Annotated in this window: 102 protein-coding genes, 3 tRNA genes and 6 pseudogenes (2 of these 111 running past the window's edge); 65 read left to right on the forward strand and 46 right to left on the reverse strand. The window is 69.2% G+C overall.

Annotated elements, in window-relative coordinates:
- On the forward strand, nucleotides 1-314 hold the final stretch of the coding sequence (locus EBN03_RS12560; RefSeq protein ID WP_122188155.1) for a cysteine hydrolase family protein. It extends 334 nt beyond the left edge of the window; only the last 314 of its 648 coding nucleotides appear in the window; its start codon lies beyond the left edge, outside the window; its stop codon occupies nucleotides 312-314.
- A 185-nt stretch (nucleotides 315-499) separates the two neighbouring features.
- Here the strand turns inward: EBN03_RS12560 and EBN03_RS33725 are convergent, their stop codons facing one another.
- Both EBN03_RS33725 and EBN03_RS12570 read right to left on the reverse strand, forming a co-directional pair.
- A complete protein-coding gene (locus EBN03_RS33725) occupies nucleotides 500-730 on the reverse strand; it encodes a hypothetical protein (protein ID WP_147471562.1) in 231 nt (76 codons plus the stop codon).
- 649 nt (nucleotides 731-1,379) lie between these two features.
- Complete coding sequence (locus tag EBN03_RS12570) at nucleotides 1,380-1,847, reverse strand: MarR family winged helix-turn-helix transcriptional regulator (protein ID WP_233608339.1); 468 nt, start codon at nucleotides 1,845-1,847, stop codon at nucleotides 1,380-1,382.
- Between the two features lie 123 nt (nucleotides 1,848-1,970).
- Here EBN03_RS12570 and EBN03_RS12575 point away from each other — a divergent pair, with 123 nt between their 5' ends.
- From EBN03_RS12575 to EBN03_RS35825, 4 genes are all read left to right on the forward strand, one after another.
- Entirely contained in the window at nucleotides 1,971-2,732 is a 762-nt protein-coding gene (locus EBN03_RS12575; protein WP_233608340.1) for an SDR family NAD(P)-dependent oxidoreductase, read from the forward strand.
- 43 nt (nucleotides 2,733-2,775) lie between these two features.
- Nucleotides 2,776-3,144, forward strand: coding sequence for a VOC family protein (locus EBN03_RS12580; protein WP_122188159.1), 369 nt, complete (start codon nucleotides 2,776-2,778; stop codon nucleotides 3,142-3,144).
- Between the two features lie 22 nt (nucleotides 3,145-3,166).
- A complete protein-coding gene (locus EBN03_RS12585; RefSeq protein WP_122188160.1) occupies nucleotides 3,167-3,823 on the forward strand; it encodes a DUF4386 domain-containing protein in 657 nt (218 codons plus the stop codon).
- A gap of 107 nt (nucleotides 3,824-3,930) precedes the next feature.
- Nucleotides 3,931-4,311 (forward strand): hypothetical protein, encoded by a 381-nt coding sequence (locus EBN03_RS35825; RefSeq protein WP_407671133.1) that lies wholly within the window; start codon nucleotides 3,931-3,933, stop codon nucleotides 4,309-4,311.
- Between the two features lie 944 nt (nucleotides 4,312-5,255).
- On the opposite strand, the gene EBN03_RS12600 is transcribed toward EBN03_RS35825, so the two are convergent.
- Both EBN03_RS12600 and EBN03_RS12605 read right to left on the reverse strand, forming a co-directional pair.
- Nucleotides 5,256-6,599, reverse strand: coding sequence for a hypothetical protein (locus EBN03_RS12600; RefSeq protein ID WP_147471563.1), 1,344 nt, complete (start codon nucleotides 6,597-6,599; stop codon nucleotides 5,256-5,258).
- A gap of 287 nt (nucleotides 6,600-6,886) precedes the next feature.
- A pseudogene (locus EBN03_RS12605) lies at nucleotides 6,887-7,096 on the reverse strand (alpha/beta hydrolase); the annotation flags it as partial.
- Between the two features lie 74 nt (nucleotides 7,097-7,170).
- Between EBN03_RS12605 and EBN03_RS35510 the strand changes: the two are divergent.
- Both EBN03_RS35510 and EBN03_RS35515 read left to right on the forward strand, forming a co-directional pair.
- Nucleotides 7,171-7,623, forward strand: a complete 453-nt coding sequence (locus EBN03_RS35510; protein ID WP_158675607.1) for a tyrosine-protein phosphatase — start codon at nucleotides 7,171-7,173, stop codon at nucleotides 7,621-7,623.
- Nucleotides 7,584-7,928, forward strand: coding sequence for a tyrosine-protein phosphatase (locus tag EBN03_RS35515; protein WP_158675608.1), 345 nt, complete (start codon nucleotides 7,584-7,586; stop codon nucleotides 7,926-7,928). Before EBN03_RS35510 ends, EBN03_RS35515 begins: the two co-directional genes overlap by 40 nt.
- Nucleotides 7,929-8,048: 120 nt before the next feature.
- Here EBN03_RS35515 and EBN03_RS12620 read toward each other — a convergent pair whose 3' ends face one another.
- The 4 genes and pseudogenes from EBN03_RS12620 to EBN03_RS12635 form a co-directional block, all read right to left on the reverse strand.
- Complete coding sequence (locus EBN03_RS12620; protein WP_122188166.1) at nucleotides 8,049-8,789, reverse strand: hypothetical protein; 741 nt, start codon at nucleotides 8,787-8,789, stop codon at nucleotides 8,049-8,051.
- A 26-nt stretch (nucleotides 8,790-8,815) separates the two neighbouring features.
- On the reverse strand, nucleotides 8,816-9,556 hold the full coding sequence (locus tag EBN03_RS12625; RefSeq protein ID WP_147471565.1) for a hypothetical protein: 741 nt from the start codon (nucleotides 9,554-9,556) through the stop codon (nucleotides 8,816-8,818).
- A gap of 614 nt (nucleotides 9,557-10,170) precedes the next feature.
- Nucleotides 10,171-10,794, reverse strand: coding sequence for a TetR/AcrR family transcriptional regulator (locus tag EBN03_RS12630; protein WP_122188168.1), 624 nt, complete (start codon nucleotides 10,792-10,794; stop codon nucleotides 10,171-10,173).
- A 96-nt stretch (nucleotides 10,795-10,890) separates the two neighbouring features.
- Nucleotides 10,891-11,229: pseudogene (locus EBN03_RS12635) on the reverse strand (integrase core domain-containing protein); the annotation flags it as partial.
- A gap of 139 nt (nucleotides 11,230-11,368) precedes the next feature.
- On the opposite strand from EBN03_RS12635, the gene EBN03_RS12640 reads away from it, so the two are divergent.
- From EBN03_RS12640 to EBN03_RS12665, 6 genes and pseudogenes are all read left to right on the forward strand, one after another.
- Nucleotides 11,369-12,529 (forward strand): alpha/beta hydrolase, encoded by a 1,161-nt coding sequence (locus EBN03_RS12640; protein ID WP_158675609.1) that lies wholly within the window; start codon nucleotides 11,369-11,371, stop codon nucleotides 12,527-12,529.
- A 443-nt stretch (nucleotides 12,530-12,972) separates the two neighbouring features.
- Nucleotides 12,973-13,515: pseudogene (locus tag EBN03_RS12645) on the forward strand (helix-turn-helix domain-containing protein); the annotation flags it as partial.
- A gap of 296 nt (nucleotides 13,516-13,811) precedes the next feature.
- Nucleotides 13,812-14,177, forward strand: a complete 366-nt coding sequence (locus tag EBN03_RS12650) for an ML domain-containing protein (RefSeq protein WP_122188169.1) — start codon at nucleotides 13,812-13,814, stop codon at nucleotides 14,175-14,177.
- A 239-nt stretch (nucleotides 14,178-14,416) separates the two neighbouring features.
- Nucleotides 14,417-15,096: pseudogene (locus EBN03_RS12655) on the forward strand (Mu transposase domain-containing protein); the annotation flags it as partial.
- Nucleotides 15,063-15,845 carry an IS21-like element helper ATPase IstB gene (gene istB / locus EBN03_RS12660; protein WP_122188170.1) on the forward strand — a complete coding sequence of 261 codons (783 nt, stop codon included), beginning with the start codon at nucleotides 15,063-15,065 and terminating at the stop codon, nucleotides 15,843-15,845. The pseudogene EBN03_RS12655 and the gene istB, both read left to right, overlap by 34 nt.
- Nucleotides 15,846-16,851: 1,006 nt before the next feature.
- Nucleotides 16,852-17,601 (forward strand): hypothetical protein, encoded by a 750-nt coding sequence (locus EBN03_RS12665; protein ID WP_147471566.1) that lies wholly within the window; start codon nucleotides 16,852-16,854, stop codon nucleotides 17,599-17,601.
- A 436-nt stretch (nucleotides 17,602-18,037) separates the two neighbouring features.
- Here the strand turns inward: EBN03_RS12665 and EBN03_RS12670 are convergent.
- A tRNA-Arg gene (locus EBN03_RS12670) sits at nucleotides 18,038-18,111 on the reverse strand.
- 145 nt (nucleotides 18,112-18,256) lie between these two features.
- On the opposite strand from EBN03_RS12670, the gene EBN03_RS12675 reads away from it, so the two are divergent.
- The 8 genes from EBN03_RS12675 (at nucleotide 18,257) to EBN03_RS12710 (ending at nucleotide 30,747) form a co-directional block, all read left to right on the forward strand.
- Nucleotides 18,257-20,296 carry a cytochrome c oxidase assembly protein gene (locus EBN03_RS12675; protein WP_122188172.1) on the forward strand — a complete coding sequence of 680 codons (2,040 nt, stop codon included), beginning with the start codon at nucleotides 18,257-18,259 and terminating at the stop codon, nucleotides 20,294-20,296.
- Nucleotides 20,293-21,273, forward strand: a complete 981-nt coding sequence (locus EBN03_RS12680) for a serine/threonine dehydratase (RefSeq protein ID WP_122188173.1) — start codon at nucleotides 20,293-20,295, stop codon at nucleotides 21,271-21,273. The genes EBN03_RS12675 and EBN03_RS12680 overlap by 4 nt, the downstream gene beginning before the upstream one ends.
- A gap of 154 nt (nucleotides 21,274-21,427) precedes the next feature.
- Nucleotides 21,428-21,895 carry a single-stranded DNA-binding protein gene (locus tag EBN03_RS12685; protein ID WP_122188174.1) on the forward strand — a complete coding sequence of 156 codons (468 nt, stop codon included), beginning with the start codon at nucleotides 21,428-21,430 and terminating at the stop codon, nucleotides 21,893-21,895.
- Nucleotides 21,896-22,016: 121 nt separating this feature from the next.
- The gene (gene ettA / locus EBN03_RS12690; RefSeq protein ID WP_122188175.1) at nucleotides 22,017-23,693 is read left to right on the forward strand and encodes an energy-dependent translational throttle protein EttA; all 1,677 of its coding nucleotides are present in this window, start codon (nucleotides 22,017-22,019) and stop codon (nucleotides 23,691-23,693) included.
- A 337-nt stretch (nucleotides 23,694-24,030) separates the two neighbouring features.
- Complete coding sequence (locus tag EBN03_RS12695) at nucleotides 24,031-28,920, forward strand: NAD-glutamate dehydrogenase (protein ID WP_122188176.1); 4,890 nt, start codon at nucleotides 24,031-24,033, stop codon at nucleotides 28,918-28,920.
- Between the two features lie 104 nt (nucleotides 28,921-29,024).
- Nucleotides 29,025-29,456: an acyl-CoA thioesterase gene (locus EBN03_RS12700; RefSeq protein ID WP_267899284.1), complete on the forward strand. Its 432-nt coding sequence runs from the start codon at nucleotides 29,025-29,027 to the stop codon at nucleotides 29,454-29,456.
- Complete coding sequence (locus EBN03_RS12705; RefSeq protein ID WP_233608341.1) at nucleotides 29,444-30,127, forward strand: hypothetical protein; 684 nt, start codon at nucleotides 29,444-29,446, stop codon at nucleotides 30,125-30,127. Before EBN03_RS12700 ends, EBN03_RS12705 begins: the two co-directional genes overlap by 13 nt.
- A 92-nt stretch (nucleotides 30,128-30,219) precedes the next feature.
- Entirely contained in the window at nucleotides 30,220-30,747 is a 528-nt protein-coding gene (locus tag EBN03_RS12710) for a hypothetical protein (RefSeq protein WP_122188178.1), read from the forward strand.
- A gap of 73 nt (nucleotides 30,748-30,820) precedes the next feature.
- Here EBN03_RS12710 and EBN03_RS12715 read toward each other — a convergent pair whose 3' ends face one another.
- Nucleotides 30,821-31,552, reverse strand: coding sequence for an HNH endonuclease (locus tag EBN03_RS12715; protein ID WP_233608342.1), 732 nt, complete (start codon nucleotides 31,550-31,552; stop codon nucleotides 30,821-30,823).
- A 378-nt stretch (nucleotides 31,553-31,930) separates the two neighbouring features.
- Between EBN03_RS12715 and EBN03_RS12720 the strand changes: the two genes are divergently transcribed.
- The 5 genes from EBN03_RS12720 (at nucleotide 31,931) to EBN03_RS12740 (ending at nucleotide 35,557) form a co-directional block, all read left to right on the forward strand.
- On the forward strand, nucleotides 31,931-32,335 hold the full coding sequence (locus EBN03_RS12720) for a globin (RefSeq protein WP_122188179.1): 405 nt from the start codon (nucleotides 31,931-31,933) through the stop codon (nucleotides 32,333-32,335).
- 153 nt (nucleotides 32,336-32,488) lie between these two features.
- The gene (locus EBN03_RS12725; RefSeq protein ID WP_122188180.1) at nucleotides 32,489-34,054 is read left to right on the forward strand and encodes a glycoside hydrolase family 13 protein; all 1,566 of its coding nucleotides are present in this window, start codon (nucleotides 32,489-32,491) and stop codon (nucleotides 34,052-34,054) included.
- A gap of 91 nt (nucleotides 34,055-34,145) precedes the next feature.
- On the forward strand, nucleotides 34,146-34,427 hold the full coding sequence (ctaJ, locus tag EBN03_RS12730) for an aa3-type cytochrome oxidase subunit CtaJ (RefSeq protein ID WP_122188181.1): 282 nt from the start codon (nucleotides 34,146-34,148) through the stop codon (nucleotides 34,425-34,427).
- Nucleotides 34,414-34,884 carry a DUF5130 domain-containing protein gene (locus EBN03_RS12735; RefSeq protein ID WP_233608343.1) on the forward strand — a complete coding sequence of 157 codons (471 nt, stop codon included), beginning with the start codon at nucleotides 34,414-34,416 and terminating at the stop codon, nucleotides 34,882-34,884. Before ctaJ ends, EBN03_RS12735 begins: the two co-directional genes overlap by 14 nt.
- A 265-nt stretch (nucleotides 34,885-35,149) precedes the next feature.
- Nucleotides 35,150-35,557: a helix-turn-helix domain-containing protein gene (locus EBN03_RS12740; RefSeq protein WP_122188398.1), complete on the forward strand. Its 408-nt coding sequence runs from the start codon at nucleotides 35,150-35,152 to the stop codon at nucleotides 35,555-35,557.
- A gap of 5 nt (nucleotides 35,558-35,562) precedes the next feature.
- On the opposite strand, the gene EBN03_RS12745 is transcribed toward EBN03_RS12740, so the two are convergent.
- The 3 genes from EBN03_RS12745 to pepN all read right to left on the reverse strand — a co-directional run bounded on the left by EBN03_RS12745 (nucleotide 35,563) and on the right by pepN (nucleotide 39,470).
- Nucleotides 35,563-36,153: a ClpP family protease gene (locus EBN03_RS12745; protein ID WP_122188183.1), complete on the reverse strand. Its 591-nt coding sequence runs from the start codon at nucleotides 36,151-36,153 to the stop codon at nucleotides 35,563-35,565.
- Nucleotides 36,150-36,749, reverse strand: a complete 600-nt coding sequence (locus EBN03_RS12750) for a ClpP family protease (protein WP_122188184.1) — start codon at nucleotides 36,747-36,749, stop codon at nucleotides 36,150-36,152. The genes EBN03_RS12745 and EBN03_RS12750 overlap by 4 nt, the downstream gene beginning before the upstream one ends.
- A gap of 129 nt (nucleotides 36,750-36,878) precedes the next feature.
- On the reverse strand, nucleotides 36,879-39,470 hold the full coding sequence (gene pepN, locus EBN03_RS12755) for an aminopeptidase N (protein ID WP_122188185.1): 2,592 nt from the start codon (nucleotides 39,468-39,470) through the stop codon (nucleotides 36,879-36,881).
- Between the two features lie 228 nt (nucleotides 39,471-39,698).
- Here pepN and EBN03_RS12760 point away from each other — a divergent pair.
- Nucleotides 39,699-40,544, forward strand: a pseudogene (locus EBN03_RS12760) (phosphoribosylaminoimidazolesuccinocarboxamide synthase); the annotation flags it as partial.
- On the opposite strand, the gene EBN03_RS12765 reads toward EBN03_RS12760, so the two are convergent.
- From EBN03_RS12765 to EBN03_RS12780, 4 genes are all read right to left on the reverse strand, one after another.
- The gene (locus EBN03_RS12765; RefSeq protein ID WP_122188187.1) at nucleotides 40,545-40,937 is read right to left on the reverse strand and encodes a DUF1801 domain-containing protein; all 393 of its coding nucleotides are present in this window, start codon (nucleotides 40,935-40,937) and stop codon (nucleotides 40,545-40,547) included.
- Complete coding sequence (locus EBN03_RS12770) at nucleotides 40,934-42,247, reverse strand: RNA polymerase sigma factor (protein WP_122188188.1); 1,314 nt, start codon at nucleotides 42,245-42,247, stop codon at nucleotides 40,934-40,936. Before EBN03_RS12770 ends, EBN03_RS12765 begins: the two co-directional genes overlap by 4 nt.
- Nucleotides 42,244-42,645, reverse strand: coding sequence for a YciI family protein (locus EBN03_RS12775; protein ID WP_122188189.1), 402 nt, complete (start codon nucleotides 42,643-42,645; stop codon nucleotides 42,244-42,246). The genes EBN03_RS12770 and EBN03_RS12775 overlap by 4 nt, the downstream gene beginning before the upstream one ends.
- A gap of 188 nt (nucleotides 42,646-42,833) precedes the next feature.
- The gene (locus EBN03_RS12780) at nucleotides 42,834-44,054 is read right to left on the reverse strand and encodes an NAD(P)/FAD-dependent oxidoreductase (protein WP_122188190.1); all 1,221 of its coding nucleotides are present in this window, start codon (nucleotides 44,052-44,054) and stop codon (nucleotides 42,834-42,836) included.
- 143 nt (nucleotides 44,055-44,197) lie between these two features.
- Here EBN03_RS12780 and EBN03_RS12785 point away from each other — a divergent pair, with 143 nt between their 5' ends.
- On the forward strand, nucleotides 44,198-44,851 hold the full coding sequence (locus EBN03_RS12785; RefSeq protein ID WP_122188191.1) for a mycothiol-dependent nitroreductase Rv2466c family protein: 654 nt from the start codon (nucleotides 44,198-44,200) through the stop codon (nucleotides 44,849-44,851).
- Between the two features lie 59 nt (nucleotides 44,852-44,910).
- On the opposite strand, the gene EBN03_RS12790 is transcribed toward EBN03_RS12785, so the two are convergent.
- The gene (locus EBN03_RS12790) at nucleotides 44,911-46,014 is read right to left on the reverse strand and encodes a M48 family metallopeptidase (RefSeq protein ID WP_407671145.1); all 1,104 of its coding nucleotides are present in this window, start codon (nucleotides 46,012-46,014) and stop codon (nucleotides 44,911-44,913) included.
- 171 nt (nucleotides 46,015-46,185) lie between these two features.
- On the opposite strand from EBN03_RS12790, the gene EBN03_RS12795 reads away from it, so the two are divergent.
- Both EBN03_RS12795 and EBN03_RS12800 read left to right on the forward strand, forming a co-directional pair.
- Entirely contained in the window at nucleotides 46,186-46,656 is a 471-nt protein-coding gene (locus EBN03_RS12795; protein WP_122188192.1) for a ribose-5-phosphate isomerase, read from the forward strand.
- Between the two features lies 1 nt (nucleotide 46,657).
- Entirely contained in the window at nucleotides 46,658-47,470 is an 813-nt protein-coding gene (locus tag EBN03_RS12800) for an Fpg/Nei family DNA glycosylase (protein WP_122188193.1), read from the forward strand.
- Between the two features lie 172 nt (nucleotides 47,471-47,642).
- Here EBN03_RS12800 and EBN03_RS12805 read toward each other — a convergent pair whose 3' ends face one another.
- A complete protein-coding gene (locus EBN03_RS12805) occupies nucleotides 47,643-48,662 on the reverse strand; it encodes a GGDEF domain-containing protein (protein ID WP_122188194.1) in 1,020 nt (339 codons plus the stop codon).
- Between the two features lie 543 nt (nucleotides 48,663-49,205).
- Between EBN03_RS12805 and EBN03_RS12810 the strand changes: the two genes are divergently transcribed.
- From EBN03_RS12810 to EBN03_RS12835, 6 genes are all read left to right on the forward strand, one after another.
- Nucleotides 49,206-49,276 (forward strand) — tRNA-Gly (locus tag EBN03_RS12810).
- A 33-nt stretch (nucleotides 49,277-49,309) separates the two neighbouring features.
- A tRNA-Pro gene (locus tag EBN03_RS12815) sits at nucleotides 49,310-49,386 on the forward strand.
- Nucleotides 49,387-49,596: 210 nt separating this feature from the next.
- On the forward strand, nucleotides 49,597-50,328 hold the full coding sequence (locus tag EBN03_RS12820) for a hypothetical protein (RefSeq protein ID WP_122188195.1): 732 nt from the start codon (nucleotides 49,597-49,599) through the stop codon (nucleotides 50,326-50,328).
- Between the two features lie 82 nt (nucleotides 50,329-50,410).
- Nucleotides 50,411-51,862: an FAD-binding protein gene (locus EBN03_RS12825; RefSeq protein ID WP_122188196.1), complete on the forward strand. Its 1,452-nt coding sequence runs from the start codon at nucleotides 50,411-50,413 to the stop codon at nucleotides 51,860-51,862.
- A 34-nt stretch (nucleotides 51,863-51,896) separates the two neighbouring features.
- Nucleotides 51,897-52,373 (forward strand): NUDIX domain-containing protein, encoded by a 477-nt coding sequence (locus tag EBN03_RS12830; protein WP_122188197.1) that lies wholly within the window; start codon nucleotides 51,897-51,899, stop codon nucleotides 52,371-52,373.
- 58 nt (nucleotides 52,374-52,431) lie between these two features.
- Entirely contained in the window at nucleotides 52,432-53,913 is a 1,482-nt protein-coding gene (locus tag EBN03_RS12835; protein ID WP_325052071.1) for a sensor histidine kinase, read from the forward strand.
- Nucleotides 53,914-53,946: 33 nt separating this feature from the next.
- Here the strand turns inward: EBN03_RS12835 and EBN03_RS12840 are convergent.
- Nucleotides 53,947-54,702 (reverse strand): annotated as a pseudogene (locus EBN03_RS12840) (metallophosphoesterase); the annotation flags it as partial.
- Between the two features lie 127 nt (nucleotides 54,703-54,829).
- Between EBN03_RS12840 and EBN03_RS12845 the strand changes: the two are divergent.
- The 5 genes from EBN03_RS12845 to clpX all read left to right on the forward strand — a co-directional run bounded on the left by EBN03_RS12845 (nucleotide 54,830) and on the right by clpX (nucleotide 60,023).
- A complete protein-coding gene (locus EBN03_RS12845; RefSeq protein ID WP_122188199.1) occupies nucleotides 54,830-55,405 on the forward strand; it encodes an FKBP-type peptidyl-prolyl cis-trans isomerase in 576 nt (191 codons plus the stop codon).
- A 174-nt stretch (nucleotides 55,406-55,579) separates the two neighbouring features.
- Nucleotides 55,580-56,968 carry a trigger factor gene (gene tig, locus EBN03_RS12850; protein WP_122188400.1) on the forward strand — a complete coding sequence of 463 codons (1,389 nt, stop codon included), beginning with the start codon at nucleotides 55,580-55,582 and terminating at the stop codon, nucleotides 56,966-56,968.
- Between the two features lie 131 nt (nucleotides 56,969-57,099).
- Entirely contained in the window at nucleotides 57,100-57,708 is a 609-nt protein-coding gene (locus EBN03_RS12855; RefSeq protein WP_267899285.1) for an ATP-dependent Clp protease proteolytic subunit, read from the forward strand.
- 41 nt (nucleotides 57,709-57,749) lie between these two features.
- Nucleotides 57,750-58,418: an ATP-dependent Clp protease proteolytic subunit gene (locus tag EBN03_RS12860; RefSeq protein WP_122188201.1), complete on the forward strand. Its 669-nt coding sequence runs from the start codon at nucleotides 57,750-57,752 to the stop codon at nucleotides 58,416-58,418.
- A gap of 321 nt (nucleotides 58,419-58,739) precedes the next feature.
- Nucleotides 58,740-60,023, forward strand: coding sequence for an ATP-dependent Clp protease ATP-binding subunit ClpX (gene clpX / locus EBN03_RS12865; RefSeq protein WP_122188202.1), 1,284 nt, complete (start codon nucleotides 58,740-58,742; stop codon nucleotides 60,021-60,023).
- Nucleotides 60,024-60,146: 123 nt separating this feature from the next.
- Here clpX and EBN03_RS12870 read toward each other — a convergent pair whose 3' ends face one another.
- Complete coding sequence (locus tag EBN03_RS12870) at nucleotides 60,147-60,746, reverse strand: TIGR03086 family metal-binding protein (protein ID WP_122188203.1); 600 nt, start codon at nucleotides 60,744-60,746, stop codon at nucleotides 60,147-60,149.
- Between the two features lie 68 nt (nucleotides 60,747-60,814).
- Between EBN03_RS12870 and EBN03_RS12875 the strand changes: the two genes are divergently transcribed.
- A complete protein-coding gene (locus tag EBN03_RS12875) occupies nucleotides 60,815-61,273 on the forward strand; it encodes a MarR family winged helix-turn-helix transcriptional regulator (protein WP_122188401.1) in 459 nt (152 codons plus the stop codon).
- Nucleotides 61,274-61,448: 175 nt separating this feature from the next.
- Here the strand turns inward: EBN03_RS12875 and EBN03_RS12880 are convergent, their stop codons facing one another.
- From EBN03_RS12880 to EBN03_RS12890, 3 genes are all read right to left on the reverse strand, one after another.
- Nucleotides 61,449-61,982, reverse strand: a complete 534-nt coding sequence (locus tag EBN03_RS12880) for a hypothetical protein (protein WP_122188204.1) — start codon at nucleotides 61,980-61,982, stop codon at nucleotides 61,449-61,451.
- Between the two features lie 82 nt (nucleotides 61,983-62,064).
- Nucleotides 62,065-62,646, reverse strand: a complete 582-nt coding sequence (locus tag EBN03_RS12885; RefSeq protein WP_122188205.1) for a GNAT family N-acetyltransferase — start codon at nucleotides 62,644-62,646, stop codon at nucleotides 62,065-62,067.
- Nucleotides 62,647-62,682: 36 nt separating this feature from the next.
- Nucleotides 62,683-64,986 (reverse strand): FdhF/YdeP family oxidoreductase, encoded by a 2,304-nt coding sequence (locus tag EBN03_RS12890; RefSeq protein ID WP_122188402.1) that lies wholly within the window; start codon nucleotides 64,984-64,986, stop codon nucleotides 62,683-62,685.
- A gap of 183 nt (nucleotides 64,987-65,169) precedes the next feature.
- Here EBN03_RS12890 and EBN03_RS12895 point away from each other — a divergent pair, with 183 nt between their 5' ends.
- Complete coding sequence (locus EBN03_RS12895) at nucleotides 65,170-65,958, forward strand: VOC family protein (RefSeq protein ID WP_122188206.1); 789 nt, start codon at nucleotides 65,170-65,172, stop codon at nucleotides 65,956-65,958.
- A 46-nt stretch (nucleotides 65,959-66,004) separates the two neighbouring features.
- Here EBN03_RS12895 and EBN03_RS12900 read toward each other — a convergent pair whose 3' ends face one another.
- Nucleotides 66,005-66,334: a hypothetical protein gene (locus EBN03_RS12900; protein ID WP_122188207.1), complete on the reverse strand. Its 330-nt coding sequence runs from the start codon at nucleotides 66,332-66,334 to the stop codon at nucleotides 66,005-66,007.
- Between the two features lie 287 nt (nucleotides 66,335-66,621).
- Between EBN03_RS12900 and EBN03_RS12905 the strand changes: the two genes are divergently transcribed.
- Nucleotides 66,622-67,290 carry a hypothetical protein gene (locus tag EBN03_RS12905; protein ID WP_147471567.1) on the forward strand — a complete coding sequence of 223 codons (669 nt, stop codon included), beginning with the start codon at nucleotides 66,622-66,624 and terminating at the stop codon, nucleotides 67,288-67,290.
- A gap of 204 nt (nucleotides 67,291-67,494) precedes the next feature.
- On the opposite strand, the gene EBN03_RS12910 is transcribed toward EBN03_RS12905, so the two are convergent.
- Nucleotides 67,495-69,003: a glycerol-3-phosphate dehydrogenase/oxidase gene (locus tag EBN03_RS12910; RefSeq protein WP_122188209.1), complete on the reverse strand. Its 1,509-nt coding sequence runs from the start codon at nucleotides 69,001-69,003 to the stop codon at nucleotides 67,495-67,497.
- Between the two features lie 326 nt (nucleotides 69,004-69,329).
- Nucleotides 69,330-69,950, reverse strand: coding sequence for a TetR/AcrR family transcriptional regulator (locus EBN03_RS12915; protein WP_122188210.1), 621 nt, complete (start codon nucleotides 69,948-69,950; stop codon nucleotides 69,330-69,332).
- A gap of 152 nt (nucleotides 69,951-70,102) precedes the next feature.
- On the opposite strand from EBN03_RS12915, the gene EBN03_RS12920 reads away from it, so the two are divergent.
- The 7 genes from EBN03_RS12920 to EBN03_RS12950 all read left to right on the forward strand — a co-directional run bounded on the left by EBN03_RS12920 (nucleotide 70,103) and on the right by EBN03_RS12950 (nucleotide 81,505).
- Nucleotides 70,103-71,680: an FAD-binding oxidoreductase gene (locus EBN03_RS12920; protein ID WP_122188211.1), complete on the forward strand. Its 1,578-nt coding sequence runs from the start codon at nucleotides 70,103-70,105 to the stop codon at nucleotides 71,678-71,680.
- Nucleotides 71,677-72,582: a diacylglycerol/lipid kinase family protein gene (locus tag EBN03_RS12925; protein ID WP_199742753.1), complete on the forward strand. Its 906-nt coding sequence runs from the start codon at nucleotides 71,677-71,679 to the stop codon at nucleotides 72,580-72,582. The genes EBN03_RS12920 and EBN03_RS12925 overlap by 4 nt, the downstream gene beginning before the upstream one ends.
- Nucleotides 72,583-72,867: 285 nt before the next feature.
- Nucleotides 72,868-75,561: a valine--tRNA ligase gene (locus EBN03_RS12930; protein WP_122188212.1), complete on the forward strand. Its 2,694-nt coding sequence runs from the start codon at nucleotides 72,868-72,870 to the stop codon at nucleotides 75,559-75,561.
- Nucleotides 75,558-77,003, forward strand: a complete 1,446-nt coding sequence (folC, locus tag EBN03_RS12935) for a bifunctional tetrahydrofolate synthase/dihydrofolate synthase (protein WP_122188213.1) — start codon at nucleotides 75,558-75,560, stop codon at nucleotides 77,001-77,003. Before EBN03_RS12930 ends, folC begins: the two co-directional genes overlap by 4 nt.
- Nucleotides 77,000-77,398 carry a DUF4233 domain-containing protein gene (locus tag EBN03_RS12940; RefSeq protein ID WP_122188214.1) on the forward strand — a complete coding sequence of 133 codons (399 nt, stop codon included), beginning with the start codon at nucleotides 77,000-77,002 and terminating at the stop codon, nucleotides 77,396-77,398. The genes folC and EBN03_RS12940 overlap by 4 nt, the downstream gene beginning before the upstream one ends.
- Before the next feature lie 91 nt (nucleotides 77,399-77,489).
- Complete coding sequence (gene ndk, locus EBN03_RS12945; RefSeq protein ID WP_122188215.1) at nucleotides 77,490-77,906, forward strand: nucleoside-diphosphate kinase; 417 nt, start codon at nucleotides 77,490-77,492, stop codon at nucleotides 77,904-77,906.
- Between the two features lie 512 nt (nucleotides 77,907-78,418).
- Nucleotides 78,419-81,505, forward strand: a complete 3,087-nt coding sequence (locus EBN03_RS12950; RefSeq protein WP_407671135.1) for a translation initiation factor IF-2 N-terminal domain-containing protein — start codon at nucleotides 78,419-78,421, stop codon at nucleotides 81,503-81,505.
- 70 nt (nucleotides 81,506-81,575) lie between these two features.
- Here EBN03_RS12950 and EBN03_RS12955 read toward each other — a convergent pair whose 3' ends face one another.
- The gene (locus tag EBN03_RS12955; RefSeq protein WP_158675610.1) at nucleotides 81,576-82,403 is read right to left on the reverse strand and encodes an SGNH/GDSL hydrolase family protein; all 828 of its coding nucleotides are present in this window, start codon (nucleotides 82,401-82,403) and stop codon (nucleotides 81,576-81,578) included.
- A gap of 336 nt (nucleotides 82,404-82,739) precedes the next feature.
- Nucleotides 82,740-83,147: a DUF3224 domain-containing protein gene (locus EBN03_RS12960; RefSeq protein WP_122188218.1), complete on the reverse strand. Its 408-nt coding sequence runs from the start codon at nucleotides 83,145-83,147 to the stop codon at nucleotides 82,740-82,742.
- Nucleotides 83,148-83,433: 286 nt separating this feature from the next.
- On the opposite strand from EBN03_RS12960, the gene rplU reads away from it, so the two are divergent.
- The 4 genes from rplU to proB all read left to right on the forward strand — a co-directional run bounded on the left by rplU (nucleotide 83,434) and on the right by proB (nucleotide 86,798).
- The gene (gene rplU, locus EBN03_RS12965) at nucleotides 83,434-83,745 is read left to right on the forward strand and encodes a 50S ribosomal protein L21 (protein WP_122188219.1); all 312 of its coding nucleotides are present in this window, start codon (nucleotides 83,434-83,436) and stop codon (nucleotides 83,743-83,745) included.
- A gap of 43 nt (nucleotides 83,746-83,788) precedes the next feature.
- Complete coding sequence (gene rpmA / locus EBN03_RS12970; RefSeq protein ID WP_122188220.1) at nucleotides 83,789-84,055, forward strand: 50S ribosomal protein L27; 267 nt, start codon at nucleotides 83,789-83,791, stop codon at nucleotides 84,053-84,055.
- Between the two features lie 120 nt (nucleotides 84,056-84,175).
- Complete coding sequence (gene obgE, locus EBN03_RS12975) at nucleotides 84,176-85,621, forward strand: GTPase ObgE (RefSeq protein WP_122188221.1); 1,446 nt, start codon at nucleotides 84,176-84,178, stop codon at nucleotides 85,619-85,621.
- Nucleotides 85,622-85,670: 49 nt separating this feature from the next.
- Nucleotides 85,671-86,798 carry a glutamate 5-kinase gene (gene proB, locus EBN03_RS12980; protein WP_122188222.1) on the forward strand — a complete coding sequence of 376 codons (1,128 nt, stop codon included), beginning with the start codon at nucleotides 85,671-85,673 and terminating at the stop codon, nucleotides 86,796-86,798.
- 55 nt (nucleotides 86,799-86,853) lie between these two features.
- On the opposite strand, the gene EBN03_RS12985 is transcribed toward proB, so the two are convergent.
- Both EBN03_RS12985 and EBN03_RS12990 read right to left on the reverse strand, forming a co-directional pair.
- Nucleotides 86,854-88,152 (reverse strand): alpha/beta-hydrolase family protein, encoded by a 1,299-nt coding sequence (locus EBN03_RS12985; RefSeq protein WP_233608344.1) that lies wholly within the window; start codon nucleotides 88,150-88,152, stop codon nucleotides 86,854-86,856.
- 98 nt (nucleotides 88,153-88,250) lie between these two features.
- Nucleotides 88,251-89,258 carry a hypothetical protein gene (locus tag EBN03_RS12990; RefSeq protein ID WP_122188223.1) on the reverse strand — a complete coding sequence of 336 codons (1,008 nt, stop codon included), beginning with the start codon at nucleotides 89,256-89,258 and terminating at the stop codon, nucleotides 88,251-88,253.
- A gap of 179 nt (nucleotides 89,259-89,437) precedes the next feature.
- Here EBN03_RS12990 and EBN03_RS12995 point away from each other — a divergent pair, with 179 nt between their 5' ends.
- Nucleotides 89,438-90,607 carry a sensor histidine kinase gene (locus tag EBN03_RS12995; RefSeq protein WP_122188405.1) on the forward strand — a complete coding sequence of 390 codons (1,170 nt, stop codon included), beginning with the start codon at nucleotides 89,438-89,440 and terminating at the stop codon, nucleotides 90,605-90,607.
- Nucleotides 90,608-90,653: 46 nt separating this feature from the next.
- On the forward strand, nucleotides 90,654-91,313 hold the full coding sequence (locus EBN03_RS13000; RefSeq protein ID WP_122188224.1) for a response regulator: 660 nt from the start codon (nucleotides 90,654-90,656) through the stop codon (nucleotides 91,311-91,313).
- A gap of 45 nt (nucleotides 91,314-91,358) precedes the next feature.
- Here the strand turns inward: EBN03_RS13000 and EBN03_RS13005 are convergent, their stop codons facing one another.
- From EBN03_RS13005 to EBN03_RS13015, 3 genes are read right to left on the reverse strand one after another with little or no spacing between them, the layout of a single operon-like run.
- On the reverse strand, nucleotides 91,359-92,795 hold the full coding sequence (locus EBN03_RS13005) for a hypothetical protein (RefSeq protein ID WP_122188225.1): 1,437 nt from the start codon (nucleotides 92,793-92,795) through the stop codon (nucleotides 91,359-91,361).
- A gap of 54 nt (nucleotides 92,796-92,849) precedes the next feature.
- Nucleotides 92,850-93,230, reverse strand: coding sequence for a hypothetical protein (locus EBN03_RS13010; protein WP_122188226.1), 381 nt, complete (start codon nucleotides 93,228-93,230; stop codon nucleotides 92,850-92,852).
- A 53-nt stretch (nucleotides 93,231-93,283) separates the two neighbouring features.
- Nucleotides 93,284-93,970 carry an ESX secretion-associated protein EspG gene (locus EBN03_RS13015; protein ID WP_122188406.1) on the reverse strand — a complete coding sequence of 229 codons (687 nt, stop codon included), beginning with the start codon at nucleotides 93,968-93,970 and terminating at the stop codon, nucleotides 93,284-93,286.
- 267 nt (nucleotides 93,971-94,237) lie between these two features.
- On the opposite strand from EBN03_RS13015, the gene EBN03_RS13020 reads away from it, so the two are divergent.
- On the forward strand, nucleotides 94,238-94,696 hold the full coding sequence (locus tag EBN03_RS13020) for a DUF4254 domain-containing protein (protein ID WP_233608345.1): 459 nt from the start codon (nucleotides 94,238-94,240) through the stop codon (nucleotides 94,694-94,696).
- Between the two features lie 58 nt (nucleotides 94,697-94,754).
- Here the strand turns inward: EBN03_RS13020 and ligD are convergent, their stop codons facing one another.
- The gene (gene ligD / locus EBN03_RS13025; protein ID WP_122188227.1) at nucleotides 94,755-95,753 is read right to left on the reverse strand and encodes a non-homologous end-joining DNA ligase; all 999 of its coding nucleotides are present in this window, start codon (nucleotides 95,751-95,753) and stop codon (nucleotides 94,755-94,757) included.
- Entirely contained in the window at nucleotides 95,734-96,708 is a 975-nt protein-coding gene (locus EBN03_RS13030; protein WP_199742754.1) for a MerR family transcriptional regulator, read from the reverse strand. Before EBN03_RS13030 ends, ligD begins: the two co-directional genes overlap by 20 nt.
- 82 nt (nucleotides 96,709-96,790) lie before the next feature.
- Between EBN03_RS13030 and acpM the strand changes: the two genes are divergently transcribed.
- Nucleotides 96,791-97,096, forward strand: coding sequence for a meromycolate extension acyl carrier protein AcpM (gene acpM / locus EBN03_RS13035; RefSeq protein WP_122188229.1), 306 nt, complete (start codon nucleotides 96,791-96,793; stop codon nucleotides 97,094-97,096).
- A gap of 42 nt (nucleotides 97,097-97,138) precedes the next feature.
- On the forward strand, nucleotides 97,139-97,582 hold the full coding sequence (locus EBN03_RS13040) for an SRPBCC family protein (protein ID WP_122188230.1): 444 nt from the start codon (nucleotides 97,139-97,141) through the stop codon (nucleotides 97,580-97,582).
- 60 nt (nucleotides 97,583-97,642) lie between these two features.
- Here EBN03_RS13040 and EBN03_RS13045 read toward each other — a convergent pair whose 3' ends face one another.
- The gene (locus EBN03_RS13045; protein ID WP_407671136.1) at nucleotides 97,643-99,745 is read right to left on the reverse strand and encodes a RecQ family ATP-dependent DNA helicase; all 2,103 of its coding nucleotides are present in this window, start codon (nucleotides 99,743-99,745) and stop codon (nucleotides 97,643-97,645) included.
- A 175-nt stretch (nucleotides 99,746-99,920) separates the two neighbouring features.
- Here EBN03_RS13045 and EBN03_RS13050 point away from each other — a divergent pair, with 175 nt between their 5' ends.
- Nucleotides 99,921-100,403 carry a hypothetical protein gene (locus EBN03_RS13050; protein ID WP_122188232.1) on the forward strand — a complete coding sequence of 161 codons (483 nt, stop codon included), beginning with the start codon at nucleotides 99,921-99,923 and terminating at the stop codon, nucleotides 100,401-100,403.
- A gap of 159 nt (nucleotides 100,404-100,562) precedes the next feature.
- On the opposite strand, the gene EBN03_RS13055 is transcribed toward EBN03_RS13050, so the two are convergent.
- From EBN03_RS13055 to EBN03_RS13065, 3 genes are all read right to left on the reverse strand, one after another.
- Nucleotides 100,563-101,786, reverse strand: a complete 1,224-nt coding sequence (locus EBN03_RS13055; protein WP_122188233.1) for an RtcB family protein — start codon at nucleotides 101,784-101,786, stop codon at nucleotides 100,563-100,565.
- A gap of 74 nt (nucleotides 101,787-101,860) precedes the next feature.
- A complete protein-coding gene (locus EBN03_RS13060; RefSeq protein WP_147471568.1) occupies nucleotides 101,861-103,066 on the reverse strand; it encodes a transporter substrate-binding domain-containing protein in 1,206 nt (401 codons plus the stop codon).
- A 115-nt stretch (nucleotides 103,067-103,181) separates the two neighbouring features.
- Nucleotides 103,182-104,624, reverse strand: a complete 1,443-nt coding sequence (locus tag EBN03_RS13065; RefSeq protein WP_122188235.1) for an MFS transporter — start codon at nucleotides 104,622-104,624, stop codon at nucleotides 103,182-103,184.
- Between the two features lie 71 nt (nucleotides 104,625-104,695).
- Between EBN03_RS13065 and EBN03_RS13070 the strand changes: the two genes are divergently transcribed.
- The gene (locus EBN03_RS13070; RefSeq protein WP_122188236.1) at nucleotides 104,696-105,697 is read left to right on the forward strand and encodes a GlxA family transcriptional regulator; all 1,002 of its coding nucleotides are present in this window, start codon (nucleotides 104,696-104,698) and stop codon (nucleotides 105,695-105,697) included.
- 5 nt (nucleotides 105,698-105,702) lie between these two features.
- On the opposite strand, the gene EBN03_RS13075 is transcribed toward EBN03_RS13070, so the two are convergent.
- On the reverse strand, nucleotides 105,703-106,626 hold the full coding sequence (locus tag EBN03_RS13075) for an AraC family transcriptional regulator (protein ID WP_122188408.1): 924 nt from the start codon (nucleotides 106,624-106,626) through the stop codon (nucleotides 105,703-105,705).
- An 84-nt stretch (nucleotides 106,627-106,710) separates the two neighbouring features.
- On the opposite strand from EBN03_RS13075, the gene EBN03_RS13080 reads away from it, so the two are divergent.
- Nucleotides 106,711-107,031, forward strand: a complete 321-nt coding sequence (locus tag EBN03_RS13080) for an EthD family reductase (RefSeq protein ID WP_122188237.1) — start codon at nucleotides 106,711-106,713, stop codon at nucleotides 107,029-107,031.
- A gap of 80 nt (nucleotides 107,032-107,111) precedes the next feature.
- Here EBN03_RS13080 and EBN03_RS13085 read toward each other — a convergent pair whose 3' ends face one another.
- Both EBN03_RS13085 and EBN03_RS13090 read right to left on the reverse strand, forming a co-directional pair.
- The gene (locus EBN03_RS13085) at nucleotides 107,112-107,942 is read right to left on the reverse strand and encodes an IclR family transcriptional regulator (protein WP_122188238.1); all 831 of its coding nucleotides are present in this window, start codon (nucleotides 107,940-107,942) and stop codon (nucleotides 107,112-107,114) included.
- A 155-nt stretch (nucleotides 107,943-108,097) separates the two neighbouring features.
- Nucleotides 108,098-108,766, reverse strand: coding sequence for a class I SAM-dependent methyltransferase (locus tag EBN03_RS13090; protein WP_122188409.1), 669 nt, complete (start codon nucleotides 108,764-108,766; stop codon nucleotides 108,098-108,100).
- 74 nt (nucleotides 108,767-108,840) lie between these two features.
- Between EBN03_RS13090 and EBN03_RS13095 the strand changes: the two genes are divergently transcribed.
- Entirely contained in the window at nucleotides 108,841-109,695 is an 855-nt protein-coding gene (locus tag EBN03_RS13095) for a helix-turn-helix transcriptional regulator (RefSeq protein WP_122188239.1), read from the forward strand.
- A 140-nt stretch (nucleotides 109,696-109,835) separates the two neighbouring features.
- On the opposite strand, the gene EBN03_RS13100 is transcribed toward EBN03_RS13095, so the two are convergent.
- Both EBN03_RS13100 and EBN03_RS13105 read right to left on the reverse strand, forming a co-directional pair.
- Nucleotides 109,836-110,690: a ribokinase gene (locus EBN03_RS13100; protein WP_122188410.1), complete on the reverse strand. Its 855-nt coding sequence runs from the start codon at nucleotides 110,688-110,690 to the stop codon at nucleotides 109,836-109,838.
- 136 nt (nucleotides 110,691-110,826) lie between these two features.
- On the reverse strand, nucleotides 110,827-111,276 hold the full coding sequence (locus EBN03_RS13105; protein WP_122188240.1) for an SRPBCC family protein: 450 nt from the start codon (nucleotides 111,274-111,276) through the stop codon (nucleotides 110,827-110,829).
- Nucleotides 111,277-111,412: 136 nt separating this feature from the next.
- Here EBN03_RS13105 and EBN03_RS13110 point away from each other — a divergent pair, with 136 nt between their 5' ends.
- Nucleotides 111,413-112,681 carry a glutamate-5-semialdehyde dehydrogenase gene (locus EBN03_RS13110; protein ID WP_122188241.1) on the forward strand — a complete coding sequence of 423 codons (1,269 nt, stop codon included), beginning with the start codon at nucleotides 111,413-111,415 and terminating at the stop codon, nucleotides 112,679-112,681.
- 1 nt (nucleotide 112,682) lies between these two features.
- Here EBN03_RS13110 and EBN03_RS13115 read toward each other — a convergent pair whose 3' ends face one another.
- Nucleotides 112,683-112,930, reverse strand: partial view of a hypothetical protein gene (locus tag EBN03_RS13115; RefSeq protein WP_122188242.1) — the 3' portion only. Its footprint extends 31 nt past the window's final position; 248 of the gene's 279 nt are visible here — the last part of the coding sequence; the start codon falls outside the window, past its right edge; it ends in the stop codon at nucleotides 112,683-112,685.

Genomic DNA, 112,930 nt, shown 5'->3' on the forward strand with positions numbered 1-112,930 from the left:
ATGAACATTGGGGGATGGGCGGATTCGCCAACACCGATCTCGACCTGCAGCTTCGTATGCGTGGTGTGGAACGCATCGTGCTGGCGGGCATGACAGCACCCGGATGCGTCGAGAGCACCGCACGCCAGGCGCTGGAACTGGGTTATCTGATCACCTTGGTCACCGACGCCACTGCCGCCTACACCGATGAGATGATGCACGCCGCGCACGAGGTGACCGGTCCGCTGTTTGCGGAGTACATCGTGGATACCGAGACGGTTCTCGCGGCGATGGGCACCACTGCGGAGGAGGAAGTGGCCGCGCTTGCGCGCTGACGGCGCTCGGGTCGCCCGGACCGCTCAGCTCGCTTGAGTTGCTCAGGTGAAGTGACCATTCAGGCTATCCGGCTGGTGCAATGAAAGACGGTGTCTATCGGGGCATTCCGGACGGGAGCCTGTCGAAGGTGTCGGGCAGAAGAGATTCGGGTGCCCTCGGGCGAAGTCGGTGCCGTGACCCTCGCTCAGTCCTCGACAGGTCGGGTCTCGGTCTCGTCTGGTGATACTGATTGTTGTTGGGCTGCATACCGTTCCAGGATTTCGTAAATCACCCTGCCCTGTTGGGCGGCGAGACGTTGACGTACTCGGCCCTCGACCAGGCGTATTTCGAAGATTGCGGTGGGCTCGTCGGCCTTGCGCCGACGGCTTCGAACGTGTTCGCCGGCGGGTTGGCCTTCCTGGTTGGCCTCGGACATACGGCCAGTATGCGCTGGTGGGCGGTCTTGTGTTTCCATCCCTGCGTATCCCCCAGGGCGCTGGGAGGGGAACGCGTCTGACTTGCGTTTTCTCGATCGGTGTCCTCTGTGGAGGCTCGCGTGTCGAACATGCGTAACGCTTTTGACCTGCTGAGACGGCTGTCGCGGGTGTAGCGACCCCGGTCGGGTGAGTGCCCCCTATGGGGCGCGAACCTGCGACGTACGACCTGGGAATTTCCTCCCGGAGCACCTGATCTGTTCGAACCTGCGACGCCAAAGATCGCCCTGACATGCGGAAACGACTGTCGCGGCAAGTCCGCAGTAAGCGAACACCCGACCGGGCAGTCCCGTCGGCTCTGTCGATCCAGCGGGACTTGTGTCCCCCATCTCGGTGCTTCTGTCAGCCGCCATCCGCTCATGCCGAGCACCAGCGATCGGTGGAGCGACTGTTCCGGGACAAGATCGCCGAGGGCCTGTTGCCGGCGGAAGCTGGTGTCGCGGTGGGGTATCGCCTGTCAAGTTGGTCGTGGTAACCGGTGCAGCACCAGCGGCCGGACCAGAGTACGAGCGCCTTCAGCACCGGGCCGAGGACCGGGATTCCGTCCGCGCTACCGGTTTCCATGATTGTCCACACGATAACCATGGGTGTTCAGGTGATGGCTGTGGCCTCGGGGCGCAGCGCGTCGCGCAGGATGCGCAGGGCCGCGAGCAGGCTGTCGAGTTGATCGGGGGGTAGTTGTTCGATGAACCAGTGCTGCACGGCGGCACGGTATTCGGGCAGGGCCTGGCCGAGCCGGGCGTCTCCCTCCTGGGTGAGCGTGGCATAGGTGTTGCGCCGGTCTGCGGGGTCGGTTTCACGCACGACCAGGCCGTTGCGTTGCAGCCGGTCGACGAGTCGGGTGACACCGCTGGTGGACAGCCCGGTTTGGGTGGCCAGATCGACCATCCGCAGCCGGCGGCCGGGGGATCGGCTCAGCCGCTGTAAGGCGTTCATCTCCAGGCCGGACAGTCCGTGGTCGCGCCAGGTGGGTTCGAGTTTGGCGATCAAGCCTTCATGGGTCTCGAACAACAGCCCCATCACGGTGATGGGGTCACGGTCACTGGGGGCTTCGGTCACTGGCCAAGCGTAGCCCAAACAGTTGCCTTGTGGATGGTTGACAAGTGGAACATTGTATGTGGATACTTGCCTTGCGGATGATCCGCAAGGCAAGTATCCACAACGCAAGTATTGGAGAGAATGATGACCAGCTACCCCGACCTCAACGGCAAGATCGCCCTCGTGACCGGCGGATCCCGCGGTATCGGCGCTGCCACCGCCCGTGCGCTGGCAGCAGAGGGAGCGCGCGTCGGTGTCGTCGGGCGCGACGCAACAGCCCTGAAACAGGTGGTTACCGAGATCGCCGCCAGCGGTGGCACCGCCGAGGCGTTCGTCGCGGACCTCACCGACGCGGCCGCAGTCACCCAGTTGCGCGACCAGGTGAGCGCCGCGCTGGGCGAGGTGGATGTGCTCGGAGCCTTCGCCGGTGGTCAGGGATTCCCCGCACCGACACCCTCGCTCACCGAGCAGCGTTGGCGTGAGGTCCTCGATTCCGAACTGACCTCAGCTTTCTTGACCGTGCAGGCATTCCTTCCGTCGATGATCGATCGGTCCCGCGGATCGATCCTGCTGATGTCGTCCTCGGCCGGACGACAGCCCGGCCAAGCGAATCTGGCCTACGGGGTGGCCAATGCGGGCCTGGTGATGCTCGCCCGACATCTGGCAGGCGAGGTCGGCCCCCACGGCGTCCGGGTCAACTGCCTGGCGCCGTCGTCGATCCTGACCGAGACCGTCGAAGCCCGGATGCCTGATCAGGTCAAACAGCAGGTAGCCGACATGCACCCGCTGCGCCGCATGGGCACTCCCACCGACGTCGCTCAGGCCGCATTGTTCCTGGCTTCGGAAGCCTCGTCATACCTGACCGGACTGACCGTCGACGTGGCCGGCGGGCGCATCACCAATTGACCCGCACCAGCGGCCCCACACCCGCGGACAAGGACAGCCCCTGATGAGCATCGCCTTCGACCACACCATCATCTGGGCCACGGACAAGGCCGCATCGGCGACCTTTCTAGCCCATATCCTCGGCGTCGAGGTCGGTCCGCGCACCGGCCCGTTCCTGCCGGTCCGGCTCGATAACGACGTGACCCTCGACTACGCCGACACCGCCGAACCCCGCCCCCAGCACTACGCCTTCACCGTCGACGCGGCGCGCTTCACCGCGGCGCTAGCTCGCATTCAAGCCGCAGGCGTGCCGTACTACGCGGACCCGTTCCACTACCTACCCGGCCGCACCAACACCGACAACGGCGGCCGCGGAGTCTATTTCGCCGACCCCGACGGCCACAACATGGAACTGCTGACCACCCCCTGCTGAACCTCACTCCAAGGACACCGCCATGACCTTCACCGTCGCCATCACGGCCACCACCCGCCCCACCGGACCGCGCACCTCGGCTCGCCTCGCCGTCTCCGCATTCGCCGCAACCACCCTCGGCTACGTGATCATCAACAAGTCGATGCCCCATCCCGGGGCGACCGCAACGACGATCCGGGCCTACACCGACGGCCACCACACCACGGTCCTGGTCGGAAGCCTGCTGCTTGTCGCGTCGGCCGCCGCGCTGGCGGCAGCCGCCGCCATCCTTCGCCGCGGAGCGCACGCCGGCACGGCCGTCACCACGGCGGTGACCGGGGCGATGCTCGCGGCCGCCGCCTTGACCATCAGCGCATTCGCCACCGTGATCTCGGCCCGGCCCGGCCTCGACGACGCCACGGTGACCGCCTGGGCGCATGGCGCGTTCCTGGCGGGCGGCCCCGCATATGCCGCCGGATTCGGATTGATGACGGCCGGCCTCGCGCTGGCAGGTAGATCGGCCGGGACCATGGCTCGCTACCTCATATACACCGCAGCCGTCCTGGTTCCGGTCGCGGCGGTATCCGTGCTGACCGTCGCGCTCCCCGCCTGCGCCTACCTACTGCCGGTGGTGCGATTCGGCGGAATGCTCTGGATGCTCGCGGCCCTGCCGTCGATCACCACAGGTCGCCGGCGCTGACCGTCACACAGCACCGGCAAGACACATCGACGAACACGCGCATCGAACCCCGTTCCGCCCGAGCGGCCGGGGGTCGATTCCGTTGGCAACCAAAGATACGGTCAGGGATGTACCTTCCTGGACTACGCCGGTATCCGGTTGGGCCGGGGCGTGATGATCGGCCCGAAGGCTACGTTCATCACCATGGGCCAGCCAGTGGACCCGGAGGAACGGCGCCAATTCCTCACCGGTGCACCAATAGATGTGGCGGAAACGTGTGGATCGGTGCCGGAGCGATGATCCTGCCCGAGGTCAGCATCGGGCGGGACGCCGTGGTCGCCGCCGGTGCAGTCGTGGCCGATGACGTGCCGGCGAGGACCCAACTGTCCGGCGTTTCCAATCTCGACGCACAGCGGCCTTGGGGTCAGCCACCAAGGCGACTCACCTTGCTGCACAGCATCTTGGCTCTTGTTGATGTCGGTGCCGACCCAAGATTGGGTCGGCATTGACAGTTGATCGGCGAGACGTTCGCCGTCCTTACCGCCGACCGTGCGAAATTCGTGGATTACGCCGGGGTGGTGCGCGATCCGCCGCTAGTGCGAATCGTGTTCACCGGGATCTTGGTCGACCGTGTCGGTCATGCCGCCGGTATGCGCGCCGAGGGATCTCCAGGTTCCAGTCCCTGGCTCGCCGACGACCGCCGGACACCTGACATCGCCAGATACTCGGTCTGCTGCCTGAATCTGTTGGGCTACGCTGAGCGAGCGCCCGGACTCCAGAGCGTTTCCGGATTCTCACCCGGCCCGCCGACCTGCGGTGTTAGCTGACAGCAACCCCCGAGGGCACGAACCTGCGACTGGTGACCTGCGGTTTTCCGATTCCCGAATGTGTGTTGCTACTTGCGCAAGCCCCTGACCTGCGGCTTTGCGTCGCAGGTTGAGCGCCCCCGGCGGGGCACTATAAGGATGGGAACAGGGTGACCAGCGATTTTCGTGGGGGACGTTGACGATCGAAGCGGGATTCGACTGTCCGAGACGAGATTGATCCTGTCGATCGGGTTGGGCGGGATCAGTGGGCGGCTCTGGCTGGTCATGAGGCAGCCGGGGAGGCGGGGTTGGCTGCCGCTGGCGGTGTAGCGGCTGAGGTAGAGCTCTCGGGGCGGCACGGCCCGTGCGACGGCGTTGTGCAAACGCTCGGACCGCCAGCGACGATTTCGTACTGGAGTCGATGGAGTCCATCACCGGTCGTGCGCATCGATCCTCATGCGTCGTCGAGGTGTGCGGTGACGGGGCCGGGTTGAGGATGTTGATCGCCGAAGCGAGTACGTCGCCGATATGGCGGCCGGCCTTTTGCACCAGCTTGTAGCGTGTCGCCGTCGCCGGCCCGGATCAGCTCGACGAATTCCGGTAGCTCGGCGACCGGGTGGCCGGTGTCAGCGAGGTCGCCGCCGTGCTTAGGTCGGATGATTCGTTGGCCTCAACCAGCGGACCAGGACCACGCCCAGCCCGCACAGTGCCGCGATCACCGCAACCAAAATGCCTGGTGTGTGGCCGACGCCTTGGTGGGGGTCGCGGTAGAACCGTTCCATGTGGCCGCGGCTACTCAGGCCTCGCCCGCGCAGCGCCACCAGCGAGTACGGCACTACCAACGCCGCGATCGCCTGTACTGTGCCGACAACACTGCGAGTAACGGTGGATCCGAAACAGTATCCGGCAACCAGCGCCAAGAGCAGGCAACCGATCACGGGAACCATTGCGTCGGTGGCGTCGGTGACGAAGATGCCGAACAGGCTGGCTGCTATGGACGCCGTGATCGATAGTAGCGACGCCGGCCACCGACTCCCCAGCGTGAGTCCGAGCGCGACTGCGGCGAATACACAGGGCACGATCCAGGCCGGGCGGGGGACTGTGACCACGGTGAACGCTGTGGCGCCTACCGCCAGCGCTTGCAGCGTCAGAATCCCATCGCGCCCAGGCAGCAGCAATGCTGCGGCCCACCCCGCCAACACGATCAAGATGACACCGGCGATGTTCCCTGACAGTCCAGCTCGATGGCGGTCCAGCCAGTCCGATACTTCGATGATCGTGATCAGCACGACCGTTATCGCGAGGATCGGGGCAATCGGGAACCCGAGCAGCATGGTGGAGGCTGTCCTCGCGACCTTGGTGCGGTGCCAGTACAGGCACACTCCGAGCATGATCGCGGTGAACGCCAGCAGCCATGTCGGCGGGACGCCGGCGGCGAGCCGGCCCAGTGTCGACGCCTCGCCCTTCGGGATCTCGACCCCGGCGCCGATGACGATGCCGGTCAGCACACCGGACAGATAAGCCGGGGCGCGACCTCGAAAGTGCAGGCTCACTGCGGCCAGAGCACCCAACATCGCACCAGCGGCCAGGCAGTCGACGAAGTTGCGCAACTCCAGCGTGCCGACGCCCATACGGCTTGCGGGTAGTGCTGAGTCGACCAGTAACAGTAGGGCGCAGATTGTGCAGAGGCTCCACGCGAAACGCGCTCCCGCGACTGCCGCGAAGGAGGCCGCGCCGACGGCCAGGGCTGCCGCGGCCATCATCGCCTCCGGCAGATTGAAGATCACGATGGTGGTCTCCAGCGCCGGACCGACACTGAGCGTCCCCAGGTCCAGCGGGGTGAGCAGTGCCAACCCGGCGATGTAGGCCCCACAGAAGACGGCGAAGGACTCGACGAGCGCGTGCCGGGGTCCGCGATGTGCTTTCGGTGGGCGGCGCGGGGTGGCGAGTCCGACTGCGTACTCAGGTACCGAATCGTTCGCATCCGGCACGGCCACCCCTCCTTAGCTGTAGCTAATAGTTGGCTAGCTCAATTACGGTAGCACCCACCTAACTCCGGCCGGGGTGCTCGACCGGGCTCCGCCGGCTTGGCCTCCGTGAGGCGGTCCGAAGGAGCCGCCCGGCCCGGCGTCAGGTCCGATCCTGGAGGTTCTCATGCCCACAGCCGACGACACGCGGTCAGCCGCCATGGAAGTTCGCCGAACCCGGTATCCACTACATCGGGACGATCGTGACCAGGCCTTATGGGACACGAGGCGCAACGTCGTGTGGTTGTAGGTCAAGGGGTGATGGGGAGGAGGCGCGAGACGTATCGCTCGATGGAGGCGAGAGCGGCGGGTTCACCGGGACGGTTGAGGTGACCGTGCCTGGTGCCGGGCTCGGTGGTGACCTCGATCTCGGCACCCGGGGCGCGGAGCGCCCGGGCGAAGTCCTCGCCCGAGACGCGGAGTTCATCGATGTCGGCAGTGATCATGATGGTCGGTGGAAATCCCCCGAGCTGCTTCTTTCACCTGGTTCGCCGACATGGTCCGAACCAGGGTCGTTCCCGCCGTGCCTGTCGCAATGTCGGCCGGCGATCATCTGGGGATCGATCTGCCCGGCGTCCGCAACGCGCGCGGAGTCGGTGGGCTGCGCACCGTATACGGTCGAATCGTGAAGAACGGCAGGGTATTCCGTAGCGCTGGCCTGCACAGGCTCGGCGACGAGGGGCCCGCGGCGCTCTCCGCGCTGGACATCACGACCGTGCTCGACCTGCGCTCGGGCGAAGAGGTTCGGCGCGCACCCGACGAGGTGGGCGCGGCCGAGGTGGTGCAACTATCACTGCACGACCCACTCGACCCGGATGGTGAGGCCACGGTCGACGCCGCCGCAGCAACGACATCGCTGCGCGACATCTATCTCAAGATCGTGCGCGAGCGAGGCGAGGCGCTCGCGGCCGGCGTACGGGAGGTCGCGGTCTCCGACGGTGCTGCCTGGTGCATTGCACGCTCGGCAAGGACCGCACCGGGGTGTTGATCGCGGTGCTGCTCGCCGCGATCGGCGTACGCGACGACGACATCGAGCGCACCTACGCGCAGTCGTCGGCTTTGCTCGGCGACGGATTCATCGACGAGCTCGCCGCGGTACTCGGCCCCGAGCTGACCGCGGGAAGCGCGCGGTCCGAAGCCGCGCTCGAAGCGATCCTCGCCTCACCGGCGGCGTACATCCAGGACATTCTCGCGCACATCCGGTACGACCACGGCACCGTCGCTGCGTACCTGCTCGCGAACGGGCTCGAACCCGAGGAACTCGAGCGTGTACGAAACAAGCTCGTCGGGTGAACCGGATCTCGATGGGAATTGGCTGGTCCGCCCGGGATGGTGGCCGGAGCGTGCTTCGCCGCGGCGGTGGCGCTTACGCCGCGACGGTCGGGGCCGCGGCGTAAGCGTCTCGTCACCGGGTCAGTGGTGGCCGGAACCGGTGGCGGAGCCGGTGATCAACTGCTTGAGCGGTATCGGCGGTATCCGCAGGTTGGCGTTGGGTATGCGGTCGCCGACCGGATCCTGTGATCCGTTCTGGTCTGTGTCGGGGCGCCCATCGGGTGCGGTCTGCACGGTCGAGAGATATTTCCATGCCCCGTTGGCCAACGCCGCGCCGCCGAAGCCGAGAGTGCCTGCGAGCATGCCGCCGCCCGCGAAGGCCATGACGGTGGCCGGGGTGGTGGCCAGGCATCCGGGGCCGACCACGATGCACGATCCCAGTCCGATAGCGGCGCCGACGAGGGCGCCGATCACGAATCCGGCGACTGTCCCGGTAAGCATGCCGGTGCTCATGGTCGATACGAATTCGCTGAGAGCGTGCTGGTTCGTCATGGCAGAGGCGATGGGCCGCAGCCCGGTGTCGGGAGTCAGGGCGAGGGTCCGCCCGTCGTCGCTGATCCGCTGGATCAGCGGATGGCGCGCCCCGTCGAGCTCGAAGGCCAATGGCAGCGTGAAGATGTCACGTCCGCTGTTGTCGCGTGCCGTGACAGCTTGCGAGTCGGGCGCGAGGGCGAACGTGGCATTGTCGAGGACTGTGACGACCGAGTCGCCGACTATGCCGGCCTGGTACTGGGCGTCCGTCTCGGCGTAGGCGGGCGCGGCGGCGACGGTCATCGCCCCGGCTATGGTGAGCGTCGCGAAAGCCGTTGTGCGGAAATTCATTCCGGTCTCCCTGCTGGACGTGGCGGTCAGTTCGCGGGTGCGGTCTGAGCGGCGTCCGTGTTGCCCTGGACGTACGGCGCGTACTTGCTCGTACCGGGCGCGGCTTGCTGGGTGGTCCAGTAGTCGAACGCCGCCGCGGCGGCGGCGGGTCCGCCCACCAGGATCAGCCCGGCGAGCCCGCCCGCGGCCGCGACCATGCTGACGATCGGCAGTACCGCCACCACGCAACCGAGGCCGAGGACCAGGCAGGAGGCCCCCGCCACGCCGAAGCCGACACCGATCCCGGCAACCGCGCCGACGGCGGTGCCGATCAGGCTCCCGATGGACGTACCCAGGCTCACCTGATTGATGAGATCGTTCATGGCGAGCTGGTTCTCCAGCGGCAACGCGACGGGCTCCGCAGCCACCGGCCGCAGCGCGGCGCGGTCCAGGCCGGCGAGGTCGGGCACCAGCCGAAGCGTGTGGCCGTCGGCAGCGATCTGCTGACGCAGCGACAAGCGCTGACCGTCGAGGGTGAACGACAGCGGCAGCGTGTCCACGGTCTGCCCTGCGACATCACGGACAGCCACCGACTGCTGGTCGCTCGAGAGCTCGAAGGCACCGTTCGTCAGTGTGGTGACGACGGTGTCACCGACCAGGTCTGCGCGATAGTTCACCGCTGGGGCGGCGACGTCGGGAGCGGCGGTGGCTGTAGTGGCGCCGCCGATGACGCTGACGGCCGCGAGGGCCGCCGCGGCGGCCGTCAAAGTCGCTGACTGAAGGTTCATACGTACTTCCTCATCTCCTGCTCCAGCCGGTAGGCGTATTGGATGGCTACCGGTAGGCAACTTGCCCGCGACAACGGGCGATCGACGCGAAGCGCCGCGGGCACTGCGAAAGCGGTAACTCGCGTTGATTGCTTCGCGATGCGCGACACTAGCTTACTTATCATTCCGTAGGCTAGCTTTCGCCGTTCATCACCAGTGCCACGTCGGGTCGGTTCTTGTGCCGAGTACAGGCAGGATCGACGCGGAACTCGCGCGGCCCGGGAATGCGAGTGCGCTCAGGGCGGTCACGGTATCGGCGTTGGCCCTGGCTGTCGCGGAGTAGGTGTGCGCTGCGCTGGGCGACATGAGCGTCACGCCACTGTGGTCGACGTCGCCGCTGGATCGAACTGCCCCGAGATGCACTGCAAAGGGCGATCTGCAGCTACTGTCCGGCGCCTCGGCAACCGCGCCAGTCCCCGCAGGGCCGTACTCACCGCCGAGCGACCGAACCGGTTCTACAGACCGGGCTTGCCGGCGCCGGGTGGCCCTGGACTGCTAACGGTCTGCTCGAGTAGAGCTACACTCCCGACCACCGTGACGAGCAGGTCCAGCGATGGCCCAAGCGGCGGACCGGATCAGGGATTCGGGAGATCGAGTTGCTTGGCCAGCAGGCCGGCGAAGGTTCGCATGCCTGCGACCATGTCGAAATTCTCGTCGAGCAGCCACAGGTGTTCGAGTCCGACCAAGGTGGCGATGATCAGATCGGCCAGACCGGCGGTGTCGTCGGTTCCGGCGGCCGAGGTTTCGCCGGGCCGCGTGCGCTCGGCCATGGCCTGGATCGCGATACGCAGCCGGTCCATTCGTGCGCGCGACCATTCAGCGGCCATTTCGGCGCCGTCGCCCGGCGCGAGCGCGCACAGGTGTTCCAAGCGAATGACCTCGCGGCTGCGCGGGCTCTCCTGATTCTCCTGGACGGTCAGCACGAGAAGTCTCACTGCGTCGGCGACTGTGAGGTCTTCGTAGGCGGGCCCCTGTTCGTCGGTGAAGAGCCGGCCTTCATTGGCCAGCACTGCCAACAGCAGCGTGCGTTTGTCCGGGAAATGGTGCAGGACACCGGGTGCCGACAGGCCGACTGCTTTCGCGACGGCGGCGATCGAGGTGCCCGCGTAGCCGCGTTCGGAAAACAGCTCGAGCGCCGCGTCCAGGATTCGAGTGCGGGTTTCGCGCCCGGCCTGGTCGGCGCCGAAGGTGCGGGCCACCGTGTCCCCCTTTCCCGTTGTCGCGTCCGCGCAATCCTATAGGGGTACCTCCGTGTGACGAACGACGGTGCATCGCGCGGAGCGGTATGTAGGTCGCTAGATGTACTGACCGGGACCTTGATCAACCGCGTGAAGGGTGGCTGGCTTGCGCAAGCCGTGCGGGGTCGGGTGATGGTTGTAGTGGTGCAGCCACTCAACAGCGCCGCGTCGTTCTGTCTCTGAGCGGGAGAAGCGGGCGTAAGTCCACCCGTCGGCCATTGTGTGGTGGAAGCGTTCGATCTTCCCGTTCGTCTGGGGTCGATACGGGCGCCTGTACTTTGGCCGGATCGACAGTGCCTCGCAGGTATCTCGCCACAGGTGTGACCGGTAGGCGCCGCAGTTGTCGGACAGCGCTCGCTGGATTGTGAACCCGCGCGCGACGAACCAATCGCCCGCTCAGGACAAGCATCCCTACTTAACGTTTAGTAAGTCTGTTATTCTTCCCGAAGGATCGCCGGAAGTCGCGGACTGCTGGTCATCTGTGCAATGGCTGGCCCGAGCGCACGCGGACGGGCCGGAACCTGATGGAGGATTCATGCAGTTGGTCACTTGGCGGACACGGGTTTTCACGGCGGCCCTGGCGGCGACGGGTGCGTTGCTGGCCATTCCGGGCAGCCCCGCCCAGGCTGATCCGGCGGGCACCGAGATCGCCACCACCGCACTACCGGACGGTTTCCGCGGCCTGTCGAACGGCACGATCATCGACTACTGGACCACCCGCTCCAGCGGTGAACCGGTGAAGGCCAGTGGCGCGCTGTTCGTCCCGTCCGGGCCCACACCCGCGGGCGGCTGGCCGATCATGGCCTACGACCACGGCACCGCCGGCCTCGGCCCGGGCTGCGGCGGACAGACCGACGACACGAAGCTGAGCCGACCGTTCGAAGACAACCTGATCCAGTACTTCGTGGGCAAGGGCTTCGCGGTAGTCGCCCCCGACCTCCTCGGACTGGGCCGCTTCGACACCGGACCACACCCCTACCTGGAGATCAGCAGCGGGGTGAGCGCCACCGTCGACATGGTCCACGCGGCGCGCGCCGCGAACCCGGAACTGTCGCGCACCTGGGCGGTGACCGGCGGCTCGGCCGGTGGACAGCCCGCCTTGGGTGCCGCGCACGATCACGCGGCACTCGCACCCGACCTGGACTTCCGTGGCGTCATCGCCATCGATCCGGAATCGGACGTGGAGGAGGTTTCACCGTTCGTCGGCCCGTGGGTGCCCGCGATCCCGGGTCCGGCGGGGGCTGCGGTGAACGGGTTCACCATCAGCATGATCGACGGGCTGCGTACCACCCACCCCGAGGCCGATGTCGACAGTTACCTCAGCCCTCGCGGCAAACAGCTCCTGGACGACTCGGAAAGCCTGTGCATCGCCGACATCATGAAATTGGCTGCCGGTGTCAGCATGGGCGACTTGTTCTCCCGGCCACTGAACACCCCCCAATTTCAGGCCGCGATGAACGAGTACATGACCGTCCCGGTCGACGGCTACGACACGCCGATGCTGTTGCTGCTCAACACCAATGACATCACCGTGCCGTCTCCACTCCACGCCGCGCTGTTCGCGCAGCTCACCGCCAACCACGTCGACTTCCAGGCTGTGGTCGGCACCGGCGCCCACACCAAGCTGAACCCCCAGATGTGGGACGCCATCAACGCCTTCACCGACCACATCCTGGCCACACCCACCCAACCCTGACCCGGCGACGATCCCACCGCCCGGGCGACAACGAACACTCGGCGACCCTTCGAACGTGAGCCCGCAAGGCTCGCGTGGCAGCCGCCGACTCTGGCCGAGGCCAGGTGCTGGCCGATGCCTGGTGAGCCCGATCGCCGTGTCAGCCAGCCACCCGACAGGATTCGCTTCCTTGGCAAGTCCGCCAGCCGAGAGTCTGCGCCTCGGCATCTCGATCCGATTGGCGTGCCCTCGCCATCGGTGACGCTCGTCGTCCGGCGGAGCGTCGATGACAAGAGGCTCTGAGAGACCATGGAGGCGCTGCTCAACTGATCTGACGGGCAGGCTGATCTGTGGCCCACCAGTAGCCTGTCGACGGCACGTGAAAACTGACCACTGTGCGGCATCCGAAAACTGACCATCCGGTCGGTGACCCTGGTTCTAACCGAGCCAGGGAGGACGAAGGGATGCTTGCCGTGGAGGATTGGGCTGAGATTCGTCGTTTGCACCGGTCAGAGGGCATACCGATCCTGGCGATCGCCCGGCTGATGGGTGTTTCCCGCAACACCGTGAAGCGGGCCCTGGCCTCGGACGGGCCGCCGCAGTACCAGCGCGCGCCGAAAGGGTCGATCGTGGACGCGGTGGAACCGCAGGTCCGCGAGTTGTTGCGAGCGTATCCGACCATGCCGGCGACGGTGATCGCCGAACGGATCGGCTGGACCCGGTCGATCCGAGCGCTATCGGGCAGGGTCGCTGATCTGCGGCCGGCGTATCTGCCACCGGACCCCGCGTCACGGACCGCCTATGTCGCCGGAGAGATCGCGCAGTGCGATTTCTGGTTCCCGCCGATCGAGCTGCCGGTGGAGTCCGGGCAGGTCCGTGGCCCGAAGCAGTTGCCGGTGCTGACGATGGTGCTGGGGTATTCGCGCTGGTTGATGGCGATCCTGGTGCCGTCGCGGCATGCCGAGGACCTGTTCGCCGGATGGTTGGCTTCGATCGCGAAATATGGGGTCGATCGATCGCGAATTCGAGGATCGATCGGGCTGCCGGAGAACGGGTTCCGGTCTCGAATTTCGGCACCACCAGCGGCGTGTCAGCGTGAATGGGCTCGGCGTCGGTACCAGCGCTTGGCGATCGAGACGCCAGCACGACTTCACCAGCCCAGCGGGACCGCTGCCTTGAAAGACCGTTACCGGCAGATTGTCCCTTTATATTGCAGTGCAGGTAGTTTCGCGAATTCTTAGCGTACCGGTGGTAGATACGATGGTCGTGTCAATCAAGATCATCGACCCGGAACGGAGAACCCATGACGACTACCGCAGGCGAAGCGACGTGGAGCAACGCGGGAACCGACAATGACGACCTGATTGTCAGCAGCGTCACGCTCGACCCGAATCCCCCGGTCAAGGGCAAGGACTTCACTGTGACCCTGACCGGCACTCTTCGAAAGGCCATCACCAGCGGGACGATACGGACAACAGTGAAATTCGGCATGATCAAGATCGATCAGGACGAGAAGGCCTTCGGGGCGACCGGTCCGGGCCCGATCGGCTGCCAAGGATCGCTCTCGCTCGGATCTGGCGCGCCGAGCGGCAAGTACGGTCTCATCGTGGTGGTGCTCGACCAGAACAGTGCCGAGTTGGCCGTGGTGGATGCCTCGTTCTCCCTCTGACTCTGATTCGCAGGTGTACCGACGGCCAGGTCGATCCCTTCCCGGCCGTCGGTGCTGCTGCGCGGCCGGTCGGTGGTCAGCCGTCGGGTCGGCGGCTGGTATCGGTCGTGACGTATTCCCCGGTTCGCCGCGCAGCCTTGCTGGTGGTGCCGAATTTCGCGACCGGGGAGCTTCGCTGACCTGTGGGTGGTGCCGAGGTTCGCGATCAGGTAACACCAGGATTCGCGATCAGAACCAGATGGTGGACTCACATCCACCGGCTAGGTTCGGTGCCCCGGGTTTTGGTCTGGGACGGCGAAGGCGCTGTCGGCAGCTGGCACGGCGGCCGCAACAAGCTCACCGCTGAATGTCAGGCGTTCCGAGGCACTTTGGGCGCGAAGGTGCTGATCTGCAAGCCACGGGATCCGGAAGCGAAAGGCATCATCGAACGCGCCTGCGACTACCTCGAGCGGTCGTTCCTTCCGGGCCGGACCTTCACCGGCCCACACGATTTCAACGCCCAGCTCGATGCCTGGCTGACGATGGTGAACACCCGGACCCGGCGGGCGCTGGGGTGCGCACCGACCGATCGGATCGCGACCGGCAGGCGATGCTGTCGTTGCCGCCGGTCGCGCCGGAAACCGGGTGGCGGCGGTCGGCGCGATTACCGCGTGACCACTACGTTCGTCTGGACCCCAACGACTACTCGGTGCATCCATCGGTGATCGGGCGCGGCATCGAGATCGTCGCCGGCCTCGACCGGGTGAAGGTCCACTGCGAGGGCCGGATCGTCGCCGATCATGAACGGATCTGGGGCTGGCATCAGACGATCTCCGATCCCGATCATGTCGAGGCGGCGAAAGTGTTGCGGCGCGGCCGGACCAGAGCCACCGCCACGGCCGCAACATCGGGCCGGCAAGGGATTTCGCCGCGGAGCTGAGCTTCCTCGCCCGGGCGTTGAAGGCTCCGTCGCTGCGAGAGGCCGCCGACCGGCTTGCTGAACGCGCCCGCGCCGAGAACTGGACTCATGAGGAGTTCCTCGTCGCCTGCCTGCAACGCGAAGTGTCTGCCCGCGAATCCCATGGCGGCGAGGGACGCATCCGCGCCGCGCGGTTCCCTTACCGGAAATCGTTGGAAGAGTTCGACTTCGGTCATGCTCGTGGGTTGAAGCGCGACACCATCGCGCATCTGGGGACCCTCGATTTCGTCACCGCCAAAGAGAATGTCGTGTTCCTGGGGCCGCCCGGAACCGGGAAAACCCACCTCGCGATCGGGTTGGCGATCCGGGCGTGTCAGGCCGGGCACCGGGTCGCGTTCGCGACTGCGGCCGAATGGGTCGCCCGCCTGGCCGAGGCCCATCACGCGGGCCGCTTGCAGGGCGAGCTGACAAAGCTCGGCCGTTATCCGCTGCTGGTCGTGGACGAGGTCGGCTACATACCGTTCGAGCACGAGGCGGCGAACCTGTTCTTCCAGCTCGTCTCGTCTCGCTACGAACGCGCCTCGCTGATCGTGACCAGCAACAAGGTCTTCGGCCGGTGGGGCGAGGTCTTCGGCGACGACGTGGTCGCCGCGGCGATGATCGACCGCCTGGTCCACCACGCCGAGGTCATCTCGTTGAAGGGCGACAGCTACCGGCTCAAGGACCGCGACCTCGGTCGTGTCCCCACGGCCGGCACAACTGAAGACTGAAACCAACCAACCGCAGCGGCCAGGTGGTCAGAATTCACTTGCCGTCAGATGGTCCGGATTGGCCTGCCGTTGACATAGCCAGCGCGATGTCAGTCAGACCAGTGTGCGCGCGGGGCGAATTCTGGGGGTCCAGTCCTCGCTTTGTCGCGAGCGACGATGGCGGATCCCTCTGAACGTCGATCGCCGGGAAGTCGACGTGCTGCTGTAGACGGCGTGTACTACGGTGAGTGTGCGCCTGGAAGTGTGGGCGTTTCGAGCGATTTTCCGCGGGCAGCCGACCTGCGGTGTTAGCTGACAGCAACCCCCTAGGGCGCGAACCTGCGACGAGTGACCTGCGCGTTTCCGATTTCTCGGCAGTGCGCCGTGACAGCGGCGAGCCCCTGACCTGCGAATATGTGTCGCAGGTCGAGTGCCCCCGGCAGGAATCGAACCTGCGACCCACTGGCCGGGGAGGGCAACCGAACAACAGAAGTCGGTGCACCCCTGCCGGGGTCCCTGACTGGCAGGGGCCGGTATTCAGGTAGTCGGTATTCCTGCCCGCTGACGCAGCCACCCGCATCCCGAAACGGTGAAATCCCGAGACAATAGACCACGTTCCACGTGCTGCCCATTGGTGGGGACAGCAGCTGTACACCTTCGCTTACGTTGGGATGTAAACCGCGTCACAGTGTACTCAACCGGGCTATCGCGAACCCATACATGCCTGAATGGGATATCGGCACGTCAGAAACGGGCAAGGTCGGTCCGACACATTGGGTACCGCGGAAGTATGGTCCGAAATGTCGGAACTCTGCTGTGGTCGAGATCTCGCTGCAACCGGGGTCACATTGCTGCCTGTGTTAACAGTGGATTAATCTTAATTAAGTCGATGGTCGCTGATGCCCATTGTGATGACCATTCGCCTTCCGAAATCTTCTTCGGAATCGCAGTGTCGCGCGTTGGAAATTCATAGTGCTTCCGACTTGGTTTCCGATATACGGCACCGCAGACTACTGTAGCTGGAAAAATGACTCATTCAACAATTCTGCGCATACCGAACAAGAATGCCGACCCCGAACTCTGGGACGCGCAAGACGGCAGGCGCACAGCTCTTGTCGCGCAAGCTCATTCATCGGCTCCGGCTGTCATGGGGCACTTGGCTGCGGCGGCCTCGGGCTTGATCACGATCTTCCTGTTGTTCCAGCCCTGGCTGTCGGCCTCGGGGCCGACCGGGAGGTTGAGTTCTGACGCTTTCGGCAGGATCGACGGCGTCAGCGATCGTCGCGTCGACTGGTCGACTGGCAGGTATTACGAGGCGGACATAAGCGGCACCTGGGCCGTGTTGGCCGCCCTCGCCGCGGCGGCGACCGTCGCTGCGGTAGTGATGTACGTGCGAATCCGCAGCAGCGCACTCTCGTATCTGGTAGTGGCTTCCGCAGTTGCTACAGCGATTTTCGTTCTTGCCGATCTGTTGTATCTCAGCGGAAAAGCGCCGGATTTGCGTGGAATGACCGAAGGAGATCATCCAGTTGACGGCATCAGCGGACTGATCCAACAGTTTCTCGGAGATGATCGGCCGGATTTCGGCAGTCGGCAGGTCGCGAGCGCAGGCCTCGACCCGGCAGCATTACTGAGCGGCGCGAGCGCATTCGCGGGAGCCGTGGCAGCGGCCGCGTCAGGCCTTCGCAGGCACGCTCGCCGCACGATCCCCCTGGTACTGGCGGCGCCAAAGTCGAACCAGAGAGACCAGCACGGCATTTCACTACTGTGGAGATAATAGTGGCCGGAGTGTTTCACCTCTTCACTCCTACCGCATCAATTCGCCTCGACGTCCGTAGTGGCTGTGCGAGGCGGTCGGGCTGACTTGGCAGGGGCCTCTGTTCGTGACGGCGCTTGGTGTGGCGGTGCTGCTCGTGGGCCGCTACAACGTGCCGGCCGCGACGCTGGGTGCCGCCGGCGATGCCGGTGTGGCACACCGGCTCCGGGACTTCCTCGTCGTCGACCTATTGGCCGAGGCTGACCGCGTGTACGGTGCGGCCAGCTCGGACCACTGCATGCACGCCGGCATCACCGAACTGCGCCCGGCGGCCGGCGGCGATCTTCTGACCGTTGGCGAAGGCATCGCCCTCAGAGCGCCCCTAGCTGTTCGAGCGTTGTGCGGTACCAAATCGCCAGTTCGAGCTCGGCATCGGCACTGGTCAAATGTCCTTTTGCGCCCCCGGCAGGAATCGAACCTGCGACCTAGGGATTAGAAGGCCCTTGCTCTATCCAACTGAGCTACGGAGGCGGATGTGGAGCATTGTAACGGGCGGGGACGGGTGGGTCTGGTGTGTCGAGGGTGGGTTGGGTGGGGGTGTAGTGGGGGTCACAGTGGGGGTGGGGGAGTGAGGGTGGGACTGGTTGGTGGGGGGTCGAGAACTACTCTGGGGGGTATGTCGTCACCGCAGGAAACCGCTGTCGACCCCGTGTCTCCGGTCGAGCGACGGGAGCCGGCGGGACGGTTCGGAGTCGTCACCGGTTTCGCGCTGCTGGTGGCGGGTATCGTCGCGCCGCTGGTGGTGGGGTTGTCGGCGGCGCAGGCGTTGACGCTGCTCGGGATCCCGGATCCCGGGCCGTTGACCACGTACGGGTTGCCGGCGGTGCGGGCGGTCGCGGATCTCGCGGGGGCGCTGACCGTCGGGTCGCTGTTGTTCGCGGCGTTCCTGGTTCCGGCGCAGAGCGACGGGTTGCTCGGGGTCGGGGGGTACCGGGCGTTGCGGCGGGCGGGGGTGGCGGCGCTCGTGTGGGCGGGGGCGGCGTTGTTGCTGGTGCCGTTGACGCTGTCGGACACCACCGGTCAGCCGGTGCGGAGCATCCTTCGCCCCGAAGAGATCTGGCGTGCCCTGCCGAAGGTGGAGGTCGCGGGGGCGTGGCGGACCACGGCGATCATGGTGCTGCTGTTGGCGATCGCGTGCCGGCTGGCGCTGCGGTGGGGATGGACGCCGCCGCTGTTCGCGTGGTCGCTGCTGTGCATGTTGCCGATCGCGCTGACCGGGCACTCGTCGGCCGGCGGTGCGCACGACCTGGCGACCAACAGCCTCATCCTGCATTTGGGTGGCATGGCGGTGTGGGTCGGCGGCCTGTTCGCGGTGCTGGCCTACGCGTTGCGCGGCGGCAAGTACACCGGCCTGGCCGCGCGCCGATTCTCCGCGGTGGCGGCGATCGCGTTCGCGGTCGTCGCGCTCAGCGGCATCGTCAATGCCTGGGTGCGGATGTCGCCGTCCGACCTGTTCACCACGACGTACGGCCGGCTGGTGCTCGCGAAGGCCGCCGCGCTGACGCTGCTCGGGCTGCTCGGGCTGGTGCAGCGTCGTCGCGCGCTGCCCGCGCTGGAAGCCGAACCCGCCGATCGGACGGCTCTGGTCCGGTTCGCCGGGGTGGAGGCCCTGATCTTCGCGGCCACCGTCGGTCTCGCCGTCGGCTTGGGCCGCACTCCGCCGCCGCCGTCCACGCGCATCCCGTCTCCGGCGGAGGTCGAGCTCGGCTACGATCTGCCCGCACCCCCGACGCTCGGCCGCTTCCTGTTCGACTGGCGGTTCGATCTGATCTTCGGGACGCTCGCACTCGTGCTGGCGGCGCTGTACCTGGCCGGTGTGGTCCGGCTGCGGCGGCGCGGTGACGCGTGGCCGGTCGGGCGGACCATCGCCTGGCTGTCCGGCTGCGCGGTGCTGCTGTTCGCGACCAGTTCGGGTGTGGGGCGGTACGCGCCGGCCATGTTCAGTGTGCACATGGCTCAGCACATGATGATGTCTATGCTGGCGCCGATCCTGTTCGCGCTCGGTGGCCCGGTTCTGCTGGCTCTGCGCGCGCTGCCGCCGGCCGGCCGCAACAATCCGGCGGGCCCTCGGGAATGGGTGCTGGCGGCCGTGCACAATCCGGTGTCGCGGTTCCTCACCTATCCGATCGTGGCGACCGGTCTGTTCATCATCGGGTTCTACGCCCTGTATCTCGGCGGCATCTTCGACCAGACGGTGAATTCGCACGGCGCGCATCTGGCGATGAACGTGCACTTCCTGCTGTCGGGCTACCTGTTCTACTGGGTGGTCATCGGCATCGACCCGAAGCCGCGTGAGGTCTCGCCGTTCACGAAGGTGGGCATGGTGTTCGGCTCGCTGCCGTTCCACGCCTTCTTCGGGGTGGCGTTGATGAGCATGACCACGGTGATGGGCGACTGGTACTACCGCGCCCTGGGGCTGAACTGGAACACCGATCTGCTCCAGGATCAGCGCACGGGCGGTGGCCTGGCCTGGGCCAGTGGTGAGGTGCCGCTGGTCCTGGTGATGATGGCGCTGCTGATCCAGTGGTCGCGCAGCGACGAGCGGCTCGCGACCCGGCTGGACCGGGCCGCCGACCGAGACGACGATGCCGCGCTCGCGGCCCACAACGCCATGTTCGCGGAACTGGCCGAGCGGGACCGTGGGGCTCGCGGATGATCGATTCGCCTGACTCGCCGGACAATCCGATCCGGCTACCCCGTAAACCCGCGCGCGTCTTCCGCTCCGATGTGCGGATGGCCCGGCTGCGGGTCGGCGACGCCGTGCGGGTGACGCCGGTGTTCCATACTGAGGTGACGGGTCCGCGCGGCCCGGTCAAGGTGACGTTCAAACTCGAATATCTGCAGCTGGGTGGCACTTTCAAGGTGCGCGGCAGTCTGAACGCACTGCTCGAGGCGGGCGACGACGGCCGGCCCGCGGTGATCGCCTCGGGTGGGAACGCGGGGATCGCCGCGGCGCTGGCCTGTGCGATGCGCGGCCGGGCCTGTACGGTCGTGGTCCCGGAGTCGGCGCCGCACACCAAGGTGGCCGCGATGTGGGCCTACGGCGCCGAAGTGCTCTGGCACGGAACGAGTTACGCCGAGGCCTATCGTCACGCGAACGAGCTGGCCACCGAGCGCGGCGCATTGCAGTTGCATGCCTACGATCTGGCCGCGGTGGTGGCCGGCGCGGGTGTGGTGGGCCTGGAGATCGAGCGTCAGGTGCGCGGCCGACCGCCGGTGCTGGTCGCGGTCGGCGGTGGCGGCCTGTTGGCGGGGATCGCGGCCGCGTTCGGGCCGCGGGGGCGGGTGATCGGTGTGGAACCCAAGGGCGCGCCGACGCTGCACGCCGCCCTGGCGGCGGGCCGGCCGGTGGACGTGCGGGTGAACAGCATCGCCGCGGATGCGTTGGGCGCCACCCGAGTCGGGGATATCGCCTGGAACGTGGCCAAGCGCTACGACGTCGGATCGGTGCTGGTCACCGACGACGCGATCGCGGTCGCCCGGGAGTATCTGTGGCGCGAGTTCCGGATCGTGGTGGAGGCGGCGGGAGCCACCGCGCTGGCCGCGATCCAGAGCGGTGCGTATCTGCCGGCGCCGGGGGAGCGTCCGGTGATCGTGTTGTGCGGGGCCAACACCGATCTCGCGACGCTGTAGCACCGGCGGGGTCCGACGGCGGATCCCGTTGGGAACACGCGTTGTTCACATGCGCCCGAGTTATCCACATTCGGCGATCGGGGGTGTTGCGGGCACTCCGGAACGGCCACTCTGGAACTGTCACCGATCCGGCCGATAGTCCAGGGGTGGAGTCATGTACGAAGCGAATACCGCAGTGATCGGCAATGTCGTCACGGTTCCCGTCCGCCGCGTGCTGTCCAGTGGCGAACAGGTGCTCAGTTTCCGCATGGCGAGTACCGCTCGCCGCCTCGACCGCGAATCCGGGGAATGGACCGACGGCGGCACCCTGTATCTCACGGTCAACTGCTGGCGGCGCCTGGTCGACGGGATCGACGGCGCCCTCGGCAAGGGCGACCCGATCATCGCCTACGGGCAGTTACGCACCAACGAGTACCGCACGCGCGACGGCGTGCACCGGCACGATCTGGAGATGCAGGCCACAGCCGTGGGCCCCGACCTCGGCCGATGTACCGTGCAGGTCCAGCGGCGGCCGCCGCTGCGGGCCTTCTGCGGTGCGTCTGCGGCGCAGCCCGCCGACCCCGCGCCGACCGGGGCCGATTCCGTCGACCCCGAGGCGGCGACTACGCTCGACGCCGGTTGATTCGGCTCCGGCGCCCCGGTCGACAAGGGGTTGTCGCGCCCAGTACCGAACCATCGGCCCACTCATCGTCCCCCACTACCGGCGGGTGAGGACGGTTCCCGTCGCGGATAGGATTCCTTATATGGCTGAATTCATTTATCAGATGCGGAAAGTTCGCAAGGCACACGGCGACAAAGTCGTCCTCGACGATGTGACCTTGAACTTCCTGCCCGGCGCCAAGATCGGTGTCGTCGGCCCGAACGGCGCGGGTAAGTCGAGCGTCATGAAGATCATGGCCGGACTGGATCAGCCGAACAACGGTGACGCGTGGCTCGCGCCCGGCGCGACGGTCGGCATCCTGCAGCAGGAGCCGCCGCTCAACGAGGAGAAGACCGTCCGCGGCAACGTCGAGGAGGGTATGGGCGAGATCATGGTGAAGCTGCAACGCTTCAACGAGATCGCCGAGCTCATGGCCACCGACTACTCCGACGAGCTCATGGACGAGATGGGCAAGCTGCAGGAGGAGCTCGACCACGCCGACGCCTGGGACCTCGACTCCCAGCTCGAGCAGGCCATGGACGCGCTGCGCTGCCCGCCGCCGGACGCGGAGGTCACCAACCTCTCCGGTGGTGAGCGCCGCCGCGTCGCGCTGTGCAAGCTGCTGCTGAGCAAGCCCGACCTGCTGCTGCTCGACGAGCCCACCAACCACCTCGACGCCGAGTCGGTGCTGTGGCTCGAGCAGCACCTGGCCCAGTACGCGGGCGCCGTGCTGGCCGTCACCCACGACCGGTACTTCCTCGACAATGTCGCGGAGTGGATCCTCGAGCTCGACCGCGGTCGCGCCTACCCCTACGAGGGCAACTACTCCACCTACCTGGAGAAGAAGGCCGAGCGCCTCGAGGTACAGGGCAAGAAGGACCAGAAGCTGCAGAAGCGCCTCAAGGAGGAGCTTGCCTGGGTGCGCTCGGGTGCCAAGGCCCGGCAGTCCAAGAACAAGGCCCGCCTCGACCGGTACGAGGAGATGGCGGCCGAGGCCGAGCAGATGCGGAAGCTGGACTTCGAGGAGATCCAGATCCCGGCCGGCCCGCGTCTGGGCAGCGTCGTGGTCGAGGTCGAGCACCTGGACAAGGGCTTCGGCGACCGCCAGCTGATCAAGGATCTCTCGTTCACGTTGCCGCGCAACGGCATCGTGGGCGTGATCGGCCCGAACGGTGTGGGTAAGACCACGCTGTTCAAGACGATCGTCGGTCTCGAGTCGCCTGACAGCGGCAACGTCAAGGTCGGCGAGACGGTCAAGTTGAGCTATGTCGACCAGAACCGCGCCGGCATCGACCCGAAGAAGAACGTCTGGGAGGTCGTCTCCGAGGGCTTGGACTTCATCCACGTCGGCAACCAGGAGATGCCGTCGCGGGCCTATGTGTCGGCGTTCGGCTTCAAGGGCCCGGACCAGCAGAAGCCGGCGGGCGTGCTCTCCGGTGGTGAGCGCAACCGGCTGAACCTGGCCATGACCCTCAAGCAGGGTGGAAACCTGATCCTGCTCGACGAGCCGACCAACGACCTCGACGTCGAGACCCTGGGCTCGCTGGAGAACGCGCTGGAGAAGTTCCCCGGCTGCGCCGTGGTCATCTCCCACGACCGGTGGTTCCTGGACCGCACCTGCACCCACATCCTGGCCTGGGAGGGTGACGACACCAACGAGGCCAAGTGGTTCTGGTTCGAGGGCAACTTCGAGGCCTACGAAGCGAACAAGATCGAGCGGCTGGGTCTGGAGGCGGCGCGTCCGCATCGGGTCACCCACCGCAAGCTCACCCGCGACTGAGCCGGCCGGGCGGGTCCGGCTCTGTGGCCGGGCCCGCCGGGGCAACCCTTTTCGACAGGCTGGCAATTTCGTGGCAACCGTAATGTCCTGCGATTCTCGGCGCTACTGGCGGGTAGTGCGTCGACGTGTGGCACTGCCATTGAATTCTTGATATTCCTCCTGGTCTGGGCTTTGTTTCTCGGCCTGTCACATAACGACCGAGCGGTCCGATCTATATCTGTGAGCCCTGCGTCATCGAGGCTTCAACAGGATTCAACCCCGGCCTCTCCGGCGCACAGCTACTCTCGTCCCGGCGTCACTTTTAGGCGGAAACGATCCGAGGGAGTTGGCGAGAAAAATGACGGTCTCGTCCGAGATATCCACTGCGGCATGGATTGCCACCCTGCCGGAAGACCTGCGCCGAGCGCTCGCCACGCTCGAGGAGGCCTACTTCCGGCACGTCGATGCGGCCGATGCGGACTGCGCGGTCACCGGGATCCTGGTGCCCGTGTTCCGGCACCACGTCGATCTGGGTATGCGGCGATTGCCGGGCGAGGCGCGGGTGCGGGTCTACCACCCCGACGACGGGTCGGGCCTGGGGGCGGCGGTCCAGATCGTCACCGACGACATGCCGCTGCTGGTCGAATCGGTGACCGCGGCACTGAGCCGCACCGGCGCCAGTATCAGCGACACCATCCACCCCATCTTCGAGGCCACGCGGGACGCGCACGGTCACCTCGAGGCCATGGTGCCGCACGAGGTCGACGCCAACGGGGGCGCCGGACTGCGCGAATCGTGGATGCACATCCAGCTGCACCCGTCGACCAGCGCCGAACAGCTGCGCGCCATCGAAGAGGCGGTGCCGGACGTGCTGGCCGACGTCCGGCAGGTGATCGACGACACCGAGGCGATGAGCGAGGTCCAGCAGCGGCTCGCGGCCGAACTCGACGCGGCCGCCGAGAGCGGGGTACCGCCGTTCCGGGCCGTCGACCTGGTCGACTGCGCCGATCTGCTGCGCTGGCTCGCCGACGGGCACTTCACCATGCTCGGTTATGCCCGGTTCCGCCGGTTGCCCGACGGCGGATCGGAGATGGTGCCCGATTCCAGCCTCGGCGTGCTGCGGCCCGATCTGGGCACCGACTTCCGGGTGCCCGAGGACGGCGGCGACCGGCAGCTGCTCATGCTCACCCAGGGCCTGGTCCGGGCCACCGTGCACCGCGCGGTGTACCCGTACTTCATCAGCGTGGCCGAATTCGACCGCACCGGTGCGGTTCTCGGCGAGCACCTGTTCATCGGGGTCTTCACCGTCGCGGCGCTGCACGAGAACGTGCTCGAGATTCCGGGCGTCGAGCGGGTGGTTCGCTCGGTCATCGAGGAGAGCGGTTTCGATCTCGACTCGTTCTCCGGCCAGGCCATGTTGGAGGTGATCCAGTCCTTCCCGCGCACCGAACTGCTGTCCTCGGACGCCGAGACGCTGCGCCGCACCGCGAGCGCGGTGCTCAATGTCGGCCTGCGCCGCCAGGTTCGGCTGTTCCTGCGCGCGGACACCTACGGCCGCTTCGTGTCCGCGATGGTGTACCTGCCGCGCGACCGCTACACCACCGCGGTCCGGTTGCAGATGCAGGAGATCCTGGTTCGCGAACTCGGCGGCGAGTCGATCGACTACTCCGCGCGAGTGTCGGAGAGCGAACTGGCGAGCGTGTATTTCACGGTGCGTCTGCCGGAATCGGGTGAGCCCGTCGACACCGGCGAAGAGAACCGGATGCGGATCCAAGGGCTGCTCGGCGAGGCCAGCCGCACCTGGGACGACCGCCTCGCCGACGTGGTGTCGACGTCAGCCGCCCTGGATCCGGCTGTGGTGCAACGGTATTCGGACGCACTGCCCGACGCATACAAGGAGGACTTCGACCCCGCGCGGGCCCTGGCCGACATGGTCCGGCTGGAGCGGCTCGCCGACGGCGCCATCGACCAGTACCTCTACCGGCACCCGGGTGCGGCGCCCGGGGCCTGGCGGTTCAGCCTCTACGTCGGCGCCGGAATCTCACTGAGTCAGGTTCTTCCGCTGCTGCAGAGCCTCGGCGTGGAGGTGGTCGACGAACGGCCCTACCGGCTGGACTTCGAGAACGGCCCACAGCGCTGGATCTACGACTTCGGCCTGCAGGCCCAGCCGGACCTGCTGCGCACCTCACTGGAGCGGGATCTCGACGCCGAACTGGTGGATTCGCCGACCCGGATGAGCACGCTCGACGCGCGGGAGCGCGGCATGCGCACCCGGTTCAAGGCGACGTTCGACGCGCTGTGGCACGGCCGCGCCGAGGCCGACCGGCTCAACGAGCTGGTCCTGCGCGCCGGCCTCGACTGGCGGCAGGTCTCGATCCTGCGCGCCTACTCGAAGTACCTGCAGCAGGCCGACTTCCCCTACAGCCAGGCCAATATCGCCCGCGTGCTGCTCGCCTCCCCGGTCGCGGCGCGGCTGTTCGTCGACCTGTTCGCGGCCCAGTTCGACCCGGAGACCGCCGCCGAGGAACGTGCCGACGAGCCGGCCGCCGCGCTGCGGGCCGTCATCGACGAGGTGGTCAGCCTCGACGCCGACCGCATCCTGCGGGCGGTGCTCGGGCTGGTGCGCGCGTCGCTGCGCACCAACTACTACATGGTCGACGCCGAGGGCCGGTCCCGCGACTATCTGTCGATCAAGGTCGACCCCGCGCAGATCGTCGAATTGCCCAAGCCCCGGCCGCGTTTCGAGATCTTCGTGTACTCGCCGCGGGTGGAGGGTGTGCACCTGCGCTTCGGTGCGGTGGCGCGTGGCGGTCTGCGCTGGTCGGATCGGCTGGAGGACTTCCGTACCGAGATCCTGGGCCTGGTGAAGGCGCAGGCGGTGAAGAACGCGGTCATCGTGCCGGTGGGTGCCAAGGGCGGCTTCGTAGTGAAACGGCCGCCGCAGACCACCGGTGACCCGGCCGGTGACCGGCAGGCGCTGCAGACCGAGGGGATCGCCTGCTACCGGACCTTCATCTCCGGCCTGCTGGATCTCACCGACAACGTCGACCTGGTCGACAGCACGGTGGTGCCGCCGCAGCGGGTGGTCCGCCGCGACAGCGACGACCCCTACCTGGTGGTCGCCGCGGACAAGGGCACCGCCAGCTTCTCCGATATCGCCAACGGGGTCGCGCAGGACTACGGCTTCTGGCTCGGCGACGCGTTCGCGTCCGGCGGCTCGGCCGGCTACGACCACAAGGCCATGGGCATCACCGCCAAGGGCGCCTGGGAGAGCGTGAAGCGGCACTTCGCCGAGATGGACATCGACACGCAGACAACAGATTTCACCGTCGTCGGGGTCGGCGACATGTCCGGTGACGTGTTCGGCAACGGCATGCTGCTCTCCGAGCACATCCGGCTGGTGGCGGCGTTCGACCACCGGCATATCTTCATCGACCCCGAACCGGACGCGGCCACCTCGTTCCGCGAGCGGCAGCGGATGTTCGCGCTCCCGCGCTCGTCCTGGGCCGACTACGACACCTCGCTGATCAGCGAGGGCGGCGGGGTCTGGGACCGCTCGGTCAAGGCGATCCCGGTGAACGCCCAGCTGCGGCGCGCGCTCGGCCTGGCCGACGAGGTGATCTCGCTGTCGCCGCCGGACATGATCCGGGCGATCCTGCTGGCGCCGGTCCAACTGCTCTGGAACGGCGGTATCGGCACCTACGTCAAGGCCGCGAGCGAAACCAACGCGGAGGTGGGCGACAAGTCCAACGACGCGGTGCGGGTCGATGCCGCCCAGTTGCGGGTCGCGGTGATCGGCGAGGGCGGCAACCTCGGGGTCACGGCACTGGGCCGGATCGAGTTCTGCCGCGCGGGCGGCAAATGCAACACCGACGCGCTGGACAACTCGGCGGGCGTGGACTGCTCCGACCACGAGGTCAATATCAAGGTCCTGCTCGACGGCGTGGTCTCAGCCGGCGAACTGCCTGCAACACAACGCAATGCGCTGCTGGCGTCGATGACCGACGAGGTGTCGGACATGGTGCTGGCCGACAACGTATCCCAGAACTTCCTGATGGGTATGTCGCGCGCCGAGGCGGCCGACCTGCTCAATGTGCACGCGCGGGTCATCGCCGATCTGGAGAAGCGGCGCGGCCTGGACCGAGACCTCGAGGCGTTGCCTACGGAGGCCGACATCGCCACGCGGCTCGACGAACACAGCGGCCTGACCTCGCCGGAGCTGTCGAATCTGATGGCGCACGTGAAGCTTTCGCTCAAGTCGGATCTGCTCGACAGCGATCTGCCCGATATGGCGCACTTCGCGGGCCGGCTGCCCCAGTACTTCCCGACACCGCTGCGCGACCGGTTCGGTGCGGCCATCAAGCGGCACCGGCTGCGTCGCGAGATCGTGACGACCATGGTGGTCAACGAGATGGTCGACCTCGGCGGTATCACCTACGCCTACCGGCTGGGTGAGGAGGTCGGTGCCACCAGCACCGATGCGGCCCGGGCCTTCGCCGCCACCACGGCCATCTTCGATCTGCCCACCATCTGGCGGCGGATCCGGGCCGCGCGGGTCCCCGTCGTGGTCAAGGACGAGCTGGAGATCGAGACCAAGCGCACGCTCGACCGGGCCTCCCGGTGGCTGCTCACCAACCGGCCGCAGCCGGTCGCGGTGGGTGCCGAGATCCACCGGTACGCGGGCAAGGTGCGCGAGTTGGCGCCCGAGGTGCCCAGCTGGTTGCGCGGCCACCATCTCGACTCACTGGATTCGTCCACCACCCGGCTGGCCGCGCAGGGCGCGCCCGCCGATCTGGCCGCGGAAGTATCCGGACTGCTCAATCTGTTCCCGCTGTTGGACGTCATCGACATCGCCGACATCACCGACCGCGACGGGTCGGAGGTCGGCGCGCTGTACTACGCGCTCAACGACCACCTCAAGATCGACTGGCTGCTGCAGGCGGTCGATCACCTCGAACGCGGCGACCGCTGGCACGCGCTGGCCCGGCTGGCACTGCGCGACGACATGTACTCGTCGTTGCGCTCGCTCACCCTCGACGTGCTCTCCGGTGGCGACCCGGAGGAGACCGCGGAGGAGAAGATCGCCTACTGGGAGTCGAAGAACCAGTCCCGGCTGGGCCGTGCGCGCGGCGCGCTGTCGGAGCTGTTCGCCTCCGGCGTGCACGATCTGGCGACCTTGTCCGTCGCGGCGCGGCAGGTGCGTTCGATGGTCAGTGGTGTCGGCGCGCAGTCGGAGGTGCCGCGCTAGCCCGGCGAGGAAACCGGCATTACGGGGAAACCGGCATACTGGTTAGTCGTTGCGCCTCCCGCCGGCCCGGCGGGAGGCGATCGGCAACCGAGCGGAGGATGCGTGTGACGAGCGTTGTGTCGGCGAAGCGATACCACTCGAAGGTCGAGGTCCGATGGTCGGACATGGATGCCTTCCAGCACATCAACCATGCCCGGATGGTGACCCTGCTGGAGGAGGCGCGCATTCCCTTCCTGTTCTCCGACGACTGCCCGACCAAGGCCCTGCGCAGCGGCTGCGTACTCGCTGACCTGCACGTGAAGTACAAGGGCCAGCTGCGGCACGAGGACACGCCGCTCGATATCGCCATGTGGATAACGCAGTTGCGCGCAGTCGATTTCACCGTCGAGTACGAGGTGCGCGGTGCCGGCGCGGCACCGGATTCACCGCCCGCGGTGGTGGCCACGACCCAGCTGGCCGCGTTCGACATCGACACCCAGCGGCTGCGCCGGCTGTCCCAGGCCGAGCGCGACTATCTGGCGTTGTGGACGGCCTAGTGCCCGATGCGCTGGAGCTGCGGGTGCCCGATCCCGCCGAGCGGGAGAACCTGTCGACCTTCCTGACCCGGGCGCTGCGGATCGACCCGGCCGCCGTCGTCCGGCTGCGCCGTCGCGGCCCGCATCAGGTGACCCTGTGGGTGGCAACGGGATTCGAGGCGCTGGCGGCACGAACCATCGGCGCCGAACTCAGCGTGGCAGACGTGACCGTCGCCGCGGACACCCTGCTGGGCGCGGTATCCGGCGGTGCGGCCCGCCCGATTCCGCTCGGATATTCGATGGATTCCGCGTGGCGGACGGGCCTGCCGCCGATGTCCGGCTTCACCCATGTCGACGATGTCCCGGCCCGCGCGCTGGTCGAATTGGCCGGGCGCGGTGCGGAACTGGCCGACGAACACGGCAGCGGTCACGGCCCGCCGGCCGGGCTGCTGGAGCAGACGGTGCTCACGGTGACCGGGAACGGGGAGACCGTCGAGGTGCCGATGCGGGTGGTATTCGCTTTGACCGCAATGGATTTCATCCCCCATGCGGGCGAGCGGGCGGTGCCGCTGCGCATCGACGCCGCCGAGGTCGTGCGGGTGCGCGCCACCCGCACCTGGCTGCGCCTGGACGCGCGGTACGGCTCGGTGGCACGCCGACGCGGTCCCGGATTACCGCTGCTCACCGGATAACTCGCGACAACCGCAGACCGACACCGGTCGAATCCGCCGGATCACCGGATTATCCGGATAGTCTTCGTGCGTTCGAGACGAAGGGACGGAACATGGGGTTCGACCTCAATTGGTTTGCGGTTCGGGACAAGACGGCGGACGCGGTGTGCGGTGGGCTCGGGCTGCGACGGTCCGGAGAGCGCACCGACTTTCCGAGTCCGCGCTACGCGGGGGCCGAGCTGGCCGGTGGCTGGTACCTAGTGGTCGAGGAGAGCGCGCGGGCCCACGTCGGCGACGCCTGGGACCTCGCCGACATCTCGAAGGGCTGCGAAGTCGCCGCCTTCTCGGTGGCCGAGACCGCCGGCTACGCGGAACTGCTCGGCTGGCGCGACGGCGAACTCGTGTGGGCGGTCCGCGACGACCCGGACACCGGACTCGACCTCACCGGCGACTTCCCGGCCGAACTGGCCGGCCGGATCGCCGAGGTGCGCGCCCAACTGGCCGCCGCGAGCGACCCGGACGACGTCGACCTGGGCGATCTGCCCACCGACCTGGGCAAGGCCTATCTCGGCTTCGAATACGACGGGCTGCTGGGCGCACCCGGCGACGCGCGCTTCGAACGCCTCGACGCCACCGTCTGATCAACGGCAACGACTCCGGCACCTTCGCGGTGCCGGAGTCGACGGCGGATGTGCGGCTACTCCGCGGCAGGTGTCAGGCCGCGCCCTCACCGAGGTACTGCAGCCAGACCGGGTCCAGCTCGGCGGTGGTCGACAGCAGCCGCCAGTGCGGCCCCTTCGGCGACACCAGCTGGTGCTTGAGGGTCCAGCCGAGCTCGCTGAGCAGCTTGTCGGCCTTGTTGTGGTTGCAGGGCGCGCACGACGCGACGCAGTTCTCCCACGAGTGGGCGCCGCCGCGACTGCGGGGTATCACGTGGTCGATGGTCTCGGCCTTGCCGCCGCAGTAACCGCAGCGGTACCGGTCGCGGTGCATGAGCGCGGCGCGGGTCATGGGGACCCGGGCGCGGTAGGGGACGCGGACGTAGTTACGCAGCCGGATCACCGAGGGCAGCGAGACCTCGGCTTCGGCCGAGCGGACGACCGGTCCCTCCGGATTGTGGTGGACCGGGTCGGCCTTGTCGCAGATGAGGAGGACGATCGCGCGGCGGGCGGACAGCGCGGTGAGCGGCTCGTAGGTGGCGTTGAGAAGCAGCACCCGGCGCTTCACCCAGGCGGTGGCCGCGGCCTGTTCGGGGGAACGGGGTTCCGGAGCCCGGCTGTCGCCGGCTCGGTTTTCTGGAGATCGGTGCCCGTGGGCGCCGGTATGCGAATGATCGGATACGAGTTGCAGCGGAGTAGCCCCCGACCCACGACTGTGGACATCGGCGGGCTGGAGTTGTCGGTGCGCCCGCGCCTCATGTGAACCGGCGGTGTGCCGCTGCTTCATCTCGACCCCGAATTCGTTGTGTTCGGTTCGTGTGGTATCCGGGTGGATATGCCACAAGTTGACCACGGAACACCCGCCCGCGCACGCTGTTTTCGGTGTTTCGCAACCGTCCGCAACGTGTTCGTGCTGCAAGGAGTGCCGGGCTGCTACGCAGCCCATGGTCCGGCCTCGGTCTGAACGCCCGGTGAAGCCGGGGGAGCCGTCCAGATGAAGCCAGAATGCCCTACCGGAGGCGACCGGTGGGAAACGTTCACATTCCGATTGCGAGACCGACGTCACATGTGACCGGCCCGCCGGTCGGCCCCACCGGCCCGCGGGAGCGGGTGGCGCGGGCAGAATGGATCGCGGTACTAGCGGTTGAGCAGATCGAGAGGGTCGATGAGTTCCGGAGAACAGACGACGACATCGTTCTACGCGGCGGTCGGCGGCGCGGAGACCTTCCGCCGCATCGTGTCGGTGTTCTATCGCGAGGTGGCAGCCGACGAGATCCTGCGCCCGCTGTACCCGGAGGCGGACCTGGAACCGGCCGAACGCCGGCTGCGGATGTTCCTGGAGCAGTACTGGGGTGGTCCGCGGACCTACGGCGAGGAACGTGGGCATCCGCGGCTGCGGATGCGGCATCATCCGTTCCGGATCGGCCCGATCGAGCGGGACGCCTGGTTGCGGGCGATGCGGATCGCGGTCGGCGAGATCGAACCGGCCGTCCTCGACGACACCCATCGGCAGGAGATGCTCGCCTACTTCGAGATGGCGGCCGATTCGCTGATGAACTCCCCGGTCTGACCGCCGCGGACCGAACCGCCCGGATGCCGCCGTTTGCGGCATCGATCACGCTGGCCGCTGAAAGTTCGCCCGAAACGGTCGCGCATGGTCCTTCGGCCACCCGCGGCCGCATTGTTTGGCAGCATAGCCACCGTGACAGCAACTCCGACCGGCATGCCGGTCTCGGCGTGGTGGCAGTCCGCCGTCTTCTATCAGGTGTATCCGCGCTCGTTCGCGGACGGTGACGGTGACGGCGTCGGCGATCTGACCGGGCTGCGCGAGCGGCTGGGTTATCTCGAGCTGCTGGGCATCGACGCGCTGTGGATCTGCCCGGTGATGCGGTCGCCGATGGCCGACGGCGGCTACGACGTGAGCGATCCCCGCGATATCGATCCGCTGTTCGGCAGTGTGGCCGATCTGGACGCGCTGGTCGCCGAGGCGCACGCCCGAGGCATCCGGGTGACGATGGATCTGGTCCCCAACCACACCAGCGACCGGCATCCCTGGTTCGCCGCGGCGGTGGCCGCCGGCCCGGGCAGTCCCGAACGCGCCCGCTACCTCTTCCGTGACGGCCGCGGACCCGACGGTTCCCTGCCGCCCAACAACTGGCCGAGCATCTTCGGCGGGCCCGCCTGGACCCGGATCGTCGAGCCCGACGGCCGCCCCGGCCAGTGGTACCTGCACATCTTCGCACCCGAACAACCCGACTTGAACTGGGAGAACCCCGAGGTCGCGGCCGATTTCGAGACCACCATGCGGTTCTGGCTCGACCGCGGGATCGACGGCTTCCGCATCGATGTGGCGCACGGGATGGCCAAGCCGGCCGGGCTGCCGGATATGGACCGGGTCGAGAGCCGGTTGCTGAAGCACGACGACCACGACCCGAGATTCAACAATCCGGGTGTGCACGATATCCACCGGCGGTTGCGCAAGGTGATCGACCAGTACCCGGACGCGGTAGCGATCGGGGAGGTGTGGGTCGACGACAACCTCCGGTTCGGCGAGTACGTGCGACCCGACGAACTGCACCTGGCCTTCAACTTCCGCCTGGCCGAGACACCGTTCGAGGCCACCGGTATCCGCGCGGCGATCGACAATTCCATGCAGGCGGTCGCGGCCGTCGGCGGTACTCCGACCTGGACGCTGTCCAACCACGATGTGCCCCGCGAGGTGACCCGCTACGGCGGCGGCGCGGCCGGTGTCGACCGGGCCCGCGCGATGATGCTGGTCGAGCTGGCGCTGCCCGGCGCGGTGTTCGTCTACAACGGATCCGAGCTGGGCCTGCCCAATGTCGACGATCTGCCCGAGGCGGTGCTGCAGGATCCGACCTGGGAACGGTCCGGCCACACCGAACGCGGTCGCGACGGCTGCCGGGTGCCGATGCCGTGGGAGGGCGAGCTCCCGCCGTTCGGGTTCACCGCCGGCCGGCCGTGGCTGCCGATCCCCGCGTCGTGGGCGGCACTGACCGTCGAAGCACAACTCGAACACCTCGACTCGACGTTGTCGCTGTATCGGATGGCGATCGCGCTGCGCGGCAGCCGGGTGGAGTTCCAGGGGTCCGGAATGGACTGGTACGGCAGCCCGCCGGGGTGCCTGGCCTTCCGCCGATCGGGTGGGCTGGTGTGCGCGCTCAACACCTCGGGTGCGCCGATTCCGTTGCCGCCCGGGGAACTGCTGCTGGCCAGCGCTCCGATCGAGGGCGGCCGGCTGCCGGCCAACGCGGCGGCCTGGCTGGTGTGAACGCACCGACACGCCCGGATTTCGGTCCGACACGTCGGTTCGGTGGCCCTCGTCGTCGAGGGCGGCGCCCGCATCGTCTACCGTGAGCGGCGTGACCGTTCTGGATACAGTGCTGATTTTCGTCGGCATCCCTGCGGCGATCTACGCGGTGATCGCCGGTTTGTCGTACCTCGGCAAGCCGCTGCCCGGTGAGAAGCCGGCCCACTACACCCTTCGGGAGAAGTGGACCGCCGACCCGGTGCTGTGGACTGCGACCGATGAGGTGATCGTTTACGGTCACCACGTCGTGGGCGACCGTGAGACCCACATCGCAATCGAACCCGCCGACGCGGTGTCGGACCTGATCGGAGGCCGGGCAAGTGGCAAGTTCTAGTTGGCCCGCAGTGGTCGAGTCCGACCTGCCGCACGGCTGGGTCGTCACCTCCAGCGGACGTGTGTCCGGTGTGCACGAGGCCGGTGACCTGTTCAAGGAGGCGCCGTTCACCGACACCGAGCGGCTGCTGATGGACAACACACTCACCGACGCGACGCGCAGCACCAAGGTCCGCTTCACCGTCTACATCGGTGACCTGGGCGCGAATTCGGGTGCCGGTGCCGAGGCGTTGTTCCCGAGCCTGCCCGAGCCCGAGCGCACGGTGCTGATCGCGGTCTCGCCCAACGACCAGGCCGTCGAGGTTCGGTCCGGGCGCGAGGTCGCCGACCGGGTCAACGACCGGGTGTGCCAGCTGGGCGTCACAGCGGCGCTGAGCTCGATCCGCAAGGGCGAGCTGATCGACGGCCTGGTGTCGGCGGTCCGCGTCATGGCCGCCGCCATCGGCCGCCCCGCCTGACCGTCCCCGCGTTTTTTGCGGCCGGCTGGGTGCCGTCAGGGCTTGTCGACCCGTGGCGGCGGGCTGGGCGAGACACCGATTCTGGGCGTACCCGGTGAGTTACCCGGCCGGCACGAAATCAGTTGTTACGGATGACCGAAGGGTCCCTTCACTGTTGAGTGAAGGGACCCTTCGGCTATTGCATCGGTCGTGCGGCATGCGAAGTTCGTCTGCTGAGAGCAGAAAGACCGGGCCGGTGGACGGCCGCCGCCCGTACGCTCGGATCATGTCCGAGCATCGCAGACTGCAGTCGATTCCCGGCGGGCGCGCGGATTCCCCGCGTCCGGAGCCGGCCGAGCCGTTGTGGCGGGAGGTCCTGGGCCGGCGGCTGCGCACGCTGCGCCTGGACCAGGGCGACACGCTGGTGGAGACGGCCCGGCGAGCCGGGGTGTCCCCGCAGTACCTGTCCGAGGTCGAGCGGGGCCGCAAGGAACCGTCCAGCGAGATGATCGCCGCGCTGGCCGGTGCGCTCGGGACCAGCCTCGGCGAGCTGACCGGGCAGGTCGCCGAGGAACTGCAGAGCCGCGAGGCTGCGCTACGCCGCCCGATCCCGTTGCGCTCCAACGCTGTTCACCGTGTGGCGCCGCGACCTACGCTGACCCAGCGGTTCACCCCGACCCTGATGGCCGCCTGAGGCGTTCAGATCCGAGCGTCGAGGATGCCGTCGGCCAGGCCGTAGTCGATCGCCGCCCGCGCGGTGAAGACCCGGTCCCGATCGGTGTCGTGGCGCAGTGTTTCGACGGTCTGTCCGGTGTGCCGGGCCAGGATCGATTCGATGTCGGAACGCATCCGGACCAGTTCCTCGGCCTGCAGGATCAGGTCGGGAATCGTGCCCTGACCGCGCGCCGCCGGCTGGTGCAGGACGACCCTTGCGTGCGGTAGCAGGGCGCGATGGCCGGGCGCGCCACCGGCCAGCAGCACCGCGCCGACCGCGAGCGCCTGTCCGACACAGGTGGTGTGCACGGGCGCCTTGACGAACTGCATGGTGTCGTAGACCGCGAGCATCGCGGGCAGTTCACCGCCCTCGCAGTTGATGTACAGGTTGATCTCCCGGTCGGGGTTGTCCGATTCCAGGTGCAGCAGTTGGGCGATGAGCGCGTTGGCCACCCCGGAGTCGATCGGGGTGCCCAGGTAGACGATCCGCTCGCTCAGCAGATGGGAGTAGATGTCGGTGATGCGTTCGCCGCGGGGATCGCGGGTGACGACGTTGGGAATCGTGTAGCTGCTCATCGGATTCCCGCCTTGTGGCGGCGCGGGACGACGGCGTCGAACGATTCGACGATGCCGTCGATGAACCCGTAGTCCCGGGCTTGCGCGGCGGTGAACCAGCGGTCGTGCAGCGAATCCTCGTAGATCCGGTCGAACGGCTGGCCGGTGTCGGCGGCGATCAGGCCGATCACGGTGTCGACGGTGTAGCGCAGATCGTCGGCCTGCACCTCCACCTCGACCGCACTGCCACCGATCCCGGCGGAACCCTGGTGCATGAGGATGCGGGCGTGCGGCAGGGCGAACCGCCGCCCGGGCGTGCCCGATGACAGCAGGAATTGGCCTGCGCTGCATGCCAATCCGAGTGCCAGCGTGGACACCTCGCAGGGCACCAGGCGCATCACGTCGCGGATGGCGAGCATCGCGGGCACCGAACCACCGGGCGAGTGGATCCACAGCGCGATACCCGCCTCGGCGTCCTCGGCGGCCAGGGTCAGCATCTGGGTCATCAGCAGGGTGCCGTTGTCGTCGTCCAGCGGGCCCTGCAGGACCAGGACGCGGCGGGTCAGCAGTTGTTCGCGGGCCCGCCAGGAGAAACTCGGGATCTTGTCGTCAGCCATGCCTTAACGGTGCCGCAATGGCGGGCGGATGCGCGCCCGATGCTGCTGTCGGCAGATCCGCTCTGAGCAGCGGGATTACGGCCGGATAGTGGCCCGCACCGCGTACTGCGATGCGGGCCACCGGGTTCGTCAGCTCGCGTCGAAGGCCCGGGCGCGCAGCGAACGCTGGATTCCGGCCTTGCCCTCGATCACCAGGCGGCGCAGGGCCGGCGGGTGGTCCTCGCCGAGGAACTTGTCGGCCAGGGCCACCGCCTCCTCGGTGATCGCCCAGTGCGGGTAGAGGCCGACCACGACGGTCTGGGCGACCTCGCTGGAACGGCGTTCCCAGACCGCGGGGATCTCGGCGAAGTACCGCTCGGCGTAGGGCGCCACCAGCTCGTCCTGGCCGACCGGCGCGAAGCCGGCCACGATGGCGCGGGTGGTGATGTTGGCGACGGTGTCGTCGGACATCACTGTGGCCCAAGCCTTCTCCTTCACCCCGGCCTGCGGGCGCATGGTGGCGGCGGTGGCGGCCTGGCGGCGGCCGGCGGCGGTGTGGTCGCGCTCCAGCTCGCGGTCGATGCGCGGGGTGGCCGGGCTCTCGGCGTCGATCTCGCCGGCCGCGGCCAGCGCCTGCAGGATTCGCCAGCGCAGGTCGGTGTCGACGGTCAGGCCGTGCAGCCCGGTGTTGTCGACGTTGCCGTCCAGCAGCGCGGTCAGCACCTCCAGGTGGGTGGCCGACAGCGGCACCGCGGTCAGGGCGTTGACGAACGCCAGCTGGTGGTCGGATCCGGCGGCGGCCTCGCGGGCCAGTACCAGGAGCCGGTCGGCGAAGGCCGGCCAGCCGGTGCTCTTCGCCCACTCCGGGTCGGCGTAACTGCCGAGCGCGGTGTTCGCCTGCATCAGAAGCCGTTGCACCACACCGATTTCGGTCTCGGCGCCGACGCCGCGCTGCACCAGCGCCACGAAGTCGCGGGCCTTCATCTCGGCCTGGCGGGTCATCTCCCAGGCCGCCGACCAGCACAGGGTCCGGGGGAGCGATTCGGAGATGTCGGCGATCCGCTCGGACACCGTCGCCAGCGACTGCGGGTCCAGGCGGACCGCGCAGTAGGTGAGGTCGTCGTCGTTGATCAGGACCAGCGCACCGCGCTCGACGCCGACCAGCTCCGGAACCTCGGTGCGCGGCGCAGCTTCCAGGTCGAGCTCGACACGCTTGGTGCGCACCAGCTTTCCGTCCTGGTCGGAGTACACGCCGATCGCGAGCCGGTGCACGCGGAACTCGCCGGCACCGGGCTCGGCGCCCTCCTGTACGACCGCGAACCGGGTGAACCTGCCCTCGGCGTCCACCTCGAAGTCCGGGCGCAGCGTGTTGAGACCGGTGGTCTTGAGCCACTGCGCACCCCAGCCGGAAAGGTCACGGCCGGAAGCCTTTTCGAGCGCGCCCACCAGGTCGTCGAAGGTGGCGTTGCCGTAGGCGTGGGTGGCGAAGTAGTCGCGCAGGCCGGCCAGGAACGGTTCCAGGCCGACGTAGGCGACCAGCTGCTTGAGTACCGAAGCGCCCTTGGCGTAGGTGATCCCGTCGAAGTTCACCTCGACGGCGGCCAGGTCCGGGATGTCGGCGGCGATCGGGTGGGTGGAGGGCAACTGGTCCTGGCGGTACGCCCAGGACTTCTCCACGTTCGCGAAAGTGGTCCAGGCGCTGGTGTATTCGGTGGCGTCGACCTGGCACAGCACCGAGGCGAAGGTCGCGAACGACTCGTTCAGCCACAGGTCGTCCCACCACTTCATGGTGACCAGGTCACCGAACCACATGTGCGCCATCTCGTGCAGCACCGTCTCGCAGCGCCGCTCGTAGGAGGCCCGGGTCACCTTGGACCGGAACACGTAGTCCTCGAGGAAGGTGACCGCGCCCGCGTTCTCCATGGCGCCCGCGTTGAACTCCGGCACGAACAGCTGGTCGTACTTGCCGAACGCGTACGGCACCCCGAAATTGCGGTGGTAGAAGCCGAAACCCTGCTTGGTCTCGGTGAAAAGCCGTTCGCTGTCCATGAATTCGGCCAGCGAGGCGCGGCAGTAGATGCCCAGCGGGATGTCGCCGTGCCCGTCGCTGAAAGTGTCGGTCCACTTCGCGTACGGGCCGGCGATCAGCGCGACCAGATAGGTGCTCATCCGTGGCGTGGTGGCGAAGGTGTGCTCGACCACGGTGCCCACCGTGCGCGTGGCGGCCGTCGCGCCGTTGGAGATGACCTCCCAGTCCGCCGGCGCGGTCACCACGATGTCGTAGGTGGCCTTGAGGTCGGGCTGGTCGAAGCAGGCGAACATCTGCTTGGCGTCTGCGGTCTCGAACTGCGAGTACAGGTAGACCTTGTTGTCGGTCGGGTCGACGAAACGGTGCAGGCCCTCACCGGTGTTGGAGTAGCGGCAGTCGGCCTCCACCACCAGCACGTTGTGTTCGGCCAGGTCGGTGAGCGTGAGCCCCTTGGACTCGTCGTACTCGCTCACGTCCAGCGCGGTGCCGTTCAGGGTTGCCGACCGTACTCCCGCGGCCACGATGTCGACGAACGTCTGCGCTCCCGGCTGCGCCGTGAACGTGACCGTCGACCGCGAGTGGAACGTCGCACCGGATTCGCCGCCCGGGCTGGTCGGCTGACCGGTCAGATCGAGCTGGATGTGGTAGTTCTCCACCGCCACGGTCGCGGCGCGTTCGACCGCTTGCTCACGGGTGAGATTCGGTGCGGACAAAGGAAACTCCTTCGCTGGTCGGGAGAGCATTGCCGGGATTCGCGCCCAGGGAGCATGCGACGCGAACCGCTCGACGCGGCGGGGCTACCCGCCGTTGCCCAGCATGCCACGGGGTGCGGTGGCGCCGCCGTCGTTGCCGGGCAAGTCGGGCACGATGCGGGGCGGGGAGCGTCCTCGGCGGACGGTAGGGTTGCCAGGTGGTGGCCGACGGCTTGCCGCCAGGACCGGCTACGGGCGCAGGAGGAGAAGTTGAAGCACATCCACGCGGGCAAGGTACGTGACCTCTACGAGGACGGCGACACATTGATCCTGGTCGCCTCCGATCGGGTCTCGGTGTACGACGTGGTGCTGCCGACGCCGATCCCGGACAAGGGCGCGCTACTCACCCAGCTGTCGAACTGGTGGTTCGGCTATTTCGCCGATGTGCCGAACCATCTGGTGTCGACCACCGATGTGCCAGCCGAGTTCGCGGGCCGCGCGGTCCGGGTGAAGCCGCTGAAGATGGTGCAGGTCGAGTGCATCGCCCGCGGTTATCTGACCGGTTCGGGGCTCAAGGAGTACCAGGCGACCGGCGCGGTGTCGGGGATCGCGTTGCCGCCGGGCCTGCGTGAGGGCGACAAGCTGCCCGAGCCGATCTTCACGCCGACCACCAAGGCGTCGGAGGGCCACGACGAGGCGATCACCTTCGACGATGTGGTGAACCAGGAGGGCCGTGAGGTCGCCGAGCGGCTGCGCGCGCTGACCCTCGACCTGTACACCCGCGGCGCGGCCTACGCCGCCGACCGCGGCGTGATCATCGCCGACACCAAGGTCGAATTCGGTTGGGACGGTGACGTTCTCACCCTCGGCGACGAGGTGCTCACCTCCGACTCGTCGCGCTACTGGCCCGCCGCCGAATACGAGCCCGGCCGCGTACAGCGCTCCTTCGACAAGCAGTTCGTCCGCGACTGGGCGACCTCCACCGGCTGGGACAAGGAGCCCCCGGGCCCGGAGATCCCCGCCGACATCGTGGCCGCCACCCGCGCCAAGTACGCCGAGGCCTACGAATTGATCACCGGCACCGCCTGGTCCTGATCAGCTCTGCTGCTTCAGCTTTCGCCAGCCGCCGGCGCGATTGTTCGCGATGATGTGGCGGAACATCTCGGTCAGGGCCGGGGCGTTCAGGGGAGCGTCTCGGTAGACCGCGACCGTGCGGCCGGTCTTGTTGTCGTGGCCGCCGGTGAGGATGCCGGCCGGATCGGGCACGGTGGGGTCGTAGAGGAACACGTTCACGTGGTCGCGGGTGGCCAGCAGCGCGCAGATATTGCCCTGCAGCACGAAATACGGCTGCACGGTGCGTTTGATCGTCTCGGTGACCTCGGGGTCGGCGGCGTGCACGAGATCACGGACCTGCTGACAGATCTCCTGTTGCCAGTCGGGAAGCGCGTCGATGTAGTCGTCCACGCGGGGATCGGTGGGGTAGGTCACGGCGTCTCCTCATCCGGTGGCGTGGTGCGCAGCAGGGCCGCGCGCAGGGTCAGGTAATCGTGTTCCGGGGTGCTGGTGGTGGCGCGGGCCGCGGCCAGGTAGCAGTCGACGGCCGCGGCGCGGTCACCCGCCATCTCGTGCAGGTGGCCGCGGACCGCGTGCAAGCGGTGGTGGCCGGACAGGGCGGCCTCCAGCGGCTCGGTCCGGGCCAGGCCGGCGGCGGGACCGTGCACCATCGCCGCCGCGACCGCCTGGTTCAAGGTGACCATCGGATTGGGTGTCAGCTCCGCCAGCCGGTCGTAGAGCGCGAGGATCCGTTCCCAGTCGGTGTCCTCGGCTTGCCGGGCCTGGGCGTGCACGGCGGCGATCGCGGCCTGGATCCGGTAGGGACCGGTCAGGCCGTGGCCGATCGCGCCGGTGGCGTGCCGGATACCCTCGAGGATGCGCCGGCGGTCCCAGCGGGTGCGGTCCTGTTCGGCCAGCGGGATCAGTTCGCCGTTCGGCCCGGTGCGCGCGGGGCGGCGCGCGTCGGTGAGCAGCATGATCGCCAGCAGCGCGGTCACCTCCGGATCTGTGGGCAGTAGCCGGTGGACCAGGCGGGTCAGCCGGATCGCCTCGGCGGCCAGGTCGGCCCGGTCGAGTTGTGTTCCGGCGCTGGAAGTGTGGCCCTCGGTGAACATCAGATACAGCACGCGCAGCACCGGGGCCAGCCGGGTTTCCCAGTCGGGGGTCGAATCGTTAAGCGCGGCAGCTGAATCCGTGGCCTCGTGCTGATTGCCGTCCACGGAATCCGGCGGCGGCGCGAACGGGCGGTCGAACCCGCTGAGTTGTTTCTTGGCCCGGGAAATACGTTGCGCCATGGTCGATTCGGGGACCAGAAAGGCGCGGGCGATATCGCCGGTCGTCAGGCCGCCGACCGCACGCAGGGTCAGGGCGATCGCACTCGCGGGCGGCAGCGCCGGGTGGCAGCAGAGGAAGAACAGGGCGAGCGTGTCGTCGTGACTGTCGGTCTCGGCGTCGGCCGGCGGGGCAGGCTCCGGATCGGCGACGGTGGATTCTCTTGCCCGCCGGGAGATTTCGGATCGGATCGCGTCGGTCAGCCGCCGCTGGGCGACGTGGACCAGCCAGGCCCGCGGGTTGTCCGGCAGCCCCGACTCCGGCCATTGCAGCGCGGCCGCCAGCAGGGCCTCCTGAACGGCATCCTCGGCGGCGTCGAAGTCGCCGCTGCGCCGGGCCAGGATGCCGACCACCTGCGGCGCCAGTTCCCGCAGCAGACAGTCGATTTCGGTCGGTATCGCGGTCGTGCTCATGCGTCGGTGGCGGGCGCGCTCATCACCGGGCGGACCTCGATGTACTCGCCGATCGGGCGGCCACCCGGCCCTGGGGCCGCCGAGGCGGTCGCCGCGATCTCCAGCGCGCGGTCGAGGCTGTCCACATCCACGATCCAGTAGCCGGCCAGGAACTCCTTGGTCTCGGGGAACGGGCCGTCGGTCACCACCGGCGCCGACCGGCCGTCCGAGCTGACGATCCGGGCCTGCGACGGATCGGCCAGACCCTGCGCGTCGACGAGTTCACCCGAACCGGCCAGCTGGGCGCCCAGCGTGCGCTGGAACTCGATGTGGGCCCGGAACTCTTCGGGAGACCACTCGGTGATCGGGGTGTCGCAGTACGCGGCGGGGGTGTAGGTCTTGAGCAGCATGTACTTCATCGCAGAACTCCTGTGGACGACGGGCGCCGGTGTGACGCCGCGTAACCGAGTCGGCGCCGGGCGAGCGAATTCGACCTGTCTTCGCGCGATTTCGCTGTGAGCAGCATCACGGTTGCTCACCGTAGCCCGGACCGTCACGAAATCCCACCGCTCATTAACGGCGTAGCTGCGGAACGGCACGGTTCGGGTCAGAGCGGCAGATTCGTGTTCTCCAGCCGTTCCGGGTCGACCGGTTCACCGGTGGTGATCAGTTCCTTGATCCGGTCGGTGACGTCCCAGACGTTGACGTTCATGCCGGCCCGGACCCGCCGCTGCGGATCCAGCCAGAAAGCCACGAACTCGCGCGCCCCGACATCGCCGCGGACCACCACGGTGGCGTCGGCGCCGGGCGCGACATAGCCCGTGTACTCCATGCCCAGGTCGTACTGGTCGGTGAAGAAGTAGGGCAGCCGGTCGTATACGGCCGGTCGGCCGAGCATGGTCTGTGCCGCCACCGCGGGCTGGTTCAGCGCATTCGCCCAGTGCTCGACCCGGATACGGGCGCCGAGCAGCGGATGTTCGGCAGCCGCGATATCGCCGACCGCGACGATGTCCGGGTCGTCGGTGGCCAGCGACGCGTCGACCAGCACCCCGTTGCCCACGGCCAGGCCCGCGTCGGCGGCGAGTTCCACGTTCGGTGCCGCGCCGACCGCCACCAGCACCGCGTCCGCGGCGATCACCTCCCCGTCGGACAGCTGGACTCCGGTCGCCAGATCGTCGGCGGTCACGATCTCGGCCACCGAGGTGCCGCAGCGCAGCACCACGCCGTGGTCGCGATGCAGGTCGGCGAACACCTCACCCATCCGGAAGCCCAGGATCGACTCCAATGGCACCGGCTGGGTCTCCAGCATGGTCACGCCCACCCCGGCGATCCGGGCGGCGGCGGCGACCTCCAGGCCGATCCAGCCCGCGCCGACGATCACCAGCCGTTCCACGACCCCGAAGATCTCCCGCAGGGTGTCGGAGTCGGCGAGGGTGCGCAGGGTGTGCACGCGCTCGGCGTAGGCACCGGGAATCGGCAGGGTGCGCGGCCGGGCGCCGGTGGCCAGCGCCAGCTTGGCGTACGACACGGTCGAACCGTCGCTCAACGCCACCGACTTCGCCGCCCGGTCGATCCGCTCGACGACGGTGCCCAGCCGCAGCGTCACGTCGTGTTCGCGGTACCAGTCGCCGGACAGCGGCGTGAAGTCGGTGAGGCCCTCCTTGCCGAGCAGGTGGCCCTTCGACAGCGGCGGCCGTTCGTAGGGAAGTAGCTCCTCGGCGCCGACGATCGTGATCGGTCCGGCGAAGTCGTTGTCCCGCAAGGCTTCTGCGATCTTCGCGGCGGCCAGGCCACCGCCTGCGACGACGAATCCGGGTTCTGTGCTCATAACCGAACCTCCTGCCGAGGACCGCCATGATGACCATTTCGAGGCTACTTGGGTCGCCGGGAAATATCCGCAAGTCTCCGTCGTTGATCTGTTCAGGCGACGACCGCGTCGCCGGGTGACTTCCCCGAGAGGAAATATTCGACGTGAGCGACACAACCGCGCACTCCGGAACCAAGGACAAGGTCGACTTCTGGTTCGACCCGCTGTGCCCGTGGTGCTGGATCACCTCCCGCTGGATCCTCGAGGTCGAACAGGTCCGGGACATCGAGGTCAACTTCCACGTGATGAGCCTGGCCGTGCTCAACGAGGGCAAGGACCTGCCCGAGCAGTACGCCAAGATGATGGAGACGGCGTGGGGACCGGTGCGGGTGGCGATCGCCGCCGCCGCCGACCACGGCGACAAGGTGCTGGCCCCGCTCTACACCGCGATGGGCACCCGGATCCACAACCGCCGGGCCGAGTACACCGGCGCCGACGAGGCAGTGGCCCTGGACACCGTCATCGCCGAGGCGCTCGCCGAGACCGGCCTGCCCGAGTCGCTGGCCGCGGCCGCCCACACCGGTGACCACGACGAGGCGCTGCGGGCCAGCCACCACGCCGGCATGGACAAGGTCGGTCCGGACGTTGGGACGCCGACCATCGTCATCAACGACGTGGCGTTCTTCGGTCCGGTCCTGTCGCGGATCCCGCGTGGCGAGCAGGCCGGGAAGCTGTGGGACGCCTCGGTCGTGCTGGCCGGGTATCCGCACTTCTTCGAACTCAAGCGCAGCCGTACCGAGGGCCCGGAATTCGACTGAGCCGAACGCGGGCGGGCCCGGGGCGGAGTCGATCCGCTCCGGGCCCGCCGTCGTCTCGCTCAGTATTCGGTGGGTGGTGGTGTGCCGTAGCGCGCGGGTTCGGGTGGGTACCCCGGCTGTGGATGACCGCCCGGCGGATATCCGGGCTGGCGATAACCGGATTGCGGATACCCGGCCCGCGGATATCCGCCCTGCGGGGGGCCCGGCTGGGCGGAATATCCGTAGCTGGGCTGGGGTCCCGGGTACTCGGGCAGTTGCCGCTGTACCGGGCCGGTGGGCGACAGAAACAGCTTCCCGTGCCGGCTGCGGTCGCGCAGTGCCCACATTCGCCAGGTCAGCACCGGGTGCGAGGACAGCGCATTGGCCACCCACACGAACAGGCCGCGCTCGCGCGACGCCCGGTCGGCCATCTCGTCGAAGCCGACCAGCGTGTTGAGGTACTTGCCGCCCGCCAGCGTCCGCATCGCCCCGGGCGCGCCCTGCGGGCGATTGCAGAAACCGTGGTTGTCGGCGGTGTACTCCTGGGTGCGGATCAGCGACGAACCCAGGATCGGCAGGAACGGCACCAGGAACATGCCGAGCTGCCGCCAGTAGGAGACGTGCCCGGCCGCGATGTGCCCGACCTCGTGCCCGATGATGAACGCCAGCGCCTCCGGATCCCGTGCGGCACCGCCGATCTCGAACAGGTCGCTGTAGACCACGACGTACCGCCGGAAGCCGTGCCCGGATGCGAACGCGTTGATCATTCCGTTGCCGAGCGTGACGTACGCGTCGGGCACGGTCGCCATCCCGAAACGGGCCGCGGCCTCCTGCACCATCCGGTAGCCCTCGGGGAACTGGGTCGGCGACATCTTCACCGCGTTCACCCGCTGCAGGGCGTAGTTGAGACCACGGCCGTACCAGAGCAGCAGCGGCGCGGCCAGCAACAGCAGCGCGTACTGGTTGATGCCGCCGGACAGCACGAGCAGCAGGGCGACCAGATAGGAGATCACCGTCACCGCGACGACCACGCACAGCATGGGGATCTCCCAGCTGTGCCGGGCCGGCATACCCCAGGGAGACAGACCGCGCGCCCGCTGTATCGGTGGGGCCGGGGGCGGTGGTGAATACGGTTGCTGCGGTGCCCATCCCGGCGGCCCGACCCGCGGGTCCCAGCCCGCCATCCCGGTCACCGGGTTCCAGTCACCGGACGTCGCACCGGGCGTGGGCGCCGGCCCGTCGGATGCTCCCGACGGCGTCCCCTGATCATCGGACTGCATGCGGCCGACTCTAGCCGGATTCGGCCCGTCGGCCCGGGCCGCGCAGCCGCCGGGCGGCCTGACAGAATGCCAGGCATGCGCGTTTACCTGGGTGCCGACCATGCCGGCTTCGAACTGAAGAACCTTGTCAAGGACCACCTGCAGACCGCCGGCTACGAGGTCGTCGACTGCGGTGCACTGGAATACGACGCTCTCGACGACTACCCCGCCTTCTGCATCGAGGCGGCCCGCCGGACCGTCGCCGACCCGGGCAGCCTCGGACTGGTCTTCGGTGGCTCCGGCAACGGCGAGCAGATCGCCGCCAACAAGGTGCCGGGCGCCCGGTGCGCGCTCGCGTGGAGCGTGGAGACCGCGAAGCTGGCGCGCGAGCACAACAACGCGCAGCTGATCGGCATCGGCGGCCGCATGCACACCCCCGAGGAGGCGCTGGCCATCGTCGACGCCTTCGTCACCACCCCGTGGTCGGGTGAGGAGCGCCACCAGCGCCGCATCGACATCCTGTCCGAGTACGAGAAGACCGGTATCGCCCCGGCCCTGCCTGCCTGAGTTGCCCGAAGGACATACGCTCCACCGCCTCGCCGGCCTGCATCAGCGCCGGTTCGGCGGTGGGGTGGTTCAGGTTTCGAGCCCACAGGGACGCTTCGCCGACGGCGCCGCGCTGGTGTCGGGACGCGTGCTGGTGCGGGCCGAGGCCTGGGGTAAACATCTGCTGCACCACTACGATTCGGGCTTCGCCGTCCATGTGCACCTGGGGCTGTACGGCACGTTCACCGAATCGGCCGGGCCGCTGGGGGATCCGGTCGGCCAGGTGCGGATGCGGATGATCGGCCGTGGGCAGGGCGAGCAGTTGTACGGCACCGAGTTGCGGGGGCCGACCGCCTGCGCGGTGCTGCACCCGCCGGAGGTCGCGGCATTGACCGCGCGCCTTGGCCCGGACCCGTTGCGCGCCGACGCCGATCCCGATCGGGCCCGCGCGCGGATCGCGCGTTCCACCCGTCCGATCGGCGCCCTGCTGATGGATCAGGCCGTGATCGCCGGGGTCGGCAACGTGTACCGCGCCGAAGTGCTGTTCCGGCACGGGATCTCGCCGTATCGTCCGGGCCGCTACCTCACCGCCGCCGAATGGGACGCGCTGTGGGCGGATCTGGTGGAACTCATGGCGATCGGCGTCGAGCGTGGCGCGATGCACGTGGTGCGCGCCGAACACGACCACGGCGCACCGGCTTACGTCGCGGGCAAACCCCGCACCTACGTGTACCGGCGTGCCGGTGAACCCTGCCGCGTCTGCGGCAGCCCCGTTGCGCATGCCACGCTGGACAACCGGAACCTGTTCTGGTGCCCGGCCTGCCAGCCCGGCTGACCGATCACCGGACCGCGATCCGGTGGCCCGCCACGCCGACCTCGCCACCCGGGCGAAGCCGATCCCAGCCGACAAGCACCCGGCAATACGACTGCGGCGACGAGCCGAGGCCGGTCCCAGCCGACGCGCCCTGCGCGGCCGAAGCGGTACTGCCGCAACGGCGGCCGCGTCGCTAGCCCGCGACCAGGTTGCGCCGCGCGGCCAGATCGACCGGTGCGTCCAAATGCTCCGGCTCGGACTCGTCCTCGTCCAGGTCGGACAGGGCGAAGCGGCGTTTGCCGGCCGTCTTGGCCCGGTACATGGCACGGTCGGCGCTGCGCAGCAGATCGGCGAAGTCGCAGGCACGTTCGGGCGGGCAGTAGGCCGTACCGACGCTCGCCGAGACCGGAACCTGCCCGGAGCTGGAGCGCACCGGGTCCTGTAGCGCGGCCAGGATCCGGATGGCCAGCTCGCTCAGCGTATTGCGGTGTGCCGGCAGCGCGAGCACGAATTCGTCGCCGCCGTAACGACATACGACCGTCTCGTCCGGGCAGGTGACGCGCAGCCGGCGCGCGATCTCGACCAGGACCTCGTCACCGATCGCGTGCCCGAAGCGGTCGTTGATCTGCTTGAAGTCGTCGAGGTCGATGAGCAACAGGCCGACACCCCGGGAGCGGTCGGTCGCCATCAGCCGCACACGCTCCTGCAGCAGTGAGCGATTCGCCAGATCGGTGAGCGAATCATGTGTGGCCTCGTGCCGCAGTCGGTGGTGCAGCGCGGCGATTTCCTGCACGCGCACCGAGACGGCGGCGGTCAAGTGCCGCTCCTGCTGGGCCAGGGCGCGCTGCTGCAATGCCTCGGCATAGCTGTCGATGGCGTGGCTGGCGACGAACGGCCAGCGGGTGGCCACCAGCGAACCCGGTTCGCCCGGAGCGAATCCGAGCAGCGCGCGCGTGGCCGAGGCCAGCATGCGGGTGCGGTCGAACGGCGACTCGGCCAGGCGCCGCCCCACCGCGCGGGCCGCCGGAACCGGAAACGGTTCGAAGCGAGCCAGATCCATCAGCTCGCCGACGACTGTGCTGAATATGGCTTCGAGTTGGGCATGGCCCACTGCCAAGCCGGACTCGGCGCTCAGTGCTCGCGCCCAGTCCCGTGCGGTCGCCGCCACAGCGGTGACCGTGCTGGTGTCGAGTTCGGCTGTCACGGTGGTCATCCCGCGAACGCGCCGACCGTGCCGGCCGAGTTGCCGACTACACCCTCCGGATCGTGCTCACTGCTCCGCGGTCGGCTGAACCCTGTCCAGGTCATGCTCACCGCCCCCTTTCCAGATACCCCCGTCCGGCAAAAAGGATCCTAGCAAGCCACTCTGTCCTGAAACGTCTGGTTTCACAATCGGTTACAGGCCCTGCGAATGGCTGTCGGTACTGTGATCGACTACGAGACCGAAGTGTTACACCCAATTTCGTGTCGCACTCGGTGTGTCTCACCAGGTCAGCGAGTAGTGCAGCGAGAGGCCGCCGGAATTGTCATAGTTACGTGACTCGTGCGGTCACACACTGGCCAGTGGTCGATTTTTCCGGCACGTACACGATGCCCCGGAGCGCAATGTCGGATATCCCACAATCAGGGCGGCCGCCCCGTTTCTCGGGGGTATCGCCCGCCGTGGGGGAGGGGGGATTGGCGTTCCGGTGGGGCCGTTCGGTACAGTCTGTGTCGCAGACGGCATCGTGGCGATCCCAGGAATGCCGTATGCACTGCGGGCGTAGTTCAATGGTAGAACCTCAGCCTTCCAAGCTGATGGTGCGGGTTCGATTCCCGTCGCCCGCTCAAAGACGCAGGTCCGGTCATGCCGGCCCACCACGGGATGTGGCGCAGCTTGGTAGCGCATCCGCTTTGGGAGCGGAGGGTCGCAGGTTCAAATCCTGTCATCCCGACCATGTCGATCGCGCCCCCGGCCGGTGCTTCTGCCGCCGGTTGTGAACGCGGTTGCTTTCTCGAAACACCTTGTGCCCCAAAGTTTGTGGGCGAATCCGGCGAACGGGACGTGCGGAAGTGCCTGTGTCCCTACGCTGTTCAAGATCGGATACCGGCGGCCGGGCGCTCAGCGGGCGCCGATCGCAGTCGATCTCGTGAAGGGTGGGTCCCAGGTGCAGTCCCTCGTCGCCGGCGTGTGTGCCGGCGTGGCGGCAATTGTGCTCAGTGCCGCGCCCGGGCAGGCGGACACGGTGCCGGCGCATGTCGCGCCCGAACATCAAGGCTGGGTGCAGATCTCGACCGTGGCCGGTGGGTACGTGGACGTGCTGATCAGCGGGCGGGGCATGGGCCGGGGCGACGACCGGAACCATCCGCGGTCCTGCAGCGTGCAGATCGGCACCACCGCCCGGCTGGTCGCGCTCGACGGGGACGGCAACGGATCGCAGCGGCTGGGCCCGTTCGGCAACGGGACCTACACCGTCAGCGGCCGATGCGGAGACGACCGCCACGCCAACGCGACGGATCTGCTGGCCGCGCCCCTGGACATCACGATCGACGGCCGGGGCGCCGCCACCGGAACCGGGGGTGCCGTGCCGATCGCGCGCGGTGTTCCCACGGTGACTCAGACCCTGTCCCAGTACTGCAACGTCACCGCTGACGTCGTCAACGAGGCCGGACTCGTCGGCTACCTGGGTACCCCGGCCTCGGGCGCGACCGCGTCGCTCGGGGCGCTCACCGCCTCGTCCGCGCTCCGGTCGATGTGCCTCGACCTCGCGACCCAGATCGGCGACAAGGCGTCGGCGGGGAACTGCCGCCGGGTCGCGGACGCCGTCTACGCCTACCTCACCAACCTCTATCCGGACTGCCCGCTGCGGCCGTACCTGCCGCCGCCCTGCTTCACCTGACCCGAGGGACGCGCGGCAGCAAAACTGGAACGTGTTCTGGAAAAGTCTTCCGGGGGCACCCGCCGATGCCTACGATGCCGATATGACGACCGATATTCCCGATGTCGTTGCGGCCGACGCCGTCACCGAGTGGTCCGACGAGGTGGACGTGCTGGTCGCCGGCTTCGGAGTGGCCGGCGGGTGCGCAGCTGTCGAAGCCGCGGCCGCCGGCGCCCGCGTCCTGCTGCTCGAACGTGCCGGCGCCTCCGGTGGAACGTCCGCGCTGGCCGGCGGGCACTTCTACCTCGGCGGCGGCACCGCCGTGCAGCAGGCGACCGGGCACGACGACTCGGCCGAGGAGATGGCCAAATACCTCACCGCGGTGCTGCCCGACCCGGATCCGGACCTGATCGAGGCCTACTGCGCCGGCAGCGTCGAACACTTCGACTGGCTCGAGGGGCTCGGGTTCCGGTTCGAGCGCAGCTACTACCCGCACAAGGCGGTCATCCAGCCCGGAACCGAAGGGCTGATCTTCTCCGGGAACGAGAAGGTGTGGCCGTTCCGCGACCAGGCGGTGCCCGCGCCGCGCGGCCACAAGGTGCCGGTGCCCGGCGACACCCAGGGCGCGAAGATGGTGGTCGACCTGCTGGTGAAGCGGGCCGCGGAACTCGGGGTCACCGTCCGCTACGACACCGGGATCACCCAGCTGATCGCGGATTCCGACGGCCGGATCGTCGGCGTGCGCTGGCGCTGCTTCGGCGAGTCCGGTGCGATCCGGGCCAAGTCGGTGGTGCTGGCCACCGGCGGTTTCGTGATGAACTCCGAGATGGTCGCCGAGAACACCCCGCAGCTGGCCGCGAACTCCTTCGTACTCGGCAACACCTACGACGACGGCCTCGGCATCCGGCTCGGCATCTCCGCCGGCGGCGCCACCCGCAACATGGACCGGGCCTTCCTCACCGCGCCGTTCTACCCGCCGGCACAGCTGGTGACCGGCATCATCGTCGACAAGTCCGGGCAGCGGTTCGTCGCCGAGGACTCCTACCACTCGCGCACATCGGCGTTCGTGCTCGAACGTCCAGGTGCCGCCGCGTATCTCATCGTCGACTCCGAGCACATGGAGCGGCCCAAGTTCCCGCTCACCCCGTTCATCGACGGCTGGGAGACGGTCGCCGAAATGGAAGCGGCGCTGGGCATTCCGGCCGGTGCGCTGCAGGCCAGCCTCGACCGCTACAACGAGAACGCCGCCAAGGGCGAGGACCCCGACTTCCACAAGGGCGCGGAATGGCTGGAGCCGCAGGACACCGGCCCGTGGGGCGCGTTCGACCTGACCCTCGGCAAGGCGGTCTACGCCGGCTTCTCGCTGGGTGGCCTGCGGGTCTCGGCGAACGGTGAAGTGTTGCGCGACAACGGTTCCCCGATTCCGGGCCTGTACGCGGCGGGCGCCTGCGCGTCCACCCTCGCGCAGGACGGCAAGAGCTACGCCAGCGGCACCCAGCTCGGTTCCGGTTCCTTCTTCGGCCGCCGCGCCGGCCGGCACGGCGCGGGCGCGTAGCGTCCGGACCGGCGGTTACGGCAGACTTCCCCGGATGGCGATGAGATTCAGCGCGGGGTTGCTGCTGTTCCGCCGGTCCGCCGGCCTGCAGGTACTGCTCGGGCACATGGGTGGCCCGATGTGGGCGCGAAAGGACTTGGGCGCCTGGTCGATTCCGAAGGGGGAGTACGACCCGGACGGGGAGTCGATCGAGGCCGCCGCGGCCCGCGAGTTCACCGAAGAACTCGGGATCGAGGTGCCCGGCGGCACCTGGCTGCCGCTCGGGTCCGTCGAATACGGCAGCGGGCGCAGCCGCAAACAGGTGACGGCATGGGCCATCGAAGCCGACCTCGACCCCGACGCGGTGGTGCCGGGAACGTTCGAACTGGAGTGGCCGCCACGATCGGGCCGGATCCAGGAGTTCCCGGAGATCGACCGCGCCGCCTGGTGGGACACCGACACCGCGCACGACAAGCTCAGCACGGGCCAGAGACCGTTCCTGGCCCGGCTCACCGAGCTGATCGCGCCGTGATCGGAAACGCTCAGCCGACCTCGAGCATTTCCCCAGAGTTTCCGGCTAGACAAGTCCGGTGCGTATTCGTTCGGCGCTGAGGCGGCGCCTGTCGGCGATCCCGCTGCGGGTCGGCCTCGTGGTCGCCATGGTGACCCTGGCCGCGGTCGTGCTCGCGGCGTCCGGTGCGGCTGTGACCTCGGCCCTGTCGCGATCGCTGCTCGACCGCACCGACGAGCAACTCCAGGATTCCGTCGGTGGCTGGGCCAAGCCGCGGCCCATGCATCAGATCGAGACGGTGAACGGGCCGCTGTGGGTGCCCGCCGACATGCCCGGGGCGGGCCGGCCGCCGTCGGATGCCGATCAGCCGCACCGGTTCTACGAGCTGCGCCGGGCACCCGACGGCAAGGTACTGGTCCAGCCGCCGGTGTCGGGCGGCTACGACGCACCCGATCCGGCGACGCTGCCCAGCGGCGGGCCGGCGACGGTGCGGGCGCCGGGCCCCACGCAGACCGACTGGCGAGTGCTCACGATCTCGAACGAGAACGGGTCCACCACGATCGGGTTGCCGCTGACCGACAACCAGCAGACGGTGTCCCGGCTGGTCGCGTTCCAGCTGATCATCGGCGCCACCGCGTTGTTGCTGCTGGCGGTGGCCGGGTATTTCGTGGTGCAGCGCAGTCTGCGGCCGCTGCGGCAGGTCGAGGAGACCGCCATGGCGATCGCCGGCGGGGATATGAACCGCCGGGTTCCGGTGCGCGACAACGACACCGAGGTCGATCATCTCGCGCAGTCGCTGAACGTGATGCTGGCCCGGCTGCAACAGGGCATGGCCGCGACCGCGGCCTCGGAGGAGTCGGCGCGCCGCTCGGAACAGAAGATGCGGCAGTTCGTCGCCGACGCCAGTCACGAACTGCGGACCCCGCTGACCTCGATCCGCGGCTTCGCCGAGCTGTATCGGATGGGTGCGAGCCAGGATCCGGCCGTGGTGCTGCAACGGATCGAGGGTGAGGCCGACCGGATGGGGCTGCTGGTCGAGGATCTGCTGATGCTGGCCCGCCTGGACGCGCAGCGGCCGATGGCGCGCGAACCGGTGGATCTGCTGGCGCTGGCCGGCGACGCCGTGCACAGTGCGCGAGCACTGTCCGCGCGCGAAGGCAAGGATCTGCATCCGGTGGCACTGGAGATCGGCAGCGGCACCGGCACTTTCGAGGTGCCCGGGGACGCGGGACGGCTGCGTCAGGTGCTGGGCAATCTGCTCGGCAACGCGATCGCGCACACCCCGCCGGGCACGCCGGTCACGGTCCGGTTGACCCCGGATCGCGACGAGGTGCGCATCGAGGTGATCGACCGCGGCCCGGGCCTGCCGCCGGAGGCCGCGGCCCGGGTGTTCGAACGGTTCTTCCGCACCGACACCTCCCGCGCCCGGTCCAGCGGCGGCAGCGGGCTGGGCCTGTCGATCGTGCAGGCGATGGTGACCGCGCACGGCGGCCAGGTCACGGTGGACAGCGTGGAAGGCGAGGGCGCCACGTTCACCGTGCGCCTGCCGCGCGCGCACTGAGCGCCGAAAGGCTCAGCGCGGCACCGGCATCGGGCTCAACGGCTTGGTCGGCTCCCACCAGACCTTCTCCGCCGGCACCGAGACCGTCTCCCGTTCCGGGTAGCGCAGCGCCGACAGCTCGCCGCCGAAGACCACGCCGGTGTCCAGGCACAGCGTGTTGTTGACCCAGACCAGATCGCTGACCGGGGTGTGGCCGTAGACCACGACGGCCTTGCCGCGATAGTCGTGCGACCAGGGATAGCGGACCGGCAGGCCGTACTCGTCGAGTTCCCCGGTGGTCTGCCCGTACATGGCGAACGACCGGGCCCGCACCGATTCCACGCCGTGCAGATTCTCGCGCAGCCCGGCGTGCGCGACCACCAGCCGGCCGCTGTCGAGCACCAGGTGCGAGGCCAGGTTCTCGCAGAATTCGGTTGCGGCCGACTGGAATTCGGGGTCCTCCACGCTCAGCTGGGACAGCGATTCGGCCAGCCCGTGCGCGATCGTCACATTGCGTCCGGCCAGTGCCCGGACGAACTTGTTCTCGTGGTTGCCGGTGACGCACAGCGCGTCTCCGTCGGCGCACATGCCCATCGCCAGCCGCAGCACCCCGGGTGTGTCCGGTCCCCGGTCGACGAGGTCGCCGACGAAGACGACCGTGCGACCCTCCGGATGGGTGGCACCGACCGGCCGGCCCTGATCGTCGCGGCCCAGTACATAGCCGAGCCGTTCCAGTAGCGTCGCCAGTTCGCTGCGGCAGCCGTGGACGTCGCCGATCACATCGAAGGGACCGGTCAGCTCACGTCTGTCGCAGGTGTTCACCGCTCGATCTTGCGGTGTAAGAGGCGATCACGGCAACCGCGAATTCGGGGCTCGGGGTGGCTCGGGTCACAGGGCGGTCGTGCGGGGCGCGGGCGCGTGCAATAGGGTGCGGCGCATGCAGAAACTGGTCCGGATCCTCGGTACGGCGGCCGTAGTGGCAGCGGCGCTCGGCGGCACCACCGCGTGCAACGACGACAGCAGCACTTCGGCGTCCGCGACCTCGTCGACGACGACCGCCGCGCACACGACCACGGCCGCGGCGCCGGCGCCCACCAGCCACGGGCGTCCGTGCACCGCCGAAGACATCAAGACCACCGGCGGGTTCGGTGAGGCGCCGACCATCACCATCCCGACCGACTGCGACCCGCCGACCACGCTGATCACCAAGGACCTGGTGACCGGTGCCGGGCCCGCGGCCAAGGCCGGCGACAAGCTGCAGATGAACTACACCCTGGTGACCTGGTCCGACGGCAAGAAGCTGGACAGCTCCTTCGACCGCGGTGAGCCCTTCGCCCTCACGCTCGGTGGCGGCCAGGTCATCAAGGGCTGGGACCAGGGCCTGGAGGGAATCCAGCAGGGCACTCGCCGGCTGCTGATCATCCCGCCGCAGCTCGGCTACGGCGCGGGCGGCCACGGCATCAAGCCCAACGAGACGCTGGTCTTCGTGACCGACGCCGTCAAGGTCGGTTAGGACCGGCAACCAGATCCGACCGGTCCCCGTCACCGACCGCGCCTCAGCGCGGCCGGTGACGACGGTGTCGGTGGCGTGGACTACCCTTGTCCGGATGCGACCGGGGGGGTCGACGTCGAGCAAGTCGTGAAGCATGTCGCCAGCGAACAAGACCAACGAACAAGGAGCATGTCCGTGAAGAGCACCGTCGAGCAGCTGAGCCCGACCCGGGTCCGCATCAACGTCGAGGTGCCCTTCGAGGAACTGAAGCCGGACTTCGACAAGGCGTACAAGACCCTCGCGCAGCAGGTGCGCATCCCCGGCTTCCGCCCGGGCAAGGCCCCGGCCAAGCTGCTCGAGGCCCGTCTGGGCCGGGGCGCGGTGCTGGAGCAGGTCGTCAACGACGTGCTGCCGCAGCGCTACAGCCAGGCCGTCACCGAGACCGAGGTGAAGGTCATCGGCCGCCCCGAGATCGAGATCACCAAGATCGAGGACGGCGACGAGATCGCCTTCACCGCCGAGGTCGACGTGCGTCCCGAGATCACCCTGCCCGACTTCTCCACCCTCGCCGTGACGGTCGACCCGATCGAGGTCGCCGACGAGGACATCGAGAAGCAGCTGGACTCGCTGCGCGCCCGGTTCGGCACCCTGACCGGTGTCGAGCGCCCGGCGCAGTCCGGTGACTTCGTCTCGATCGACCTGTCCGCCACCGTCGACGGCAAGGAGGTCGCCGAGGCGGCCACCACCGGTCTGTCGCACGAGGTCGGTTCCGGCCAGCTGATCGAGGGCCTGGACGACGCGATCATCGGTCTGGAGGCCGGTGCCTCGGGCGAGTTCACCACCACCCTGCTGGCCGGCGAGCACGCCGGTGAGGAGGCGGTCGTGACCGTCACCCTGAACTCGGTCAAGGAGCGCGAGCTGCCCGAGGCGGACGACGAGTTCGCCCAGCTGGCAAGCGAATTCGACACCATCGAGGAGCTCAAGACCGACCTGCGCGGCCGCGTCGAGCAGGCCAAGAAGGTGCAGCAGGCCGGCGAGATCCGCGACAAGGTGCTCGAGGCGCTGCTGGAGGCCGTCGAGGTGCCGCTGCCCGAGGGTGTCGTCGCCGCCGAGATCGACTCGGTCACCCACGACGCCGTGCACGGTTTCGACCACGACGAGCGCAAGTTCGAGGCCGCCCTGAAGGCGCAGGGTTCCTCGCTCGAGGAGTTCGAGGCCGAGACCAAGGAGGCCGCCGAGAAGTCGGTGAAGACCCAGCTGCTGCTGGACGCCATCGCCGAGGCCGAGGGCACCCAGGTCGGCCAGGACGAGCTGACCGAGCGGATCCTGTTCCAGTCGCAGCGCTACGGCATGGCGCCGGAGCAGTTCATCCAGCAGATCCAGCAGGCCGGTCAGCTCGGCGCGATCTTCTCCGACGTGCGCCGCGGCAAGGCGCTGGCCGGTGTGGTCGGCCAGGCGACCGTGACCGACACCGCCGGCAACACCGTCGACACCGACGAGATGTTTGGCAGCGCAACCGAAGACGAGGCCGACGAGGTCGCCGAGGCCGCCGCCGAGACGATCGAAGAGGTCGCGGCGGAGTAACCAGGCACAACGAGCGCACGACCGTTCAGTGTTTGCGCTCTGAGCGAAGTAAGGGCGGTACCGGGAGTTCGGTGCCGCCCTGCTTCGTTAGGGTTTGTAGCAGCGTAAGACTCGAGAGAGGGCAGGTATCCGTGACAACGAATCAGGCAGGGCCGGTCATGACATCCGCGACGATGGGTCTCAACCTCAGTGACTCGGTGTTCGAGCGTCTGCTGCGCGAGCGAATCATCTTCCTCGGCACCGAGGTCGACGACGACATCGCCAACAAGCTCTGCGCCCAGATCCTGCTGTTGTCCGCAGAGGACCCGACCCGCGACATCTCGCTGTACATCAACTCGCCTGGTGGCTCGGTGACCGCCGGTATGGCGATCTACGACACCATGCAGTTCGCCACGTGTGATGTCGCCACCTACGGCATGGGCCTGGCCGCCTCCATGGGCCAGTTCCTGCTCACCGCCGGCGCCAAGGGTAAGCGTTACGCGCTGCCGCACGCGCGGATCATGATGCACCAGCCGTCGGCCGGTATCGGTGGTACCGCCGCGGACATCGCCATCCAGGCCGCTCTGTTCGCGGAGAACAAGGAGGAGCTGAACCGGCTCCAGTCGCTGCACACCGGCCAGAGTGTCGAGCAGATCAACATCGACTCCGACCGCGACCGCTGGTTCACCGCGCAGCAGGCCATGGAGTACGGCTTCGTCGATCACGTCGTCTCCCGCGAGTCCCAGACGACCGGGTCGTAGGCAGCCGAAATCCGCATACCACCACAGACTTTGGAGAGAAAATGGCTGGCTTGATCGATCCTCGTAATTTGGCCGGTGGCGCCGCGGCCGGGCTGCCGTCCTCGCGCTACATCCTCCCGCAGTTCAGCGAGTACACCAGTTCCGGTGTGAAGCAGTGGGACCCGTACACCAAGCTGTTCGACGAGCGCATCATCTTCCTGGGCGTGCAGGTCGACGACGCGTCCGCCAACGACGTGATGGCGCAGCTGCTGGTGCTGGAGTCGCAGGACCCCGACCGCGACATCACGATGTACATCAACTCCCCGGGTGGTTCGTTCACCTCGCTGATGGCCATCTACGACACCATGCAGTACGTGCGCGCCGACGTCGCCACCGTCTGCCTGGGTCAGGCCGCGTCCGCGGCGGCGGTGCTGCTGGCGGCCGGTGCGCCCGGCAAGCGGGCTTGCCTGCCCAACGCCAGCGTGCTGATCCACCAGCCGTCTTCCGGCGGTATCCGCGGTCAGGTCTCCGACCTGGAGATCGCGGCCAAGGAGATCGAGCGCATGCGCACGGTCATGGAGGAGACGCTGGCCCGCCACACCGGCCGGCCCGCCGCCGAGGTGCGTCGCGACACCGACCGTGACCGGTACCTGACCGCCGAAGAGGCGAAGGACTACGGCATCGTCGACCAGGTGTTCGACTACCGCAAGCTGAGCGCCCAGAAGAAGTAGGAAACGGGCCGGCGCCCGGCCTTCCCGCACGCCTGTCACGGCGTGACCGGGGGCCGGGCGCGGCGGTCCGGGGGTCCGGGTGTACCGGACACGGCAGGGTGAGAAACCCGCCAAGTTGTCGACCCGGGCCGGGCGGACCGGGTACGGTCACTCTAGGAACCTTTGCTCGTGTTGCCGGGCCTTCCGGATCAGTTCCAGACACTCCCCGCAGTCCTTCCGGCGGGTAGCGTTGATCCAGGGCAGCAATAGCCGTCAGACGGCGTTGCGGGCGGCAATCCAGACAGAAGGTTGCACGCGGACAAGGAAGTAGGGACCCACGAGATGGCGCGCATCGGAGACGGCGGCGATCTGCTCAAGTGCTCGTTCTGCGGGAAGAGCCAGAAGCAGGTCAAGAAGCTCATTGCGGGACCAGGGGTGTACATCTGCGACGAGTGCATCGATCTGTGCAACGAGATCATCGAGGAAGAGCTGGCGGAGTCGAGCGAGGTCAAGCTCGACGAGTTGCCCAAGCCGGCCGAGATCCGCGATTTCCTCGAGCAGTACGTGATCGGGCAGGACTCCGCCAAGCGCACGCTGGCGGTCGCGGTCTACAACCACTACAAGCGCATCCAGGCCGGTGACAAGGCGCGCGACGGCCGGGGCGAGCCGGTCGAGCTGGCCAAGTCGAACATCCTCATGCTGGGCCCGACCGGTTGTGGCAAGACCTATCTCGCGCAGACGCTGGCGAAGATGCTGAACGTGCCGTTCGCCATCGCCGACGCCACCGCGCTGACCGAGGCCGGTTATGTCGGTGAGGATGTCGAGAACATCCTGCTGAAGCTGATCCAGGCCGCCGACTACGACGTCAACCGGGCCGAGACGGGCATCATCTACATCGACGAGGTCGACAAGATCGCCCGCAAGTCCGAGAACCCGTCCATCACCCGTGACGTCTCCGGTGAGGGCGTGCAGCAGGCGCTGCTGAAGATACTCGAGGGCACGCAGGCGAGTGTTCCGCCGCAGGGCGGCCGCAAGCACCCGCACCAGGAGTTCATCCAGATCGACACCACGAACGTGCTGTTCATCGTGGCGGGTGCGTTCGCGGGTCTGGAGCGGATCGTGCAGGACCGAGTCGGCAAGCGCGGCATCGGTTTCGGCGCCGAGGTGCGGTCGAAGGCCGATATCGACACCGCCGACCACTTCGCCGAGGTCATGCCGGAGGACCTGATCAAGTTCGGTCTGATCCCCGAGTTCATCGGCCGCCTTCCGGTCGTCGCCTCGGTGACCAACCTGGACAAGGAATCGCTGGTCCAGATCCTCTCCGAGCCGAAGAACGCGCTGGTCAAGCAGTACGTGCGGCTGTTCGAGATGGACGGGGTGGACCTGGAGTTCACCACCGACGCGCTCGAGGCCGTCGCCGACCAGGCGATCCTGCGTGGCACCGGTGCCCGTGGGCTGCGGGCCATCATGGAAGAGGTCCTGCTGCCGGTGATGTACGACATCCCTAGCCGCGACGACGTCGCCAAGGTGGTCGTGAACGCCGACACGGTCAACGACAACGTGCTGCCGACGATCGTCCCGCGCAAGCCGCAGCCGCGGCCCGAACGCCGCGAGAAGTCCGCTTAACGGAGCTCCACAGCCTTTCTCTCACCCCCGTCGCGATTTCGCGACGGGGGTGATCCTTTGTGCGCCACCCCTACCCGCAGGGTCGCGCGTGCTCTGGGGTGTGTTTCGGGCTTCGGAGCGCGTTCAGGGGTGTACCCGGGTGGCGAGGGGGTGCTCCGGGTCGCGGCCGAGGGTGGTGAGGATGCGGTCCAGGGTGTCGTCGGAGTCGGTGGGTAGTTCGGGGGCGAAGGAGGCGCCGGGGGTGCGGCGGTAGTCGCCACCGGGGACGGCGAGTGCGAGGTCGAGGGCGGGTCGTGCCAGTTCCGGGTCCAGGTGGAAGGGCAGGCCGAGGGTCGCGGCCACGTCCCAGCCGTGGACGACGTAGTCGATGAAGTGGAAGCCGATCGCCAGTCGGCCGGGGATGGTGAAGCCGAGTTCGGCCAGGTCGAAGTCGCGGTCGGCGGCGTCGGGTGCGGCGAAGGCCGCGAGGACTTCCCGGGCCGATGCGGCGTAGTCGGTGATCGGGTCGGTGAGCGGGTGGGTCAGCCAGACGTCGGGGTCGCCGCCGCGGCCGTGCGCGGCGGCGGCGAAGCCGTGGTGCTGGGCGATCATGTGCGCCAACAGATCTCGCAGGTTCCACGCGGCGCAGGGGGTGGGGAGATCCAGGTCGGCCGGGGTGAGGCGGGCGACGAGTTCGACGCTGTATTCGACGGCGCGGCGGTCCAGTTCACGGATATCGAGCATGCGCCTATGATACGCACATGAGTATCGTATGTCGATGCTTACTAATAGTCGGCAAGTATCGTATGCGCATGACGAGTACCGATCGCCCGGATCTGGCAGCGATGATCGTGCCGCTCGGACGGGCGCTGATGGCCGCCGAACAGCCCATCCTGGCCGCCCACGACCTGACGATGTGGGGCTATATCGTTTTGCAGGCGCTCGGGCGCGGACCGGCCCGCGGTCAGAAAGCGCTCGCGGCCGAGATCGGCGCGGACAAGACCCGGATCATCCCGGTCCTCGACGACCTGCAGGAGCGGGGGCTGATCGACCGCCGACCGGATCCCGCCGACCGCCGGCACCGGCTGCTGGAACTCAGCCCCGCCGGACGCCGCCTGCGCGATCGCGCGCAGACGGACATCCGATCGCGCGAGGACGCGCTGCTGGACCGGCTCGACCCCTCGGTTCGCCGAGGTTTCCTCACAGCGTTGACGACCCTCGCCGCCATGCCCCGGGCCGAGATCGTCGGCGAGGGATTCGCCCCCGAATGATCACTGGGCGGTCCCGCGCGCACCTCGTATCGGACCGGTGACGATCGGCAGCCGATCGCGCCCGAATCGGTGATCTTCGTCGATCGCCCTGGTTCCACGGCGAACCTTTGCCCGATAACAGTTTTTCGCTCGGCGTGCCCGTCTTGTTATCAGCTGGAAAGGGTCGGTGTCACGCTCACCTCTTACGACGGGGCGGCAGCCGGAAACTGATCGGTGCGGGATCGCGGACCTGGATCCGCTCGCGCGGCGCCGCGAACAGGGCGACACCGCCCAGTACGGGTAGCAGCACCACCGAGAACAGCGACAGCGAGTAGGACGCCGCGTTCATCCCCGCCGGATAGTGCAGGGCGTGATACAGCAGGTGCGGTACCCCGAACACCAGCCAGCCCAGCCCCGCGACCCGGGCCAGCAGGCTGTCGGCGTACCACAGCGCCGCCGCCGCGATCGCGCCCAGGCCGAGGAAGAACGCGCCCGCATCGACAGCCAGATGCTCGTTGTACGCGCCGTCCATCGCCACCCAGTTCAAGCCGAAACCCGGGAAACTGCGGAACCAGGCGCCCGGGGCGAGCACCGCCCAGGCCCCGGTGAACAGGCCGATCACCGCCAGCGCCCCCAGCGAGATCCGGGTCGCCAGCCACCGCTGCCGATGGACGTCCAGCCGCATCCGCACGTTCACCACATCGCCCGACCGAGCCACCGAAATCCGCATCAGTACCCCACCTCGCCATCGAAAACGGTTGCCGCAACGGTAGTTCGATCATCTCGCCCGCGACACCCGAATGCGCGACATGTCACCGAACTGTGCGGTCGGCCGCCAGCCGCGCATGCAGGTGCATATCGTGGCGCCCGTCGGCGTGCCGCCCGGCGCCCCGCAGCGTGCCCTCGAAGGCGAAACCGCACTTGGCCGCCACCCGACAGCTCGCCTCGTTGTGCACCGAATGCCGGAGCTGGACGCGTTCGAAGCCCGGATCGGTGAAGGCCCACTCGGTCAGGAAGGACGCAGCCCGGGGCGCGATCGCGCGGCCGCGCCAGGCGGGCGCGGTCCAGTACGCCAGTTCGGTGGCGCCTTCGCCGAGATCGCTGTGCCGCAGGCCGATTCGGCCGGCGAGTTCGCCCGCCGCGGTCACCGCCCACTGGCCGTCGCCGCGCTGCCAGGCCGTGCGCCACTGCTCGATCCAGGACTCGACCTGCGCGACGGATTCGGCGGTGCGCACGTGCCAGCGCTGGATCGCCGGGTCCTGGAAGGCGGCATACACCTCGGGGGCGTCGGATACCGCCCAGGGCCGCAGCACCAGGCCGTCGGTAGTCGTGAGCGTGGGCTGAGAGGTGGTGAAGTGGGCGAGATCGACTGTCGCCGACAACAATTCAGGCATGCTGTCGATTGTCGGCCCGCCACGGCCGGACGGTGGTCAGACGCGGTGGACGTGGGGTTCGAGGCGGATGGTCACCGCTTTCGATACCGGGGTGTTGGAGCGGTCGGCGACGTGGTCCAGGGGGACCAAGGGGTTGGTCTCCGGGTAGTAGGCGGCGGCGTTGCCGCGCGGGGTCGAGTAGCCGACCAGGCGGAAGCCGCTCACCCGGCGTTCGGTGCCGTCGGTCCACTCCGAGATCAGGTCCACCGAATCGCCTTCGCGGAAGCCGAATCCGGTGATGTCGTCGGGGTGCAGCAGCAGGACGCGGCGACCGTGGTGGATGCCGCGGTAACGGTCGTCGAGGCCGTAGATGGTGGTGTTGTACTGGTCGTGACTGCGCAGGGTCTGCAGGATGAGCCGGCCGTCGGGGACCGGGAGCCAGGTCAGCGGGTTGACCGCGAAATTGGCTTTCCCCGTATCGGTTCGGAACTCGCGGCTGTCGCGGGGCGGGTGGGGTAGCTGGAAACCGTTGGGCTGCCGTATTTTCGCGTTGTAGTCGGCGCAACCCGGCACGACCCGGGCGATCGCGTCCCGGATGCGGTCGTAGTCGGTGCGGAACGCAGGCCACGGCACCGGGTGCCCGGCACCGAACAGTTCCTCCGCCAGCTCGCACACGATGGCGATCTCGCTGCGCAGTTCGGTGGAGACCGGCCGCAGGCGTCCGGTCGACAGGTGCACCATCGACATCGAATCCTCCACCGACACCTGCTGTTTCGTGCCCGAGGGGGACAGGTCGAGGTCGGTGCGGCCCAGGGTCGGCAGGATCAGCGCGGTCCGGCCGTGCACCACGTGACTGCGGTTGAGTTTGGTCGACACCTGCACGGTCAGTTCGCAATCGCGCAGCGCGGCCTCGGTGGCCGCGGTGTCGGGCGTGGCCGACGCGAAATTGCCGCCCATGGCGACGAACACCTTCGCCCGGCCGTCCCGCATCGCCCGGATCGCGTCGACCGTGTCGAAGCCGTGCGCGCGCGGGCTGCGGATCCCGAACTCGGAATCCAGTGCGGCCAGGAACGATTCCGGCATCCGCTCGAAGATGCCCATGGTGCGGTCGCCCTGCACGTTGGAGTGGCCGCGGACCGGGCACACCCCGGCACCGGGCCGGCCGATCATGCCGCGCAGCAACAGCAGATTGGTGGCCTCCTCGATGGTGGCCACCCCGTGCCGCTGCTGGGTGAGGCCCATCGCCCAGCAGATGATGGTCGCTTTCGAGGCCGCGAGCCGGGCCGCGGTGCGGTCCAAGTCGGCGCGCGACAGTCCGGTCGCGGTCAGCACCTCGTCGAGATCGACTGCACGCATGTGCTTCTCGTAGTCGGTGAAACCGGCGGTGCGATCGTCCACGAAGGCCCGGTCGACCACCGTGCCGGGGGCGCGGTCCTCGGCCTCGAACAGCAGCTTGGCCAGACCTTGGAACAGGGCCAGGTCGCCGCCGAGCCGGATCTGCAGGAAGTCGTCGGCGATCGGCACCCCCGAGGTGAGGCCCTGCACGGTCTGCGGGTCCCGGAAGGCGATCAGCCCGGTCTCGGGCAGCGGGTTGATCGCGATCACGGTGGCGCCGTGGGCCTTCGCGTTCGCCAGGGCCGACAGCATGCGCGGATGATTGGTGCCCGGGTTCTGGCCGGCGACCAGGATCAGATCCGCCGCCGCGAAGTCGTCGATCGTCACCGAGCCCTTGCCGATCCCGATCGACGCGGTCAGCGCGGTGCCCGACGATTCGTGGCACATGTTCGAGCAGTCCGGCAGATTGTTGGTGCCGTAGCTGCGGACCAAAAGCTGGTACAGGAAGGCGGTCTCGTTGGCGGTGCGGCCGGAGGTGTAGAACACCGCCTCGTTCGGATCGTCCAGTCCGCGTAGGGTTTCCGCGATCAAACGGTAGGCGTCCGGCCACGAGATGGGGGAGTAGTGGGTGTCGCCGGGGCGCACCACCATCGGATGGGTCAGCCGACCCTGCTGGCCGAGCCAATAGCCGGACCGGGTGGCCAGGTCGGCGATCGAGTGCTCGGCGAAGAACTCCGGGGTGACCGTGCGCAGCGTCGCCTCCTCCGCGACCGCCTTGGCGCCGTTCTCACAGAACTCGGCCGGGCGGCGGTGCCCGGTCGGTTCGGGCCACGCGCACCCGGGGCAGTCGAAACCGTGCCGCTGGTTCACCCGGGCCAAGGTGCGGGCGGTGCGGACCACACCCATCTCGGCGACCGAGCGTGCCAGCGCCACCCCGACCGCCGTCAACCCGGCCGCCTGCCGCTCCGGTGGGGTGACGGTCAGGCCGGTGTCGTCGGGATCGGAGACCGGGGCATTGCGGTGCATGCAGCCCATCGTCCACCATTCCGGGCGCGGCGGTGCGGTTCGGGTGCATCCGCCGGCTCGACCCGAGCGAGCGAAACAGTGGTGGTGAGCGACATCGGCACCGGCCGCGCGCCGAGAACCGATGACTTTCCGCGCCGGGCACCGTCGGTATCGATGAGCGATTCACCCACCGGAGGAGACACCATGACCTACGAATTCAAGTTCGGCGACCCCTGCTGGGTCGAGCTGTTCACCCGCGACACCGATCGCGCCATCGACTTCTACGGTCAGCTGTTCGGCTGGACCGCGGAGGCGAACCCGGACTTCGGCGGCTACATCACGTTCTTCAAGGACGGCAAGTCGGTCGCCGGCGGGATGCGGGCGCCCGACGAGAACGCCGGGCCGCAGCAGTGGCTGGTGTACCTGGCCGGTAACGCCGACACCGTGGTCGAGCGGGCGCGCTCCCGCGGCGGCCAGGTGGTGGTCGACCCGATGGACGTCGGTGACCTGGGCCGGATGGCAGTCCTGGGTGATGCGGCCGGTGCGGGCGTCGGCGTCTGGCAGGCGGCCGTGCACAAGGGGTTCGAAGCGATCGGCATCGCCTCCGGCGGCACCTGGACCGACCACGCCGGCCGCCCGTCCTGGTTCGAACTGCACACCCCCGAATACCGCAAGGAACTCGAGTTCTACACCGAGGTGTTCGACTGGGCGCCGTTCACCGTCGCCGACACCCCCGAGTTCCGCTACACCACCATCCACGGCACCACCCCGATGCTCGGCGGCGTGATGGACAACAGCGCCGACCTGCCCGCCGGCTCGACCGGCTCCTGGACCGTGTACTTCGGCGCCGACGACGTCGACGCCGCGGTGAAATCGGTGGTAGCCCTCGGCGGCTCGGTCGAGAGCGAACCGCAGAACACCCCGTACGGGCGGCTGGCCGCGGTCGTCGACCCGAACGGCGTCCGCTTCAGCATCGCGGGCAACAACAGCTGAGTCTTGTTCTGCGGCGGCCGTCCCAGTGGACGGCCGCCGCCGCGCGTCAGCGCCGAGCGCGCTCCTGCCGCTCCTGCTCCTTCTGATAGGCCCGCCACGCCTGCTGTGTCGGCGTCGGCTTCGTAGTAAGCGCAGTCCAATTCGTCGACCGGACGAAGTTGACCACCATCATCACCGGCACGATGAACGCCTGGAAGAAGATCAGGTAGCTACCGCCGTCGAAGAAGAACTGCAGGTAGCAGGCGTAACCGAGGTAGACGACCCCGAGGATGCCGTTGATCCAGCGTGACGCCTCGCTCTGCCCGCTCTTCACCGCGGCCATGACCAGCATGACGAGCCCGCTGAACGCGAGCAGCCCGATATACCAATCGAACATGGTTCTTTCCCCCCAAGAGTGGTGGCCGTGCGGCCGATCGACGTGCTGACGATAGACAACCCGCCCGACCTTGTCGTGCGCTGAGGGTTGCCTTGCAACCTGCGCACGGGAACACGATGGCCCGAGGCTCGGCGTCGTCGGCTCGGTTTCGATTGTGGCGGCCGGGTTCGGGGCTGGGCGGCAGGGGTAGCCTGGGGCGGTCCTGACGAAACTGAAGGGGGGCTCCCGGACTGCCGATGGGTGGCGCGGATCGTGTTGCTGCCGTGGGTGGTTCGATGGGGATCGGCATGTTCGAAGAGATTTCCGAGTTCACGATGGTGCCGGAATACCAGGTCGGGGCCACGGTATTCGATCTGCTCGCGGCGAATTCGGCTCGGCCGATCGCGCGGGTGCGGCGGGACGAGAACGCGTGGGCCGATCCGATCTGGCCGGTGCTCGCCGGGCCCGGGCTCGACACCCAGGTGGGAATGGTGGTGCACTCCAAGCGGCGCTTCGGGAAGCTGGTCGCCTACAACGCCGCCCGCGAGCCGTTCGGGTCGGTTTCTGTGGATTCGATCAAACGGCACAGCATCGGTGATACCTGGCAGGTCGAGCACGTCGGGATCGGGAACATGACCGGCGGGCAGGTCGGCAGCAGTGTGGGAGCGGGCCTGCGGAAGTCGAGCCTGGTCGACTTCGTCGCCGGAGATATCGGGCAGGCGGTCAACGACGTCAGCCGCATGCGGATGGAGTTCCGTGGTGCGGACGGGCCCGGCTTCGATGTGCTGAAACCCGCGGGTCTGGCCAAGCGCGCCCAAGTGACCGTGCGCGATCCCCGCATCGACCGGATCCTGCTGTTCGCGTTCTACATCCTCTTCCACGACGGGCTCGCCACCGAGACGCCGAAGGAATACATCGTGGACAGTGTGCGGGCATTCTCGCCGTCCAACTGGGCCCGGAAGAAGCAGCGCCCCTGAGGATTCGGGCGCACTCGGCTCAGATTGTGGTCAGGGCCGAGTCAGCGACGGCGTTCCCCCTGGGGCCCGGACGAGGCAGCGCCGGCGACGGTTCGGGCGCACTCGGCTCAGCGGGTGGGCAGAGCCGAGTGGCCGAGAACGTCCGCTTCGCGGTCTTCCTGGTCCGGAAGCAGCAGCGCCCCTGAGGGTTCGGGTGTCGCTGACTCAGCTGGTGGCCAGAGCCGACTCGGCGGCGGGAGTCGCCGCGGCGCGGTCTGCGGCGACCAGGCCGAGGCGGGTGCGGCGGTCGAGGAGGTCGGCGGTGTCCAGGGCGCCTTCGTGGGCTACCGAGTACGCGAATTCGGCTCGGAGCACGTCGATTCCGGGGGCGACGGGTTCCGCCAGAGTGGGGTCGGCGGCGAGGGCCGCGACGTCGGCGGCGTGGCTGCCGTAGCGCTCGATGAGCAGCGGGGATGCCTCGATTCGGTCCCGGGTGGCGCCGGAAACCGCGCCCACCAAGGGGATTCGGGTGGTAGAGCAGGGGGCGGCGGACAGGCCGGCGCGGGCGACGGCGGCGTCGACGGCGTCCTCGGCCATGCGGCGGTAGGTGGTGAGTTTGCCGCCGACGACGGTGATCGGGGCGCCGGGGTTGCGCAGGACCGCGTGTTCGCGGGAGATGTCGGCGGTGCTGTCGGTGTCGGTGCGCAGCAGCGGACGCAGGCCGGCGAAGGAGCCGCGGATGTCACTGCGGCGCAGGGGTTCCCGCAGCACGGTGTTGACGGTGTCGAGCAGGAAGTCGATCTCGGCGTCGGTGGGGCGGGGCTCGTCGGGCACCGGGCCGGGGGCGTCCTCGTCGGTGAGGCCGAGGTAGACGCGGCCGTGCGCGGCGGGGAAGGCGAACACGAAACGGCTGGTGCTGCCGGGGATCGGCACGGTCAGCGCGGCGGTGAGGCCGCCGAACGCGGCCGCGTCGAACACCAGGTGGGTGCCGCGGCTCGGGCGCAGCGCGATGCTCGGGTCGAGCTCGTCGGCCCACACCCCGGTCGCGTTGATCACCGCACGCGCTGCGACCGTGAGGGTTTCACCGGTCAGCGTGTCACGCAGCTGGGCCGTAGTGTCGGTGAGGGAGGTGGCCTCGACCCGGGTCAAGATCGAGGCGCCGTAGGCCGCCGCGGTCCGGGCGACGGTGACCACGAGCCGGGCGTCGTCCACCAGCTGGCCGTCCCAGGCCAGCAGGCCGCCGCCCAGTCCGTTGCGCCGCACGGTCGGAGCCAGCCGCAGCGCCTCGGCGGCCGCGACCCGGCGGGAGCGGGGAAGAGCGGCGTCGGAGGTTCCTGCGGTGCGCCGCAACACATCTCCGGCCACGAACCCCGCCCGCACCAGCGCCCGCTGCTTGCGCCCGACCTCGGGGAGCAACGGAACCAGTTGCGGCACCGGCCGAGTCAGGTGCGGTGCCGTGGTCTGCAACAGCACGCCCCGCTCCACCGCGCTCTCGTGCGCGATGCCGACCCCGCCGCTGGCCAGATACCGCAGCCCGCCATGCACCAGTTTCGAACTCCAGCGACTGGTACCGAACGCCAGATCGTGCCGCTCCACCAGCACGGTCCGCAGGCCGCGCGCCGCCGCGTCCAAAGCGATACCGACCCCGGTGATTCCGCCACCTACCACCAGCACGTCGATCGGTCCGCCGTCACCCAGCGCACGCAACTCCCGCACGCGCCGGGCCGCGTTCAACGACGAATCACCCTGTGCCGGAAGGTGACCCGTGGAAGTGCGGTCGGCAGGCGAATTCGACCCAGCGTCCCGGCTGACGGTCTCCGTGGGCTGGTTCGGCGCCGACCCGTCCTGGGTGGGCGCGGAGGCCGGAACTACCTCGTGGCCGAGAGAGTCCGGTGCACTGTCGGTCCATGCTCCGCCGACTGCGACGTTCGAAGCCGAATCTGTTGTCGGCGATGGGTTTTCGTTGGCCGCCGCAGCTGCGTGGTTCGTCGCACCGTTCATGGCCGTACTCCGTTCGAAGATGTTCGCCGGGGGAGAGGTGTTGTCGTTCAAGGGGCTCGTCACGGCCGCAGGTAGCTGTCGACGGCGTGGCCGAGTTCGGTGTCGAGGCTGCGGTCGTCGAGGAGATGGGCGACGGTGCCGCCGGACTGCACCGCGGATTGGGCGATCAGCAGGATCATCGCGGCGAGCTGGTCGGGGTCGCCGACGCGGATGCTGCCGTCGGCCTGGCCGGCCCGGATCTGACCGGCGAACAGGTCGATCAGCGCGCGCTGGTTGCGGCCCAGGCGGCCGAAGACGTAGGTCAGCATGAGGTCGGTGTCGGCGCGGAAGATCTTGGCGAACAACGAGTTCGACCGGATGCTCGCGGCGCCGCCGACCACGCCGGCCACCAGCTTGGCGCGGGCGTCGCCGGTGTCGGGCGCGGTGGCGGCGATGATCTCGCCGAGCTCGCGGACCAGCAGTTCGGCGATGAGCGAGCCGGTGTCGGGCCAGCGGCGGTACACCGTCGGCCGGCTCACGCCCGCGCGCCGGGCGACCTCGGTCAGGCTGGTGCGGCGGACGCCGTACTCGGCCACGCATTCCCGCGCCGCGTCGAGGATCGCCGCATCGGTCGCGGACGCGGCGGGCAGGGCCGCGCGGCCGCCCGGTCCGGTGTGCTCGCCTGCGGATGCGGTCGGCATCGCGGATCACCACCCTCGATCGTCGGGTCCCGGCGCGGGACCGTTACTGCTTGACATTCTATGTCACACTGTAACGCATGGAGGAGCGAGCAACAGAACCGGTCACGCCGGAAACTGCCGATTTGCCCAACGACACGTCGGTGCGTCCGGGTATGGTGTGGGACGCCTGGGGTGTCCCGTCCGGGCATGCCCCGCTGCCGGACAAGATCCGGACCCTGTTGACGCAGGTCTTCGGGGTATCCGGGGAGCCGGTGGCGCGTCGCGACGAGGGCGGCGTGCCGCTGTCGGAATCCGCGCTGAAGTCCGAACACGCCGCGGCCCTGGCCGCCGTCGTCGGCGTCGGCAACCTCTCCACTGCCCACGGCGACCGGCTGCGCCATGCCGGCGGCAAGAGCACCCCCGACCTGCTGCGCCGCCGCGCGGACGGCGTCCAGGCCGCGCCCGACGCGGTTCTGTTCCCGGCCGATCACGACGAGGTCGCCGCGGTGCTCGCCTACTGCTCCGCGCACCGAATCGCGGTGGTGCCCTTCGGTGGTGGCACCAGCGTCGTCGGCGGACTCGACCCGATCCGCGACGGATTCGATGCCGTGATCACCCTGGATCTGTGCCGCCTCGACACGCTCACCGAGGTCGACCCGGTGAGCGGTACGGCCACCCTCGGCGCCGGTGTCACCGGGCCGCAGGCCGAACGGTTGCTGGCCGAACACGGTCTGTCCCTGGGCCATTTCCCGCAGAGCTTCGAATTCGCCACCATCGGCGGCTTCGCCGCGACCCGCTCGTCCGGACAGGCCTCCGCCGGCTACGGCCGCTTCGACGACATGATCCAGCGGCTGCGGGTGGCGACCCCGGCCGGCTCGCTCGACCTGGGGCGCGGCCCGGCCTCCGCCGCCGGGCCCGACCTGCGGGAGCTGTTCGCCGGGTCCGAGGGCGTGTTCGGTGTCGTCACCGCGGTCACCCTGCGGGTGCACCCGGTCCCGGAAACCGTTGCGCGCCAAGCCTGGTCGTTCCCCGACTTCGCCACCGGCGCGGCCGCGCTGCGCACCGTCGTGCAGGCGGGCGCGGCACCCACCGTGCTGCGGCTGTCCGACGAGGTCGAGACCGGCATGAACCTGGCCCGCTCGCACGACGTCGGCGGCCGGCCCGTCGGCGGCTGCCTCGCGGTCACCACCTTCGAGGGCACCGCGGCCCACGTTGCTGCCCGGCACGCCGAGGCGTCCGCCCTGCTCGCCGCGGCCGGCGGCACCGACCTGGGTGCCGGTCCCGCCGACGACTGGGAGCACGGCCGGTTCGCCGCGCCGTACCTGCGCGACGCGCTGCTCGATACCGGAATCCTCTGCGAGACACTGGAAACCGCGACCAGCTGGTCGAACCTGAGCACCCTCAAGGCGGCGGTGACCACCGCCCTGGTCGACGCCCTCACCGGTCAGGGCACCCCGGCGCTGGTCATGTGCCACATCTCCCACACCTATCCGGCCGGTGCCTCGCTGTACTTCACGGTCGTGGCCAAGCAGCTCGACGATCCGATCGCGCAGTGGCAGGTGGCCAAGCGGGCCGCGGGCGACGCGATCGTGGCGTCCGGCGGCACCATCACCCACCACCACGCTGTCGGCGCCGACCATCGCCCGTGGATGACCGACGAGGTCGGCGAGCTGGGCGTGCGGGTGCTGCGGGCAGTGAAGCAGGCGGTGGACCCGGCGGGCATCCTGAACCCCGGAAAGCTCGTCCCGTGACCGCTGTGCGCTCGGTGCTGTTGCTGACCAACCCGCGGTCCGGGGTCGGCCTCGGCTCCCGGACCGCGGCGGCGGCCTTCGAGCGGTTCGCGGCCCGTGGCGTTACCGTCACCGAGGTCTGCGGGACTTCCGCCGACGAATCCGCGCGCCTGGTCCGCGCGGCCGTCACCGGCGCCGACCGTCCGGACGTGGTGGTGGTGGCCGGGGGTGACGGCCTGGTCAACCTGGCCCTGGACGCGCTGGCCGATACCGGCGTCCCGCTCGGCTTGGTGCCCAGCGGCACCGGCAACGATCTCGCGCGCTATTTCGACATCCCGCGCGCCGATCCGGCCGCCGCCGCGGACGTGGTGCTCGACGGTGAGAACCGCACGATCGACCTCGGCATGGTCGAACGGGAGGGGAGTGCCCGCCGGTTCGCGACGGTCGCGGCCACCGGCCTGGACGCGCGAGTCACGTTGCGCGCCAACCGGATGACGTTCCCACGCGGCTCGTTGCGGTACACCGCGGCCGCCGCGCTCGAACTGTTCGGCCGGATGGTGCTGCCGTATCGGATGGAATTCGCCGACGGGACCGTGCTGGAGACCGACGCCGTCATGGTGGCGGTCGGCAACACCAGCACCTACGGCGGAGGCATGCCGATCTGCCCCGACGCGGTACCCGACGACGGGTTGCTCGACGTCACCGTGGTCGGCCGCATCTCGCGCCCGACCATGGCGGTGCTGCTCCCGCGCGTCGCCTCCGGGCACTTCATCGCGCATCCCGCGGTGTCGCGGCATCGGGTGACCGGTCTCACGCTGGCCGCCGAGGCGCCCGTCACCGCCGACGGAGAGGACTTCGGCACACTGCCGGTGACGATCCGGGTGTTGCCCGGCGCACAGCAGATCCGCGTCCCGCGGGCCTGATCCGCCGCCGTGAGCTGCGCACCGTCGCCGTTCGGTCCGGTCTGCGGCAAACCCGCACCGGCACAATAGATTCCGGTACAACCTGAGAATTGGTTGTGGATCGGTTTCCATCTCTGCGTTTGGCGGTAATCTGAACATATGAGCGGGGCTTTCGGTGTCCCTCATCCGCCGAAAGCCCCGCTCTGAGCATGTCCGGGGGACGTCGATCACCGGTTTCCGTCCCCCGCGCGGTCACGCTTCGCTACCGCCTCCGGCCCCCGACGCGGGCCCGCTTAGAATCCCTACGTGACCAGCGCAGCATCGCAGAACCCCAGCAATCGTGCCGACGCCCTCCCGAAGAGCTGGAACCCCGGCGCGGTAGAGGCCGACCTGTACGAGGGCTGGGTAGCCGCCGGTTACTTCACCGCCGACGTGAACAGCGACAAGCCGCCGTACTCGATCGTGCTGCCGCCGCCGAACGTCACCGGCAATCTGCACATGGGCCACGCCTACGACCACACCCTCATGGACCTGCTCACCCGCCGCAAGCGCATGCAGGGCTACGAGGTGCTCTGGCTGCCCGGTATGGACCACGCCGGTATCGCCACCCAGTCCGTGGTGGAGAAGCAGCTGGCCGTCGACGGCAAGACCAAGGAAGACTTCGGCCGCGAAATGTTCGTCGAGAAGGTCTGGGACTGGAAGCGCGAGTCCGGCGGCGCCATCCAGGGCCAGATGCGCCGCCTGGGCGACGGCATCGACTGGAGCCGCGACCGCTTCACCATGGACGAGGGCCTGTCGCGGGCCGTGCAGACCATCTTCAAGCGCCTCTACGACGCCGGCCTGATCTACCGGGCCGAGCGCCTGGTCAACTGGTCGCCGGTGCTGCAGACCGGTATCTCCGACCTCGAGGTCACCTACAAGGACGTCGACGGCGAGCTGGTCTCGCTGCGCTACGGCTCATTGAACGATGACGAGCCGCACGTCATCGTCGCCACCACCCGAGTGGAGACCATGCTCGGTGACACCGCGATCGCCGTGCACCCCGACGACGAGCGGTACGCCGCCCTGGTCGGCACCACCGTCTACCACCCGATCACCGGCCGCCAGATCCCGATCGTCGCCGACGACTACGTCGACCCCGAATTCGGTTCCGGCGCAGTGAAGATCACGCCCGCGCACGACCCCAACGACTTCGAGCTGGGCCTGCGCCACGGCCTGCCGATGCCGACGATCATGGACAAGACCGGCAAGATCGCCGACACCGGAACCGAATTCGACGGAATGGACCGCTTCGAGGCCCGCACCAAGATCCGGGAGCGGCTGGAAGGCGAGGGCCGCGTGGTGGGGCGCAAGTTCCCCTACCAGCACAGCGTCGGCCACTCCGAGCGCTCCGGCGAGCCGATCGAACCCCGGCTGTCCATGCAGTGGTGGGTGAAGGTCGAGAGCCTGGCCAAGGCCGCCGGTGACGCGGTGCGCGACGGCGACGTGAAGATCTACCCGGCGAGCCAGGAACCGCGCTGGTTCGACTGGGTCGACGACATGCACGACTGGTGCATCTCGCGGCAGCTGTGGTGGGGCCACCGCATCCCGATCTGGTACGGGCCCGAGGGCGAGATCGCCTGTGTCGGACCGGACGAGCAGGCGCCCGAGGGCTGGGTGCAGGACCCGGACGTGCTCGACACCTGGTTCTCCTCGGGCCTGTGGCCGTTCTCCACCATGGGCTGGCCCGACGCCACCGCCGACCTGCGGAAGTTCTATCCCACCAGCGTTCTCGTCACCGGCTACGACATCCTGTTCTTCTGGGTGGCGCGGATGATGATGTTCGGCATGTTCGTCTCCGACGACCCGGTGCTCACCGCCGGCAAGGCCGGCAAGCAGCCGCCGTTCCGGGATGTGTTCCTGCACGGTCTGATTCGCGACGAGTTCGGCCGCAAGTACTCCAAGTCCAAGGGCATCGGTGTCGACCCGCTGGTGTGGATCGACGAATTCGGTGCCGACGCAACCCGATTCACTCTGGCCCGGGGCGCACAGCCCGGCAGTGACCTGTCGGTGGGCACCCCGCATGTCACCGCGTCGCGCAGCTTCGTCACGAAGTTGTTCAACGCCAGCAAGTTCGCGCTCATGAACGGTGCCGCCCCGGGCGAGCTGCCGGCTCGCGAGACGCTCACCGACACCGACCGCTGGATCCTGGACCGGCTCGAAGAGGTTCGCGCCGAAGTGGATTCGGCGTTCGACCGCTACGAGTTCGGCAAGGCGTGCGAGGCGATCTACCACTTCGCCTGGGACGAACTGTGCGACTGGTACCTGGAATTGGCCAAGGTCCAGTTCGCCGAGTCCGAGGAGCGCGCCGCGAGCACCCGCATCGTGCTCGGCAATGTGCTCGATTCCCTGCTGCGCCTGCTGCATCCGGCCATGCCCTTCGTCACCGAGTCGCTGTGGCTGGCGCTCACCGAGGGCGCCCAGGGCCCGTCGGTGGTCGTCGCGCCCTGGCCGGAGGCCACCGGTGTGGCCGCGGATCCCGTTGCGGCACGCCGGATCTCGGACCTGCAGAAGCTGGTCACCGAGATCCGCCGCTTCCGCAGCGACCAGGGCCTCACCGACAAGCAGAAGGTCGCCGCCAAGCTGACCGGCATCGAGGCCGCCGACGTGACCGGGCAGCTCGCCGAGCTCGCCGGGCTGGCCCGCATCACCGAACCCGAGGACGGCTTCGCGGCCACCGCATCGCTCGAGGTGCGGCTGTCGCAGGCCACCGTCACCGTCGAGATCGACACCTCCGGCACCGTCGACCTCGACGCCGAACGCCGCCGCCTGGAGAAGGACCTCGCCGCCGCCGAGAAGGAACTGGCCGGCACCGAGGCCAAGCTCGGCAACGAGGCGTTCCTGGCCAAGGCCCCCGACGCCGTCGTCGCCAAGATCCGCGGTCGGCAGGAAGTCGCCACCGCCGAGGTCGCGCGGATCGGCGCCCGCCTCGCCGAGATCACCAAGCTGGTGTCGCGATGACCGACGAGGAAGGGCAGTGGGCCGAACCGCAGCGGCTGCACGCCGGTCCCTCGCCGGTCGACCTGGCCGAAATGGCGCTGGTCGAGGCCGAACTCGACCAGCGCTGGGGTGAGACCCAGCTCGAGCCCTCACTGACCCGGATCAACGCCCTGATGGACCTGCTGGGCTCCCCCCAGCAGGGCTACCCGGCCATCCAGATCGCCGGCACCAACGGCAAGACATCGGTCACCCGCATGATCGACAGCCTGCTCACCGCCCTGCACCGGCGGACCGGCCGGATCACCAGCCCACACCTGCAGCTGGCCACCGAGCGGATCGCGATCGACAACGTGCCGATCGAACCCGCCCGCTACGTCGAGCTGTACCGCGAACTGCTGCCCTACATCGAACTGGTCGACAAGCAGTCCCAGGCCGCGGGCGGCCCGCGGCTGAGCAAGTTCGAGGTGCTCACCGCCATGGCCTACGCGGCCTTCGCCGAAGCGCCGGTGGACGTGGCGGTCGTCGAGACCGGGATGGGCGGCACCTGGGACGCGACCAGCGTGATCGACGCGCAGGTCGCCGTGATCACCCCGATCGGACTGGACCACACCGACTATCTCGGTCCGGACCTGACCTCGATCGCGGGGGAGAAGGCCGGGATCATCAAGGCGGCACCGCAGGATCTGCTGGTTCCCCGCGACACCGTCGCCGTCATCGCCGAACAGCAACCCGAGGCCATGGACGTGCTGCTGCGGCGCGCGGTAGCGACCGATTCCGCCGTCGCCCGCGCGGGTCACGAGTTCCGGCTGTTGAGCCGCCAGGTCGCCGTCGGCGGTCAGGTGCTCGAGATCCAGGGCCTCGGTGGCGTCTACGACCAGATCTTCCTGCCGCTGCACGGCGAACACCAGGCACAGAACGCGGCACTCGCGCTCGCGGCCGTCGAGGCGTTCTTCGGCGCCGGCGCCGAACGCCAGCTCGACGTGGACGCGGTGCGGGCCGGTTTCGCGGCCGCGATCAGCCCCGGCCGGATGGAACGGATGCGCAGCGCGCCGACGATCTTCATCGACGCCGCGCACAATCCGGCCGGCGCCCAGGCGCTCGCCGCGACCCTGACCGGCGAGTTCGACTTCCGCAAACTCGTCGGGGTGGTCGCGGTGCTCGCCGACAAGGACGCGTCGGGCATCCTGGACGCACTGGAACCGGTCTTCGACGAGATCGTGGTCACCACCAACGGCTCACCGCGCGCCCTGCCGGTCGACGATCTCGCCGACCTGGCGGTACAGCGGTTCGGTGACGAACGAGTCGTGACCGCCACGAATCTGACCGATGCGGTGGAGACCGCGATCGCGATCGCCGAGGACGCCGGGGGCGGAGAGTCCGTGTCCGGCGCCGGGATCGTGATCACCGGTTCCGTCGTCACCGCGGGCAGTGCCCGCTCGCTGTTCGGAAAGGATCCAGCATGAGCGACGAAACGCCCCCGGACGTACCGCCGCCCGCCACCGACCCCTGGAAGGGGCTGCGCGGGGTCATGGCCGGTTCGCTCGTGCTGGAAGCGATCACGGTCCTGCTCGCGCTGCCGGTCGTGAGCGCGGTCGGCGGCGGCCTGAGCTGGTGGTCGGTGCTCTATGTGGTCGGGCTCGCGGTCCTGATGATCGTCGGGGCCGGGATGCAGCGCCGTCCGTGGGCGGTGCCGTTCAATCTGGCCCTGCAGGTCGCGGTGCTGGCCGGTGGTTTCGTCCACGTCTCGATCGCGGTGATCGGGGTCGTCTTCGCGACCGTATGGGGATTCATCCTGATCCTGCGCGCGGACGTGAAGAAACGGATGGATCAGGGTCTGCTGCCCAGTCAGCGCGCCTGAACCGAACCGGTTCCCGCTCGATCCGGCCGCCGCGTGATCACGGTCCGCTACCGCCTCCGCGTCCGGACACCCGAGCGGATAGGCTGACGCCGTGACAGAGCAGACGTTGATTCTCGTCAAGCCCGACGGCGTTGCCCGCGGCCTGATCGGTGAGGTCCTCTCGCGCGTCGAGCGCAAGGGGCTGACCATCGCCGCGCTGAAGATGGAGACGGTGAGCGAAGAGCTGGCCGGTGCGCACTACGCCGAGCACGAAGGCAAGGCGTTCTACCCGTCGCTGATCGAGTTCATCACCTCGGGCCCGGTCGTCGCGGCCGTGCTGGAGGGCCCGCGCGCGATCGCCGCGTTCCGGCAGCTGGCCGGCGGCACCGACCCGGTCGAGAAGGCCCTGCCGGGCAGCATCCGGGCCGACTTCGCGCTGGAGACGCAGTTCAACCTGGTCCACGGCTCCGACTCGCCCGAGTCCGCGAAGCGTGAGATCGCCCTCTGGTTCCCCGAGTTCGCTCAGTAGTTCCCCTGCTCCACCGGCCGTTTCGTGGCCCGGCGCGGTTCGCCGTCACCCCCTGTGACCCGGCGCCGCCGGGCCGCGAACGGCCTTCGTCAGACAGCGCGCCACCAGCGTGGCGCACCGCCCATTGCGACCGCCACGGCAAGCGAGGCGTGGTCCCGCGACAGAGTGTGGGATAATGGGCGATGGATGAGCGCGGACCGGCTGTGGATTGGCCGGATGCCGAGCTCATTCGTATGGCATCGCGGTTCGACGCCGATCATCGCTGCCCCGGACGGTTCTGAGACTCGCTGTCCGGCGGCCGCTGGATGAGCGCTCGAACCCCGGTGTTGCAGCCAATAGCCAGGCGCCGCGTGACCAGTTGACCCGTACGACGAACACCAAAGGTTGACAACCGGGCACGCGGGGCGAGACCACAGACCTTGCGCCCCGGCGTGAGGCGAACGGACAGTGCCCCCGCGTCGGCCGCGTCACTCTCTTCGGAGGGACGCGCCCGGGGGTCCGAGGAGACTTTCGTGGCCGATCAAGAGCCGCAAGACACATCGCAGAGCACAACTGAAGCCCCGGCGCAGACCGGGGCCGGAGCGGGGGAGGCAGCGCAGTTGCCGGACCGAATCCGGGTGCACGCGCTGGCGAAGTTGCTGGGCACCACCAGCAAACGAATCCTGGCCCACCTGACCGAGGTCGGTGCCGAAGCGCGCAGCCCCCAATCCAGCCTCGACCGTACGGTCGCCGAATCGGTGCGGGACGCCTTGGTCGACCCGGCCGAAACGCCCGCCGCAGCGCCGGTCGACCAGCCTGCCGCCGCCGAGCGGCCTGCCGGCAGCACGGAGGCGGCCGTCGCTGAGCCGGTTGTCGCCGAGCAGCCCGAGGCCGCCGCGCCCGCTCAGCAGCCGCCTGCCGCTCAGCAGCCCGTCGCCGCGCAGCCCGCGGCCGCCGAGGCGCCGCAGGGCCGGACCCTGTTCGCCAGCCCGTTCGCGGGCCAGGAGCAGGCCGCCGCCGAGCCGGTGTCCTTCGAGGCGCCGGTCGTGCTGGCCGCGCCGCTGTTCCTGCCGCCGGACGCCGCGGCCGCCGACGAGGTGCGCCGCCGCCGCCGGGCCGAGCGCCGCCCGCGTGCCGAGGAACCGGCCGAGACTCCGGCCGAGCCAGCCGCCGAACCGGTCGAGGCCGCCGCCGAGGAACCCGACACCACCGACTGGGACGACGACGCCCACGACGACCAGGACGACAGCGGCCGTTCGCGCCGCCGCCGCCGGGGCCGCCGCGGTCGCGGTCGCGGCCGGGGCGAGCAGTCCGCCGAGCACGAAACCGACGGCGACGAGCCGATCGAGGACACCGCCGAGGACGAGGCCGAACCGGCCGAAGCCGAGGACACCGAGGCCGCCGACGAACACGACGAGGATGCCGCGGGCCTGCCCGAGGGGTCGAGCCGTCGTCGCCGTCGCCGTCGCCGCCGCAAGGCGGGCGAGGACGGCGAGACCGAGTCGGCCACCGACGACGACCCGCCGAACACGGTCGTGCACGAGCGCGAGCCGCGCACCAAGCGCCGCGCCGCCGCCTCGGTCGACGAGGTGCAGGGCATCAGCGGTTCCACCCGGCTCGAGGCGAAGCGGCAGCGTCGTCGCGACGGCCGGGAGGCCGGCCGCCGGCGCCCGCCGATCCTGACCGAGTCCGAGTTCCTGGCCCGCCGCGAGGCGGTCGACCGCGTGATGGTCGTGCGCGAGAAGCAGTTCGCGCCCGACGAGCACGGCCACGCGCCCGCCACCGCGATCACCCAGGTCGGCGTGCTCGAGGACAAGATCCTCGTCGAGCACTTCGTCACCAGCACCGGCTCGGCCTCGATGGTCGGCAACGTGTACCTGGGCAAGGTGCAGAACGTGCTGCCCAGCATGGAAGCGGCGTTCGTCGACATCGGCCGCGGCCGCAACGGCGTGCTGTACGCCGGTGAGGTGAACTGGGAGGCCGCCGGGCTCGGCGGCAAGGAACGCAAGATCGAGCAGGCGCTCAAGCCCGGCGACACCGTGCTGGTCCAGGTCTCCAAGGACCCGGTCGGGCACAAGGGCGCCCGGCTGACCACCCAGATCAGCCTGGCCGGCCGTTTCCTGGTCTACGTCCCGGGCGGGACCTCGACCGGCATCAGCCGCAAGCTGCCCGACACCGAGCGCAAGCGGCTCAAGGAGATCCTGCGCGACATCGTGCCGCAGGACGCCGGCGTGATCATCCGCACCGCGTCCGAGGGCGTCAGCGAGACCGAGCTGGCCCGCGACGTCGAGCGGCTGCAGGCCACCTGGCGGACCATCGAGAAGCAGGCCAAGAACACCGGCGCCCCCAAGACCCTGTACGAGGAGCCCGACCTGCTGGTCAAGGTCGTGCGCGACCTGTTCAACGAGGACTTCTCCAAGCTGGTCATCGAGGGCGAGCGCTCCTACACCACGGTCGAGAACTATGTGCGAACCGTGGCTCCGGACATGCTCTCTCGGGTCGAGCGCTACGAGAACAACGGTGTCGACGTCTTCGGTTCGATGCGCATCGACGAGCAGCTGGCCAAGGCGCTGGACCGCAAGGTGTGGCTGCCCTCGGGCGGCACCCTGGTCATCGACCGCACCGAGGCCATGACCGTCATCGACGTCAACACCGGCAAGTTCACCGGTGCCGGCGGCTCCAACCTGGAGGAGACGGTCACCCGCAACAACCTCGAGGCGGCCGAGGAGATCGTGCGCCAGATGCGGTTGCGCGACATCGGCGGCATGATCGTCGTCGACTTCATCGACATGGTGCTGGAGTCGAACCGGGATCTGGTGCTGCGCCGCCTCACCGAGGCGCTGGGCCGCGACCGCACCCGCCACCAGGTCTCCGAGGTGACCTCGCTGGGTCTGGTGCAGATGACCCGCAAGAAGCTCGGTACCGGTCTGGTGGAGGCCTTCTCCACCACCTGCGAGACCTGCCACGGTCGCGGCATCCTCGTGCACGACTACCCGGTCGAGGCCGCGCCGGTCGAGGAGACGCCGAACCGGCGGGAGGGCCGGCGCCGCCGCAAGGACAAGGATCGCGACAAGCCGGCCGTCGTCCAGGAGGCGCCCGCCGCGCACGAGGAGCACTTCGAGGAGGACGCCGCGGTCAAGCGGGCCCACCCGGTGGCGCTGGCGATGGCGGCGCATCACGAGGACGCCGAGGCCGAGGGTGCCGCGGAGGCTGTGGCGGCCGCCGCGGAATCCGTTGTCGCCGAGCCGGTCGTGGCCGAGGTCGCGGTCGCCGAGCACGAGGTCGCAGTTGCCGAAGTGGTCGAGCCCGCGGTGGCCGAGCCGGTCGAGGCCCCCGCGGCCGAGTCTGCCGTGGCCGTCGCCGAGCCTGCCGTGGTGGTCGCCGCAGAGGCTGCCGAAGCCCCGGCGCCCGCGCGGCGCGCGCGCCGGCGGGTGGCCCGGACCGTGACCGCACCGAGCGCCGACAACGCCAATGCTGTGTTCGTGCTCTCCAGCTCGGATATCGCGGATGCTCCGGTGATCGACTTCACCGCTGCCGAGCAGGTCACCGTGCCGCCACGGGAGCGGCCGCGGCGGCGGTCGTCGGGTCGCGCGGCCGGAGCACCGGAGCAGGTGAACTGACCGCACGGCGCCGACCGCGCTGATCGGACTCGACAGTGGCCCCGCCCTTACCGGCGGGGCCACTGTCGTCTCAGGAGATGCCCGCGGCGGTGAATGCGGACTGGACCAAGGTGCTGTACTCGGTTTCGCCGGCCGCATTCGGGTGGATGGGGCTGGTCGTGCCCGTTCCGGGGTCGACCCAGCGAACACCCGATGCCTGGCAGGCGTCGTGACCGATGCTCGGCCCGAACGCGTCGACGAACGTGGCACCGTTCGCCTGCGCTTGGGCTTGCAGCATGCTGTTGAGGTCCTTCTCGATGCCATTGACATAGGCCGTATCACCGGTGGTGAGCGGTACCTGCGGATAGCAATGTCCGCTCTGCGGCACGACGTCGAGGTAGCCGATGACGAAAACCTTGGCCTTGGGCGACAGCTTGTGGATCTGCTTGATCGCCGCCGCGATGTTCGGGGCGTCCGAGGTGATCGCGTCGGAGAATGTCGACCCGTACATGTCCTTGCACGGCGAGCCGAGATCGATCGGCGCGGCGGCGGCGTCCGCGCTGTAGCACGCCGTGATCGCGTCGACGAAGACATTGTGGTCGTTGCCGCCGATCCCCAGGGTCACCACCGAGGTGCCGGAGCTGAGGGCGTTGAATTGTGGTGGCTGATCCAGGTATTGGGCAGTCGTCATGTTCTGCACGGTGGCGCCGCTGCAGCTGACGTCGGTCAGGGTCAGGCCCTTCGCCTGGGCGACCAGGTGCGGATAGTTGACAGCCGACTGCGAGCAATCCCCGGGTGCGCCGGCGGCGGGCGGCTGCACGCCGAAGCCCGCGGTGTAGGAGTCGCCCAGCGCGACGTATCCGGTGCCGGTTCCGGCAGTCGCGGGGTTGGCGGCGAGGGCGAGCGCCGACGCGGTCACGGCGCAGGCTATCGCGAGAACAGCTCGACCCCAGGGTCGGCGAACCAGGCGGGAGGGGAGGGGCGAGTAGCGCATTGGTGATCCCATTCAATCGGTCCTCATCGCAGTGCACATCCAATGCCGGTTATGACCCGGAGGGGTTCGGCGTGATGTGCGTCACGAGAGGTTACCGATGAGTAGGCGGTGCGTCGGTGCAATCCGAAGACTCGAACTGGCTCACTCGAGACCTGGTCGAGTGCCCAATGTGCAGCTGAAAGCTGGTGTGACTCATTCTGATCAGGCAGTCGAACTGGCCGAGGTGCGTCAGCGGCTCGGTCGCGGACGCACCCCGGAGTTTCAGGGCAGCGTGTAGTCGAACTCGATGCGGTGGGTCCCGTCGGCGTCGATGGTGATGTCTCCGCTGCCGCTGATTCCCGCCAGCGCGCCCGTGCCGCTCCCGGTCACGATCGAGAAGAAGGTATCGGTTCGGTCGGTGCCGCTCGTCGACGCCGAATGTACGAAATTGAAGGCGCCCGCCTTCCCCGCCACGGTCCCCTCGAACGATTCCATGGCAAGGTAGGTGCCGACCCCCTTCTCCTGGTCGAAGGCGCTGGTGAACACGGTGGCGGCGCGCCCGCTGATCTCGCCCTCGAACAGCTTCTCCATGAGTGCCACCCCGACCGGCAGGGCGGTGGTGACGGCCGGATCGGGAACGACCTCGGTGGGTACGAAGGATTTGACGCTGAAGGTCCCGGTTGCTCGCATGCGGTGACCGTAGCGGGTACGCGGGTCGCCGCTCTTGTAAGAACGCGACACCTCACCCGGTTTGGAGGGGGTTCCGCTGTCCTGTAGTCTTGGTCAGTCGCTGCCCCATGCGACGGCACTCTGTTGTGACTAGTGCTGTAAGGCGGGCCCAGGTTCGGTTGAGAGCCCAGGCCCGGGGCGGCAGTGAATACCCAAAGACCAGTCTGCGGCGATCACCGGTGCGAACCGGGTGTCTGCCGTGAGAGCAGAGTGCCTAGCACTGAGTAGAGAGAAGGGCAGCCGACCGATGGCAACGTACGCGATCGTCAAGACCGGCGGAAAGCAGTACAAGGTCGCGGTCGGTGACCTGGTGAAGGTCGAGAAGCTCGAGGGTGAGCCGGGCACTGCGGTGTCCCTGGCGCCGGTCATGATCGTCGACGGTGCGAACCTCACCACCGACGCCGACAAGCTGGCGAAGATTTCGGTGTCCGCCGAGGTGGTCGAGCAGACCAAGGGCCCGAAGATCCGCATCCACAAGTTCAAGAACAAGACCGGCTACCACAAGCGCCAGGGCCACCGTCAGAAGCTGACGGTCCTGAAGGTCACCGGCATCAAGTAAGCGGCCCGGGGGCTCTCCCCCGACGTACGAGGAGTTCAACGATATGGCACATAAGAAGGGTGCATCCAGCTCCCGCAACGGCCGCGATTCCAACGCTCAGCGGCTCGGTGTGAAGCGCTTCGGCGGCCAGACCGTCAAGGCCGGCGAGATCCTGGTCCGTCAGCGTGGCACGCACTTCCACCCCGGCGTCAACGTCGGCCGTGGCGGCGACGACACGCTGTTCGCCCTGGCGGCGGGTTCGGTCGAGTTCGGCAGCAAGCGCGGCCGCAAGACCGTCAACATCGTGGTTGCGGAGACCGTCGACGCCTGATCGGCGCCACCGGACTTAATCCGTAGTTTCGAAGCGGGTCAGGGTTGGACAACCCCTGGCCCGTTTTCGTGTTCCGGCCCGTCTCCCGGCCCGGCTCAGCTGAAGGAGGATGATCACCTTATGTCCAAATTCATCGACCGTGTCGTGCTGCATGTCCGCGCGGGCAAAGGTGGGCACGGATGTTCGTCGGTGCACCGGGAGAAGTTCAAGCCGCTCGGCGGACCGGACGGCGGCAACGGCGGCAACGGCGGTGACGTCGTGCTCGAGGTCGACCCGAATGTGCACACGCTGCTGGACTTTCACTTCCACCCGCACGCCAAGGCCGGCAACGGCAAGCCCGGCGAGGGCGGCAACCGCAGCGGCAAGCAGGGCGACGGACTGGTCCTGAAGGTGCCGGACGGCACGGTCGTGCTGGATGCCGACGGTGAGATGCTGGCCGACCTGGTCGGAGTGGGCAGCCGGTTCGTGGCGGCCCAGGGCGGCCGCGGCGGGCTCGGTAACGCGGCGCTGGTGTCGCGGGCGCGCAAGGCGCCCGGTTTCGCGCTGCTCGGCGAGGACGGCCAGGAACGCGACCTGGTCCTGGAGTTGAAGTCGGTGGCCGATGTCGGCCTGGTCGGCTTCCCCTCGGCCGGTAAGTCGTCGCTGGTGTCGGTGCTGTCGGCGGCGAAGCCGAAGATCGCCGACTACCCGTTCACCACCCTGGTGCCGAACCTCGGTGTCGTCGCTTCCGGCGAAACGACTTTCACGATCGCCGACGTGCCCGGCCTGATCCCGGGCGCCAGCGAGGGCCGCGGTCTGGGCCTGGACTTCCTGCGGCACCTGGAGCGCTGCGCGGTGCTCGCGCACGTAGTCGACTGCGCCACACTGGAACCCGGCCGCGACCCGGTGTCGGATGTGGACGCGCTCGAGGCCGAGCTGGCGGCCTACCAGCCCGCCCTCAAGGACGCCGGACTCGGTGACCTGGCCGACCGCCCCCGGGTGGTGGTGCTCAACAAGGCCGACGTCCCCGACGCCGACGAGCTGGCCGATCTGGTGACGCCCGAGTTCGAGGCGCGCGGCTGGCCGGTGTTCAAGATCTCCGCAGTCACGCGGGAAGGCTTGCGCCCGTTGACGTTCGCGCTCGCCGACCTGGTGCGTAAGTACCGCGAGGAGCACCCGAAGGCGGAGCCCGCCCGGCAGGTGCTGCGCCCGGTCGTCAAGGGCGACAGCGGTTTCAAGGTGCTGCCGGACCCGGAGGAGCCGGGTGGCTTCATCGTGATCGGCGAGCGGCCCGAGCGCTGGGTCCGCCAGACCCAGTTCGACAACGAGGAAGCCATCGGTTACCTCGCGGACCGGTTGGCCCGCTTGGGAATCGAGGAGGAGCTGGCGAAACTCGGTGCGGAGCCCGGTGCCTCGGTGACCATCGGCGACTACTGCTTCGACTGGGAGCCGCAGATCGCGGCCGGCGTCGAGACCACGCTGACCAGTCGCGGCATCGATCCCCGTCTGTCGCAGAACGATAGGATCGGTGCTGCCGAACGCAAGCACGCCTCGCGCGTGCGGCGTGGTCTGGTCGAGGACGAGTAGTCGAGTTCCGGCCGCGAGGCCGCGATCGTTTTCATGGAGTGAAGGCGGCATGACGCAGGGTGATGCGGTAGGGGAGCTGAGCGTGGCGCGGGCTGCCGTCCGATCGGCGCGCCGTGTGGTGGTCAAGATCGGCTCGTCGGCGCTGACCAGCATGGAGGGCGGGATCCAGGGCGAGCGCCTGGACGCGCTCGCCGACGCCGTCGAGGCGCGCATGCGGGCCGGCTCGGATCTGGTGGTGGTGTCCTCCGGCGCGATCGGTGCCGGTCTGGCACCGCTCGGATTGTCGCGCCGGCCAAAGGATCTGGCGACCAAGCAGGCGGCTGCCAGTGTCGGTCAGCTGGCGCTGGCCCACGCCTGGGGCACCTCGTTCGCCCGTTACGGCCGCGTCGTCGGCCAGGTGTTGTTGTCGGCCGGGGACTTCGGCCGCCGTGAGCATCACCGCAACGCGCAACGGACCCTGGACCGGCTGCGCTCTTTGCACGCGGTCGCGGTGGTGAACGAGAACGATACCGTCGCCACCGAGGAGATCAGGTTCGGCGACAACGACCGCCTGGCCGCACTGGTCGCCCACCTGGTCGGAGCGGACGCCCTCGTCCTGCTCTCCGATGTCGACGGCCTCTACGACGGTGACCCGCGCAAGGGCGCCGCGAAGTTCATTCCCGAAGTGCGGAGCAGCGCCGACCTGGACGGTGTGATCGCCGGCAGCGGCGGCGCCCTCGGTACCGGCGGCATGGCCTCCAAACTGTCGGCGGCCCGCCTGGCCGCCGACGGCGGAGTCCCGGTCCTGCTCGCCGCCGCCGACGACGCGGCCGCCGCTCTGACCGACGCCGGCGTGGGCACCGCCTTCGCCGCCGCCCCGGAACGCCTGTCGGCCCGCAAGTTCTGGGTCCGCTACGCCGCCGACAGCCGCGGTTCGGTGGTGCTGGACGAGGGTGCGGTACGCGCCGTCGCCCACCGCCGCCGTTCGCTGCTGGCCGCCGGAATCACCCGGGTGACCGGCACCTTCTTCGGCGGCGACGTCGTCGACCTGTGTGCGCCGGACGGGCGATTGGTGGCGCGTGGGGTCGTCGAATACGACAGTGTGGAACTGGAATCCATGATCGGGAAGTCGACGGTGCATCTGCCGGACGGGATGCAGCGGCCGGTGGTGCACGCGGACGACCTGGTGAAGGTCTGAGAATCGCCACCCCGCAGGGTATTTCGTATCGCTGCGACGCTGTCGTCCCGGTGGCCTAACAGCCCGGCAGCGCGCTGCCCTGGTCGGTGCCGTAGCGGTGACCGTGCCCGGGCGGAGCGTTCAGCGCGCCCAGCAGATCCGTGGTGGTCTGCAGGAAGCTGAGCACCGGAAGCCAGTGCGGCGCCGGCGCGTCCGGGCGGGTGCCGGCGAGATTCGGTGCGTGCCACAGCAATGACGGCGACCACCACACGACGGGGTCGGAGACGTTGGCCAGCACCGCCGCCCGGCCGTGACGGACCCGGCCGGCGGGCGGGCCCGCCCACAGCGCGCCACAGACTCGACGATCCTGATCGCTGTCGCCGGCGAAGATCGCACTACCGCCGAGCGCGCCCAGGCTCTGGCCGTACACGTAGAGTTTCGGCGGATCGGGCAGCGTGGATATCCGCTGTTCGACGGCCCGGAACAGCGCACGGGCCGCTTCCTCGGCGGCACCGCGGCCGAACAGGAAGGTGACCCAGCTCGGGGCATCCGAGTACTGCACGCCGACCAGTGCCACATCGCCGCCGAAGCGATCGTCGATGCCGGCGGCGGCGTCGCCGTCGATCCAGCCCGAGCCGGTCGGGATCGTCACCACCAGATTGTGCCGCGCCAAGCCACCGGTCCGCTCCAGCTCCCGAATCGCCAGTGCCACCCGGGAATTCGGATCCGGTGCGGATTCCAGACCCACGTAGACTCGCACGCTCGACGCCGGGGTGCCGGCGACGAAGCGGCGCCCGTGCGCACCCAGCGACGGCCAGCTCGCCATCGATACCGGGCTGCCCGAGCGGGTCGGCGAATCAGGCTGCACCAGAACCGGATCCACGTACGAGTCGGCGGTCGCGTACGCCGCCTGGCGCCAGTGGACCACCGCCGGTGCGATCACCAGCTGGGCGGCGACGGTCGACACCACCGCGGCAGCCACGGTGCGTACCCGCCCCAATCGCCGGACTGCCCAACGTATCCCGCGGGCGCAGGCCACCGCCACGGCGACGAGTGACACCGTCCAGGCTACCCACTGCATCCAGTACCAGGGTTCGACTCCGCTGACACCCATTGCCGTGCGCAGAGTGTTCTGCCAGTGCTGGGCACCGGCCATCGCGGCCCCGACGGTGAGGATCGCGACGACTACGGCCGACTCCCGCGTGTACGGCAGGCGGATCACTCCGAATCTGGTCCACCGCAACACCATTCGGATGAGCGCGGCTACGGCCAGCCCGATCGATACTACGACCGCGGTAAGGATCGCCTGCGCCGACGGGGTGCGCGGCAGCAAACCGGGGGACAGCGAGATCGCGGTCCCGCCCGCCACTGCCACGCTCGTCCCTACGCGTGGCACGTCGAACCGCTTCCACCGCAACAGCCTTCGAGATCGAGCGCCGAGTCCGGCTGATGCTGTGATCCGATCGGTCCCGGTCACAGCGTCACTACCGAGTCGCCGAAGCCACCGTGGTGGCCGTGCGTTGGGTCGCCGTGCGTTGGGTCGCCGGCGCGTTGGTGGCCGTGCGATGTGGCGCCGCCGCGTTGGTGGCCGTGCGATGTGGCGCCGCCACGCTGGTGGCCGTGTGATGTGACGCCGACGCGCTGGTGGCCGTGCAATGTGACGCCGCCGCGCTGGTCGTGGTGTGTTGCGCCGCTGCCGCGCTGGTCACTGTTCGATGTGACGCCGCCGCCCCGGCCTCCGCTCGGTGCGATCCAGGCACGACGGGCGCGGCGGCGCCGGACGAGAACCGTTGTGGCCATGCCCAGTCCGGCGACCACGCCGCCACCCGCGAGCAGCATGGCGGCGGGTGAGGGGAGACCGTCGACGGATTGGAAGAAGGGCTCGTACCCCGGGTTCCCGTAGCCCTGACGGGCGGAGTTCAGGTCCACGGCGGTGGCCGCCGCACCCGCCATCACCTGGCAGCGCGCGCGAGAGAGCAGGCCGGCTCGGGCTTCGCAGGCGGCGTGCATGCGCCGCGCCAAGGCGGCGTCGGCGGCCTGCCGGGCCCAAGGACCGAGGGGCTGCCCGTGCGCGGTCGCGTACCGCAACAGGTCGTAGCCGAGATCGTGTGCGTCGCAAGCGAGATCGAACTCGCGGGGCAGCGGGAAGGGGGAGGAGCAGCCGCCGTCGGGGTCGACCAGAATCCCCTGCTCGAGCATCGGCCGATACCCGAACTCCCGCACGAAGTCCTCGGGAACGACACTCGGATCCGGTTGGGCGGAAATCGATTCCAGGATCGCGGCGCGCGCGGCCGCATTCTCGGCCGTGGGTGGTCCGCTGGTCGCGGCGTCCACGCCGGGAGCGAAGACCAGCCCCGCCGCGCAGGTCACGGTCAGGGCGGCGACAGTCGCACCGAACCGCCCGACCCGGCGCCCGGGTGACCGGCCGGCGCGTCGATAGGTGTCGATGTGTGCGGTGTCCGCGGTGGCTTGCGCTCTCATGGTCGTGACGCTAGGAATCCGGCCTCGACCGGGACGTCGGCCTACAGGAGGGTTCCGCCGTGGGCGGGACGGGGGAGGAGCGTGCGGAGGCCGTACCCGGGTAGGGGGTGCAAGATCACTCCGGGGTACGAGTCGCCGGGCGGGGCGCAGACTCTACCGTCGAGGGCATGGTCGGACAGATGACTGGTCAGCGACGTACGGCGCGTTCGCGGCAGATAGTGGACGGATTCACGGTCCTGCTGGCGCTGATCCTCCTCGCGGTGGCGTGGCCCACGCTGCACCTCACACACAAGGTGCCGCCGGCGGCAGCGCCGTTCATCGCCGGATTCGCGGCCTTCCCGATCCTGCTGGTGCGGGTGAATCCGCAGCTGGGTTGGGCGGTTTCGGCCGGATCGGCGCTGCTGATCGCGCTCGCGGTGCCGAACCAGCCGGGGAACACGTTGCCGTTCCAGGTGGTGCACATCGTGGCTCTGTTCGCGCTGGTGCTCGCGGTCACCGTGTTCGCGCCCGTGCGGACGGTGGCCGTGGTCTGGGTGACCACCGCGCTGCTGATGGCCACCACCATGGCCAGGACCGGGGACAGTTTCGCCGAATCGGGCTTCGGCTGGCCGCTGGCCGTCACCGGTCTGGTGGCGTTCGGTCTGCTCGTCCGGTGGGTCGCGCTGTCGCGGCGGGCGCTGCAACGGTCCGAGGAGGAAACCGAGCTGGAACGGGCCCGCCGCGCGATCCTGGAGGAGAAGGCCCGCATCGCCCGCGACCTGCACGATGTGGTCGCCCACCACATGTCGATGGTGGTGGTCCAGGCTCAGACTGCGCCCTACCGCATCGACGGCCTGTCCGCCGACGCGCGCGCCGAGTTCGAATCCATCGGGAGCGGTGCGCGGGCCGCGCTCAACGAAGTCCGCGGCCTGTTGGGCGTGCTGCGCAGCGACGGCGAGCTCCCCGAGCACGCTCCGCAACCCCGCGCCGCCGATGTACCCGGCCTCCTTGACGCGGCCCAGCGGGCCGGCGTTCCCCTGATCCGGTCCGTCGACGGTGCCCTCGATGCCGTCCCGGAAACCACCGGCTTGGCCCTCTACCGGATCGTGCAGGAATCGCTGGCCAATGCCGCCCGCCACGCACCCGGTGCGCCCGTGGAGGTCCGGATCGCCGTCGGCCCGGATCTCACCGTGTCCATCGCCAACGACCGTTCCACCGCCGCCCGCCCGAGTGACCAGCCGAGCACCGCCGGCACCGGCATCACCGGCATGCAAGCCCGGGCCGCCGCGGTCGGCGGTGTCCTCACCGCCACGCCCCGCCCCGACGGCGGCTTCCACGTCCTGGCCCGGCTTCCCCTCGCCCCCGCCTGATCCCGAGGCGGCATGGCAGACTCGGGGACGTGGGTGAGGTGCGATCGTGTCGATAACCGTTCTGATCGCCGACGATCAGGCGATGGTGCGCCAGGGGTTCGGGGCGCTGCTGGGCGCGCAGCCGGACATCAGTGTCGTCGGCGACGCCGCGGACGGGAAAGCCGCTGTGGCCGAAGCTAAACGACTGCGTCCGGACGTCGTGCTGATGGATGTGCGCATGCCGGAGATGAACGGGCTGGACGCCGCCCGCGCGATTCTGTCGGCCGGGCTCGAACCCCCGGTGCGGGTGCTCATGCTCACCACCTTCGATATCGACGATTACGTCTACGAGGCACTGGGCGCCGGCGCGAGCGGATTCCTGCTCAAGGACGCGCCCGCGGAGGAGCTGGTGCGCGCGGTCCGGGTGGTCGCCGCCGGTGACGCGCTGCTCGCGCCGACCGTGACCCGCCGGCTCATCGCCGACGTGACCCGGCGCCGGACCCGGCGCGCGCCCGCCCCGCGGCTCGAGGTGCTGACACCGCGGGAGCGTGAAGTGCTGGAACTGGTGGCGCGCGGCATGTCCAACGCCGAGATCGCCGAAAGTCTGTTCGTCGCAGAACAAACCGTGAAGACGCATGTGTCGAAGGTGTTCACCAAACTGAATCTGCGGGATCGGGCGCAGGCGGTGGTGCTGGCGTACGAATCCGGACTGGTCACCCCGGGCTGATCGCACCGCAGCCGGACGGCGCCGGGCGACAGTGTCGACCTGCCCTCACGGTCCCGGCAGGACGCCGGGCTGGTTCGTACTGCCGTCGTCGCCGGGGATGGGTCCGGTGATACCCGGCTGGCCACCAGGATCGGTGAGCCCGGGATCCGACGGGACGGGACCGGGAGGCGGCGCCGGGATGGGCGGGGGAGGCACGACGGACGGTGCCGGGGGTTGTGCCACAGCGGTATCCGTCGGCGGTGGAGGCGCGGTCGACGTGGCCGGGGGATGAGTCACGCCGGTGTCGGGCGCCGGGGCGGCCGGTGGAACCGTGGTGTTGTTCGCCGGCGGCGGTGGCGCGTCCGCGGGGGGATGGGTCATCCCGGGATCCGGTAGCGAGGGTGTGCCGGGCGAGATGCCGGTGGTGGCGGGACTGTGGGTGGCACCGGTATCGGGTGCCACCGGCGTGGACGCCGTCGGGGGCGGTGCGGTGCCGGTATCGGGCGGTGTTGCCGAGTGTGGTGGCAGTGTGGTCGGTGCCGTCGAGTTGTCTTGTGGCGGAACGGTTGACGGTGTGGGCGCGTCGGGTGGTGCCGAGGGCTGCGTAGTGCTGGTGTCGGGCGGTGTTGCCGAGTGCGGTGGCAGTGTCGTCGGTGTCGCTGAGTTGTCTTGCGGTGGAACGGTTGACGGTGTGGGCGCGGCGGAGGTGTCCGGCGCCGGCGCGGTGGTCGTGGGTGGAAGCGTGGTGGTGGTCGTGGTGGAACCCGGTGTCGGGTCGGTTGGCACGGGGGCAGGTGTGGTGGCTGCCGGGGGCGGCGTCGGCGCCGGGGGCGGTGTGGTGTCGCCCGGTGCGGGCGCGCCGGGGGAGGGCGCCGCGGTGTTCGGTGGCAGGGCCGTCTTCGCGGGCGCGGAAGTTGTTGCGGCACCGGGTGTTCCAGGAGCAGCGGGGCGTGCGGGTAGGGCCGGTACGCCGGATCCCGCGGTGCTGTAGGTCGGCCGGTAGATGAGATTCATGGCCAGCAGGGCTTCTTCGCGCAGCGCTTCCTGGGCCTGCTGGGCGTCGAGGACGTGGGCGACCTCGAGCAGCCGGGCGATGGTGCCGATCGGACCGGAATCGCCCGGCGGCGGGACCGCGACCTTCACCGCTTCCGCGGCGGCGGCCAGCGCCCCCAGGCGGCCGGCGACGTCGAAACAGACCGTGGCGAGTTCGTCGACCGCGGCCGCCAGACTGCGGGAACTCGTGTGGGCCGCGTCCGCGGCGGCGCCGGTCCAGCCGGCCCCGTTGACGATCAGCTCGGCGCTGTTGCGGGTCGCGGTGAGCGTCGCGTCGACCGCGGTCGCGACCGCCAGCCAGGTCGCGGCGGTCTCGGCGACCAGGCCGGCGTCGATCTCCTGGGTACCCGCATAGATCTGCGGATGCGTCATGGACTCGAAATGCTCCATGGCACTGATGTATTCGGGATCGGTCCCCCCGGTGCCGCCCGGCTGGTCGACCGCGCTCATCGGCCCGGCCGCGAGGTCGTGTTCATCGCCGCGGCTCCACGAACTCGGCCCGGCTCATCGGGCCAGCTCCGCGGTCTGGGCGCGCAACGCGGCCGCGTGCGCCGCGTCGGCCTCTTCCAGCAGTCCGGCGCAGCGCAGGTAGCCCTCCTGCATCAGATGGGAGGCGCTGATGAAGGAGTCCAGCAGGGCGGCGGCGTCGCGAGCCTTGCGGGCGAAGCCGGTGGCGAGCTGAGTGGCCGAGAAGAATCCGCCGAGCCCGTGCGGCTGCGGTCGGGACACGGCTTCGAGGCGTTGCTGCAGGTCGCGTAGTTCCTCGGCCTGCCGGGTGTACAGGTCGGCGCAGCGGCGGGCGGCATCCGGGTCGATGGACACCGAACCGCTGCGGGCGGCCTGCAGGAAGCGGGCGATATCGGCCCGGCTGCTGTCGGTCGTCATACGTGCCCCCCGCGATTGTCGGCTGTGCCACAGCGTATCGCGTCCCGAAGGTGTCAGCGGCCCAGCCGAGTGGTCAGGTGCCTTGCCAGCTGTTGGGCGGTGGTCGGCGCCACGTGGACGTCGCGCCCGGCCCGGATCAGGTAGCGCCCGTCGCCCTCGACATCGATCCACGCGTAGTGGGCGGGCGGCTCCGGATCTTCGGTGTCGAGCCCGGTTTCGACCCGCACATGCCCCTCGGCGGTATGCGGCCGCAACAGCAGCCGGCGGATCCGCGGTGCGGTGGGACTGTTCGAGGGCGCGTCGTCGCGGACGGCGCCGGCCGGTGCCGAGTGCGCCGGTTCCGCGCCGGCCGGGGTGTCCGGCAGCAGCGCCACGATCCGGGCGCCCAGCCGGTTGGTGTGCCCGATCGAAATATCCACTCGCCCAACGGTATTCGGCTCCTGCACGGCCAGCACCGCGTGATCGTGGACCACGGCGCCCAGCGCGCGGATCTCACTGCCCGGGGTGTGGCCGCCGCCGACCGTCACGATCCGGCTCGCCGGCCGCGCCAGAATGCGCAGGCAGGCACTGAGATCCGGGTCGGCACCGGCCGGCAGCCGGGCCGCGAGCGTGCGGCGCAGTGCCGCGGCATCCTCGGCCGTGCGCGGACTTTCGCGGATACGCAGCGGAAACGGGTGCCGATCCAGCTCGTGGCCGCGCCAGACGTGGGCGAATTCGTCCGGTGTGAAAGACCAACTCACGCCGACAATCACCCTTCACCGTTCTCGCCGATGTCGGCCAGCGTAACCGGAATTCGCACCGAAGGTCACCACAAGGCCATGGAAAGGGCAGTGGGCGGGACTCACGAACCGTGCATGCTGGAGCTTGCACCCGGTGTCGCCTCCGCGCCCCCTTTCGCAGAATGCGGCACGCCGGATCCGGTGCGGTCTGCCCTTGCCGCCCCGGGCTCGCGATCCGGCGCACCGTGGCGACTCCGGGTGCACTCGATCGTCGTCGTGGAGGTACTCATGTTCGTACCGCAATCGGACGCCGGCGACTCGTGGCGGACCACCGGAACCGACCCGGCCCGATTCGACGGTGTCCGCCCGAAGCTGCCGGACTGGCACGAGCTGCTGGCCGCGTTCTGCGGCCGGCTGGGCGATCGTCCCGGCGACCATCCGGTGACCCGGGGCGCGCGCGGACTCGCCGATCTGCACTGGCAACGGCTGCATTCCGATCCCACCGAGATCGACCGCCACCGGCTCGACCACATCCACCGCATCGACGAATGGGTGGGCGCCAACCTGCGCCGCGCGGCCCCGAGATCGCTCGGCGCCGCCGTCGACACGATGGCCGCCGCGCAGGTGCGGGCGGTCTGGATGCTGCACAGCGCCGAGGACGTCGCCGACGAGCGCGTGCACACCGCATGGTTCCGGTTGGCCCGATTGGCCGGGCACTGGACCGATCTGGCCCTGGAAGTCGCCTGAGCCCCGGCCTGATCGGGGGCAGGCGACGAGCCGCTGCTCGACCTCGGTGTGGTACCCGCTAGTCCGGGTCTTCCGGCAGATCCAGATCGACCGGAACATCGTCGCGGTCGGCCCATTCGAGCAGCGGGGCGATGTCGAAGACCGCGGCGTCGATGCCGGCCTGCAGGTCGCCGAGGGCGGCGTACCGGCCGGGGACGGTTTCGATGGTGAAATCGCGCGGATGGATGTCATCGATCTCATCCCAGCGCACCGGGGTGGAGACCGTCGCCGCCTCGATGCCGCGGACCGAGTACGCGGCCGCGATGGTGTGGTCGCGCGCGTTCTGGTTGTAGTCGACAAACAGCGCGGCGGGGTCACGGTCGCGCCGCCACCAGGCGGTGGTGACATCCGCGGGCGCCCGGCGCTCCACCTCCCGGGCGAAGGCCAGCGCCGCGCGGCGCAGCTCCGCGAAACCGTATTCCGGCGCGATCCGGACGTAGACGTGTAATCCCTTGCCGCCGGACGTCTTCGGCCAGCCGACCGCGCCGAGCTCGTCGAGCACCTCGTGTACGACACCGGCCACCCGCTGCACGCGCGGCCAGGGACAGTCGGGCATCGGGTCGAGATCGATCCGCCACTCGTCGGGTCGCTCGATGTCGAACCGCCGCGAATTCCAGGGATGGAACTCGACGGTCGACATCTGCACGGCCCAGATCACGTCGGCGAGCTTCTCGACGCACAGCTCGTCGGCGGTGCGCCCGTAGCGCGGGAAGTAGACGTTCACGGTGGGCACCCAGTCCGGCGCGCCGCGCGGGAGCCGCTTCTGGTGCACCTTCCCGCCCGGCAGTCCCTTCGGGAAGCGGTGCATCATGCACGGCCGGTCGCGCAGCGCGTTCACGATGCCGTCGCCGACGCTCAGGTAGTACTGCGCCAGGTCGAGTTTCGTCGCCCCGAGCTCCGGGAAGTACACCCGGTCCGGGTTCGAGATGCGTACGGTGTGCTCGCCGACGGTCAGTTCGACCGCGGGCGAGGTGGATTTGCCCGCCACCCGATCGAGGTTAGCGGCAGGTGCCGACATTGTCGGGATGTGCACAGTCCAGGTCCGGGGCGGCGCCGGACTCGTGCAGCGACAGGGAGTCGAGCAACCACCGATGGACCGCCTCCACGGTCAGCTGCGACCGGTTGAGCTGGTCGGTGAGCGCCCAGTAGCGGTCGACCCGGCGACCGGGATCACGGGCGGCGATCCACAACTGCCGCCGGAAGCCGGGGGAGTCGGACTCGCCGCGCGCGGTGGCATGCGCCCGGACGAAACGGTCGAGTTCGGTGCCGGTGTGCGCGGCCACGCCCGCGGTGATCAGCGGCACCACGTCCATGACCAGCTCGCCCACCTCGTCGAACAGTCGTTGGCGGTGGGTGATCGTTTCCGGCTGGTGCCGCCAATAATGCTGTCGCGCAGTGCTCGTCATGGCGGGGTCGGCGACCAGTGTGGCCAGTTCGGCGAAGGCGACGACCTGTTCGGCGGTCGGGTCGTGCGGGGGCTCCGGGACGTTCCCGCACACCCATTCGGCGATGCGGTGCCGAGCGACCGGCGCGAGGACTCGGCGCCAGAACTGGACGATGCCGTCGTACACGGCGCCACCGTCCTGCGCGGCGGCGAGCAACGCCAGTCGTTCGGCCCGGTGGACCGGGGCGGCGGTCCCGACCGCACGCAGCGATGCCCGCCGCCAGGCCAGCGACCTGAATTCGACGTCCAGCCGGGCACTTTCGACGGCCACGGCTTCGGCCAGCGACAGTTGCCCGTGCAGCACCTCGGTGATCGAATCGAGGCCGAGGCCGAGGGCGCGGAGCCGCCGGATCAGGGCCAGCCGGTCCACCGCGCGGCCGGCGTCGAACATCCGGTGCCCGCCGGGGCTGCGCCGGGCCTCCAGAAGTCCTTCGTCGCAGTAGAACCGGATCGTGCGGACGGTCAGCCCGGTGCGGGCCGACAGTTCGCCGATACTCACCAGCTCGCCGCTGCATGTGTCGTCCGTCACAGTTTGTTGCACCTCCACCCCACTGGAGCTTTTAGCGTACCGACGCACCACACGGGTGCCCCTGATACGAGGAGAGTGATTCGTGGCCACCACGCAGGAGGAAATCGTCGCCGGCATCGCGCAGATCGTCGAGGAGGTGACCGGGATCGACGCCGCCGAGGTGTCGATCGAGAAGTCCTTCATCGAGGATCTGGACATCGACTCGCTGTCGCTGGTGGAGATCGCCGTGCAGCTCGAGGACCGCTACGAGATGAAGGTGCCGGACGAGGACCTCGCCGGGCTGCGCACGGTCGCGGACGCGGTCACCTACGTGCAGAAGATGGAGGCCGAGAAGCCGCAGCTCGCCGCCGAACTGGAGGCGAAATTCAAGGAAGGACAGGGCAATTGAGTGCCGTGATCCGGATCTGTCCGGGTTCGGGGTGGCCCGCCGATGATCGCTGATCCGCAGCTGAATCCCGCCGCGATCGAACTCGGAACCTTCCTGCCGCAACCGCCGGAGGTCGTGTGGCGCGCACTGACCGACCCGGAGTTGTTGGCGCGGTGGCTACTTCGGCCGATCGGGTTCGCCGCCACCGCCGGAACCCGCTTCCATCTCGTCCTGCCGGAGGCGACGGCCGGGAACATCACCTGCGAAGTCCTCGAGGTCCAGCGCTACGAGCAGCTGACGTTCAGCTGGACGTACTCGATGGCCGATCCGGCGGTGCGGTGGACACTCGACTGGGTGCTGCGGAGCCAAGGCCACGGCACGCGACTGTTGTTGACGCAGACCGGTTTCGACATCGCGGACCGTCGGCAGCAGATGGCGCGCAACGCCATGGAACGCACATGGAAGCGCACAGTGCTGCCGCGGCTCGGCCAGGTGATCCACCGCTGAGGCCGCGCAGCCACACCGACCGCCCGGACTCGCGGGCCGGGTCCGAGCGGTCGGTGCCGCTCAGGTCGGCGTGGCGAGCGCGAACGGAAGCACCGCCGGGGCGCCCGCCTCCCGCAGAGTCCGCGCGGCCAGCGTCAAGGTCCAGCCGGTGTCGGTGAGGGCGTCGACCAGCAGGACCGGGCCGTCCAGATCGGTGAGATCGGGGGCGTCGAACGCGTTGTACAGCGCCGCGACCCGATGCGCCGAGTTGGCGGCGCGGATCGGCGGGTGGCCGGGCCGCAGCGCCAGGACGCCGCGGTTCTGCAGGCGGCCCACCGCCGCCAGCCGCGCGGCCAGGTCGGCGGTGAGCGCCGGGTGGTCGCCCGAGTCGACGGCCATCACCGCCACCGGCCGCCGGTCCCACTTCCATTCCCGCAGTACCGATACGCACCCGTCGAAGACCTGGTCCGATACCGGCCCGTCCGGGCCGTCCAGCACCGCCCGCAGCCGCGCACCCCAGCCGAGATCGCAGAGCCGCCCCAGCACCCGGCCGGGCTCGGGGCCGTCGGTCACCTTGCCGGACAACGGAACTCCGAGTGTGGCCAGTCCGGTCGGCCACTGTTTGCGCGGCGCGAGGTCCAGTCCGGGGCGGTCGAGGCGGGCGCGCACGGCGGCCAGCTGAGCCGGGTCGACGGTGCGGTCCGCGGACCGTCCGGTGCAGTTGTCGCAGCGGCCGCAGGTCGACCCGTCCAGGCCCGGATCGTCGAGTTGGCGGCGCAGGAATGTCATGCGGCATTCGGTGGTCGACTCGTAGTCGATCATCGCCTGTTCCTCGGTGCGGCGGGCGACGGCCAGACGCTCGTAGCGCTCGGTGTCGTAGTGCCAGGGTTCGCCGGTGGCCAGCCAGCCGCCGCGGACCCGGCGGACAGCCCCGTCGACATCGAGGACCTTGAGCACCATCTCCAGGCGGGAACGGTTCAGTTCCACCATCGGCTCGAGGGCGATCGTGGATCGTGGCCGCTCGGGATCCAGTGCCGCCAGCACCGAGCGCACCACCGGCTCGCGCGGGAACGCGACCGAGGCGAAGTAGCTCCAGATCTTGCGGTCCTCCGGCCCCGGCAGCAGGATGGCCTCGGCGCGGTCGGTGCCGCGGCCCGCACGCCCGACCTGCTGGTAGTAGGCGATCGGGGAGGACGGCGCGCCCAGGTGCACGACGAAGCCGAGATTCGGCTTGTCGAACCCCATGCCGAGCGCGGAGGTCGCGATCAGCGCCTTCACGTCGTCGGCCAGCAGCGCGGCCTCCAGCGACTCGCGTTCGGCCGGGTCGGTGCGGCCGGTATAGGCCGCGACCTTGTGCCCGTCGTCGCTCAGTACCTCGGCCAGGTCGTGCGCGCCGGCCACGGTGAGGGTGTACACGATGCCGGAGCCGGGGAGTTCGTGCAGCCGCTTGCTCAGCCACGCCGTGCGCGCGACCGGATCGGTGAGCGGCACCACCGACAGGTGCAGCGACTCCCGGTCCAGGCCACCGCGCAGCACGAGTGTCGAGCCGGAATCGTTGCCGGACACCGGGATTCCGCCGATCTGCCCGGCGACGTCGGCGACCACCCGGTCGTTCGCGGTGGCCGTGGTTGCCAGAACCGGTACGTCGCTGCCCAATTCGGCGATCAGGGTGCGGATGCGCCGGTAGTCGGGGCGGAAGTCGTGACCCCAGTCCGAGACACAGTGGGCCTCGTCGATCACCACCAGCCCGGCGTCGGCGGCCAGCGCGGGCAACACCGAATCACGGAAGTCGGGATTGTTCAACCGTTCCGGGCTGACCAGCAGGACGTCCACCCCGCCGGCGGCGACCCGGCCGTGGATCTCGTCCCACTCGGTGACGTTGCCGGAGTTGATGGTGGCCGCGACGACCCCGGCCCGCTCGGCCGCCGTCACCTGGTTGCGCATCAACGCCAGTAGTGGCGACACGATCACCGTCGGCCCGCGCCCCTGCGCGCGCAGCAGCTTCGCGGCGATGAAGTACACCGCCGACTTACCCCAACCGGTGCGCTGCACCACCAGCGCTCGGCGCCGGTGCACCACGAGCGCCTCGATGGCGGTCCACTGGTCCTCCCGCAGCCGGGCGGCCGGACCGGCCAGCTCCCGCAGCAGGCTTTCGGCGGTTTCGCGCAGGTCGTCGGTGGTCATGGCGACCATGGTGCCCGATCCCACCGACACATTCGGCCCGGGTGCCGACCCCGCCACGCCCGGCGGACCCCGAAACAGCGCGCCGACCGGCCGATCCGCGATCTTCGCGGGACAACCGGCCGGGCGGCGGCGATGATTGGATCTCGCGGGTACGGGTAGCAGGGAGGCAGGGGCGATGCCGAACAAGTTCGAGTCACCGGCGGGCTGGAGTCCGCCGGGTTCGCAGTTCCAGAGCCGCAGGATCGCCGGCCCGACGGTCCTGGGCACCCTGACCGGCCTGATCCTGACCCCGGCCGGCGTCGGGTTCGCCGCCGCGGGCAGCGGCGACCTCCGATTCGGCGTGCTGTTCGGCGAAGCCGCCGGCCGCGGCACCCGGACCCTCGAACTCCTGATCGGATCCGTCCTGCTGCTGGCCGTGGTCGTGCTCGCGGCTTTCTCCCCGGCGGTCGCGATCGTCGGCGGACTGGTGTGGGGCGTGATCCCCGGAGTAGCGCAGCTGATCTTCCCGGCCGACACGTCCCGGCTGATCGGTGAGCTCCCCCTGCCCAGTGACAGCCTGGTACTGGACCTACAGGCCTGGGTCGCTTACGGTTTCGCCCTGATCTCGGGATTCATGGTGCTCGGTGCCGGTCTGGCCGGCGCCCTGAGACGCCGGTGACCTACCCGCGCGCTTCCGGAGCATCCGTAACGGTCGAACTGGACGCATGCGTTCGTCTCCGGTTCGGATACCTCCGGTTCAGCGGCGACTGAACGCGCCCACGATCAGCGGTTTCGTGCCGGCCCGGGGGCTGGGTGCCCACCGGGCCGGCACGGGTCGTCAGCCCTTCACGCACAGCACCTGCCGCAGCGTGGCGACCACGTCGACCAGGTTGCCCTGCGCTGCGATGACCTCGTCGATGTCCTTGTAGGCGGCGGGGATCTCGTCGATCACCCCGGCGTCCTTGCGGGACTCCACGCCCTCGGTCTGTGCGATCAGATCCGCGACGGTGAACTGCCGCTTGGCCGCGCTGCGCGACATTCGCCGGCCGGCGCCGTGCGACGCGGACTGGAAGGAGTCAGGATTTCCCTTGCCGCGCACCACATACGAGCGTGTGCCCATCGAGCCGGGGATCAATGCCAGATCTCCGGCCCCCGCCCGCACCGCGCCCTTCCGGGTCACCAGCATGGGCACCCCGTCGATGATCTCCTCGGCCACGTAGTTGTGGTGACAGGAGATCGGCGCGTCGAATGCGACTGTGGTGCCCGCGAACTCATCGGTGACGGCACCGCAGACCAGGGCCAGCATCACGGCCCGGTTGCGCGCGGCATACTCCTGCGCCCACGCCAGATCACGCCGATAGTTGTCCATTTCCGGTGTGCCGGAAAGGAATACGGCCAGATCTCGGTCCGGGAGGTCCTGGTTGTGCGGCAGGGCCCGCGCCACCGACATGTGCCGTTCGGCCAGCTCCTTGCCGATGTTCCGGCTCCCGGAGTGCAGCAGGATCCACACCCGGCCCTCGGTGTCCAGGCAGATCTCGCAGAAGTGGTTGCCTCCGCCCAGCGTGCCCATCTGCTTGTGCGCCTTGGACTCCCGCGACTGCACTGCCGGATCCAAGTCACCGAACGCCCGCCAGAACCGTGCCCACCCCGCCCGCAGCGTGGTCCCGGCCGCGCGCTGCCCGTGCACCTGCGCGTCCAACCGGGTGACGTCCACCGGTACGCGGTGCGCGCCGAAGCCGACCGGTACCGCGGCCTCGATCCGCGAGCGCAGCCCGGCCAGGCTGTCGGGCAGGTCGTTCGCGCGCAGGGAGGTCCGCACCGCCTCCATACCGCAGCCGATGTCGACCCCGACCGCGGCCGGCGCGACCGCGTCCCGCATGGCGATCACCGAACCGACGGTCGCACCCTTCCCGAGGTGCACGTCCGGCATCACGCGGACGCCGTGCACCCATTCGAGATTCGCGATATTGCGCAACTGCTGCAGCGCAGCGGGTTCGATCGCGTGCTCGTCGGCCCACATCAGCGTCTGCGCCCGGGTACCGCGCAGCTCGACGGGAAACATCAGTCGGTCCTTTCCGTAAGAAGACCCCTACGGTAGGGAACCGATGGTGGCCGTCGCACGCCAATATTCGCCCGTCAGGACGTGGCCTGATCGAAATCCGCTGCCAGACCACACAATTTCCACGTGTTGTCGCCGCCGCGGGCCATGGTCCCGGTGTAGTCGATATCGGAGAAGTACTGCCGGTACTTCTCCGGGACGCCGGTGAACGTCTCGTGGGCCTGGAAAGTGGCCGAGGTGGGGCCGGACTGGCTCACCGCACGCACCGCCAGCGCGAAGCTCGCGCCGGCGACCTCGGGCCCGTAGGTCTGGTCGTATTCCGGCGTGTACTGGGAGATCACCTTCTCGACGGCGTCCTGCGCGTCGGCGCAGACCAGCTGGTCCAGGCCCGCCCAGTCGCGGGTGTTGAACGCGGTGGCGATCCCGTCCACGGCCGCGGTCAGCTCGGGGTCGAGGGCGTCGGGATCGGCCGGTGGTTTCGGGGCCGCCGCGGCCAGGAACACCGGCGGCGGTGGAAGCGTCTGGTAGCCGGGCAGATTCACGGTCACCGACCGCTGCCAGCTGCCGTCGGCGATCATGGCCTGGATGGTGCCGGTGATCGCGGCGGCCAGTTCCGTGGCGCCCTTCTTGACGCCGACGCCGTACCGTTCGCGGGTGAACGGGCGTCCGACGACCCGCAATTGGCCCCGGTGGGCGGCCGCGTACCCGGCCAGCACGGCGCCGTCGGCGCTGACGGCGTCCACGTGCCCGGCCAGCAGGTCGTCGACACAGGTGGTGAGGGTGGCACCGGTGGTGAACTTGGCGCCGGAGGCGAAGTCTCGCTTGATCGTTTCGGCGTCGCTGGACCCGGTGGCGGTGCACACGGTGTGCCCGTCGAGTGTTTCCGGCCGGTCGATCATGGTGTCGGCGGCCTGCACCAGCAGGTCCTGGCCGGTCACCAGGTACGGCCCGCCGAAGGTGACGTGCTGTTCGTGGTCGGCGGTGATCGAATAGGAGGAGACCACGAAATCCACTGCGCCGGAGGACAACATGGATTCCCGCTGGGCCGGCAGTGCTTCCTTCCATTGGATGCGCCCGGCCGGCACGCCGAGCTCGCCGGCGATGTATTGCGCTGTGTCGGCGTCGAATCCGTGCGGTGTCCCGTCGGATCCCATCACCGACAGCCCCGGCTGGTCGTAGGCGACGCCGATCTTCACCAGCGGTGGTTCGGACTTCCCCGGTGTGCCACAGCCGGCGGTGGCCACGGCGAGGCTGGCGATCACGAGCAGATACGCACGCTTCATCGGGTGCTTCACTCCTGTCTTCACACTGTCGGGACACTGCCTGGACGAGCGAGCCGCCACCGCCCGCGCGAGCACGCGGGCGGCGACCGATGGAAAACTGTGAGCTGCGCGCTATTCAAACATCCGCGTCGGGGCGGGCCGCGCGGACCCCGGCGGGCGGGTGCCCGGCGGCGGTGGGCGCGGCAGGCCGGAATCGTGCCCCGGCCAGCATCGCCAGCAGGCCCGCGACCACCAGATACAGCCAGCTGTACCGGAATTCGGTCAGTCCGGGTACGGGTCGCAGCGCCAGGATCGCGGTCAGTACCGCCACCCCGAGCGCGGAGCTCGTCTGCCGCGCCATCATGAGCACACCGGAGCCGAGCGAGAGTTGCCCGGCCGGAAGCAGAGCCGAGGCGCCGAACAGCGGCGGCTGCAACAGCGCGGTGCTGACTCCGGCGGCCACCGCGCCGGGCGCGAACATCACCGCGTACGAGTGCACGCCGGCGGTCGCGATCCACCACAGGGCGCCCGCGGCCAGCGTCGCACCGCCGAGCGCGGCCGCCGCCGGTGCGCCGATCCGGCCCACGATCCGGCCCGACAGCGGCGAGAGCAGCAGGCAGCTCAACGGTTCCGGCAGGGTGCCCAGGCTGGCGGCCAGCGACGACCAGTGCCACTGCTGGGACAGGTACAGGGTGCCGCTGAGCACCATGGCCGCGAACGCCAGGTAGTAGGCGGACACGCCGAGCGTGGCGATCCGGAACATGCGGTGCCGCAACACGATCGGGCTGATCACCGGATCGGGGTGGCGGTGGGTGTGGCGGACCAGCAGGGCGGTGGCCGCTACCGCGAGGGCGACGCAGCCGCCGATCGCGGGCGAGGTGTATCCCCAGCGTCCGCCCTGAACGAAGACGGTGGTGAGCGAGGCCGTCGCGGTCAGGATCAGCACGGCGCCGATCGGATCCAGCGACCGCCCGGCCCGCTGCCGCACCTCGGGCAGGATCCACACCCCGATCCCGACCGCCGCGACCGTGAACGGCACGTTGAGCAGGAAGATCCAGCGCCAGCCGAGCTGCAGCAGCAGGCCGCCGAGCAGCGGCCCGCTCGCGCCGCCGGCGGCGGCCACCGCGGTCCAGATGCCCATGACGGTGGGGTGTTCGCGGGGTTCGAACGCGGGCAGTACCAGGCCGAGTCCGGTGGGAACCAGCAGCGCCGCCGCCGCGGCCTGGACCACCCGCGCCGCGATCAGCACCGCCAGGGTGGGCGCGGCCGCGCAAGCTGCCGAAGCGAGACCGAAAAGTGCTATGCCGGTGAGGAATCCGCGTTTGCGCCCGGTGTCGTCGGCCAGCCGCCCGGCCGGGACGAGCAGGGCCGCCATGACGATGGTGTAGGCGTTCAACACCCAGGACACCGCGCCGGTCGACGCGCCACCGAAGGCGCTGCTCATGGTGGGGAAGGCCACGATCACCGCGAAGAGATCGAGGATGGCCAGGAACTGGGCGGTTCCGGCGACGCCGAGTACGGCCCAGCGGCGGGCGGATCGGGTGGTGATCGGGACCGGGGGGGCGACCGAAATACTCATGGTCGTAACTATCCTGCCGCTGTTGTTCGGGCACGAGTGTCAGAATTGCCACTGTGCGCTAGGATTCAGACATGGTTGTTCGGCATCCGGGCACAGTGGCGGTCGCGGTGACGCCGGGCCAGCCCGTCTTCGAGGTCTCGATTCCGTACGAGGTCTTCAGCGCCCCGCCGCCGGGCGCGGGCGAGACTCCTTGGTACGACCTGCGATTGTGCGGTCCGCGCGGCAGTCGCCATGCGACGCTGCGGGATCCGTTCATCGCGCTCACCGACCACGACTACGACGACCTGGTCAGCGCCGACACCGTGATCGTGCCCTCCACACCCGACGTCCGCCGCGATCCGCCCGGCGAACTGGTGGACGCGGTACGCGCCGCGTACGCGGCGGGCGCGCGGATCGCGTCACTGTGCTCGGGCGCGTTCATCCTGGCCGCCGCCGGACTGCTCGACGACCGGCCGATCACCACCCATTGGAAGTACGTGCCGATCCTGGCCGAGCGGTATCCGCGCCTGCGGATCGATCCGTCGGTGCTGTACATCGACGACGGCCGGATCCTCACCAGCGCGGGCACTATGGCCGGCATGGACCTGTGTATCCACCTGATCCGCAAGGACCTCGGCGCGCAGGTCGCGGGCGCGGTCGCGCGCAATATGGTGGTGCCGCCGCACCGGGCCGGCGGGCAGGCCCAGTACGTGGCCGCGCCGATCCCGGCCCGCGCCGCCGAGGACGGTCTGGCGGCGGTGCTGCAGTGGGCGCTGCGGCGGCTCGGGAGTCCGCTCACCGTGGGCGATCTCGCCCGCCACGCCGGGCTGAGCGAACGCACCCTGGTGCGCCGCTTCCATGCCGAACTGGGGTGTACTCCGTTGCGCTGGTTGCTGACTCAGCGCATCATCCGGGCGCGCGAACTGCTCGAGGTCACCGATCTGCCGATGGATCAGGTCGCGGAGCGCTGCGGTCTGGGCACGGCCGCGAATCTGCGGGCCCACTTCGGTCGTGAGGTCGGGGTCGCGCCCAGCGAGTACCGCCGGTCGCATCGACCCGATCGCTACGCGGTGGTCACCGAGCCCGTTGCCTGACGCGATTACCGCGCGGCGGTCCGGCGGCGCCAGCGGGCCGGTGGGGTGCCGAAGCGGTTGCGGAACGCGCGGCTGAAGGCGGCCTCCGAGGCATAGCCGACCCGGTCCGCGATGCGCGCGACCGACAGGGAGGTATCGCGGAGCAGGTCGGTAGCGGCGTCCAGGCGCACCTGCGCGAGATAGGTGGCCGGCGGTGTACCGACGCGTGCGGTGAAGCGCGCCGCGAAGGTCGACCGCGACAGGTGGGAGGCCTGGGCCAGCTCTTCGACCGTCCAGTCGTGGCTGGGGTCGCGGTGGATCGCGCTCAGGGACAGGCCGATCTGTGGGTCGAAGGCGCCGGCCAGCCAGTTGGGTTCGGCGTCGGGGCGGGCGGCCCAGGCGCGCAGGATCTGGATGAAGATCAGATCGAGGATGCGGGCGATCATGACCGCCGATCCCTGTGTCGGCGACTGCATTTCGATCGTCACCATGCGGCGGGCGATCTCGAGTCCCTCGGGCGCCGGGGCGCGGCCCGTACCGAGGATGATCACGGGCGGCAGGCTGCTGAGCAGTTGACTGGCTTGTGGATCGCCGATGGTGAAGGTGCCGCTGAGCCAGCGCGCCGGACCGGTTTCGCCGAGCGCGGCCGGGTCGCTGATGCGGTGGGCGTCGCCGCGGGGCAGCAGGACGACATCGCCGGGCCCGACGCGTTCGATGCGGGGATACCCGTCGATCCGGAGCTCGAGCTCGCCCTCCTCGACCATGTGCACGCTGCCGAACTCGGCGAAGTCGATCGAGAAGGCGGGAGCCGGGCGGTAGGCGACGACTCGCTCACCGCCGAGGCGCACGGTCCGGAGCAACTCCGAGAGCAGGTCGTCGGGTCGGTGGTCGGTACATGAATCATCTTGTACCACTGGACGATCGGCAATATTTCCCGGCGGAGCGGTCATGGTTTCAGCGTATTCCGCGCAATAGCGTCGGCGGCAGGCGAGCATGTGCTCGCCGCATCACCCGAGATCGACGAGAGGTTATCCATGACGGCGCAAGGCAAGCCGACCAAGATCAGCTTTGTCTATTCCAACCCCACCGACCCGGCCGCGTTCGAAGCGGCCTACCCCGAGCAGCTGAAGCTGGCGCGCGAGCTCCCCGGCCTGACCCGCCTGCAGGCGTCGAAGGTCTGGCCGAAGGAGGACGGCAGCCCGACTCCGGCCTACCGCCTGCTGGACCTGTACTTCGCCGACTACGCGGCGGCCAGTGCCGCCGCGGCGGCAGCCGGTCCACTGGTGGGCGCCACCCGCGAACACGCCACCGGCGGAGTTGTCATCGCTTTCGCCGAGGTACTCGAGGACGCCTAGTCCCGGTTCGACGGGGTGGTATCGCGCTGCGGTGCCACCCCGTCCGCATGTCGGCCGAAGCTGTTGCCCGCGTAGGGGACTCAGTGCCCGGTGCCGGTGACTCGGGTCGCGGGGGCGAGGGTGCGGGTGATCTCGCGGGCCGCGTCGAGGACGAAGCGGGCTAGGCGGTCGAAACTCATGGCATCCGCGCGGCCGGTCAGTGACAGTGCGGCCGGCGCCAGACCGCGGTTGCGGACCGGAGCCGCCACGCAGGCGATGCCCGGCATGGACTCCTCGCGGTCGACCGCGATGCCCTGGCGCAGCCGGATCTGGGTGAACTCGCGCTGCAGGGTGTCGGGTTCCCACAGCGTCCGGTTGGTCAGGCGCGGGAGCCGGGCGCGCAGCGCGGCCTCGGCGATCGGGGGTTCCAGTCCGGCCAGCATGGCCTTGCCGACGGCGGTGGCGTGCGCGGGCAGCCGGCCGCCGAGCCGGGTGGGGACCGGCGGCGCCGTGCGGCCCGCGGTCTTGTCGAGGTACACCACTTCGCGGCCGTCGAGGACGGCCAGGTGCGCGACCAGTCCGGTCCGCTGGGCCAGATCGTGCAGCAGCGGCGCGGCGGCGTCGCGAATCTCGTTGTGGCCGGCGGCGACTCCGCCCAGTTCCAGTGCCCGCAAGCCGAGCCGGTATCCGCCCACGGTGTGCGCGAGCCAGCGCAGCCGGATCATCTGGTCCAGGATGCGGTGCACGGTCGAGCGGGGCAGGCCGGTGCGGGTGGTGATGTCGAGCAGGCTGAGGGTGGGGGTGGCCGCGTCGAAGGCGTCCAGGATGAGCGTCATCCGCTCGATCATCGATACCGGGCCTGCCGCACCGCGGCCGTCCGGACGTGTCGCGGTGGTAGAGCTCTCCGCGGCTCGTAGCCCGGTGACCGTCATGCATTCCTCCGTCTAACTTCGGAACGGAGTGTAGGAGACCTGTGAGACACATTGGTCTGGTTGTCCGGTTTGTGTCTTCGGTCACAATGAGCCACCTGCCCGTCGAACGCGCGCCGGACAGGTGACCGATGTGATCGGCGGATCGTTTCACCAGGTCAGGCGGGTCGGACCGCACGGTAGAAGGTGCACCGGCCGGCGCGATGGGTTCGTTGCGTGGCCACCTCGGCACAGTCGAAGCCGGCGGCCTGCAGTAGCCGTGGGATACCGTCGCCGAGGTTCGGCGCGACGTGCCCGTTGCGCAACAGCACCCGGGCCATCAGGCCGTCCTGCGGGACCATCGCGCCGCCGAAGTCGACCAGGTTCAGCGTGCCGCCGGGGCGCAGGACTCGCAGAACCTCGGTGGCCGTCGCCGACCGCGCCTCGGCGCTGAGGTGATGCAGCATGAACGCCGACAGCACCACGTCGAAGCTCTGGTCCGGATAGGGCAGTTGCTGTGCGTACCCGGAGTCGAAGCGGATGCCGGTGAGCCCGCCGGCCTTGCGGCGGGCGCGTTGCAGCGCGCGGGGATCGGGATCGAAGCCGACCACCTGGGCCTGCGGGAACTCTCGTTTGGCGCGCACGGTCAGACTGCCGGTGCCGCAGCCGATTTCGAGCAGATCGGCGGGCTTGCTGGTCGCGGCCTGGCTCAGCAGGGTGCCGTGGGCGGTGTCGATCCCGAAGAGCCGGGTCATGAGGTCGTAGGCCGGGAGCATGAAGTCCACCCCGGCCGCCGGGATGTAGTCGGGGGTGGCCGGTGCGTCGACATTGGGATGATGTTTGGTCATGACATCCACGATGACCTGGCATCGGCTCGGGAAGTGGGTCGAAAGTTCGTGGTATCGGGACTATCTTCGGTGATATGAAGGCGGCCCGGGAGGTGCGGCGGCGCGACGGCGTACCGGTCTTCGACTACCGGATGGACGCGGTGACCCCACCGGCCGCCGTCCTGCGCTTCGCGCCCGGCGTGGTCCCGGAATTCGGCCCGCACATCCACGATTTTCCGGTCCTCTGGTACGACGACGACCTCGGCGTGGTGTACGTGGTCGCGGCCGGCGCGGTCATCGACGTGGACAACGCCATCCACGTGGCCAGGGGCGCGGGCGTGTTCTTCGATCCGGCCGCGGTGGACGCGGCGGGGCGCTCGCCGTGGCCGGCCTGGCGCGCACATCCCCTGCTGTTCCCGTTCCTGCACGGGGATTCCGGTGGTTTGCTGCGCCTCGAGGTTCCGCCGGAACGCCGCGCGCGGTGGACCGCCGGAATCACCGGGATCGAGTCCGAACTCGCGCAGCGGCGCGAGGGCTACCGGTCGGCGGTCGCCGCCCATCTGACCCTGCTGCTGATCGAGCTGGCGCGGCTGGCCGCCGACGTCGGCGGTGAACTGCGCCGCAACGGAGAACCGCTGCTGGCCGAGGTGTTCGAGGTGATCGACGCGCGGCTCGCCGAACCGCTCTCGCTGCGCGATGTGGCCGCCGCCGTCGGGGTGACGCCGGGCCACCTGACGACGGTGGTCCGTCGGCGCACCGGCCGCACGGTCGGGGAGTGGATCACCGAGCGGCGGATGGCGGAAGCCCGGCGGTTGCTGGCCGACACCGATCTGCCGGTCGCGGTGGTGGGGCGGCGCGTCGGGATCGACGATCCGGGGTACTTCACCCGGGTGTTCCGGCGCACGCACGGGTCGTCACCGCGGGCCTGGCGCGGTGGTGGGAACGGGTGAAGGACCTCGGCGGTGTGGTGACGAGATCGGCTCGCGGGCCGAGTACGGGCCTGCGGCCGTGGGGCGGGCACGGAGCTCGGTTCGGCGGTGCGTCGGCGAGATCGGCTCTGCGGCCGGCGCGGCTGGAAGGCGTGTAGCGATCACCGGGGCAGGGCGGCGGCGATGGCAGCCGAGTCCGGGAGTGCGGGGATGGCGCCCAGCTTCGTGGTTGCCAATGCGCCTGCGGTACAGGCCCATTCGAGGGCGGACTGGGGGCCGTGCGGCCATCGGGCCGCCAGGGCGCCGGTGAAGGCGTCACCAGCGCCGGTGGTGTCGAGCACGGCAACCGGGAGGCCGGGTCGGGTGAGCGAGGTGTGCGGGCCGCGCAGTGCCGCACCGCGTCCGCCCAGCGTCGTCACTACGTACGGCACCGACGCGAGCGCCGAATCCAATTGTGCTGCTTCACCTTCGTTGACCACCGCCACGTCCACCGCCGCCCACAACTCGGCAGGCAGTTCGGCCACCGGGGAGGGGTTGAGGACGACCACTGTGCCGTGGGCGCGGGCGTGGCGCGCCGCGGCGAGCACGGTCGGCACCGGAATCTCCAACTGGCACAACAGGATGTCTGCAGTCGCGACGAGATCCAGGTCGGTAGCGGTCAGTTCGGTGACGGCCGCGTTCGCGCCACCGACCACGATGATCGTGTTCTCACCGCTACCGTCGACCACGATCGACGCGGTGCCGCTGGGCCCGGCGACGGTGCGCAGGCCGGAGGTGCTGACCCCCGCATCCGCCAGCACCGCCCGCAGCGCCGCACCGAATTCGTCGTCACCCACCGCGCCGACGAATTCGACGTTCGCCCCCGCGCGCTGCGCCGCGACCGCCTGATTGGCGCCCTTGCCGCCGGGAACGGTGGTGAACGCACTGCCGCGCACGGTCTCCCCGGGCGCGGGCCGCCGGTCGACCGTCGTCACCAGATCCATATTGACGCTGCCCACCACCACGATTCGGGTCATCCGGCCACGGTAGTCCCCGGTGCGGCCCGTGTGCCCGAAGCTCGGATCGAGGACCTGCCGGCCGTCGAGCACCGGTCGGGCTGTAGCCGTCATCTGTTGTCCGGCTGCGCAACCGGCGGCTCCGCGCCCGGTGATATCAGGCCTGCTCGGCGACCCGGGCGAGGTTGTCCAGCGAAGCGCGCAGGGAGTCGGACGTTGTGGCCCGAGCGCGCACCAGGCGCTTCTCGTCGGTCAAGGCGGACCAGTCGTAGGTGTGGGTGACGCGGGTGCGGTCGTCGGCCAGCGGTTCGAGTTCCCAGCGCCACAGGTGGCCGGGCTGGGGGAGGCCCGGCTCGGAGGGCTTCCACGCGATGCGGCGGCCCTCCTGGAACTCGACGACGTGGTTGTCGCGGTCGGTGCCCAGCGTGAGAGTCATCCGGAAGATGTCGCCGACGGCGTGTACCCGCTGCCCCGGGGCGGCCTCGGCCAGGTTCTCGTTGCCGTCCCAGGCGGGCTGCAGCGCCGGGTCGGCGATGAGCTCGAAGATGCGGTCGGCTGCGGCCGCGATTTCCCGGGAGGCGGTCACGATATGCGTCTCTGCTGCCATGGCCCGATGGAACCACGGATCCGGATCCGGGGCATGTTGCCTGTCGGCATGCGACCGGCGGCCGGGGTGCGCGGGCAGCGCTGTCGGCATGTGACCGGCGCGGGTCCGGGATTCCCCGGTCAGTAGGCTGGACGGTATGACTGCTCCTGCCGAGGCCGGTATCGACGACGTCCGCACCCAGGTGCACGACGCGGCGCGACGGGCCCGGGTGGCGTCGCGCACGCTCGCCCAGCTCACCACCGAGGCCAAGAACGCCGCCCTGCACGCCGCCGCCGACGCGCTGCTGGCCGCCGCCGACCGGGTACTGGCCGCCAACGCCCGCGATATCGAGGCCGCCGCGGCCGCCGGCACCGAGGAGTCGCTGCTGGACCGGTTGCGGCTCACCTCGGCTCGGGTGGACGGGATCGCGTCGGGGCTGCGTCAGGTGGCGGGATTGCCGGACCCGGTGGGCGATGTGATCCGTGGTTCGACGTTGCCGAACGGGCTGGAGATCCGGCAGGTCCGGGTGCCGCTCGGCGTGGTCGGCATGGTGTACGAGGCGCGCCCGAACGTGACGGTCGACGCGTTCGGCCTGGCGTTGAAGTCGGGTAACGCGGCCCTGCTGCGCGGCTCGTCCTCGGCCGCGAACTCGAATGCGACGCTGGTCGAAGTGCTCCGGGAAGCGCTTGCCGCACAAGGGCTTCCGCAGGATGCGGTGCAGCTGCTGCCCAGCGCCGACCGGTCCAGCGTCACCCACCTGATCCAGGCCCGCGGTCTGGTCGACGTGGTCATTCCGCGCGGCGGCGCCGGCCTGATCAACGCGGTCGTGCGCGACGCGCTGGTGCCCACCATCGAGACCGGCACCGGCAATTGCCACGTCTACGTGCACGCCGCCGCCGACCTGGACATGGCCGAGTCCATCCTGCTCAACGCCAAGACCCGCCGCCCGAGCGTGTGCAACACCGCCGAGACCGTGCTGATCGACCGCGCCGTCGCCGACACCGCCGTCCCGCGCCTGCTGTCCGCCCTGGAGAGCGCCGGCGTCACCATCCACGGCGACCTCCCGGGCCTGGTCCCGGCGACCCGCGAGGACTGGGCCGACGAATACCTCTCGCTGGACATCGCCCTGAAGGTCGTCGACGACCTCGACGCCGCCGTCGACCACATCAACGAGTGGGGCACCGGTCACACCGAGGCCATCGTCACTGCCGACCTGAAGGCCGCCCGCGAGTTCACCTCCCGCGTGGACGCCGCCGCCGTAATGGTCAACGCCTCGACGGCTTTCACCGACGGCGAGCAGTTCGGCTTCGGCGCCGAGATCGGCATCTCCACCCAGAAGCTCCACGCTCGCGGCCCGATGGGCTTGCCGGAACTGACCTCCACGAAGTGGATCGTCTGGGGCGACGGCCAGATCCGCCCGGCCTAGGTCAATCCGTATCGTCCGGCCCGGTGAGCAGATCGCCGGGCCGGAAGTGTTCTCGATCCGCCCCGCCGAACACCAGCGGCACCGCAGCCGGATCGCGCGGCGGCCCCCATCTGCGGCACACGAATTCGATTCCCGTGCACTGCAATCGCCGCCCGGTCCGCGTATTGCGGACCCGATCGCCGGCCGCGATGACGCCGCGAATCACGGTGCCGGTCACCACGACTCCCCGTCCGGTCAGCACGAAGACGT

This window comes from Nocardia stercoris, from assembly GCF_003696265.1.
In the GTDB taxonomy this organism is placed as follows: Bacteria; Actinomycetota; Actinomycetes; order Mycobacteriales; family Mycobacteriaceae; genus Nocardia; species Nocardia stercoris.

Bases quoted from the DNA above. Each gene is read 5' to 3' on its own strand.
- EBN03_RS12575 (WP_233608340.1), top strand. From the start codon at position 1,971: ATGACCAGCTACCCCGACCTCAACGGCAAGATCGCCCTCGTGACCGGC.
- EBN03_RS12795 (WP_122188192.1), top strand. From the start codon at position 46,186: ATGCGCGTTTACCTGGGTGCCGACCATGCCGGCTTCGAACTGAAGAAC.
- EBN03_RS12880 (WP_122188204.1), bottom strand. From the start codon at position 61,982: ATGCGGATTTCGGTGGCTCGGTCGGGCGATGTGGTGAACGTGCGGATG.
- ettA (WP_122188175.1), top strand. From the start codon at position 22,017: ATGGCTGAATTCATTTATCAGATGCGGAAAGTTCGCAAGGCACACGGC.
- EBN03_RS12620 (WP_122188166.1), bottom strand. From the start codon at position 8,789: ATGAATTTCCGCACAACGGCTTTCGCGACGCTCACCATAGCCGGGGCG.
- EBN03_RS13095 (WP_122188239.1), top strand. From the start codon at position 108,841: ATGAAGGCGGCCCGGGAGGTGCGGCGGCGCGACGGCGTACCGGTCTTC.
- EBN03_RS12940 (WP_122188214.1), top strand. From the start codon at position 77,000: ATGAGCGACGAAACGCCCCCGGACGTACCGCCGCCCGCCACCGACCCC.
- EBN03_RS12870 (WP_122188203.1), bottom strand. From the start codon at position 60,746: ATGCTCGATATCCGTGAACTGGACCGCCGCGCCGTCGAATACAGCGTC.
- EBN03_RS13055 (WP_122188233.1), bottom strand. From the start codon at position 101,786: ATGTTTCCCGTCGAGCTGCGCGGTACCCGGGCGCAGACGCTGATGTGG.
- EBN03_RS13040 (WP_122188230.1), top strand. From the start codon at position 97,139: ATGATCGCTGATCCGCAGCTGAATCCCGCCGCGATCGAACTCGGAACC.
- EBN03_RS12885 (WP_122188205.1), bottom strand. From the start codon at position 62,646: ATGCCTGAATTGTTGTCGGCGACAGTCGATCTCGCCCACTTCACCACC.
- EBN03_RS12680 (WP_122188173.1), top strand. From the start codon at position 20,293: ATGATCGATTCGCCTGACTCGCCGGACAATCCGATCCGGCTACCCCGT.
- ligD (WP_122188227.1), bottom strand. From the start codon at position 95,753: ATGTCGGCACCTGCCGCTAACCTCGATCGGGTGGCGGGCAAATCCACC.
- EBN03_RS35825 (WP_407671133.1), top strand. From the start codon at position 3,931: ATGTACCTTCCTGGACTACGCCGGTATCCGGTTGGGCCGGGGCGTGAT.
- EBN03_RS12995 (WP_122188405.1), top strand. From the start codon at position 89,438: ATGACTGGTCAGCGACGTACGGCGCGTTCGCGGCAGATAGTGGACGGA.
- EBN03_RS12725 (WP_122188180.1), top strand. From the start codon at position 32,489: ATGCCGGTCTCGGCGTGGTGGCAGTCCGCCGTCTTCTATCAGGTGTAT.
- EBN03_RS12745 (WP_122188183.1), bottom strand. From the start codon at position 36,153: ATGAGCAGCTACACGATTCCCAACGTCGTCACCCGCGATCCCCGCGGC.
- EBN03_RS13010 (WP_122188226.1), bottom strand. From the start codon at position 93,230: ATGACGACCGACAGCAGCCGGGCCGATATCGCCCGCTTCCTGCAGGCC.
- EBN03_RS12900 (WP_122188207.1), bottom strand. From the start codon at position 66,334: ATGTTCGATTGGTATATCGGGCTGCTCGCGTTCAGCGGGCTCGTCATG.
- EBN03_RS13050 (WP_122188232.1), top strand. From the start codon at position 99,921: ATGCCGAACAAGTTCGAGTCACCGGCGGGCTGGAGTCCGCCGGGTTCG.
- EBN03_RS12685 (WP_122188174.1), top strand. From the start codon at position 21,428: ATGTACGAAGCGAATACCGCAGTGATCGGCAATGTCGTCACGGTTCCC.
- EBN03_RS13105 (WP_122188240.1), bottom strand. From the start codon at position 111,276: ATGGCAGCAGAGACGCATATCGTGACCGCCTCCCGGGAAATCGCGGCC.
- EBN03_RS12585 (WP_122188160.1), top strand. From the start codon at position 3,167: ATGACCTTCACCGTCGCCATCACGGCCACCACCCGCCCCACCGGACCG.
- EBN03_RS13110 (WP_122188241.1), top strand. From the start codon at position 111,413: ATGACTGCTCCTGCCGAGGCCGGTATCGACGACGTCCGCACCCAGGTG.
- EBN03_RS12675 (WP_122188172.1), top strand. From the start codon at position 18,257: ATGTCGTCACCGCAGGAAACCGCTGTCGACCCCGTGTCTCCGGTCGAG.
- EBN03_RS13065 (WP_122188235.1), bottom strand. From the start codon at position 104,624: ATGAGTATTTCGGTCGCCCCCCCGGTCCCGATCACCACCCGATCCGCC.
- EBN03_RS12890 (WP_122188402.1), bottom strand. From the start codon at position 64,986: ATGCACCGCAATGCCCCGGTCTCCGATCCCGACGACACCGGCCTGACC.
- EBN03_RS12640 (WP_158675609.1), top strand. From the start codon at position 11,369: ATGCAGTTGGTCACTTGGCGGACACGGGTTTTCACGGCGGCCCTGGCG.
- EBN03_RS12895 (WP_122188206.1), top strand. From the start codon at position 65,170: ATGACCTACGAATTCAAGTTCGGCGACCCCTGCTGGGTCGAGCTGTTC.
- EBN03_RS13070 (WP_122188236.1), top strand. From the start codon at position 104,696: ATGGTTGTTCGGCATCCGGGCACAGTGGCGGTCGCGGTGACGCCGGGC.
- EBN03_RS12860 (WP_122188201.1), top strand. From the start codon at position 57,750: ATGGCTGGCTTGATCGATCCTCGTAATTTGGCCGGTGGCGCCGCGGCC.
- EBN03_RS12780 (WP_122188190.1), bottom strand. From the start codon at position 44,054: ATGAGCACAGAACCCGGATTCGTCGTCGCAGGCGGTGGCCTGGCCGCC.
- EBN03_RS12650 (WP_122188169.1), top strand. From the start codon at position 13,812: ATGACGACTACCGCAGGCGAAGCGACGTGGAGCAACGCGGGAACCGAC.
- clpX (WP_122188202.1), top strand. From the start codon at position 58,740: ATGGCGCGCATCGGAGACGGCGGCGATCTGCTCAAGTGCTCGTTCTGC.
- EBN03_RS12845 (WP_122188199.1), top strand. From the start codon at position 54,830: ATGCAGAAACTGGTCCGGATCCTCGGTACGGCGGCCGTAGTGGCAGCG.
- EBN03_RS12775 (WP_122188189.1), bottom strand. From the start codon at position 42,645: ATGAAGTACATGCTGCTCAAGACCTACACCCCCGCCGCGTACTGCGAC.
- EBN03_RS12740 (WP_122188398.1), top strand. From the start codon at position 35,150: ATGTCCGAGCATCGCAGACTGCAGTCGATTCCCGGCGGGCGCGCGGAT.
- EBN03_RS12625 (WP_147471565.1), bottom strand. From the start codon at position 9,556: ATGAACCTTCAGTCAGCGACTTTGACGGCCGCCGCGGCGGCCCTCGCG.
- rplU (WP_122188219.1), top strand. From the start codon at position 83,434: ATGGCAACGTACGCGATCGTCAAGACCGGCGGAAAGCAGTACAAGGTC.
- obgE (WP_122188221.1), top strand. From the start codon at position 84,176: ATGTCCAAATTCATCGACCGTGTCGTGCTGCATGTCCGCGCGGGCAAA.
- EBN03_RS13090 (WP_122188409.1), bottom strand. From the start codon at position 108,766: ATGACCAAACATCATCCCAATGTCGACGCACCGGCCACCCCCGACTAC.
- EBN03_RS33725 (WP_147471562.1), bottom strand. From the start codon at position 730: ATGTCCGAGGCCAACCAGGAAGGCCAACCCGCCGGCGAACACGTTCGA.
- EBN03_RS12720 (WP_122188179.1), top strand. From the start codon at position 31,931: ATGAGTTCCGGAGAACAGACGACGACATCGTTCTACGCGGCGGTCGGC.
- EBN03_RS35510 (WP_158675607.1), top strand. From the start codon at position 7,171: ATGTCGGCCGGCGATCATCTGGGGATCGATCTGCCCGGCGTCCGCAAC.
- EBN03_RS13005 (WP_122188225.1), bottom strand. From the start codon at position 92,795: ATGAGCGCGGTCGACCAGCCGGGCGGCACCGGGGGGACCGATCCCGAA.
- proB (WP_122188222.1), top strand. From the start codon at position 85,671: ATGACGCAGGGTGATGCGGTAGGGGAGCTGAGCGTGGCGCGGGCTGCC.
- EBN03_RS12905 (WP_147471567.1), top strand. From the start codon at position 66,622: ATGTTCGAAGAGATTTCCGAGTTCACGATGGTGCCGGAATACCAGGTC.
- folC (WP_122188213.1), top strand. From the start codon at position 75,558: ATGACCGACGAGGAAGGGCAGTGGGCCGAACCGCAGCGGCTGCACGCC.
- EBN03_RS13100 (WP_122188410.1), bottom strand. From the start codon at position 110,690: ATGACCCGAATCGTGGTGGTGGGCAGCGTCAATATGGATCTGGTGACG.
- EBN03_RS13075 (WP_122188408.1), bottom strand. From the start codon at position 106,626: ATGACCGCTCCGCCGGGAAATATTGCCGATCGTCCAGTGGTACAAGAT.
- EBN03_RS12665 (WP_147471566.1), top strand. From the start codon at position 16,852: ATGACTCATTCAACAATTCTGCGCATACCGAACAAGAATGCCGACCCC.
- EBN03_RS12770 (WP_122188188.1), bottom strand. From the start codon at position 42,247: ATGAGCACGACCGCGATACCGACCGAAATCGACTGTCTGCTGCGGGAA.
- EBN03_RS12990 (WP_122188223.1), bottom strand. From the start codon at position 89,258: ATGAGAGCGCAAGCCACCGCGGACACCGCACACATCGACACCTATCGA.
- EBN03_RS12875 (WP_122188401.1), top strand. From the start codon at position 60,815: ATGACGAGTACCGATCGCCCGGATCTGGCAGCGATGATCGTGCCGCTC.
- rpmA (WP_122188220.1), top strand. From the start codon at position 83,789: ATGGCACATAAGAAGGGTGCATCCAGCTCCCGCAACGGCCGCGATTCC.
- EBN03_RS12710 (WP_122188178.1), top strand. From the start codon at position 30,220: ATGGGGTTCGACCTCAATTGGTTTGCGGTTCGGGACAAGACGGCGGAC.
- EBN03_RS12715 (WP_233608342.1), bottom strand. From the start codon at position 31,552: ATGAAGCAGCGGCACACCGCCGGTTCACATGAGGCGCGGGCGCACCGA.
- EBN03_RS13085 (WP_122188238.1), bottom strand. From the start codon at position 107,942: ATGACGGTCACCGGGCTACGAGCCGCGGAGAGCTCTACCACCGCGACA.
- EBN03_RS12825 (WP_122188196.1), top strand. From the start codon at position 50,411: ATGACGACCGATATTCCCGATGTCGTTGCGGCCGACGCCGTCACCGAG.
- EBN03_RS12920 (WP_122188211.1), top strand. From the start codon at position 70,103: ATGGTGTGGGACGCCTGGGGTGTCCCGTCCGGGCATGCCCCGCTGCCG.
- EBN03_RS12695 (WP_122188176.1), top strand. From the start codon at position 24,031: ATGACGGTCTCGTCCGAGATATCCACTGCGGCATGGATTGCCACCCTG.
- EBN03_RS12805 (WP_122188194.1), bottom strand. From the start codon at position 48,662: ATGACCACCGTGACAGCCGAACTCGACACCAGCACGGTCACCGCTGTG.
- EBN03_RS13080 (WP_122188237.1), top strand. From the start codon at position 106,711: ATGACGGCGCAAGGCAAGCCGACCAAGATCAGCTTTGTCTATTCCAAC.
- EBN03_RS12915 (WP_122188210.1), bottom strand. From the start codon at position 69,950: ATGCCGACCGCATCCGCAGGCGAGCACACCGGACCGGGCGGCCGCGCG.
- EBN03_RS12960 (WP_122188218.1), bottom strand. From the start codon at position 83,147: ATGCGAGCAACCGGGACCTTCAGCGTCAAATCCTTCGTACCCACCGAG.
- EBN03_RS13060 (WP_147471568.1), bottom strand. From the start codon at position 103,066: ATGAAGCGTGCGTATCTGCTCGTGATCGCCAGCCTCGCCGTGGCCACC.
- EBN03_RS13020 (WP_233608345.1), top strand. From the start codon at position 94,238: ATGTTCGTACCGCAATCGGACGCCGGCGACTCGTGGCGGACCACCGGA.
- EBN03_RS12790 (WP_407671145.1), bottom strand. From the start codon at position 46,014: ATGGCGGGCTGGGACCCGCGGGTCGGGCCGCCGGGATGGGCACCGCAG.
- EBN03_RS13045 (WP_407671136.1), bottom strand. From the start codon at position 99,745: ATGACCACCGACGACCTGCGCGAAACCGCCGAAAGCCTGCTGCGGGAG.
- EBN03_RS12830 (WP_122188197.1), top strand. From the start codon at position 51,897: ATGGCGATGAGATTCAGCGCGGGGTTGCTGCTGTTCCGCCGGTCCGCC.
- EBN03_RS12580 (WP_122188159.1), top strand. From the start codon at position 2,776: ATGAGCATCGCCTTCGACCACACCATCATCTGGGCCACGGACAAGGCC.
- EBN03_RS12750 (WP_122188184.1), bottom strand. From the start codon at position 36,749: ATGGCTGACGACAAGATCCCGAGTTTCTCCTGGCGGGCCCGCGAACAA.